The 115,343-nt window shown below is 36.0% G+C and carries 119 protein-coding genes, 5 tRNA genes and 2 riboswitches (2 of these 126 only partly in view); of the genes, 8 read left to right on the top strand and 116 right to left on the bottom strand.

Going from position 1 to position 115,343, the window contains the following annotated elements; translation table 11 throughout:
• A protein-coding gene (locus tag VAHSUH02_RS05615; protein ID WP_005383354.1) for a WG repeat-containing protein crosses the window boundary here: on the top strand, positions 1-170 show its final stretch. Its footprint begins 1,135 nt before the window's first position; 170 of the gene's 1,305 nt are visible here — the last part of the coding sequence; its start codon lies beyond the left edge, outside the window; it ends in the stop codon at positions 168-170.
• 147 nt (positions 171-317) lie between these two features.
• Here VAHSUH02_RS05615 and VAHSUH02_RS05610 read toward each other — a convergent pair whose 3' ends face one another.
• Together VAHSUH02_RS05610 and VAHSUH02_RS05605 are read right to left on the bottom strand one after the other, a co-directional pair.
• Positions 318-932: a phosphatase PAP2 family protein gene (locus VAHSUH02_RS05610; RefSeq protein WP_005377496.1), complete on the bottom strand. Its 615-nt coding sequence runs from the start codon at positions 930-932 to the stop codon at positions 318-320.
• 157 nt (positions 933-1,089) lie between these two features.
• Entirely contained in the window at positions 1,090-2,448 is a 1,359-nt protein-coding gene (locus tag VAHSUH02_RS05605; RefSeq protein WP_071605762.1) for a VanW family protein, read from the bottom strand.
• A gap of 112 nt (positions 2,449-2,560) precedes the next feature.
• Between VAHSUH02_RS05605 and VAHSUH02_RS05600 the strand changes: the two genes are divergently transcribed.
• Complete coding sequence (locus VAHSUH02_RS05600) at positions 2,561-3,571, top strand: site-specific integrase (protein ID WP_005379837.1); 1,011 nt, start codon at positions 2,561-2,563, stop codon at positions 3,569-3,571.
• 75 nt (positions 3,572-3,646) lie between these two features.
• Here the strand turns inward: VAHSUH02_RS05600 and yneA are convergent, their stop codons facing one another.
• The gene (gene yneA / locus VAHSUH02_RS05595) at positions 3,647-3,949 is read right to left on the bottom strand and encodes a cell division suppressor protein YneA (protein WP_038123435.1); all 303 of its coding nucleotides are present in this window, start codon (positions 3,947-3,949) and stop codon (positions 3,647-3,649) included.
• A 213-nt stretch (positions 3,950-4,162) separates the two neighbouring features.
• Between yneA and lexA the strand changes: the two genes are divergently transcribed.
• The gene (gene lexA / locus VAHSUH02_RS05590; protein WP_005377476.1) at positions 4,163-4,840 is read left to right on the top strand and encodes a transcriptional repressor LexA; all 678 of its coding nucleotides are present in this window, start codon (positions 4,163-4,165) and stop codon (positions 4,838-4,840) included.
• Positions 4,841-4,874: 34 nt separating this feature from the next.
• Here the strand turns inward: lexA and VAHSUH02_RS05585 are convergent, their stop codons facing one another.
• The 29 genes from VAHSUH02_RS05585 to cobU all read right to left on the bottom strand — a co-directional run bounded on the left by VAHSUH02_RS05585 (position 4,875) and on the right by cobU (position 29,436).
• Positions 4,875-5,810 carry a bile acid:sodium symporter family protein gene (locus tag VAHSUH02_RS05585; protein WP_005378974.1) on the bottom strand — a complete coding sequence of 312 codons (936 nt, stop codon included), beginning with the start codon at positions 5,808-5,810 and terminating at the stop codon, positions 4,875-4,877.
• 12 nt (positions 5,811-5,822) lie between these two features.
• A complete protein-coding gene (gene panC / locus VAHSUH02_RS05580; RefSeq protein ID WP_005383350.1) occupies positions 5,823-6,665 on the bottom strand; it encodes a pantoate--beta-alanine ligase in 843 nt (280 codons plus the stop codon).
• 77 nt (positions 6,666-6,742) lie between these two features.
• Entirely contained in the window at positions 6,743-7,135 is a 393-nt protein-coding gene (panD, locus tag VAHSUH02_RS05575) for an aspartate 1-decarboxylase (protein ID WP_005378768.1), read from the bottom strand.
• A gap of 255 nt (positions 7,136-7,390) precedes the next feature.
• The gene (dapA, locus tag VAHSUH02_RS05570; RefSeq protein ID WP_005383346.1) at positions 7,391-8,278 is read right to left on the bottom strand and encodes a 4-hydroxy-tetrahydrodipicolinate synthase; all 888 of its coding nucleotides are present in this window, start codon (positions 8,276-8,278) and stop codon (positions 7,391-7,393) included.
• Between the two features lie 23 nt (positions 8,279-8,301).
• Positions 8,302-9,333 carry an aspartate-semialdehyde dehydrogenase gene (locus tag VAHSUH02_RS05565; protein ID WP_005383345.1) on the bottom strand — a complete coding sequence of 344 codons (1,032 nt, stop codon included), beginning with the start codon at positions 9,331-9,333 and terminating at the stop codon, positions 8,302-8,304.
• Positions 9,334-9,369: 36 nt separating this feature from the next.
• The gene (dapB, locus tag VAHSUH02_RS05560; RefSeq protein WP_038148777.1) at positions 9,370-10,167 is read right to left on the bottom strand and encodes a 4-hydroxy-tetrahydrodipicolinate reductase; all 798 of its coding nucleotides are present in this window, start codon (positions 10,165-10,167) and stop codon (positions 9,370-9,372) included.
• 78 nt (positions 10,168-10,245) lie between these two features.
• Positions 10,246-10,419, bottom strand: a riboswitch (Lysine riboswitch).
• 41 nt (positions 10,420-10,460) lie between these two features.
• Positions 10,461-12,125, bottom strand: coding sequence for a DNA repair protein RecN (gene recN / locus VAHSUH02_RS05555; RefSeq protein ID WP_005383343.1), 1,665 nt, complete (start codon positions 12,123-12,125; stop codon positions 10,461-10,463).
• A gap of 7 nt (positions 12,126-12,132) precedes the next feature.
• Positions 12,133-12,588: an arginine repressor gene (argR, locus tag VAHSUH02_RS05550; protein ID WP_005383342.1), complete on the bottom strand. Its 456-nt coding sequence runs from the start codon at positions 12,586-12,588 to the stop codon at positions 12,133-12,135.
• 344 nt (positions 12,589-12,932) lie between these two features.
• Entirely contained in the window at positions 12,933-13,508 is a 576-nt protein-coding gene (gene mnmM, locus VAHSUH02_RS05545) for a tRNA 5-(aminomethyl)-2-thiouridylate-methyltransferase MnmM (protein WP_005383341.1), read from the bottom strand.
• A gap of 15 nt (positions 13,509-13,523) precedes the next feature.
• The gene (locus VAHSUH02_RS05540; RefSeq protein ID WP_005378909.1) at positions 13,524-14,408 is read right to left on the bottom strand and encodes an NAD(+)/NADH kinase; all 885 of its coding nucleotides are present in this window, start codon (positions 14,406-14,408) and stop codon (positions 13,524-13,526) included.
• 11 nt (positions 14,409-14,419) lie between these two features.
• Positions 14,420-15,223 carry a TlyA family RNA methyltransferase gene (locus tag VAHSUH02_RS05535; RefSeq protein ID WP_005383340.1) on the bottom strand — a complete coding sequence of 268 codons (804 nt, stop codon included), beginning with the start codon at positions 15,221-15,223 and terminating at the stop codon, positions 14,420-14,422.
• Positions 15,220-15,705 (bottom strand): divergent PAP2 family protein, encoded by a 486-nt coding sequence (locus VAHSUH02_RS05530; protein WP_005378985.1) that lies wholly within the window; start codon positions 15,703-15,705, stop codon positions 15,220-15,222. Before VAHSUH02_RS05530 ends, VAHSUH02_RS05535 begins: the two co-directional genes overlap by 4 nt.
• Positions 15,706-15,725: 20 nt before the next feature.
• Positions 15,726-16,604 carry a polyprenyl synthetase family protein gene (locus VAHSUH02_RS05525; RefSeq protein ID WP_005379085.1) on the bottom strand — a complete coding sequence of 293 codons (879 nt, stop codon included), beginning with the start codon at positions 16,602-16,604 and terminating at the stop codon, positions 15,726-15,728.
• 6 nt (positions 16,605-16,610) lie between these two features.
• Complete coding sequence (gene xseB, locus VAHSUH02_RS05520; RefSeq protein WP_005378912.1) at positions 16,611-16,817, bottom strand: exodeoxyribonuclease VII small subunit; 207 nt, start codon at positions 16,815-16,817, stop codon at positions 16,611-16,613.
• The gene (xseA, locus tag VAHSUH02_RS05515) at positions 16,792-18,015 is read right to left on the bottom strand and encodes an exodeoxyribonuclease VII large subunit (protein WP_005383337.1); all 1,224 of its coding nucleotides are present in this window, start codon (positions 18,013-18,015) and stop codon (positions 16,792-16,794) included. The genes xseB and xseA overlap by 26 nt, the downstream gene beginning before the upstream one ends.
• Before the next feature lie 7 nt (positions 18,016-18,022).
• A complete protein-coding gene (locus VAHSUH02_RS05510) occupies positions 18,023-18,961 on the bottom strand; it encodes a tRNA (adenosine(37)-N6)-threonylcarbamoyltransferase complex transferase subunit TsaD (RefSeq protein ID WP_005383336.1) in 939 nt (312 codons plus the stop codon).
• Positions 18,961-19,365 (bottom strand): transcription antitermination factor NusB, encoded by a 405-nt coding sequence (nusB, locus tag VAHSUH02_RS05505; RefSeq protein ID WP_005383335.1) that lies wholly within the window; start codon positions 19,363-19,365, stop codon positions 18,961-18,963. Before nusB ends, VAHSUH02_RS05510 begins: the two co-directional genes overlap by 1 nt.
• Positions 19,366-19,374: 9 nt before the next feature.
• Positions 19,375-19,746, bottom strand: coding sequence for an Asp23/Gls24 family envelope stress response protein (locus VAHSUH02_RS05500; RefSeq protein WP_005383334.1), 372 nt, complete (start codon positions 19,744-19,746; stop codon positions 19,375-19,377).
• A gap of 11 nt (positions 19,747-19,757) precedes the next feature.
• Complete coding sequence (locus VAHSUH02_RS05495; RefSeq protein WP_005379016.1) at positions 19,758-20,147, bottom strand: Asp23/Gls24 family envelope stress response protein; 390 nt, start codon at positions 20,145-20,147, stop codon at positions 19,758-19,760.
• A 131-nt stretch (positions 20,148-20,278) separates the two neighbouring features.
• Positions 20,279-20,836 (bottom strand): elongation factor P, encoded by a 558-nt coding sequence (efp, locus tag VAHSUH02_RS05490; RefSeq protein ID WP_005378924.1) that lies wholly within the window; start codon positions 20,834-20,836, stop codon positions 20,279-20,281.
• A gap of 15 nt (positions 20,837-20,851) precedes the next feature.
• Positions 20,852-21,925: a M24 family metallopeptidase gene (locus VAHSUH02_RS05485; protein ID WP_005379775.1), complete on the bottom strand. Its 1,074-nt coding sequence runs from the start codon at positions 21,923-21,925 to the stop codon at positions 20,852-20,854.
• Between the two features lie 70 nt (positions 21,926-21,995).
• On the bottom strand, positions 21,996-22,694 hold the full coding sequence (locus VAHSUH02_RS05480; RefSeq protein ID WP_005378945.1) for a pseudouridine synthase: 699 nt from the start codon (positions 22,692-22,694) through the stop codon (positions 21,996-21,998).
• Positions 22,695-22,729: 35 nt separating this feature from the next.
• The gene (gene cobC, locus VAHSUH02_RS05475) at positions 22,730-23,368 is read right to left on the bottom strand and encodes an alpha-ribazole phosphatase (RefSeq protein ID WP_005379793.1); all 639 of its coding nucleotides are present in this window, start codon (positions 23,366-23,368) and stop codon (positions 22,730-22,732) included.
• Between the two features lie 9 nt (positions 23,369-23,377).
• Positions 23,378-24,508 (bottom strand): pyridoxal phosphate-dependent aminotransferase, encoded by a 1,131-nt coding sequence (locus VAHSUH02_RS05470; protein ID WP_005379789.1) that lies wholly within the window; start codon positions 24,506-24,508, stop codon positions 23,378-23,380.
• 13 nt (positions 24,509-24,521) lie between these two features.
• Complete coding sequence (locus tag VAHSUH02_RS05465; protein WP_005379778.1) at positions 24,522-25,400, bottom strand: GHMP family kinase ATP-binding protein; 879 nt, start codon at positions 25,398-25,400, stop codon at positions 24,522-24,524.
• Positions 25,401-25,445: 45 nt separating this feature from the next.
• Positions 25,446-26,333, bottom strand: a complete 888-nt coding sequence (gene cobS, locus VAHSUH02_RS05460) for an adenosylcobinamide-GDP ribazoletransferase (protein WP_005379770.1) — start codon at positions 26,331-26,333, stop codon at positions 25,446-25,448.
• A gap of 7 nt (positions 26,334-26,340) precedes the next feature.
• Positions 26,341-27,333 (bottom strand): adenosylcobinamide-phosphate synthase CbiB, encoded by a 993-nt coding sequence (gene cbiB / locus VAHSUH02_RS05455; protein WP_005383332.1) that lies wholly within the window; start codon positions 27,331-27,333, stop codon positions 26,341-26,343.
• 5 nt (positions 27,334-27,338) lie between these two features.
• Positions 27,339-28,865, bottom strand: coding sequence for a cobyric acid synthase (locus VAHSUH02_RS05450; RefSeq protein WP_005383331.1), 1,527 nt, complete (start codon positions 28,863-28,865; stop codon positions 27,339-27,341).
• Positions 28,858-29,436 carry a bifunctional adenosylcobinamide kinase/adenosylcobinamide-phosphate guanylyltransferase gene (gene cobU / locus VAHSUH02_RS05445; protein ID WP_005383330.1) on the bottom strand — a complete coding sequence of 193 codons (579 nt, stop codon included), beginning with the start codon at positions 29,434-29,436 and terminating at the stop codon, positions 28,858-28,860. Before cobU ends, VAHSUH02_RS05450 begins: the two co-directional genes overlap by 8 nt.
• 64 nt (positions 29,437-29,500) lie before the next feature.
• Between cobU and VAHSUH02_RS05440 the strand changes: the two genes are divergently transcribed.
• Entirely contained in the window at positions 29,501-29,839 is a 339-nt protein-coding gene (locus VAHSUH02_RS05440) for a hypothetical protein (protein WP_005379051.1), read from the top strand.
• Positions 29,840-29,877: 38 nt separating this feature from the next.
• Here VAHSUH02_RS05440 and VAHSUH02_RS05435 read toward each other — a convergent pair whose 3' ends face one another.
• From VAHSUH02_RS05435 to VAHSUH02_RS05385, 11 genes are all read right to left on the bottom strand, one after another.
• Positions 29,878-30,393 (bottom strand): cob(I)yrinic acid a,c-diamide adenosyltransferase, encoded by a 516-nt coding sequence (locus tag VAHSUH02_RS05435; protein WP_005383317.1) that lies wholly within the window; start codon positions 30,391-30,393, stop codon positions 29,878-29,880.
• Positions 30,394-30,415: 22 nt separating this feature from the next.
• Positions 30,416-30,823, bottom strand: coding sequence for a nucleoside-diphosphate kinase (gene ndk / locus VAHSUH02_RS05430; protein ID WP_005378852.1), 408 nt, complete (start codon positions 30,821-30,823; stop codon positions 30,416-30,418).
• A gap of 18 nt (positions 30,824-30,841) precedes the next feature.
• Positions 30,842-31,702, bottom strand: a complete 861-nt coding sequence (gene htpX / locus VAHSUH02_RS05425) for a zinc metalloprotease HtpX (RefSeq protein WP_038148776.1) — start codon at positions 31,700-31,702, stop codon at positions 30,842-30,844.
• A gap of 46 nt (positions 31,703-31,748) precedes the next feature.
• Complete coding sequence (gene thrB, locus VAHSUH02_RS05420) at positions 31,749-32,675, bottom strand: homoserine kinase (RefSeq protein ID WP_005383315.1); 927 nt, start codon at positions 32,673-32,675, stop codon at positions 31,749-31,751.
• 4 nt (positions 32,676-32,679) lie between these two features.
• Positions 32,680-33,969, bottom strand: a complete 1,290-nt coding sequence (locus VAHSUH02_RS05415; protein ID WP_005383314.1) for a homoserine dehydrogenase — start codon at positions 33,967-33,969, stop codon at positions 32,680-32,682.
• 42 nt (positions 33,970-34,011) lie between these two features.
• Complete coding sequence (locus VAHSUH02_RS05410; protein WP_005379031.1) at positions 34,012-34,461, bottom strand: ACT domain-containing protein; 450 nt, start codon at positions 34,459-34,461, stop codon at positions 34,012-34,014.
• Positions 34,462-34,477: 16 nt separating this feature from the next.
• Positions 34,478-35,464 carry a lysylphosphatidylglycerol synthase transmembrane domain-containing protein gene (locus VAHSUH02_RS05405; RefSeq protein WP_005383313.1) on the bottom strand — a complete coding sequence of 329 codons (987 nt, stop codon included), beginning with the start codon at positions 35,462-35,464 and terminating at the stop codon, positions 34,478-34,480.
• On the bottom strand, positions 35,461-36,315 hold the full coding sequence (locus VAHSUH02_RS05400) for a ChbG/HpnK family deacetylase (protein ID WP_005379079.1): 855 nt from the start codon (positions 36,313-36,315) through the stop codon (positions 35,461-35,463). The genes VAHSUH02_RS05405 and VAHSUH02_RS05400 overlap by 4 nt, the downstream gene beginning before the upstream one ends.
• Before the next feature lie 251 nt (positions 36,316-36,566).
• Positions 36,567-37,361, bottom strand: coding sequence for a TrmH family RNA methyltransferase (locus VAHSUH02_RS05395; RefSeq protein WP_005379000.1), 795 nt, complete (start codon positions 37,359-37,361; stop codon positions 36,567-36,569).
• Entirely contained in the window at positions 37,343-39,073 is a 1,731-nt protein-coding gene (locus VAHSUH02_RS05390) for an ABC transporter ATP-binding protein (RefSeq protein ID WP_005378957.1), read from the bottom strand. The genes VAHSUH02_RS05395 and VAHSUH02_RS05390 overlap by 19 nt, the downstream gene beginning before the upstream one ends.
• Positions 39,073-40,788, bottom strand: coding sequence for an ABC transporter ATP-binding protein (locus VAHSUH02_RS05385; protein ID WP_005383310.1), 1,716 nt, complete (start codon positions 40,786-40,788; stop codon positions 39,073-39,075). Before VAHSUH02_RS05385 ends, VAHSUH02_RS05390 begins: the two co-directional genes overlap by 1 nt.
• A 198-nt stretch (positions 40,789-40,986) precedes the next feature.
• Here VAHSUH02_RS05385 and tpx point away from each other — a divergent pair, with 198 nt between their 5' ends.
• Both tpx and VAHSUH02_RS05375 read left to right on the top strand, forming a co-directional pair.
• Positions 40,987-41,502, top strand: a complete 516-nt coding sequence (gene tpx / locus VAHSUH02_RS05380) for a thiol peroxidase (protein WP_005383308.1) — start codon at positions 40,987-40,989, stop codon at positions 41,500-41,502.
• 60 nt (positions 41,503-41,562) lie between these two features.
• Complete coding sequence (locus VAHSUH02_RS05375) at positions 41,563-41,958, top strand: phosphate-starvation-inducible protein PsiE (protein ID WP_005378783.1); 396 nt, start codon at positions 41,563-41,565, stop codon at positions 41,956-41,958.
• 77 nt (positions 41,959-42,035) lie between these two features.
• Here VAHSUH02_RS05375 and VAHSUH02_RS05370 read toward each other — a convergent pair whose 3' ends face one another.
• The 50 genes from VAHSUH02_RS05370 to VAHSUH02_RS05125 form a co-directional block, all read right to left on the bottom strand.
• Complete coding sequence (locus tag VAHSUH02_RS05370) at positions 42,036-43,937, bottom strand: type I glutamate--ammonia ligase (RefSeq protein WP_005378861.1); 1,902 nt, start codon at positions 43,935-43,937, stop codon at positions 42,036-42,038.
• 161 nt (positions 43,938-44,098) lie between these two features.
• Positions 44,099-44,542, bottom strand: a complete 444-nt coding sequence (locus VAHSUH02_RS05365; protein WP_005379010.1) for a GatB/YqeY domain-containing protein — start codon at positions 44,540-44,542, stop codon at positions 44,099-44,101.
• A 120-nt stretch (positions 44,543-44,662) separates the two neighbouring features.
• The gene (gene rpsU / locus VAHSUH02_RS05360) at positions 44,663-44,842 is read right to left on the bottom strand and encodes a 30S ribosomal protein S21 (protein ID WP_004695751.1); all 180 of its coding nucleotides are present in this window, start codon (positions 44,840-44,842) and stop codon (positions 44,663-44,665) included.
• Positions 44,843-45,030: 188 nt separating this feature from the next.
• Complete coding sequence (locus VAHSUH02_RS05355) at positions 45,031-45,375, bottom strand: histidine triad nucleotide-binding protein (RefSeq protein ID WP_005378992.1); 345 nt, start codon at positions 45,373-45,375, stop codon at positions 45,031-45,033.
• A gap of 16 nt (positions 45,376-45,391) precedes the next feature.
• On the bottom strand, positions 45,392-46,687 hold the full coding sequence (mtaB, locus tag VAHSUH02_RS05350) for a tRNA (N(6)-L-threonylcarbamoyladenosine(37)-C(2))-methylthiotransferase MtaB (RefSeq protein ID WP_038148775.1): 1,296 nt from the start codon (positions 46,685-46,687) through the stop codon (positions 45,392-45,394).
• 52 nt (positions 46,688-46,739) lie between these two features.
• Positions 46,740-47,471 carry an RsmE family RNA methyltransferase gene (locus tag VAHSUH02_RS05345; protein ID WP_005383301.1) on the bottom strand — a complete coding sequence of 244 codons (732 nt, stop codon included), beginning with the start codon at positions 47,469-47,471 and terminating at the stop codon, positions 46,740-46,742.
• Entirely contained in the window at positions 47,468-48,331 is an 864-nt protein-coding gene (locus tag VAHSUH02_RS05340; protein ID WP_005380152.1) for a 50S ribosomal protein L11 methyltransferase, read from the bottom strand. Before VAHSUH02_RS05340 ends, VAHSUH02_RS05345 begins: the two co-directional genes overlap by 4 nt.
• A 55-nt stretch (positions 48,332-48,386) precedes the next feature.
• Positions 48,387-49,544 carry a molecular chaperone DnaJ gene (gene dnaJ / locus VAHSUH02_RS05335; RefSeq protein WP_005383294.1) on the bottom strand — a complete coding sequence of 386 codons (1,158 nt, stop codon included), beginning with the start codon at positions 49,542-49,544 and terminating at the stop codon, positions 48,387-48,389.
• Positions 49,545-49,560: 16 nt separating this feature from the next.
• Positions 49,561-51,399: a molecular chaperone DnaK gene (gene dnaK / locus VAHSUH02_RS05330; protein WP_005383292.1), complete on the bottom strand. Its 1,839-nt coding sequence runs from the start codon at positions 51,397-51,399 to the stop codon at positions 49,561-49,563.
• Between the two features lie 27 nt (positions 51,400-51,426).
• Complete coding sequence (gene grpE, locus VAHSUH02_RS05325) at positions 51,427-51,978, bottom strand: nucleotide exchange factor GrpE (protein ID WP_005383290.1); 552 nt, start codon at positions 51,976-51,978, stop codon at positions 51,427-51,429.
• A 12-nt stretch (positions 51,979-51,990) separates the two neighbouring features.
• Positions 51,991-53,007 carry a heat-inducible transcriptional repressor HrcA gene (hrcA, locus tag VAHSUH02_RS05320; protein WP_005383289.1) on the bottom strand — a complete coding sequence of 339 codons (1,017 nt, stop codon included), beginning with the start codon at positions 53,005-53,007 and terminating at the stop codon, positions 51,991-51,993.
• Between the two features lie 278 nt (positions 53,008-53,285).
• Entirely contained in the window at positions 53,286-53,888 is a 603-nt protein-coding gene (locus tag VAHSUH02_RS05315) for a nitrite/sulfite reductase domain-containing protein (protein WP_005379020.1), read from the bottom strand.
• An 81-nt stretch (positions 53,889-53,969) separates the two neighbouring features.
• Positions 53,970-55,148, bottom strand: coding sequence for a radical SAM family heme chaperone HemW (hemW, locus tag VAHSUH02_RS05310; protein WP_005383284.1), 1,179 nt, complete (start codon positions 55,146-55,148; stop codon positions 53,970-53,972).
• A 1-nt stretch (position 55,149) separates the two neighbouring features.
• Positions 55,150-56,949 carry a translation elongation factor 4 gene (gene lepA, locus VAHSUH02_RS05305; RefSeq protein WP_005383282.1) on the bottom strand — a complete coding sequence of 600 codons (1,800 nt, stop codon included), beginning with the start codon at positions 56,947-56,949 and terminating at the stop codon, positions 55,150-55,152.
• A gap of 38 nt (positions 56,950-56,987) precedes the next feature.
• Entirely contained in the window at positions 56,988-58,049 is a 1,062-nt protein-coding gene (gene mnmA, locus VAHSUH02_RS05300) for a tRNA 2-thiouridine(34) synthase MnmA (RefSeq protein ID WP_038123508.1), read from the bottom strand.
• Positions 58,050-58,247: 198 nt separating this feature from the next.
• Complete coding sequence (locus tag VAHSUH02_RS05295) at positions 58,248-59,486, bottom strand: methionine gamma-lyase family protein (RefSeq protein ID WP_005383278.1); 1,239 nt, start codon at positions 59,484-59,486, stop codon at positions 58,248-58,250.
• 17 nt (positions 59,487-59,503) lie between these two features.
• Positions 59,504-60,427 carry a tRNA (adenosine(37)-N6)-dimethylallyltransferase MiaA gene (miaA, locus tag VAHSUH02_RS05290; RefSeq protein WP_005383267.1) on the bottom strand — a complete coding sequence of 308 codons (924 nt, stop codon included), beginning with the start codon at positions 60,425-60,427 and terminating at the stop codon, positions 59,504-59,506.
• Entirely contained in the window at positions 60,424-61,218 is a 795-nt protein-coding gene (locus VAHSUH02_RS05285) for a Brix domain-containing protein (protein WP_005383266.1), read from the bottom strand. The genes miaA and VAHSUH02_RS05285 overlap by 4 nt, the downstream gene beginning before the upstream one ends.
• A 1-nt stretch (position 61,219) precedes the next feature.
• Positions 61,220-63,178, bottom strand: coding sequence for a DNA mismatch repair endonuclease MutL (mutL, locus tag VAHSUH02_RS05280; protein WP_005383265.1), 1,959 nt, complete (start codon positions 63,176-63,178; stop codon positions 61,220-61,222).
• On the bottom strand, positions 63,178-65,799 hold the full coding sequence (gene mutS, locus VAHSUH02_RS05275; RefSeq protein ID WP_005383263.1) for a DNA mismatch repair protein MutS: 2,622 nt from the start codon (positions 65,797-65,799) through the stop codon (positions 63,178-63,180). The genes mutL and mutS overlap by 1 nt, the downstream gene beginning before the upstream one ends.
• 2 nt (positions 65,800-65,801) lie before the next feature.
• Positions 65,802-67,118 (bottom strand): tRNA (N6-isopentenyl adenosine(37)-C2)-methylthiotransferase MiaB, encoded by a 1,317-nt coding sequence (miaB, locus tag VAHSUH02_RS05270; protein WP_005379395.1) that lies wholly within the window; start codon positions 67,116-67,118, stop codon positions 65,802-65,804.
• A gap of 8 nt (positions 67,119-67,126) precedes the next feature.
• A complete protein-coding gene (locus tag VAHSUH02_RS05265) occupies positions 67,127-68,005 on the bottom strand; it encodes an Asp23/Gls24 family envelope stress response protein (RefSeq protein WP_005379418.1) in 879 nt (292 codons plus the stop codon).
• 20 nt (positions 68,006-68,025) lie between these two features.
• Complete coding sequence (locus VAHSUH02_RS05260; RefSeq protein ID WP_005379406.1) at positions 68,026-68,850, bottom strand: PHP domain-containing protein; 825 nt, start codon at positions 68,848-68,850, stop codon at positions 68,026-68,028.
• 176 nt (positions 68,851-69,026) lie between these two features.
• Complete coding sequence (locus VAHSUH02_RS05255) at positions 69,027-70,745, bottom strand: proline--tRNA ligase (RefSeq protein ID WP_005383258.1); 1,719 nt, start codon at positions 70,743-70,745, stop codon at positions 69,027-69,029.
• A gap of 4 nt (positions 70,746-70,749) precedes the next feature.
• Entirely contained in the window at positions 70,750-71,826 is a 1,077-nt protein-coding gene (gene ispG, locus VAHSUH02_RS05250) for a flavodoxin-dependent (E)-4-hydroxy-3-methylbut-2-enyl-diphosphate synthase (protein ID WP_005379002.1), read from the bottom strand.
• Positions 71,827-71,850: 24 nt separating this feature from the next.
• On the bottom strand, positions 71,851-72,867 hold the full coding sequence (gene rseP / locus VAHSUH02_RS05245) for an RIP metalloprotease RseP (protein ID WP_005383256.1): 1,017 nt from the start codon (positions 72,865-72,867) through the stop codon (positions 71,851-71,853).
• A gap of 1 nt (position 72,868) precedes the next feature.
• Positions 72,869-74,020, bottom strand: coding sequence for a 1-deoxy-D-xylulose-5-phosphate reductoisomerase (locus VAHSUH02_RS05240; RefSeq protein ID WP_005383254.1), 1,152 nt, complete (start codon positions 74,018-74,020; stop codon positions 72,869-72,871).
• A gap of 27 nt (positions 74,021-74,047) precedes the next feature.
• Positions 74,048-74,869: a phosphatidate cytidylyltransferase gene (locus VAHSUH02_RS05235; RefSeq protein ID WP_005383253.1), complete on the bottom strand. Its 822-nt coding sequence runs from the start codon at positions 74,867-74,869 to the stop codon at positions 74,048-74,050.
• Between the two features lie 3 nt (positions 74,870-74,872).
• Positions 74,873-75,634: an isoprenyl transferase gene (locus VAHSUH02_RS05230; protein WP_005378832.1), complete on the bottom strand. Its 762-nt coding sequence runs from the start codon at positions 75,632-75,634 to the stop codon at positions 74,873-74,875.
• Positions 75,615-75,866, bottom strand: a complete 252-nt coding sequence (locus VAHSUH02_RS05225) for a hypothetical protein (protein WP_005383252.1) — start codon at positions 75,864-75,866, stop codon at positions 75,615-75,617. Before VAHSUH02_RS05225 ends, VAHSUH02_RS05230 begins: the two co-directional genes overlap by 20 nt.
• A complete protein-coding gene (gene frr, locus VAHSUH02_RS05220) occupies positions 75,866-76,426 on the bottom strand; it encodes a ribosome recycling factor (RefSeq protein ID WP_005378949.1) in 561 nt (186 codons plus the stop codon). The genes VAHSUH02_RS05225 and frr overlap by 1 nt, the downstream gene beginning before the upstream one ends.
• 6 nt (positions 76,427-76,432) lie before the next feature.
• Entirely contained in the window at positions 76,433-77,158 is a 726-nt protein-coding gene (gene pyrH, locus VAHSUH02_RS05215) for a UMP kinase (RefSeq protein WP_005378934.1), read from the bottom strand.
• A 62-nt stretch (positions 77,159-77,220) separates the two neighbouring features.
• Entirely contained in the window at positions 77,221-77,901 is a 681-nt protein-coding gene (tsf, locus tag VAHSUH02_RS05210; protein WP_005378927.1) for a translation elongation factor Ts, read from the bottom strand.
• A 97-nt stretch (positions 77,902-77,998) separates the two neighbouring features.
• Positions 77,999-78,751, bottom strand: a complete 753-nt coding sequence (gene rpsB, locus VAHSUH02_RS05205; protein WP_005379083.1) for a 30S ribosomal protein S2 — start codon at positions 78,749-78,751, stop codon at positions 77,999-78,001.
• 238 nt (positions 78,752-78,989) lie between these two features.
• Positions 78,990-79,640, bottom strand: coding sequence for a ribulose-phosphate 3-epimerase (rpe, locus tag VAHSUH02_RS05200; RefSeq protein ID WP_038148774.1), 651 nt, complete (start codon positions 79,638-79,640; stop codon positions 78,990-78,992).
• A 1-nt stretch (position 79,641) separates the two neighbouring features.
• Positions 79,642-80,505, bottom strand: coding sequence for a ribosome small subunit-dependent GTPase A (rsgA, locus tag VAHSUH02_RS05195; RefSeq protein WP_005383250.1), 864 nt, complete (start codon positions 80,503-80,505; stop codon positions 79,642-79,644).
• A gap of 7 nt (positions 80,506-80,512) precedes the next feature.
• Complete coding sequence (pknB, locus tag VAHSUH02_RS05190; protein WP_005383249.1) at positions 80,513-82,438, bottom strand: Stk1 family PASTA domain-containing Ser/Thr kinase; 1,926 nt, start codon at positions 82,436-82,438, stop codon at positions 80,513-80,515.
• Between the two features lie 26 nt (positions 82,439-82,464).
• Positions 82,465-83,166 (bottom strand): Stp1/IreP family PP2C-type Ser/Thr phosphatase, encoded by a 702-nt coding sequence (locus tag VAHSUH02_RS05185; protein WP_005383248.1) that lies wholly within the window; start codon positions 83,164-83,166, stop codon positions 82,465-82,467.
• Positions 83,159-84,205, bottom strand: coding sequence for a dual-specificity RNA methyltransferase RlmN (gene rlmN, locus VAHSUH02_RS05180; RefSeq protein WP_005378925.1), 1,047 nt, complete (start codon positions 84,203-84,205; stop codon positions 83,159-83,161). Before rlmN ends, VAHSUH02_RS05185 begins: the two co-directional genes overlap by 8 nt.
• A gap of 30 nt (positions 84,206-84,235) precedes the next feature.
• Positions 84,236-85,594 carry a 16S rRNA (cytosine(967)-C(5))-methyltransferase RsmB gene (gene rsmB / locus VAHSUH02_RS05175; RefSeq protein WP_005378780.1) on the bottom strand — a complete coding sequence of 453 codons (1,359 nt, stop codon included), beginning with the start codon at positions 85,592-85,594 and terminating at the stop codon, positions 84,236-84,238.
• The gene (locus tag VAHSUH02_RS05170; RefSeq protein ID WP_005378869.1) at positions 85,578-86,402 is read right to left on the bottom strand and encodes a DUF116 domain-containing protein; all 825 of its coding nucleotides are present in this window, start codon (positions 86,400-86,402) and stop codon (positions 85,578-85,580) included. The genes rsmB and VAHSUH02_RS05170 overlap by 17 nt, the downstream gene beginning before the upstream one ends.
• On the bottom strand, positions 86,359-87,366 hold the full coding sequence (gene fmt, locus VAHSUH02_RS05165) for a methionyl-tRNA formyltransferase (protein ID WP_005378789.1): 1,008 nt from the start codon (positions 87,364-87,366) through the stop codon (positions 86,359-86,361). Before fmt ends, VAHSUH02_RS05170 begins: the two co-directional genes overlap by 44 nt.
• Positions 87,359-87,847 carry a peptide deformylase gene (def, locus tag VAHSUH02_RS05160; RefSeq protein WP_005378942.1) on the bottom strand — a complete coding sequence of 163 codons (489 nt, stop codon included), beginning with the start codon at positions 87,845-87,847 and terminating at the stop codon, positions 87,359-87,361. The genes fmt and def overlap by 8 nt, the downstream gene beginning before the upstream one ends.
• A gap of 12 nt (positions 87,848-87,859) precedes the next feature.
• On the bottom strand, positions 87,860-90,043 hold the full coding sequence (priA, locus tag VAHSUH02_RS05155) for a replication restart helicase PriA (protein ID WP_005383234.1): 2,184 nt from the start codon (positions 90,041-90,043) through the stop codon (positions 87,860-87,862).
• 88 nt (positions 90,044-90,131) lie between these two features.
• A complete protein-coding gene (gene metK / locus VAHSUH02_RS05150; RefSeq protein WP_005383231.1) occupies positions 90,132-91,322 on the bottom strand; it encodes a methionine adenosyltransferase in 1,191 nt (396 codons plus the stop codon).
• A gap of 47 nt (positions 91,323-91,369) precedes the next feature.
• Positions 91,370-91,469: riboswitch (SAM riboswitch) on the bottom strand.
• Between the two features lie 224 nt (positions 91,470-91,693).
• Positions 91,694-92,896, bottom strand: coding sequence for a bifunctional phosphopantothenoylcysteine decarboxylase/phosphopantothenate--cysteine ligase CoaBC (coaBC, locus tag VAHSUH02_RS05145; protein WP_005383229.1), 1,203 nt, complete (start codon positions 92,894-92,896; stop codon positions 91,694-91,696).
• 54 nt (positions 92,897-92,950) lie between these two features.
• Positions 92,951-93,166 carry a DNA-directed RNA polymerase subunit omega gene (gene rpoZ, locus VAHSUH02_RS05140; RefSeq protein ID WP_005378818.1) on the bottom strand — a complete coding sequence of 72 codons (216 nt, stop codon included), beginning with the start codon at positions 93,164-93,166 and terminating at the stop codon, positions 92,951-92,953.
• 4 nt (positions 93,167-93,170) lie between these two features.
• Complete coding sequence (gene gmk / locus VAHSUH02_RS05135; protein WP_005383227.1) at positions 93,171-93,800, bottom strand: guanylate kinase; 630 nt, start codon at positions 93,798-93,800, stop codon at positions 93,171-93,173.
• An 8-nt stretch (positions 93,801-93,808) separates the two neighbouring features.
• The gene (gene remA, locus VAHSUH02_RS05130; RefSeq protein WP_005379012.1) at positions 93,809-94,078 is read right to left on the bottom strand and encodes an extracellular matrix/biofilm regulator RemA; all 270 of its coding nucleotides are present in this window, start codon (positions 94,076-94,078) and stop codon (positions 93,809-93,811) included.
• Between the two features lie 12 nt (positions 94,079-94,090).
• Positions 94,091-94,972, bottom strand: a complete 882-nt coding sequence (locus tag VAHSUH02_RS05125) for a YicC/YloC family endoribonuclease (protein WP_005383226.1) — start codon at positions 94,970-94,972, stop codon at positions 94,091-94,093.
• A 107-nt stretch (positions 94,973-95,079) separates the two neighbouring features.
• Between VAHSUH02_RS05125 and VAHSUH02_RS05120 the strand changes: the two genes are divergently transcribed.
• Complete coding sequence (locus tag VAHSUH02_RS05120) at positions 95,080-96,798, top strand: Rqc2 family fibronectin-binding protein (protein ID WP_005383224.1); 1,719 nt, start codon at positions 95,080-95,082, stop codon at positions 96,796-96,798.
• Between the two features lie 72 nt (positions 96,799-96,870).
• Here VAHSUH02_RS05120 and VAHSUH02_RS05115 read toward each other — a convergent pair whose 3' ends face one another.
• From VAHSUH02_RS05115 to VAHSUH02_RS05055, 13 genes are all read right to left on the bottom strand, one after another.
• Positions 96,871-97,335 (bottom strand): hypothetical protein, encoded by a 465-nt coding sequence (locus tag VAHSUH02_RS05115; RefSeq protein WP_005378819.1) that lies wholly within the window; start codon positions 97,333-97,335, stop codon positions 96,871-96,873.
• A gap of 14 nt (positions 97,336-97,349) precedes the next feature.
• Positions 97,350-97,841, bottom strand: coding sequence for a pantetheine-phosphate adenylyltransferase (coaD, locus tag VAHSUH02_RS05110; protein WP_005378904.1), 492 nt, complete (start codon positions 97,839-97,841; stop codon positions 97,350-97,352).
• Positions 97,842-97,845: 4 nt separating this feature from the next.
• Positions 97,846-98,397: a 16S rRNA (guanine(966)-N(2))-methyltransferase RsmD gene (gene rsmD, locus VAHSUH02_RS05105; RefSeq protein WP_005383220.1), complete on the bottom strand. Its 552-nt coding sequence runs from the start codon at positions 98,395-98,397 to the stop codon at positions 97,846-97,848.
• 69 nt (positions 98,398-98,466) lie between these two features.
• Positions 98,467-99,465: an NAD(P)H-dependent glycerol-3-phosphate dehydrogenase gene (locus VAHSUH02_RS05100; RefSeq protein ID WP_005383218.1), complete on the bottom strand. Its 999-nt coding sequence runs from the start codon at positions 99,463-99,465 to the stop codon at positions 98,467-98,469.
• A gap of 1 nt (position 99,466) precedes the next feature.
• Positions 99,467-100,060, bottom strand: a complete 594-nt coding sequence (plsY, locus tag VAHSUH02_RS05095) for a glycerol-3-phosphate 1-O-acyltransferase PlsY (protein WP_005383216.1) — start codon at positions 100,058-100,060, stop codon at positions 99,467-99,469.
• A gap of 39 nt (positions 100,061-100,099) precedes the next feature.
• Positions 100,100-101,434 carry a ribosome biogenesis GTPase Der gene (gene der, locus VAHSUH02_RS05090; RefSeq protein WP_005381310.1) on the bottom strand — a complete coding sequence of 445 codons (1,335 nt, stop codon included), beginning with the start codon at positions 101,432-101,434 and terminating at the stop codon, positions 100,100-100,102.
• A gap of 115 nt (positions 101,435-101,549) precedes the next feature.
• Positions 101,550-103,448: a bifunctional 4-hydroxy-3-methylbut-2-enyl diphosphate reductase/30S ribosomal protein S1 gene (locus VAHSUH02_RS05085; protein ID WP_005378840.1), complete on the bottom strand. Its 1,899-nt coding sequence runs from the start codon at positions 103,446-103,448 to the stop codon at positions 101,550-101,552.
• Positions 103,439-104,059: a lysophospholipid acyltransferase family protein gene (locus tag VAHSUH02_RS05080; RefSeq protein WP_005378899.1), complete on the bottom strand. Its 621-nt coding sequence runs from the start codon at positions 104,057-104,059 to the stop codon at positions 103,439-103,441. Before VAHSUH02_RS05080 ends, VAHSUH02_RS05085 begins: the two co-directional genes overlap by 10 nt.
• Positions 104,060-104,734: a (d)CMP kinase gene (gene cmk / locus VAHSUH02_RS05075; protein WP_005378996.1), complete on the bottom strand. Its 675-nt coding sequence runs from the start codon at positions 104,732-104,734 to the stop codon at positions 104,060-104,062.
• Between the two features lie 69 nt (positions 104,735-104,803).
• Positions 104,804-106,054, bottom strand: a complete 1,251-nt coding sequence (locus VAHSUH02_RS05070; protein ID WP_005383207.1) for a BaiN/RdsA family NAD(P)/FAD-dependent oxidoreductase — start codon at positions 106,052-106,054, stop codon at positions 104,804-104,806.
• Positions 106,051-106,776: a pseudouridine synthase gene (locus tag VAHSUH02_RS05065; RefSeq protein WP_005378808.1), complete on the bottom strand. Its 726-nt coding sequence runs from the start codon at positions 106,774-106,776 to the stop codon at positions 106,051-106,053. The genes VAHSUH02_RS05070 and VAHSUH02_RS05065 overlap by 4 nt, the downstream gene beginning before the upstream one ends.
• A 13-nt stretch (positions 106,777-106,789) precedes the next feature.
• Entirely contained in the window at positions 106,790-107,374 is a 585-nt protein-coding gene (scpB, locus tag VAHSUH02_RS05060; RefSeq protein WP_005383194.1) for an SMC-Scp complex subunit ScpB, read from the bottom strand.
• A gap of 1 nt (position 107,375) precedes the next feature.
• Complete coding sequence (locus VAHSUH02_RS05055; RefSeq protein WP_005383193.1) at positions 107,376-108,122, bottom strand: segregation and condensation protein A; 747 nt, start codon at positions 108,120-108,122, stop codon at positions 107,376-107,378.
• 168 nt (positions 108,123-108,290) lie between these two features.
• On the opposite strand from VAHSUH02_RS05055, the gene VAHSUH02_RS05050 reads away from it, so the two are divergent.
• On the top strand, positions 108,291-110,123 hold the full coding sequence (locus VAHSUH02_RS05050; protein ID WP_038148773.1) for a phosphoethanolamine transferase: 1,833 nt from the start codon (positions 108,291-108,293) through the stop codon (positions 110,121-110,123).
• A 37-nt stretch (positions 110,124-110,160) separates the two neighbouring features.
• Here VAHSUH02_RS05050 and VAHSUH02_RS05045 read toward each other — a convergent pair whose 3' ends face one another.
• From VAHSUH02_RS05045 to VAHSUH02_RS05000, 10 genes are all read right to left on the bottom strand, one after another.
• On the bottom strand, positions 110,161-110,616 hold the full coding sequence (locus tag VAHSUH02_RS05045) for a 2-thiouracil desulfurase family protein (protein WP_038148772.1): 456 nt from the start codon (positions 110,614-110,616) through the stop codon (positions 110,161-110,163).
• 67 nt (positions 110,617-110,683) lie between these two features.
• Positions 110,684-110,772, bottom strand: a tRNA-Leu gene (locus VAHSUH02_RS05040).
• A 16-nt stretch (positions 110,773-110,788) separates the two neighbouring features.
• Positions 110,789-110,863, bottom strand: a tRNA-Cys gene (locus tag VAHSUH02_RS05035).
• Between the two features lie 12 nt (positions 110,864-110,875).
• Positions 110,876-110,950: transfer RNA gene (locus tag VAHSUH02_RS05030), tRNA-Gly, on the bottom strand.
• 7 nt (positions 110,951-110,957) lie between these two features.
• Positions 110,958-111,033, bottom strand: a tRNA-Phe gene (locus tag VAHSUH02_RS05025).
• Positions 111,034-111,038: 5 nt separating this feature from the next.
• Positions 111,039-111,114: transfer RNA gene (locus tag VAHSUH02_RS05020), tRNA-Asp, on the bottom strand.
• A gap of 50 nt (positions 111,115-111,164) precedes the next feature.
• Complete coding sequence (locus tag VAHSUH02_RS05015) at positions 111,165-111,761, bottom strand: MBL fold metallo-hydrolase (RefSeq protein ID WP_005383768.1); 597 nt, start codon at positions 111,759-111,761, stop codon at positions 111,165-111,167.
• Between the two features lie 46 nt (positions 111,762-111,807).
• The gene (locus VAHSUH02_RS05010) at positions 111,808-113,295 is read right to left on the bottom strand and encodes a TrkH family potassium uptake protein (protein WP_005381312.1); all 1,488 of its coding nucleotides are present in this window, start codon (positions 113,293-113,295) and stop codon (positions 111,808-111,810) included.
• Positions 113,296-113,302: 7 nt separating this feature from the next.
• On the bottom strand, positions 113,303-114,643 hold the full coding sequence (gene trkA / locus VAHSUH02_RS05005; protein ID WP_005378830.1) for a Trk system potassium transporter TrkA: 1,341 nt from the start codon (positions 114,641-114,643) through the stop codon (positions 113,303-113,305).
• Positions 114,644-114,646: 3 nt separating this feature from the next.
• Positions 114,647-115,343, bottom strand: the 3' portion of a protein-coding gene (locus VAHSUH02_RS05000; RefSeq protein ID WP_005383770.1) for a CvfB family protein. It continues 197 nt past the right edge of the window; 697 of the gene's 894 nt are visible here — the last part of the coding sequence; the start codon falls outside the window, past its right edge; its stop codon occupies positions 114,647-114,649.

The raw sequence follows: 115,343 nt of genomic DNA, 5'->3' as shown, positions 1-115,343 counted from the left end.
ATGATATCACGGCTTATTATGATAATTTATATGTAGTTAAATCTGGTAATACATATGGTCTTATGAATATGTATGGTAAAATTTTAGTTAGTCCTGAGTTTAATAAAGTTACTATTGATGAGCCTAAATTTAATAACTATATGAAATACTTATCGGAACATGATGATTAATTTATTGTAAAAAAATAAACTAGCTTATAGAAATATAGGCTAGTTTTTCTTTTTTTGTAATTACTTCCGATAACGATAATTTATCGGAAGTAATTTAAGGCATAAAAATTGGGCCTAAGCTAGGCCCAATCAATATTTTCAAGGTTATTAGTTTTTACGTTTAAATGTATATGGTTCGTATTCTACTTCGTTTTTACGACCAGTCCACCAAGACCATAAGGCTTTTGCGATTTTCCATGCAATGCAACCTACGATAATACCTAATACTAATCCAGTTAATACATCTGTTGGATAATGTACAAATAAGTATACTCGTGCAAATGCTACTACACAGGCACCAATCAATGCTATAACGCCCCAGAATCTCTTTGTTGGACATATATTACTTAATCCTAAGTATAATGCTGTTGCAGCCGCAAATGATCCAAAACTATGTCCTGATGGAAATGAATATGTCGTTGCTGCTGGTGGCGGTGCTACCAATGGTACTTCAGGGAAATCTACAAATGGTCTTAAACGCGCTACATGAGGTTTTAACCCTTGGTCGCCTATGATGAATACTAAGACTAAGGAAATGAACATTCCAAGGCCAATAACGCGATATTTCTTTTGAATCATTAATATAATAGAAATTAAGATCCATAAAGCACCTGCACTAGTTATTTTTGATAACCAGTACATGATTGGTGTTAAATAAGAACTAATAAAATGTTGTTGTATATAAAATATGACTGTATGGTCAAATTGTAAAATTGTATCCATAGTGAACCTCAACTTATGATTTTAATTGATAATTATTGAGAATAAAATGTGTAATTTTAGCGTTTTCAGGTATAAACACCTTACTACAAGTTAAAATAATAGCCTAATCTATGCATTCGGTCAATAGATTAGGCCATATTTAATAGAATGTTAATATTTATCTTTTGGTTTTACTCTTTGGTGAGTCTTTTTTTGCAGGTTCTGGTGCTGCAGGTTTCTTAGTAATAATCGTATCTACTGGATCATATGTAGACTCAAATACATCTGTTGTAGTGACCCAATTACCATATGTTATTGTACGATATGTATTAATTCTAAATCCAATATGACCTTCTTCCGTACTATCCTCTTTGGCAGAAGGATCTATTTTGGTAATCGTTTGATTTGGAATATCCGTACGGTCGCCAACACTGATGGAAACAGACTTCGGTACATCTTCTGGTACACCTATGATATATATTGTTAGTTGTCCGTTATTCATAACACTTAATACATAGATATTATGAGCATATGGGTTTTTAAATTGAAAGTCCAAATATCCGTATGCAACGGTTGCATCACGTCCTGCAGGAATATAGCTAACAGGTTCAAAATGAGGTGTCCGCTCAATGATGTTCATACCAGATAGTAATGCAGTGTTAAATAATGTAGAGCTAACTTGGCAAATACCGCCACCAATACCCGGTACTAATTTTCCATCAATAATAACCGGTGCATCGTCATAGCCAGCTTCCGCCGTACGTTCACCGACAACATCATTAAAGGAAAAGACCTCGCCAGGTTTGATTAGTGTACCGCTAATTTTGGTTGATGCTAGCTCAATATTATGAGTTCTATTGGTGTTAGACGCATCAAAATTTGTAGTATAACTACCTAGAACAGCTGTTAATGGTTTTACATCATCGTTTGTAACACGAACTGTATCTTTAGATGTAAATTCTATAGAAGTATTGTTAAAATCATTTTCTTCTAGTTGAGCTTTTAATTGTTTAATTGTCTCATCAATATCAACGCGTTTTCCTTCTTTTGAAGGTGTCATCTTGACTTGACCGTTTTCAACCGTTAATAACGCATCATGACCTGATACATCGATTTGTTTTGCTAATTCTGTAAAATATGCTTTTGCTGTTACTTCATCAAGTTTATATACAGGATTGATATGTACTTTATAGATAAAAGCAGTAATCCTATGCATGATGAGCGTTTTTAAATCATCTTCATAACCGTAGGTAAAAATATTAGATTCAGTGCTATCTGTATCAAGCGTAATTCCTAAATCTTTTACTTTTACTTGTCGCGTACCTTGATTTGGTATTGTTATCGTAATTGTTTTATTATTACTAGCCTCTGTATGAATTAAGGAGCTAACAGCATCTCTAGAATATCCTGAGATATCTTGATCCTCATAATATAGACCATATGTAATTGTGCCATCCATAGGAATTAAGCTGCAACCACTAGTAAATAGACAAGAACCGATTAATACACTACATAATAATTGTTTTAAGTTCATCATTATATCTTTCAAATAAAATTCGAGAAATTTGGTTCAAAATCATCTAATTATAGCATAATTCCATGTTTCTATGTGATACAATAATAGCATAGTGTTAGTAAAAGGAATATATATGTCACAGTCTAAAGAAGAGAAAAAACATTTCTATTTGCGTCATAATGATGCGTTAATGAATAGTACAAAATTATCGATGAAAGCAAAACAAAGCATTTTACTTTCAAAGGCTGAAAATACAGTAAATGCCTATGAGTCAGATTGGGATGACTTCGTTGATTGGTGTAATTACCAAAAGGTATCCTATTTTCCAGCAACACCAGAAACAATTGTCAATTATATTAATGACTTAGCAGATTATGCAAAGGCTAATACGATTGCTCGTCGCATTAGTGCCATATCAGAAAACTACAATGCTTCTGGTTCTAGAGAAAATCCATGTATGTCTCCTCTTGTAAAACAAGCTTTGCGAGGGATACGTCGTCTAAAAGGAACCTTTCAACAAGGAAAGACACCTATCTTGCTAGAGGATATTGAAGATATTTTAGAGTGTATCGATGGTAGTGATATTCCAAAGATACAGAAATTACGAGATAAAGCAATTTTACTCATTGGATTTATGGGTGCTTTTAGACGCAGTGAAATTGCAGCCTTAACTGTAGAGAACTTAAAGTTTTCTCCACAAGGCCTTGAGATATTTGTTTCTTCATCTAAAGCTGACCAAGAAGGTCAAGGTGCCATTGTAGCGATTCCAAGTCTACAAGGTTCTCCATTGGATGCCGTACGAGCTTTAAAAAAATGGTTAACTGCCAGTGGCATTACATCTGGACCTGTATTTCGGGGCTTTACTAAATCAATGTCATTACGAAAAACGGCAATTTCTGATAAGTCCATTGCAGAAATCGTAAAAAAATATATATCACTTATCGGACTCGATCCTGCCATGTATGGTGCTCATAGTTTAAGGCATGGCTTTGCTACGACTGCAGCCGCTTATGGCGTCGAGGAACGTAATATCATGCGTCAAACACGTCATCATAGCGTAAATATGGTACGCCGTTATATTAATGAGGCAAATAAATTCGTCGATAATCCTATCTCAACAATTTTTGAAAAACGATTAAAATAATATTATATAATGAAAATGGCTAGTATAGATGGTTTTCTCATTGAAGAACATCTATACTAGCCATTTCATATATATTTAATTTTGAGCCATATAGTCCATAGCTCTTGTTGGACTATCAGTTTTATATACAGGCACCTTTATTTTGGTCCCTGGTGTTAAATTACCAGAATCTGAAATATTATTTAATTCCTTTACTGTATGTACTACCTCACGAACATCCACATTAGATGCAGTTGAACGTGATGCAATATCCCATAAGGTATCTCCAGATTTTACAGTAATCTCTTGAACACTATGTGATTCCATAGCAGGAGTTGTTTGTTGATAACCGATAACCATTGCAAAACAGATAGCAAGCATAATCATAATGTGTCTCATAATACATTACCTCTTTTTTTATATCGAACATAAAATTTAGAACGTTTGTTTGTTTACAATAAGATAATAGCACACAAACGGATGTTCGGTCAAGTATTTTAAGAACAAATGTTTGCAAAAGTATAAAAATATCTATATAATAGGGATATAAAGAAAATAATTATAGTATACACTTTTACATATCCCATTTTTAGTACATATATGGAGGTTCCTGTGAGACGCCCAGCTACTGATATTAATACAAAACAACGTCGTATATTAGAGTTTATTCGAGATTCTTTACATAATGAATATCGTTGCCCTACTGTTCGTGAAATTTGTGCTTATGTAGGTCTTAGTTCTACGTCCACTGTTCAATCACATTTAAATACATTAGAAAAATTTGGGTATATTAAACGCGATCCTAATAAAAACCGTGCTATTACGATTTTAGATGAAGGAAAACCGAAGGTTTCTGTATCTAAAGAGAACAATGAAACTACTAGCTCTGATAATTTTGAATTCCTTGGTGCAGGATTAAAACAAGTTCCTCTTATCGGTACAGTACAAGCAGGCACACCAATTACAGCTGTTGAAAATTTAGAGGCTACATTGACCTTACCTGTTCAGCTTACAGGTGATTCTGATTGCTTTATGCTTCGTGTTCAAGGGGAATCGATGATGAATATTGGTATGTATGAAGGCGATATGTTAATTGTACGTCATCAAAATACAGCCAATAATGGCGATATTGTGGTAGCTCGTATTGATGATGAAGCGACTGTAAAACGTTTCTATAAGGAAAATGGTCATATTCGTTTACAGCCTGAAAATGATAATTTTGATCCTATTATTGTTGATGATTGTCATATTGAAGGACTTGTCATTGGATTAGTACGTGATAGAATATAACAAAAAGACGGCAACATATGTTGCCGTCTTTTTGTTATATTGAGATTTTATTTCTACGTATACTAGCGAAAATTGCACCAGATATATTATGCCATACACTAAAAATAGCTCCTACTAGAGTTGCGAGAGGGTTTAAAGCAAAATTAGTTGCTGCTAGCGTTACGGCTAACCCACTATTTTGCATACCTACTTCTATTGCTAATGCAGTAGTTTTATCGTATTTTAATTTAAGAGTTTTTCCTACAATTAACCCTAATAGTAATCCTAATACATTATGTATACCAACAATAATAAGAGTTAATAAGCCAGAAACCAATAGTTTATCCCTATTAACTGCAATAATAGCTGCTATTAATAATATAATAGCAATCATTGAAAATATAGGACTTATACTGGTAAGTGTATTAATGTGTGATTTACAAACATATTGAATGACACCACCTAATAAGATTGGTATAATAATGACTTTCACCATTGTAATCATCATTGGTAGCAATGCAACATCTACCCAAGCACCACCAATATATAAGATTAATAATGGTGTTACAATGGGTGCTATTAATGTCGATGTAATTGTCATTCCTACTGATAGTGGTACATCACCTTTAGCGATGTAGGTTATAACGTTACTAGCCGTGCCACCAGGACAGCAACCAACTAATATAACGCCTATTGCAATATCTGGTGGTAAGGTAAATATATGGCAAATTCCCCATGCTAATAAAGGCATGATTGTGTATTGTGCAAGCACTCCAATACAAATATCTTTTGGATGCCTAAAAATATTACATAGGTTTTCAAACTTAATTGTAAGGCCCATACCGAACATAGCGATACCAAGTAAAAATGGTGTATAAGCAACAGCCCATGTAAAATATGAAGGAACTATATAGGCCATACATGAAAAACCGATGATTAGAACCATTAAGTATTTAGAAATTAACTGAGTCAGTGTTTGTAAATAGTTCATAGTTTCTCCCTTCTAATTTGCATCGAAGGAAAAGTTATCGATAAGTCGCGTAGATCCAATATATACAGCCATAGCGACTAATACTGGAGATGTAATCTCATGAACTGGTTGCATTGTATTAGCATCAACAACTGAAACATAATCTATCTTGGCTAAGGGCTCAGTATTAATAATTTCTGTCATAGTATTAATGATACTATCAGCAGAAGCACCATGTTTAATGGTTTGTTTTCCCATTTGAATAGCTTTATATAATATGGTAGCCGCTTTTCGTTCTTCCTTAGATAAATATGTATTTCGAGAAGATTTTGCTAGACCATCCGATTCACGAACGATTGGCACTCCAATTATATTGACCGGAAAATTTAGATCATAAACCATTTTACGAATAATGGCTAGTTGTTGTGCATCTTTTTCACCAAAGTAGGCATTGGTAGGTTGAATAATATTAAATAGCTTCGTTACAACCGTACAAACACCTTTGAAATGAATAGGTCTACTAATACCACACAATGTATCAGATAACTCAACAATATTTACAAATGCTTTTCTATCATGATACATTTCATCTGACGTTGGAGAAAATATAATATCCGCCTTATGGGCTTCACAAAGGGATTTATCTCTATTAATATCACGTGGATAAGAATTTAGGTCTTCGTTTTCACCAAACTGAGTTGGATTAACAAATATAGATACAATGACCTTATCATTATCCTTTCTAGCTTGATCTATCAATGCGGCATGACCATCATGTAAATATCCCATTGTTGGTACAAAACCAATAGAATAGCCTTTATCTTTCCAATGGTTTACTATGCTGCGTATATTTTCGATTGTAGTTATAATTTCCATAATAATGCCTCCGGTACTTATAAATTGTAAATACGAAGATAGTCCTATACAGTCTACTGTAATTCGATCAAAAACGGTTAGTCTTGATCAACTAATAAACCATGTTTTTCATAGTTTTTTATATGACTTATCTTATTATTTTCATCTACAAATACAACAAGAGGCTTATGGCTCTCTACTTCTTTTTCATTTAGTTGAGCATAACACATGATAATTACTTTATCATGTACTTGCACATGTCTTGCTGCAGCGCCATTTAAGCATATAACACCACTGCCTGCTTCGCCAGCAATCGTATATGTGCTAAAACGTGCTCCATTATTAATGTTTACAATTTGAACTTGTTCATATTCTCGAATTCCAGATGCATTCAAAAGGTCCGTATCAATTGTAATGCTCCCGACATAATCAAGTTCTGCTTGTGTCACAGTAGCTCTGTGAATTTTACCTTTTAACATTGTTAGTTCCATGTTAAACTCCTTGTGTTTTAATGTAATCGCCTTATGGTCGATTCGAAATATCACAATCATTTTGTTTATCATGAATTAACAGTAGACTAGAGTATAGTTAAAAATACTATCTCCATGTGAGATTATATCATAATACAATCTTTATAAGAAAAAAATATATTTATAGGCATATAAAATAATGTTTATAATGTATTTCTTATAAAATAAAACCAGTAGTTACAAATCGTAGCTACTGGTTTTTAGTATCGTAATATTTTATTGTAAATATTCAGCTAATGCCTTATCAATGTATGCAGCTTCTTCTTGAGAAGGTTCACACATAGGTAAGTTGAATATACCTGCTGGTAAACCTAATTTTCGAGCTGCATATTTAACTGGAATTGGATTTGTTGTAATAAACATAGCCTTAATAATTTCAGCTAATTTTTGATGTAATTGTGTTGCTTTTTGATTCTTGCCCTCTTCAAAAGCAGCAATCATATCGTTCATATCTTGACCGGCCACATGAGATACTACAGAAATAACGCCTGTTCCACCAACGGAAAGAATAGGCAATGTAAGACCATCATCTCCGCTGTATACCATGAAATCTTCACCAGGCATTAAACGTTTAATTTCAGAAGCAATCATCAAATTACCACTAGCCTCTTTGATGGCACAAATATGTGGATATTCCTTATGGAGGCGTGCTAGTGTAGCTGGAAATATTCCAGTTCCTACGCGACCAGGTACATTGTATACCATGATTGGTAATGTTGTAGCCTCTGCAATAGATTTAAAATGCAAATATTGACCTTGTTGATTAGGCTTATTGTAATACGGTACAACAACTAACAATCCATCAATACCAGGAATCGCAGATACTTCTTTAACAAAGTCTACAGAGCCCTTTGTATCATTGGAACCTACATTAGCTATAATAGTACCCTTATCTCCACATGCTTTGGCAATCGCTTTAAATAAAGCAGTCTTGCTTTCACGGGATATAGTAGGATTTTCACCTGTGGTACCACAAACAACTAAGCCATCAGAACCATGATTTAATAGATGCTCTGCAATGGCAACTGAATTTTCAATGTTGACTGATCCATCTTCGTTAAATGATGTAATCATAGCCGTTAATACACGACCAAAGGTTTTCATATGTTTCTCCCCCTTGATAGATATTAAAATGCTTCCTTTTCTACCAAGTATTCTGCGATTTGCAATGCATTTAGTGCAGCACCCTTGCGAATTTGGTCACCTACGATCCAGAAATTCATGCCTTTATCATTGTATAAATCTTTACGGATACGACCGATTTCACAGTCATTTTGATTAGATGTATATAGTGGCATAGGATATTCTTGTTCTGCTGGATTATCTTTTACTTGTAATCCTGGAAATGCAGCACAAGCCTTGCGGAATGCTTCTACAGATACTGGTTCTTCTGTTTCTACTAATACGGATTCAGAATGAGAGCGATATACTGGAACACGAACAGTTGTTGGCACTACTTGAATGGTGTCATCATGAAGAATTTTGTGTGTTTCATTTACCATCTTCATCTCTTCTTTAGTATAATCGTTTTCTAAGAATACATCAATTTGTGGTAACAAATTGAACGCAATTGGGAAGTGTTTTGGTGCAGAACCTGTTGGCAACAAGTTAGCAGTCATTTCCTTGCCTTCAACATATTCTTTTACTTGGTTTTGAAGTTCTTCAATACCTTCTTTACCAGCACCAGATACAGCTTGGTATGTAGATACTACAATGCGTTTAATTGGAGAAATATCATGCAATGGTTTTAAGCCAAGGCTCATGATGATTGTAGAACAGTTTGGATTAGCAATGATACCCTTATGTTTCAAAATATCTTCAGGGTTAACTTCAGGTACAACGAGTGGCACCTCTGGATCCATACGGAATGCACTGGAGTTATCAATAACAATAGCACCGCGTTTAGCAGCTTCTGGAGCTAATGTTTTAGAAATAGAGCCACCTGCAAATAATGCAATATCAATACCATCAAAGGATTCAGGTTTTGCTTCTTCAACCACATAGGTTTTCCCATTAACTGTAAGTTCAGTACCAGCAGAACGAGCAGAAGCCAATAGTTTTAAATTTTCATAAGGAAAATTACGCTCTTCAATAAGTGTAATGAATTCTGCCCCTACTGCACCAGTAGCACCAAGAATTGCAAGATTAGGTTTTTTCATTGTGTATCTCCTCAATTAATCAATTGTTGTTCAGTATTATAAATAATGTTCTAAGCCATATGTTAAGCCTGGTTTAGAGGCAATTTTCTTACATGCTAGAACGACACCAGGCATGAAGGATAAACGGCTTAAGCTATCATGACGAATTGTTAATGTTTCATCATAGCCGCCAAATAATACTTGTTGATGTGCTACATAACCAGGAAGACGAACGCTATGGATAGTAACATTGTCTACTTTTGCACCACGTGCACCTGGCAAACTTTCACGTGTTAAATCTTCAGAACCTGTCACATTTGCAGCCTCTTTTGCATCATTGATTAATTTAGCCGTCAAAATAGATGTACCAGATGGAGCATCATATTTATGGTTGTGATGTAATTCGATAATTTCTACATCAGGGAAATATGGCGCTAATTCAGCAGCCACTTTCATCATCATAACAGCGCCCAATGAGAAATTAGGTGCTACCAAACAATTGGCATTATGTTTTAAACCGATTTCATTCAATTCGTTGCGTTGTTCTTCAGTTAGGCCTGTTGTGCCTATTACAATATGCACGCCAGCACTAAGAATTTTTTTGGCATTTTCGAAAATAACAGCAGGATTTGTGAAATCAACGATAACGTCAGGTTTATTATCGCTCAATACTTCGTCAATAGTTTCAGCCATTGTGATATGTAATGGTTCAATTCCTGCTACAGTGCCCACATCTTGACCTGCTTTAGATGGATCGATGCCACCAATCATTGTCAATTCAGAATCTGCATGTACTGCTTTTACGACTTCGCGACCCATTTTGCCGCCTGCACCGTTTACCATTACTCTAATCATATTTACCTCCAAAAAAGCCAGTGGAGGCATCCACTGGCTTAATATATACGATATATGATACATCGTTCATTAAACAAGAATTATGATAGCACTCCACCAATGTAATATTGGTGACAGTCGTCTACCTCTTAAATAGACAACCAGCACGATGATTTGGCTGTCATCCCACTTCGGCAAGTACACCTTTTATCATGAATCATTGTTTGCCGGCTCCTCATGATGACTATTTATACCCGCGCCTCTACCTTATTATTGAATTAATATAATAAGTATAAGTAATTATGCGTATTTAGTCAATGAAAATGGTCAATAAGTTCTTGTGCAGCAGCAAGTGCTGTATGAGACATTCCCTTGCCGGACATCATGGATGCGATTTGTGAAAGCCGTTCTTTTTCGCTCAATTCAGATAATGTAGAAATAGTGCGGCCTTCTTGTTCTTGCTTAGATAAGTGATAATGCTGTTTTGCAATACTTGCCGTTTGTGGTAAATGAGTAATACAGAATACTTGATTTGTCTTGGAAAGAGCTAAGATTTTTTCAGCTACCTTCAATGCTATATCTCCACTTATACCGACATCGATTTCATCGAATACAAGTGTTTTGTGATTATCTGTACGGAATACGGATTTTAGTGCCAGTGCAATGCGAGCCAATTCACCACCAGATGCAACTTTATGTAATGGTAGCAACTGTTCGCCTTTATTAGCGGTAAATAATAATTCAATTGATTTAGCGCCTAATGGTAAAAGTTCTTCACTTTCATCTATGAAAAAACGAATATCCCCTTTTTCCATACCTAAATCAACAATTTCAGCTCGTAGTTGTTTAGCAATTACATCTGCATTTTCACGACGTATAGAAATTAATGCTGCTAAAGCTGTTTTTGCAACCTTTTCTTTTTCCCCTAATTGTTGTTCTAAAGCGCCTTGTTCACAAACTTCGGATTCTAATTCCTCTAAGCGTTGTTGCGCCTTTTCCTCATAATTTAATATATCTTGGACTGTTTCGCCGTACTTCTTTTTAAGACCATAGATTACAGAGTCTCTATCTTGGCAGTATGCATAGCGTTCTTCGTCATAACTAATAGAATCTCGGTATCGATCAAGAGATTGAGCAGCCTCTTCTAATTGAAAGTATGCGGAATTAACGAGTTCAGAGATTTCTTTAACCTCATCATCATATTTTACAAGATCATTTACTTCTACCTTGATAGCATTAACTGTATCTAATAATGGATGCCTGCCTCCATAAAAAGCATCATAACATGAACCAAGTACCTTATCGATATGATCGAAGCTATCTAAACGTTTCAGTTCTTCAGCAATAGCTTCATCCTCGCCTATTTGTAATCCAGCCTCTTCTATTTCATCGATTTGAAAACGAAGCATATCAAGTTCACGGGCTCGTTCAGACATGTGCTCAGATAAATTATCTAGCGCTTGCTTGGCTTCTTTATATTCTTTATAGGCTGCTTTATATTCTTTATAAGCCTTACTACCAGCCTGGTTATAACCATCTAAATACTCATGATGTGAATCAGGATTTAATAATTTTTGATTACTGTATTGACCATGAATATCGGCTAATAATAGACCAATCTCTTTAAGCGCCTTTAGAGGAATGGGTTGATCATTAGCCAATATAATAGATTTACCAGATGTATTAAAGGACCTAGATAGAATTAGTTGATTATCCTCTACCAATATATTTTTTGATTGTAATAAATCTAATAAACTTTGGTGATTGGCAATATCGAATATGCCATCTATAACAAAACTATCTTTACCATGACGAATAAACTCGCTGCTAGCGCGTTCTCCTAATAGAATACTGAAAGCATCCATTAATATGGATTTACCTGCCCCAGTTTCGCCGGTAAAGATAGTTATGCCATCTTTAAATGAAATATTCATTTGCTCAATCAACGCAAAATTTCGAATGCTCATTTGCGTCAACATATAATTACTAATCCTTCATTAAATCTTGAATTCTAGAAAGAATTGCAGGTACCTCAGCTTCGGAGCGCGCGATAAGTAAAATTGTATCATCTCCTGCGAGTGTACCAATTAATTCAGACCATTTTGCATGATCAATAGAAAATGCTACAGATTGAGCAGAGCCAGGAATCGTATGTAGCACGACCTGATTTAAGCTATGATCAACCTTGATCAAGGAATCTTGGAATAAACGGTTAATACGACTACGTGATAATACTACATTTTCTTCTGGAGATAATGCGTATCGATAATGTCCATCGCCAGTTGGTATTTTAATTAACATTAATTCTTTGATGTCACGAGAGACAGTAGCCTGTGTTACTTCTATGCCTTCTTGTAATAAAGCCGCTGCTAACTCCTCTTGTGTTTCAATCTCCTTAGACTGAACAATTTCCTTAATTTTGTTATAGCGATAGCGTTTCATTTTTTGCTCCCTTTTTAAACTTGCACATAAAAGAGAATAGTATCTTTCTTACATTATTATACCATATATTCAAAATTAATATATGGTATATTCCGTATATACCATACGTGTTATGCATATTGTACTAATAATTAATAATTAGTTAATTTATGGAGTTTTCACCTCTTATAAACACACATAATATATGGTTCATCTATTTATAGCGAATTTATGATTAACGATTTTTACAGGTGTGTTGCATAAATAAAAGGCCCTTTAATGGGTCTTTTATTTCGTATTATGCATTTTTAGTATAGTAAAAGTATAGATTATTTACTATAAGTATAAGATAGCTGTTATGGAAATTATCGTTTTTGAATTAAATATAATTCAGGTGGATTGTTAGCTTGATTTATAGGATGCCAATGGCATACATTATACTTTGCTTGATCTAACTGTGAGATATACTTATGCAATGCTTCTTTCTCTTCCATACCCTCAGGTGTGCCAGGATATGCTACGATAGTAATGATTCCATCCTTAGCGAGTTTAGGAAATGCATTGTTTAGAGCTTCAATCGTATTATGAGGGCGTGTTATGATGCTATGATCTCCACCGGGTAAATACCCTAAATTAAATATAATTAAATCAATGGTATTTTCTTTGATTTCTTGATGAAGTGCAATGTCGTGAGAATTGTGTAAAAATGTAATTGTTACATTTGACTGCAATTTCTTGGATGCTAGTAATTCCCTGCTAGCACTGACAGCCTGTTCTTGAATGTCTATGCCATATAAATGACACTCAGATTGAGCTCGTTCTGCTAAATACAGTAAATCGTGGCCATTGCCACATGTTGCATCCACTACAACAGAGGCAGATTTCATAATGCGATCCCAAATAAGATGTTGAAATTGAACTGCATTGTTGATATTAATCATATGCGTTCACACTCCTTATAATAACTCATCCCTACGAGATGCTAATTTTTTAAATAATGTGCCAAAGAAGCATTGATCTTTAAATCGAACAAATAAACAATACACAGGATTCGATGAAATATGTAAAGCTTCTTTGTTAGTAAATGAATAGTCAAATGTACCATCTATGCATATATGCAGTTGAGGTTCACGATCAGGCATTGTAATTTGAATGGTATCATGTTCTTCTAAGACCATAGAGATACCTTGAATTAAATGTGGCGCAACTGGGGTTATAATAATAGATCGATTATCTGGCTTCATAATAGGACCACCAGCGGATAAATTATATCCTGTAGACCCTGTAGCTGATGAAATAATCAGTCCATCAGAAGGATACATCTGCGTATGTTGTCCATTTACAGCTAAATTGATACGCGCCATTTTAGCTGGTTCAGAACGTGTAATAACGACTTCATTAATAATTGGGACTAAGTCTTCTCTTGTTCCGTCTTCCCTATCTATATAGGCATGAAGATGGCCTCGTTTTTCAATTGTATAGTCACCTTGAGCAATGCGTTTAATATGACTTTGTAATTGATGGACTTCAATTTGATTTAAGAAACCAAGTTCTCCTAAGTTAATACCACATACAGGTATATTATAAGAGAAAATTTGACGTGCTAAATGGATAATGGTGCCATCACCACCAAAACTAAATGCTACATCAATATGTTTAAAAATCTCTGGTCTAGGAAGTACATTTTCCTTTGGTATTTGTAATACCTTGTAAGTATCAGGTCTTTCAAGATCATCTGGTAAATATACTTCTATTTGCTCTTCTCTACAGATATGAGCTGCCATTTTAAGAACGGCCATGATTGTACTTTTACCCATATTAGGAAAAAAACCAATACGCATATATCTATCTCCTATAGCATGTGAGCCTCATCTACAACTGCTGTAATTAATTCATCAGTTATAGATAATGCACCTTCTTCAGATTTAGTAAAATATCCTAAAAACTCAATATTTCCTTCCGTCCCTTTAATTGGTGAGAAGGTTAATCCGTGTAAATATAATTTGCAATCGTAAGCAACCTGTAATATACGTGAAAGTACCTCTTCATGTACTGCTCTCTCTCGAACAATACCTCCCTTTCCGACCTTTTCTTTACCGGCTTCAAACTGAGGCTTGATGAGAGCTACTAATGAACCTGTATCTTTTAATAGTGTAGTAGCTACAGGTAATACCTTATCGAGAGATATAAAAGCTACATCAATAGATATGAAATCTACAAGTTCACCCAATTGTTCTGCAGTAACCGCACGTATATTTTGCTTCTCCATATTGATTACGCGTTCATCTTGGCGAAGTTTCCAAGCTAGTTGGTTATATCCTACATCTATTGCAAACACCTTGGATGCACCATTTTGCAATGCACAATCTGTAAATCCACCCGTGCTAGCTCCAATATCAATCATGACTGCATCGGTTAAATCAATGGGATATATTTGAATAGCTTTTTCTAATTTTAAGCCTCCACGACTTACATATGGTAAGGTATTACCTTTCACTGTGAGATTTGCATCTACAGGAACCTTTGTACCAGCCTTATCGATTCGTGTTGTATCCATAAAGATTTGACCAGCCATAATAGCGGCTTTTGCTTTTTCGCGACTTTCAAATAAACCTCGGTTAACAAGGAGAATATCTAAACGTTCTTTATTACTCATATGACACCATTATACACATAGAAATATTGAATATAAGCTATTAGAATACCTAATACTAAACCACCAAATACTTCAACTGGCGTATGACCTAGTAATTCTTTTAATGCAATTTCTCGGTCTTTTAAAATAACAGGAATATTTCGTTTACTAAAATACTCCACAATTTGGTTCAATATTTGTGCTTGTCGACCAGCTTGACGACGTACACCAGACGCATCATACATGACTACAATAGAAAATACTAATGCTACCACAAATATATCAGTAATACCATTATTTTTAAAGTACAAAGCGGCAGTAGTAGAAATTACAAAGGATGTATGTGAACTAGGAAATCCTCCGGAACCTACTAAACGTTCAAAACGCAATGTACGATAACGGACAAGTTGCCATAAGAATTTAATGGCTTGTGCTGAAAACCAGCCCCAAAATGCGGCTTGCGCTATATAATTATGACAAATTTCCTCTAAAATATGGTACATATAACTTTATCCTCTAATGTTTAATTTGTACGATCCAATAAATAATCAATAATAGCACTTAGTATATGTGTATCATCTTCTATTGTTGCTAAAGCAGCATGTGCCTTTTGTGCGACTACATGTGCTTCATTACGTGCCTCATCAAGCCCTAACAATGAAACATAAGTGGATTTATCTTGTCGTATATCACTACCAGGTGTTTTGCCTAACTCTTCAATGGTTCCCGTTACATCAAGAATATCATCTGTAATCTGGAATAGCAAACCAAGACAATTGGCATATGTCATATAGGCGGCATATTTTGCTTGGTCAGCATTAGATAAGATGAGCCCTAACTCAATGGCCGCATTAAATAAAGCACCTGTTTTTCCACTATGTAAAACTTTTAATTCCTCAAGAGGGATATGTTTTCCTTCGGATAGTAAATCAAAAGCTTGTCCGCCAACCATGCCTTCAGGACCAGCTGCGGTCGCTAAACATTGGATAGCTTTGATTTTTTGCTCAGCTGATGCGGTTGTATTTTCACTACAAAGTTGAAATGCATAGGTCAATAAACCATCACCTGCAAGAATGGCCATACCGTCTCCATATACCTTATGGTTGGTTAAATTACCTCGGCGATAATCATCATTATCCATAGCTGGTAAATCATCATGAATCAGTGAGTATGTATGAATACATTCCAATGCACATAGGAACTCTTTATATAATGATGCATCAACCTTCATTGCATCTAAAACAGCTTTGGTTAAGATAGGACGAATTCGTTTTCCCCCTTGTAATAAACTATAGTTCATAGATTCATATAAACGTTTATATTCTGGTATAGGGGAATTTAATACGGCACTTAACCAGTGTTCAATCGATTGTTTGCTAGTTTCTAAATATGTCTTTAACATAGCTTATTACTCTCCGATGCGTACCTCTTCGATAATCTGTTGAATTTCACCTTCTACAGAATCCAGCATATCTGCACATTCCTTAACTAAGGTTAAGCCTTTTTTATATTGATTTAACAGCTCTGACATAGATAATTCACCATCGTCGAGTTGACGAACGATATCTTCAAGAGCTTTATATTTTTTTTCATAACTTTTCAGTGATGTTGCCATCCTGTAATACCTCCTCTACAACTGCTTTTATAGAACCATCACGCAATGTAATTTTAAATACATCTCCTTTGGCCATATTTTGAATTGAACTTATGGTATGACCCTCTTTTTCTATTTTGGAATAGCCTTTCACCATTAAATGGATTGGATTTTGTAGTGATAATTCCTGTGTTATAAGTGAAAGTTTATGCTTTTCATGTTGCCATCGTTGTGACGCTAAAGTTTGTAATTTCTCCTTATAGGATTGTAAGAGGGAATTTTGTTTATGCAGTAATTGTAATGCAGGAAACCCGAGGCGACGATTAAAAATTGTACTTAATTCAATACGTTTTTGCTGTAATGTTTGATCCATTACATACTGTAAATAATCAAGTTTTTGTTGTAAATGCTGTTGTAGTGTAGTCAACGGAAGCACTGCAATTTCTGCGGCATGACTAGGTGTAGCACCACGCATATCAGCAGCGTAATCAGCTAATGTATAATCTGTTTCATGACCTACTGCAGAAATAATAGGTGTAGATGCATTGTAAATAGCTTCGATAACAACTCTATCATTAAAGCACCATAAATCCTCCATTGAACCGCCGCCGCGACCGACGATAATGACATCAACATCTGGATCTTTATCTGCAGCTTCAATTCCTTTAGCTATGATTGGACCCGCTGTTGTTCCCTGAACTGGTACAGAGAATAATTTAAATTGCATAAGCGGATTTCTATGTTCACTAATATGTAATATATCGTGTAAAACAGCACCTGTAGAGGATGTGACAATACCGATACAACTTGATAGAACTGGTATTGGTTGTTTATGAGCATCATCAAAATAGCCCAATGCGGATAATTCTCTTTGCAGCGCATCGAATTCAAGCTGTAATGGGCTTTTAGAACCAACCTGTATATCCGATGCGATAAGATTTAAACGGCCCATTTTGTTATAGAAATTAACGGATGCCTTGATTGTTACTAATAATCCATTTTGGAATGCATTAGCGAGTCCTTTACTTTGAACCGTACTAGACCACATCGTTACATCTATAGATGATTCCTCATCCTTTAAGGAAAAATACACATGACCACTACTATGACGCTTAGTATTTGTTATCGTACCACTAACATAGACATTTTTTAGGAGATACTCTCTATCTATTGTTCGTTTTATTAAGTTATTTAATTGGGTAATACTCAATACATTCACGATATACCTACTTTTGTGTTGCTAAAAATGCCCCATAAGCATTTCCCGTAGCATTGTCGACAGAGAATTTAGGATTTGCAAAATGAACAGTTACGTTATTCTTATGACAAAAACCATTTAGACGATTGCGTAGTATAGAATTACTCATTACACCACCAACGGCAATTAATGTTGATACTGGTGTATGTTTGAGATGATAGATTAATAATTTTTCCAGAGAATTTCCTATGCAACTAAATAGTGCTTTACTCATAGATGCAGGTGACGCCCCTTTTTCAATATTACGTAGTGCAGCACTACAAGGACCAGCAAAGCTAATCCATCCTTCTTTAACAGAGGAAGGTAGCGGATCATACGTATCTGTTTGTGAAGCAAGTAGTTCTAATTCTTTGCCACAAGGAAATTGAATACCTAATGCAACACCTACACGATCGACAAATTGTCCGCCTTGTAGATCCTTAGAACCACCGATAATAGAGCTTTCAAAAATCCCCTTACCTTTATATTTTGTTAAAACGAGTTCTGTAGTACCACCAGAAAGATGTAAGCTATAGAATGGAAGCGTAGGGACATGTCCAATTTCTCTTAGGGCTGCTAAAATATGATTTTCTTGATGAGCAAATTCATACATTGGTACTTGCATCATATGACTTAGTGATCTAGCAAAACCATGACCAACAAGAAAGGCCGGCATATAAGAATCATCAGAGCGTCTAGGAAAAGCACTAACACCAATACCCGACAATGGAACTTGAGGTAATTCTTCGATAAGACGAGGCAATACTTTTGTATGTTGAAACACCATATTAGATTGTTGAAGTCCCTTCATTCCTGGCTTTACATCTAATATTTTTCGAGCTTCTCCTACTATATTTAGTTCATCATCAATAATGGCACAGCTCGTCGTATAACAGCTTGTGTCAATTCCTAGAAAATATCGTTTCATTATTTACTCTTATTATAAGCATCTAGAATCGCATTGATTAATTTATAGGATGCATCAGAACCAAAGGATTTTGCTAATTGTACAGCCTCATTGATAACAATAGATGGAGATACATCTTCACTATTGTAGTTGAGCTCCCAAATCGCAAGACGTAAAATGGCGCGGTCTACTTTATCCATAAGTACAAATTTCCGTTTTGTGCAATATGGTTCAAGTATTGTGTCGATTTCTTCAAGATGAGATAACACACCATCTATTATTTGGTTTGCATAAGCAATATCCATAGACAACGAGATTTCTCCGTCTGGGAAAATCACATCATCATTAGAGGTATGAAATTCATTAGCGTATAGAACTTGGAATGCATATTGACGTGCTTCACGTCTATTTCTTTTTTTAGACATATTGTCTCCTTATTCTTTGATAATTCCTTCAATATGTACATCAACCTTTACGTGATCAAGGTCAAGCGTATTCTTTAGTGTTTGTTTAATTTCAGACTGCAATTGTTTTGCTATATCTATTACATTGTATCCGTATAGACAACGGATATACACATTAATTTCGATAAAGCCTTTTCTATGCTTTACATTAATGCCTGGTAAATTTTTTTGTCCAAAAGCGTTCGTTATACCATCAACAATTTCATCATATAAGCGTGGACTTAAAGAATGAATACCAGGAATTGTACTTAAGGGCTTAATAGCAACATCAATGATGACGGAATCTGCAATATCTACTGTTGCTGTATCTAAGCCATAGTTTAATTTATCATCTTGACTCATAGGCCCTCCTATTATTCATTACGCTGAATTGGTTCAGGTGTAAAATCATCAAAAATAATATCTTGGACTACGATGTCAATTGTTTCAACTTCTATTTCAGTGTAATTGACGAGTGCAGTTTTAATCCGCTCTTGTAAGCGCAGTGCAATATCAGGTATGCGATACCCATAGGAGATACTTACATATAATGTAACTGAAATTGCTCCGTCATCGTTAAAGGAAATCTTTACACCTTCATGGGCATTTTTACGTCCAAAAAAGGTATTAACCCCATCATTAAAGGTAGAACTCATATGATGGATTCCTTTAGTATCCAATGCGGTCATACTAATAATAGTAGCATATACATTGTCTGCGATTTTAATTTTACCAGTTTCTAACTCAGTATTTTTCTTAGTCATATAGGCCTCTTTCAAAAAAGAGCACCTGTCCCTATATAATGACATAGACGACAAGTGCTCAGCTTAACAAAGATATATGGGGGACTATATTACATTTAAAAGATCTGGCCCACTATATCAATGAAATAGTTTTAGGCACGTTCGATGTATTGACCAGTACGAGTATCAATACGAAGTACATCATCTACTTCGATAAAGAGAGGTACTTTTACAGTGTAGCCTGTTTCCAATACAGCTGGTTTATTACCACCTGTTGCAGTATCGCCACGGATACCAGGATCAGTTTCAACTACGCGAAGTTCTACAGCTACAGGTAAGTCAATACCGATTACAATACCTTGGAAGAACATGATGGATACTTCCATGTTTTCAAGAAGGAAGTTTTTAGCATCACCTAGTTGTTCAACATTCAATTCCACTTGATCATATGTTTCGTTGTCCATGAATGTGTATGCGCCATCAGCTTCGTATAAGTATTGCATACGACGACGGTCAACATGTGCTTTTGGCACTTTTTCACCAGCGTTGAAAGTACGTTCTACTACGGAACCAGTTTGCAAGTTTTTCATTTTTGTACGCACGAATGCAGCACCTTTACCTGGTTTAACGTGTTGGAAATCAACTACTTGCCATACATTACCGTCGATCTCAACGGTTACACCTGGGCGGAAATCATTACTGGAAATCATCTAACTCTTCTCCTTCTAAATACCTATTTCGATTAACTCTTTTGGACTATGTGTTAATAATTCACAGCCATCAGCTTTAACAATAACACTATCCTCTATTCTCAATCCGATTTCACCAGAAAGATAAATACCTGGTTCTACCGTAATGATCATATTTTCGGAAAATACCGTATCGGACTTTGCATTGGCTACTGGTTCTTCGTGGATTTCTAGACCCACACCATGTCCCGTACCATGATTAAACTCCTTGGTATATCCTCGTTCTCGTATATAGTCACGACATACTGCGTCAAGTTCTTTGCCTGTAATTCCTGCACGAACTGCTGCAACACCTCGTTTTTGAGCTTCTAAAACTATACTATACAAATTCTTTTGTTGCTCTGATGCGGGGCCCATAACGACAGTTCGAGTCATATCTGAATGAAACCCTTTATACACGGCGCCAAAATCAAAGGTGATAAAATCACCGGCATCTATAATCTTATCACTAGCCACACCATGAGGCATACTAGAGCGATTACCGGATGCTACAATTGTTGCAAAAGAAGGTTCCTCTGAACCTCGTTTTAACATTTCTGATTCGAGTATGATACGCGCGTCATTCTCCGTCATACCCACCTTTAATTGCGGTAATAATGCTGCAAATGCATCGTCTCCAATTTTAGCAGCTTTACGCATTAATTCTAATTCATCTTCTCGTTTTACAGCACGTAATTTTGCAAAATTGATAGATGTAAAATTAAAGCGTTCATCTAAAGTATCACATAAGGTTTCATATGTATCAACAGGCATATATTTTCCTTCGATACCAAAGAGACCATCGTGGATGTGATTGTCATTAAAAATATCTACAAGAGTATCCATAACTGATGTTTCATATTGAATAACCTCATAGCCTTCACATTGTTTTGTAGCTTGCTCTGTATATCTAAAATCGGTAATCATGAAAGCTTTATCTTGTGTGACAATAGCAAATCCTGTGGTACCTGTAAAACCAGCAAAATAATGTAAATTTATAGGGTCAATTAAAACGACACCAGTTAATTCTTGTTCTTTAATATACTTTTGTAGCTGATTTAATCCGTTCATAATCATGCTCCTAGTCTATAAAGTACACCTTATAATACCATAAAATGCCTATATTGAATAGATTTTCATGCTATTTTTTAAAGTCTACTACATCTTGGTCATCTATTTCTGAATATGTATTAATAGCCTCAATGCCATTTAATGTAATATGACCTATGGACAATCTTTTTAAATAAGTAACTTCGCCTCCAGCGGCCCCAATCATACGTTTAACTTGATGGTACTTGCCTTCTTCAATGGTTATATGTAGAGACTGTTCAGAAAGAACGTCTATATTAGCCGGTTTACATTGGGTTCCATCCCCTAATACTATTCCTGTTTCTATACGTTCAAGACCATCTTTTGTGAGTTTACCATTAAATTCCACATAGTATACCTTCGGTACATGTTTGTGTCCATTAATGATAGAATGCGCCCAAATACCATCGTTTGTGAGTAATAATAGACCTTCTGTATCTTTATCTAGGCGTCCCACAGGAAATACACCCATTTTCTTAAACTCAGGTGGTAATAAATCCATCACTACAGGATGCGTAGGATCTTCTACAGCCGTAATATATCCAGCAGGTTTATGAAATTTAATATAATACTGTTGTTTTGTTGATATTTGTACGCCATCAACTGCAATGATATCATCATCTATATGTATAGATTGGTCTTTTTTTAAGATAACAGCACCATTTACAGTAACACGTCCATCCCTTATAATTTGGTGAACCTCTTTGCGACTACCAAAGGCTTTATTGGCTAATAGTTTATCTAATCGCATCTTAATTCCTCTTTCATAGCATTTGAAAGAATCAATTATACATGCCCTCTTAAATTATCTACGTGAGCAGTATCATTTAATAAGTTTAAAATATTATGGTCAGATGGTCCCATACCATTGTAAAATATGCGATTAATTGCTGTATTACCTTGGCTGAAATTCCAACAGTGACCAATGGGAATATCAAGCATTTTACATAAAAGTGTACGAATCGTCCCACCATGACAAGTTATTAAAATTGTTTCGTCATCATCATTTTGGCTTATAAATTCTGAAAGGCCATTCCATGCACGATTTTGTACTTCTTGAAAGCTTTCTCCATTTGGCAGCTTGACAATATCAGGTTGTCGATACATTTGATCAATAAGGCCTGGCCATCGTTCTTCGATTTCTGAGAACAATAATTTTTCCCAGTCACCAAAATCAATCTCTCGCAACCGAGAATCTACTGTAATATCGATATTTCGATTACCACGAATCGTTTCTGCTGTTACGAGGGCTCTAGATAGGTCACTTGATAAAATACGATCAAAATGTACATTCTTCAATGCATGAGCGCAAGCTTTTGCCTGTGCTATTCCATTGTCATTCAAAGGAACATCGGTTATGCCTTGATAGCGACCTATCTTATTCCATTCTGTTTCGCCATGTCTAATAATATATAATGTTTTCATGTTGTGTTCCTATTTCTCAAATATGGTACTTAATAAATGAATAAGTTCCACGTTGTGTGCATGATCTTTTATAGCAATCCGCATCCATTTTGGACCTAACCCTTTATAATTAGCACAGCTACGAATTAATAGATTATGTTTTTCTAATCTAGTTTGTACATCTGTAACTGAAATATCAGGATCATTAATTTCCATTAAGATATAATTTGCAGATGGCTTATAGACTACTAAATCTTTAATAGCAGATAATGATTCATACATATACTTTGCTTCATTAGCCAATACCATCTTACTATCGTTAATATACTTAGTATCGGTTAGTGCGGATTCAGTATAAGCTTGTGCCAATGTATTTACAGACCATGCAGGAATATATTGACGCAATTCTTGTATTAATGTTGGATTGGCAAACACTGCACCAATACGAAGTCCTGGTACAGCATAAAATTTTGTAAAAGAATGTACGATAATTACATTGTCATATTGATTAATGAGCTCGCGCATAGAGTGGCTATTGTCTCGTAACGATTCATTACCAATAAAATCAATGAACGATTCATCGATAACAAGTAAGCTATTAGCATCTTTTAACATTTGTGCTAATACTTTGATTGATTGTTTATCCAACAATGTTCCATCTGGATTATTAGGGTTACCTAAAAATACGATAATGCGTCCATCTTGACCTTTTAATTCAGCAGCAAATGTTTGTAATGCTAAATAAGGTACTTCAAAATATGGGGTGCCATCATCATTTTGTCGCTGCCGATAAAAAATTTCCCTTACCGGTATGTTCGCAGCATCCATAGAGGCTTGGTATTCAGAGAAGCCAGGCGCAGGAACAAAAGCCCCTGTAAATCCAGATAATCGTCCAACTGCATAGAGGAGCTCTGCAGCTCCGTTACCAAGAAGTATAGAATCTTTTTCTATACCATATACATCGGCAATAGTATTCATAACATCATCATTTGTAACATCTGGATAATGAGATATATATCGCAATCGTTCGTTTAGTGCTTCTAAACCTTTTGGACTAGGTCCTAATAGATTAATATTGGCACTAAAATCAGTTACTTCAGATAGATTTATTTTGTGGTCATGAGAAAATTTAAAGATATTTCCGCCATGTGTATCTGGCATAGGAGATCCTCCTTTATCGTTTTATATATGTTAGTCCTTCATTTGTTGTTTCCACAATATCAATATATTGTAAGGTAGGTAATTTTTTTTCGATGTATCGCTTACATTCATCGATAGCCGTATAATCACTTGGAAATAATAGACCCATTATTGTACCACTGTGAGCAATGATTGTACCAACGCTATGAAAAGCATTACCAATGTCATGAAATTCATATAAATTTGGTTTATATAAAATACGTTGATTAGCAAAGGCACTCAATGTAGCGGCCTGTCCTATCAACGTAATATCATGTGTTTCTAGACCTTTTTTGAAGAGCTCTAGTGATTCTCTAATGATAGGCTCTTTCTCCTGTATTTTATGGAATAAATCTTTTTGCTGATTAAAAGAGATGGTATCAATAGTACCACCTTCATCAAAAATTAGTATTTTTAAAGGCGGACACGTTCCTAAAAAATTACAGATGGACCCATTTATATAATCAAATTGTGTAATACCAGGATAAAAAGCAGCATCCGTCGGCTCTACTGATAAACAGATGGTTTCTAGCTCTTTTGGTGTTAATGCTCTATTACATGATAAAGCAGTGGCCATTGCGGCTACTGCTATATCCGCAGAGCTAGATGCCATTCCTTTTCCTTGAAGAATATCTGATCTTATATAGATAGCAGTATTGTCACAGCTGGGAATATGTAAAATATCCTTTACTAAGTTGCGAGCTTGACTAGACTTAGGTTGTAAGGAGCAATAATAGTGTGGCAATGGATGTGTTACCTGGCTCAGTGCATAGGAATAGCGGTTGATTGGACATGTCACAAGAAATGATTGTCCATCAATGGCCCCTTGGATAAATTCCCCACAAGTGCCTGGCGCACGAACATAATAAGTCACTAAATCCTCCTTACACAATAAAACAATCTATGTATAATTAAATAATTAAAGAATAGGAGCTTTCACAACAGAAGATAATAATGTCAACGTAATTATATATACTAATATCAACAAGACCTCTGTTACTTCAACAACGAAGCCATATGTATCACCAGTAGTTCCACCAAGTTGTTTAACAATATAGTGATTGATAATACGATTAATGATATAGCTCACGATCATTGAGAAAATATTAATTTCCATTAATCCAACCAAAGCATATGCTAAACCAAAGAGAGCTATACTATATGGTATAAATGGAATCGAAAGCATACTTGTTATACCTAAAGCGATTGCATATAGTAATGATAAAAGTAAACAAATAATAATAGGCATACAGAAAGTAGAAATCGTGCTCCATGTAATGACATGTTTTGGTGCATATACTGCAAAGGCCTGCCCCATACCCGATTTTCGAGCATATGGATAAGAGCGAATACTTAAAATCAATGTGTATCTACTCATGAGAGGCATCATTACAAGTATAATAGGTATAAATTCAGGTATAGGAATTGCAGTTAACAGTTGCCATTTTAACAATGTGATAAATACAAAAGCTACAACCCCAAAGGAACCAACACGGCTATCCTTCATTATTTCTAGTTTTTTCTCTCTTTCACGGCCAGAAAAAAGTCCATCACTTGTATCCATTAATCCATCAGCATGTAAGCCACCGGTGAACAAAAATTCACTGATAACGATAATAAGCATTAAAGGCATAGGTGACAAAAATTGAGAGAATATAAAATAAATTAGGGTTAAAAATATACCGATGATCAATCCTACAAAAGGAAATGTAGCAACAGACTTACCAAAATCTTCCATGGACCATTCTGTTTGATTTACTATTTTTAGTCTAGTTAGAAATTGTAAAGCTATAAAGAAAGGTGTCATCTATGTATTACTCCATAAATTGATAAGCGACTATGGTGGTGATGATTATCATAAGTATTGTTGACAAATACATCATATATATACATCGAGTAATATGTAGTCGATTTAGTGTTTCTAATGCATCACCCATATATTCACGAAATGTCATCTTTTTAAAGTACTGGTTATAGCCGCCTAGGCGAATGTGCAATGCCCCTGCTACAGGCGCTTCTGCATAGCCACCATTAGGGCTAGGATGTTTATAGGCATCGCGAAGACCAATACGAAATGCGGATTTGCCATCAAATCGTAATATAAAGGCAGAAATAACTAATAATAGGAATGTTAGTCGTGCTGGAATCCAATTTAATATATCATCTAAACGCGCAGCTACACGGCCAAAGAACATATATTTTTGGTTCTTATATCCCAACATGGAATCCATAGTATTAGCTGTGCGATATAATATAGCTCCTATAGGACCACCTAGTATAAAGAAAAATAGTGGTGAAATTATGCCATCAATAGTATTTTCTGCTATCGTTTCTACTGTGGCCCGAGTGATTTCACTTTCATCAAGGTCTTCTGTATCGCGCCCTACAATCCATGAAACGCGATGTCTTGCATCATCGATACGACCTTGTTTAAGCAATCTATTAACTTCAAATCCAGCCGCACCTAATGAACGAGGTGAGATTGTAATGTACACGATGAGAACTTGAATAAAATATTCTACCCATTCATTAATGAGACTACCAATCCATAGAATCAATGAGGCTATGATATAAATGGTTAACAATATAAATCCAACTGCAATACCACCATACCAAAGTTTTTTTGTATCATTATCTGTATCTTTATAAAATACAGCCTCATAAAATGATATGACACGACCAATTAGGGCAACAGGATGAAACTTACTATTGGGATCCCCAATAATCGTATCAATAATAAATGCCAAAATTGGAATACACACATAGTTGTAGTGTTTAAACCACTCTAAGAGAATGTTTAAATCCATTAATATCACCCATTATCCTTTAATAGAGTCATAATGTAATCCATATCCAAATGTTCTTCTACAATGTCTGCTAAACGATTATATGCATTGTTTTTATGTTCGAAATAATGGAAAACAACAGGCGTTTCATCTAATCCTTTACGTAAACGCAATTGATTTATAATAAAACGACGGAATTCATCATTATCAAAGACACCATGAATGTAGGTACCCATAACTTGATGACGACCATCGATAAAGCCATCTACGACCGTTATAGGAATTTCACTACGTTTAGTAATGGTAAAACAACGTTTTACAGTATCATCATTTGGTGTTGTATCCCCCATATGAATTTCATAGCCTACGAGTTCACTACCAGAAAATGTACCGTTAAGGAAATGTAAATTCTCAACATCAAATGTGACTTGATGTGTCGTTTTTTGATCCTTCATGGTTGTAGTAGAGTTAACTAAACCGAGACCTTCACTCTCCTCAATATCCCCTTCCATGTGATGCGGATCATATATAGCAGTACCAAGCATTTGGTTACCACCGCAAATACCGATTACAGGAGTTCCTTTTTCCGCGAGCTTTTTAATCTCATTAGCTAAGCCGGAGTTTTTTAAATATGTTAAGTCAGCCAATGTATTTTTAGAACCTGGTAAAATAATCAAATCAGGTGTACCAATAACATCTCCAGAACCGACAAAACGAACGGATACATCTGGTTCATAGTTCAATGCATCAAAGTCTGTAAAATTAGAGATTTTAGGTGTTTGGATTACAGCAATTTGAATGTCTTTAGAACCTACATTCTTTTTATTTTCCAAAGCTACAGAATCTTCTTCATCAATATCAAGGTTTTCTATGGCAGGAATAACACCAACTACTTTTTTACCTGTTTTTTCTTCGATGAAAGTCAATGCTGGTTCTAATAACTTAATATCGCCACGGAATTTATTAATTACGATTCCCTTTATTAAATCGCGTTCTTCTGGTTCGAGTAATTCTAATGTGCCCACAATAGAAGCAATAGCACCACCTCTATCTATATCGGCAATGAGAAATACAGGCGCTTGTGTCATTTTAGCAATACGCATGTTTACGATATCATTAGCTTTTAAATTAACCTCAGCAGGACTACCAGCCCCTTCGATAACAATCATTTCAAAATTTTCATCGAGAAAGGCAAGAGATTCTTTGACCTTATCAAGAGCTGTTAAGGAGTAATGGGTATGATATTCTTTAGCACTATACACACCAACGGGTTTACCCATTAATACGACTTGAGATGACTGATTTCCTGTAGGTTTAAGCAATACAGGGTTCATTTGTACAATAGGATCAATACCAGCTGCTTCAGCTTGGGCTACTTGAGCACGGCCTATTTCATCACCCCATTTGGTTACATAGGAGTTTAAAGCCATATTTTGTGCTTTAAATGGCACAGTTTTATAGCCCATTCGATAAAGAATGCGGCATAATGCAGTACATAAAATACTTTTGCCTACATTAGAGCTCGTTCCTTGGAACATGATTTTTTTAGCCATTTATATGAACCTCCTGAGATTTTAATTCTATGGTTACCCCACTAATCGTTAAATACATTTTATTGGCAGCACTAGCAACCTCTCGATTTACACGACCAGTTATATCGCGGAAATATCTTGCCAATTTATTCTCCGGTACAATACCTAATCCAATTTCATTGGTCACAAAAATAACAGTTTTATCATTACTGTTATTAATTTCCTGTAATAATAGTCGCAGCTCTTCTAAAATAATAGATTCAATACGATTAGAATCTTCCTGCGTATTGATATCCCCATGAGCGAAGACGTGATTTGATGTAAACATTGTAAGACAATCAATCAAGATAACATCACTTACATTCTTAATTTGTTCCCAATTTTTGTGTAAGTGTAGTGGAATTTCAAAAGTAATCCACTCTTTACCACGGCGCATTTGATGCTTTTTAATACGATCTTTCATTTCATCATCAAAAGCTTGCCCTGTAGCAACATATGCCTTTCGTCCTTTTAAGGATAAGGCTAATTGTTCTGCAAATTCACTTTTTCCACTACGAGCTCCTCCGGAGCATAGAATAATTGTAGATTTCATAAACCACCTATACAAGTATATATAATTTCTGTATCATTATTAGTATAACAAAAGGAGATACACTATGGAAATTATGAATATGAAATTAAAAATGATGTCTACCCTTTGGGAAAATACCTATCGTGTAGCTATTGAAGATGGTCAAGGTGGATATATTGGTACATGTCGTGTAGTTGTAAATGTACCGCTAGACCCTTCTGAATTACCTCCTAATGCACCTATTGTGGAACCACAAATGTTTGTATTAGTAGAGGATTTTTCTTTTGATGCATCTAAAATTATAAATTTTGAGACAACATTAGCAGATTTATTGCGTGAAAAATTTAGATATCAAATTCCTCATATCTTCTTTTTCTATCCAAGTCCACATGATGTATTGAATCAAGAAATTACACAATCTTAATAAAGAAAAAAGCTATGTGAAGACATAGCTTTTTTTGTTTATTCTTCTCCGATTTCTTCTTCTACACGACTTAATATGAAGCATAAATCAGATAGTCGATTTAAGTATCGCAAATTAGATTCATGTACGCTTTCACCAGCGTCTAATACACGCCATAAATCACGTTCTGCACGACGAGCAACTGTTCTAGATACATGTAAGTAGGCAGAAGATTTATTCTCACCAGGTAGAATAAATTCTGCAAGAGGTTCTAATTTTGCATCAAAACGGTCGATAACCTTTTCCAAATGTTTTACTTGTTGATCTGTTATTTGTGGTGCTTGATTCAAGCTAGCAATATCAGCCATTAACGTCCATAAGGAACGTTCTATATCGAGTAACTCAGCTTGTACTCTTACGTTCTTTGCATAAGCTCGAGCTAATCCCAAGAAGGCTTGAAGCTCATCAATCGTACCATAGGCTTCAACGCGAAGAGAAGATTTCTTTACACGTTCACCTGTATAAAGACCTGTTGTACCTTGATCACCTGTTTTTGTATAAACACTACTACTCATGGCCGTACCTCCTAATTAGATGTTATTTATATTCTGGGAACCATAAATGAATTTCACGTGCTGCTGAATCAACTGAATCAGATGCATGTACAACATTAGAATCCATAGTTAAGGCATAGTCACCGCGAATACTACCAGGTGTGGCATCTACAGGATTAGTTGCACCATTGATAGTACGTACAGAAGTAACGGCATTTTTACCAGCTAGTACAAAAGCTAGTACAGGTCCAGAAGTGATAAAATCAACCAATTCACCAAAGAATGGTTTGTCCTTATGCTCTGCATAATGTTCTTGTGCTAATTCTTTTGGAGTTTGAAGTAATTTCATAGCTTTAATGATTAAGCCTTTACGTTCATAACGTGTAAGAATTTCACCACAGATTTGACGTTTTACACCATCTGGTTTAATAAGAACTAAAGTTTCTTCCATCTTTAAACCTCCCTTTTATTAAAATCTATAATGTGGATTTAGAGATAGTTTTTTCAATCTAGCAATACGATCCTTAGTACTAGGATGTGTGCTAAAAAGATTCGACAAACTAGCACCAATACCCATCATAGGATTAATTATAAACATATGCGCTGTAGCATTATTGGCATTAGGTAATGTTCCATATTTAGAATATTCTTCAATTTTAGCCAATGCTGATGCAAGTCCTAATGGATTTTTGCTTAACATAGCCCCACCCTCATCCGCTAAATATTCACGGGTACGAGAAATACTCATTTGGATAATAGCAGCTGCTAAAGGTGCCAAAATAACCATACCAATCAATGCAAGTGGATTGACATTATCATCGCGATCAGCAGAGCGGCCACCAAAGAACATACCAAAATGGGCAATAGTAGATATAGCGCCTCCAATAATGGCAGCAATAGTACTGATTAGGGTATCACGATTTTTAACATGTGTTAATTCATGACCTAAAACGCCAGCTAATTCATCATCTGTTAATAAACGTTGAATTCCGGCTGTTACAGCTACCGCAGCATGTTCTGGATTACGACCAGTTGCAAATGCATTTGGTACGTCCGTAGGGATGATATATACCTTTGGCATCGGTAGTTTACCGTTTTTAGCCAATTGTTCAACCATACCATATAATTTAGGATTTGATTGAGCGGTAACTTGTTGTGCATTGTATTGTGCTAACACAATCTTATCGCTATACCAATACGATGATATTGACATGCCTGCAGATATGATGAACATTAACATCATTCCACGAGCGCCGCCAAAAGCATCGCCTAATAATACTAGTATCACTATTAAAGTGGCTAGTAACATTGTTGTTTTAAAATTATTCATAGAATCCTCCAACATAAGTTTTTGGACTATGCCTTAACTAGATTTATTATACCACATTTTGAATAGTTGTGGCCCCTATTGTATCTGCCTCTAACACATATACCTTGTTTTCGATGCCATGGAACTCAAAGATTTGTCCCATTGCTTCAGCTACTGTTTGTACATGAGCTTTATCTGTATATGCAATTAAGGTAGAACCAGATCCACTGATAGTTGCACCATAAGCGCCTGCGGCTTTTGCTGCAGAGAATACCTTATCACAATGAGGAATCAACGTTTTCCGATACGGTACATGGAGATTATCCTCCAGTGCAACTGCAAGATTATCCAATTGGTTCGTAATTAAACTAGTTACGAATAACGATGCATGACTCACATTTTGAACGGCCTCTTTAAAAGGCACATGATTTGGCAATACGGATCGTGCATATTCTGTGGAAACCAATACCTCTGGCACAACAACGGCAAAATGTAGTGACTCTGGTACAGGGATAACTGTATTCAACACTTTATCTTTTAGGCCTGTAGCACAACAAAGATTACCAAAAATGGCTGGTGCCACATTATCTGGATGGCCTTCCATACGATTGGCAATGATGAGTAACTCTTCTTTTGAAAGTGGTTTATTTACGAGATTATTTGCTAGTAAAAGCCCACCTACAATAGCAGTACTACTACTACCAAGGCCACGTGATGGCGGAATTAATGTTTCCGAAGTAATATGACCATATTGTATTGGTTCTTGTGCTTTAGCAAATACTTGTTCAATAGCTATTCCGATGAGATTTTTTTTAGGATCTTCTTTTTCTAATAAATCAGCGCCATACCCATGAAATGTATAGCTAAAAGATGTAGCATTTGCATCAGGTGTAAATTCAAAAATATTATATAGATTTAATGCTAGTCCAAGGCAATCAAAACCTGGTCCGCAATTGGCACTTGTAGCAGGCACTTGTACACGAATTGTTGTCATAATATTACGCTTCCATAATTCTGATTACACTACATACATCTTTCACAGATCGCAAGCTGTTAAAAGAATCAATTAAATTTAAAATATAGGAATGTGGACATTTAGAAGTCACAATAGCAAGTACTGCTGTTTCAGGATCTTTATTTCGTTGAACGATTGAAAGAACAGAGATTTTTTGCTCTGCTAATTTTGTAGCAATCTTTGCAAGAACACCAGTTTTATTATCAACAGCTAACCGCATATAGTAACTGGATTGTATTTTACCTGGGGAATAAATATTCTTTTGGTCAAAGTAGAATGGTTTAAAACGTCCTGTAGATTCAAAAGCTACGTTTTTAGCTACTTCCATAATATCGCTAACAACGGAGCTGCCTGTTGGTAAACTACCGGCGCCACGTCCATAGAACATGGCATCATCAATGCCATTACCCTTGATATAAATTGCATTGTACGAGCCGCGTACAGATGCAAGTGGATGTGTTAATGGTACGAAAGCAGGGTATACATTGAGAGATAAACCCTTTGACGATTCTTTTGCAATGCCAATAAGTTTAATATTGTATCCGAATTCCTTACCAAAGGAAATATCTTCTGTATCAATTTTAGTAATACCTTCTACAGTTACATCCTCGAAGAATATACGACGGTTAAAGCTAATGGATGCTAAAATAGCAAGTTTACGAGCTGCATCTAAACCTTCTACATCGGCAGTTGGATCAGCTTCTGCATAGCCTAAATCTTGAGCCTCTTTTAATACATCCCCGTAGCTTAATCCTTCATCTGTCATTTTAGATAAAATAAAGTTTGTAGTACCATTCATGATACCAACAAGTTCAGTAATGCGATTACCGCCAAGGGAATCGTATAATGTTCTAATAATTGGAATGCCACCTAATACAGAGGCTTCAAAACGTAAATCTACGTGGTTTTTATACGCTAAGTCAAATAAATATGGGCCTGCTTCTGCTAATAAATCCTTATTGGCTGTAACAACACTTTTTCCATGTTTTAAAGCTGCTTCAACACAATCTTTCGCAAATGTTGTGCCCCCCATTAATTCAACGACAATAGCAATCGATTCATCATTAAGAACATCATCAATGTTAGTCACGTATTGTGCAGTGCTTGGTAGTGTAATATTTGTGTATTTATCTGGGCTGCGAACAAATATTTTTGAAATCTCGATAGTTACACCGCTTCTGTTAGTAATCAAATCGACATTATCTTGTAATAAATTAAAAGTTCCTTGGGAAACAGTACCAAATCCTAATAAGGCTATTTTAACGGTCTTCATAATGGTCCTACTCTCTTCTGACTGGTCAATATAATATTTATATTATGCTTGACCTAAAATTTCTACTTTAATAATTCCTTTCATATTGCGAATATCATGTAATAATTCCTCTAAGGAACCTTGCAAGTTTTTGGTTTCGAAAGAAATACTACTATTAGCAATACCCTGTAATGGAATATCTTGATTTATGGTCAAGATACTTCCGTTTTTATCGGCTATTGCTTTTAAAACACTTGATAACATACCTGATTCATTGGACATTGAAACGGTAATGCTAACAATTTTTCCTTGAGCAATCTCAAAAAATGGAAATACATAATCTTTATATTTATAATAAGCAGATCGACTTAAATCCATTTTCTCAACAGCTTCATTTATGGTTTTTACTTCACCTAGTTTCAAAATCTCTTTTACTTTAATCGTTTTCTTAATCGCTTCTGGTAAAATATCTTCTTGAACTAAATAAAATTTGTCCTTTTTCGGTTTTGTCATACTAATTCTCCTTACATTAATTAGATGTTTCCTGAGCAACAAACTGACGTCCATATAAAGTTAATACTGCATACATACCTATAAAAAATGGTACATATTCTGCCATCACACGCCACGCCACAGCTATAATACCTACAGTGCCACTCGGTACGAATGGTGCAAAAAGTAAAATGAATAATCCTTCAGCAATACCTGTTCCCCCTGGAGTGGGTGCAAAATAAAGTATTAAATTCAACAATATCATTCTATCTAATATCGTAATAATTGGTACATCATTAGTAAAAGCAAACATCAATGCCGGTGCTATACAGTATAAGCATAATAAACTTAATCCTGATTCGATAAATACAATAAAGGATTGAGTAGGTTTTTTATACAATAATGCAAGCCCTTGATTTAGTGTTTCTAATTTCGCCAACCAATCTTTGGTCTTATGTGCCTTAAAACGTTGTGCTAGATTATATACGAATTTCCTCATATATACCGTTTGTAAAAGATATGTTCCTAATAAGGTGGCCATGACGGCCAAGAAGGAAAATAGTAATAACATATCTCTTGAAATATATGGTATTTCTATGGAGTCATATAAAAACACAATCGGTAACATGATGACTAAAAACATGATTGAAAAAACCGTACGTATCAATACGATTGGAGTTCCCTTACTTATCGGGACATCATAGCTTCTTAATACGAGTACTTGAGCCACAGCTCCACCACTGGCACCTGGTGTGAGCATAGCCATAAAATAGTTGCTAAATATAACCCGAAGTACAGCTTTTATTGATAAATGATAACCGCCAATTTTTACAAGACGCTGCAATCTTAATCCATCAAAATACATCCCTAAAGCAAGTGCAATAATGGCAAGCAACAAAGATTCACCATTAAAAGTTGTTATTGTTTTTAGGGCTTCTAAATCGATAGTATAATAAATGATTCCTAAAGATACGGCAAAAAGTAGGACAAACATAAATATGCCGCGTCTCATCATCTTACTCATAACAAATCCCCATAATTAATGAGTTCTATATTATGTTGTGAAATATATCTACGTACATTTTCGGATGTCATAGCAGATAATTCATCTTGCCAATGATAACCCCAATTATATTGATTTCTTAAAATTTCATCACTAATGCCTGGATGCGTCATAATTTCATGGGCCCCAGATAGAGAGCTAACTTGTTTTAAAATCGATAATAATTCTGTTTCTCCTAAAGCACCACCATTAATCATACCCCAGAAGTATTGTGTAAAGTAAATCCCCTTGTCGCGAATGCTAGGCAATGCTTGAGCAGCCACGGTACTCAAACCACATTTCCCCATAATACGAACAGGATTATGCACGCCATTTAAAAATGTTATTTTTTCATTTGGCACCCGTATAGCTTTAATTTTATATCGCATAGCTTGCTCTAAAACTATAGGTAGAATACTAGGTAATACATGCATATGTTGGTGTCCATCAATATGAGTTACATTTACACCAGATTCCATAATTTTAGAAACTTGCTTTGTAATCTCTGTTCTCACTTCATCATAATTAATAGAGCCACTATATATGCGCTTCATAAACTCTATATAATTATCAACAAAAACACCTTCGTTTGTTACAAGACTAGGAATTTCACTAGGATCACTTACAGGGGCGATTCCTCCCACCAAAGCTATGTGAATACCTATACCCAACTTTGGATATTCCTTTGCCATATCTACTGCTTCATTAAAAGCAGCACCACTTGCCAATATAGATGTGCTTGTAATAGCACCTTTAGTATGCCCTACGATAATACCTTCATTTATAGCTGAATGAAGGCCAAAATCATCAGCATTTATAATTAATTTTGACATATGCGTGCCTCTTTATTCGTAAAAACGGGAAAACAATGTTCACCCAGAAAAGATATATGTTATTTTAACAAATACAGGTATATAAAATCAATACAAAATAGCAATACTTGTATACTGGAAACGGACTTTTTATATCGTTTTCACATAATTTATATACCCTTCTATCATAGATAATCATATTTTATACTACTATAGAAAATTATATACCCTGTCATCAAAAATGATCGATGGCAGGGTATCGTTATAATATATTAAATTTGTTCTCTTACTTTATACATACATAGGGCGGCCGCAATTGATACGTTTAAAGATTCTATATCACCATACATGGGAATTGTAATAGCCTGATCACACATTTCAATAATTTCTCTAGACACTCCATTTCCTTCATTACCGAGTATAATCATGGTTCGTTTAGGATATGAAATGGTATGATAAGGTTTTGCATTTTCTAGTGAGGTAACATAGGTTTTTATCGTATTATCCTTTATGAAATCATAAAATTCAGATAATGTTACATCTTCAAAAATCGGAATATTACAAAGCGCACTCATCGTACTACGTACGCATTTTTCGTTATAAGGATCTACGGTTCCTTTTAACAAGAATATACCTTTTGCACCAGCAGCCACCGCTGTACGAATTATGGTACCTAAGTTTCCCGGATCCTGTACACCATCTAGTGCGACATATAATCCATCCTCTACTATAAATGAATGCAAATCATTAACACATTTTTTCGCTATACCTAGTATACCCTGTCCGTTTACAGAGTGCTCAATTTTATCAAATATTGAATCTTGTACTACATAGACGGAAGAAACAGTAAAACCTTTTTGCACTAGCGGTTCCAATTCACTTCGCTTTGATTCTCTAATTAAAATAGAGCGCAAACAATCTTTTTTTCCTATATCCGTTACAGCACGAATTCCTTCCACCGTATATTCACCAAATTTTTGCCGATATTTTCGCTGTTGTAAACTGATAATATGTTTTATAGTCTTATTGTCTTTCGATTGAATATAATCTATTTTTGGTGATTCCATAACTCGTAAAAATCCCCCTTATGTTGCATAAGCTCATCAAATGTTCCATCTTCCACAATCTTACCATAAGAAAGAACTAGAATTCTATTTGCTTTTTGTACAGTTGATAAACGATGTGCTACATTTATAATTGTTTTTTCACCACGTATAGTTTCAATACTTTCTTGAATTTGTGATTCCGTATGACTATCGATATTTGCCGTTGCTTCATCAAGCAATAAAATCGGTCTATTTAAAATCAACGTTCTTGCAAAGGCTAATAATTGCTTTTGGCCATCTGATAATAGCGATCCCAAATATCCTACTGATGTTTGATATCCATCTGGCAAAGATTCAATCATATCGTGTAATTTGACCTTTTTAGTAGCGTCTATAATAGTGTCCATAGAGATAGAGGAATCATATAAATTAAGATTATCTTGAATCGTACCTTTAAATAAGTATGCATTTTGAAATACATAGCCCATAATATTTCTAATCATTGAAGAATCATATTGGCTAATATCATGACCATTAATATAAATGTTGCCTTTTGTAGGGCGCAATATGCCCATCAATAATGAAAGTAATGTTGATTTTCCACTACCAGATAGTCCTACAATACCAAGATACTCCCCTTTTTTTACTGTAAAAGAAATGTTATTCAAAGCATATACATCACTGTTATCATAGGAGTAATACACATCTTTTAATTCGATGGTATCAATCGTTTTAAATTCATTAGGAATAGTTGTTATCAACTCGCGCTTTGGTTCATCCAAAATAGGAATCAATCGTTCTGCACCGGCCAATGCACTTTGCAAGGAATTATATTTATCAGCAATTTCTTTCATAGGTTGAAAGAATCGATCCATATATTGTATAAATGCAAATACCGTGCCTGCATCTGCTACGGATTCTAATAAATTTGTCATTGTAAAAATAACAATAAGTGCTACAAAGAACAAACCATCTACGAGAGGTCTAAAAATAGAAAATGTTGTAACCTCAAATATACCGGCTTTTAAAAACTCACGATTAACAGAATCGTACCGTTGTTCAATACTTCTTTCACCTAAATAAGTTTTTACAATTAATATGTAATTCAACAATTCTTTGATGCTCGAATTAGATGCTGCTACAGAAGAACGAACTTGTCTAAAAGCTTTTCTGGAAAATTTTTGATACACCCAGATAATAAACCCCATTATAGGAATCAACAAGGTCATAACAATTGCTAAGGGCACATTAATAGCATACATAAAAGCTAATATGCCCAAAATCATCAATGCACTGCTTATGAGTTTTAGCAATACATCTGTATATAATGTACGCAATGATTCTACGTCATTGGTAATACGGGTTACCCAATTGCCTATAGGCAAAGACTGAAAATCTTCGGCTGATTTATGAAGAATTTTTTCAAATACCGTACTACGTATATGAAAAATAATCTTCTGCCCAAATGTAGATAATAAATAGTTTTGTAGGAGAATAAAAACAATGCTGCCAACTATAGTTAATGCATATAATCCAGCATAATGCTGAATAGTATTCAAATCTTTCATAGCAAAGCCTAAATCGATAGCTTGTTTAGAAAGATATGGACGTATAAGCGAGCATAATAGATTACTAATAAGGGCTATACTAGCCAAAATGAGTAGCCATAAATAAGGCCTAATATATTTTGTTAAATATGTAAATAGGCGCCAATCATTATACTTTAGTTTCATTATTGGGCCTCCTTATTTTGAGCTGTATACATCTGATAATATAAACCGTTTTTACACATTAACTCATCATGTGTTCCTATTTCGCAAATCCTACCTTCATCAAACACAATGATACGATCCGCATGCTTGATTACCTCTAATCGTTGGGATATACATAAAATAGTTTTATCCTTTGTAGATTGCAATATTTGTAACATTTTATCTACAGTTATGGCATCTAAAGCAGAGAAGCAATTATCTAATAATAAGTAAGGTGCATTTTTGTAAAATCCACGTGCAATATTGATTCGCTGTTTTTGACCACCTGATAAATCGCGCCCTTCCTCTGCTAATACGCTTAATGGATTCTCCAAATCCTTTCCTAAGTCACGATATAATTGAGCTTTTTTGGCTGCTTCAGCAACGGTAGTATGATTTTTATTTTCATAACCGAAGCTAATATTGTCAGCAATTGTTGAACTTAGTAGATATGACTGGGTTGGTACATAAGAAATCGAATTTCTAACAGTACCAATGGGCAATGTCGTAATATCTTGATTATTAATATAAATAGTTTTTGATGGTGCTTTTTGAAGCCCTAATAACAATTTGAAGAGTGTACTTTTACCAGAGCCAGGCTTACCCACTATACCTACAAACTCTCCTTTTTTGAAGGTAATATTAATTTGACGTAATGCAGGTGATTTAGATTCATTATAGGTAAAATTTAAATATTTTATATCAATATCGCCTAAACCAAGTTGTTTACCATCAGTGTCATTACATTCTGCAGGTAGACTCATAAAATCAATAATTCGATCAAGGGAGGCCATCCCCTTTTGAACTATGGCTACTAATGAACCTAAAGAAATCAATGGGCCTATAATAAGCATAATAAAAGCATTGATTGTAACGAATTCACCGACAGTCATAAGGCCTTCTACGGCTAAAGTACCACATATATACATACTAATACTGATACATATAAATGGCGCAATCATAGTTAGAGGCGATAAAATAGCATCAAGAACAGCTACACTCATATTATCGGAATAGTTTTTCTTGTTAATACGATTAAACAATCCTCCTATAATCGATTCTTTATTAAAAGCTCGAATAACATCCATGCCCTGGAATAGTTCTTGCCCAAATTCTGTCATGTCACTATATGTGGTTTGAGCCTGACGTTGTTTCTTTCGTAAACGCCGGCCTAGTGTAAAAATTGAACCTAAAATAAAAATAACCGGTGTCATAATCTGTAAGGCTAAAATAAAATCTATTTTTTGAATTAATATGATAGAGCCCAATATAGAATATAAAATAATATCAACAACGATCATAACACCTAAACCTAGGGCAACGCGTAATGATGTAACATCATTTGTCATTAAAGCCATTACCTTACCAGGTCCGTTAACATCATAATATGTAGTAGGAATTTCTAAAGCACGAGCACATAATTTTTGGCGGAATAAATACTCCATGCGTCGGATAGATCCTAATAATGTTCTACGTGATATAACTTTCAATACAGTAATAATGATTAATAAACCAATGAAATAAAATATATAAAGAGTTAAGCCCTCTTTATTATGACTCAATGTATCGATGGCACTACCAATTAATTGTGGTACGATTAAAAAAGCTACATCGATTGCGATTAGCATAGTTAATCCGATGAGATAATATATACCTTCACGACGAAAAAATTCCTTGAAAATTGCATATGGATTCATCGACTACCTCCTGTTTTCTTTCTATCGTACCATTTACTACATAATTCTTCTACCTAAAACATTAAACTGAACTATATCCAAAATTAATAACAAACTATATCGAAAAAATTAGTTTACTAAAATGGATAGAAATGGTATACTAACCATAGAAACATTGTTTAATCTATTTAGTATACAAACTCTTAGGAGGAATAAAACATGGAAAAACGTACTGGTGTTGTAACATTTGCAGGTAACCCTATTACATTGGTAGGCCCAGAAATTAAAGTAGGTCAACAAGCACCTGATTTCACAGTATCATCTAATGATTTACAACCTAAAACTTTGAAAGATTATGAAGGTAAAGTAAAGGTAATTTCCGTAGTACCTTCTCTTGATACTGGCGTATGTGATGCACAAACTCGTTGGTTCAACCAAGATGCAACAGGTTTATCTGATGATGTTGTAGTATTGACAATTTCTATGGACCTTCCATTTGCTCAAAAACGTTGGTGCGGTGCTGCAGGCGTAGATAAAGTAGAAACATTGTCTGACCACAAAGATGCTTCTTTCGGTACAAACTATGGTTTCTTAATCGAAGAATTACGTCTATTATCCCGTGGTGTTGTAGTTATCAATAAAGATAACAAAGTAACATATGTTGAATATGTTCCAGAAGTAACTCAAGCTGTTAATTTTGACGCAGCATTAGAAGCAATTAAAGCTGATATCTAATATTGCCTACTTATTAAGGTCGTACATCGTACGGCCTTTTTCTATTCATGGGAGTTATGTATGTGGATTAAATTTTCAAAACTATTATTAACTATAAAAAATATCGCCCTCCTCGGCGTTGGTATAGCCTTGTGTATCGCTTTAGTTAATTCACTAATTAATTTAGGTGTTATTACATGGGCCAATATTAATGATGAAAGCACATATTACAATCTTATTGAAGAATTAATTACCTTCTTCCTCTATTTCGAGTTTATTGCGTTAATTGTAAAGTACTTTAAAAATAACTTTCACTTTCCTTTAGACTTTTTCCTATATATTGGTATTACGGCCATTGTTCGATCAGTAATTATTGCCCATGATACAGCCTTTGACATCCTCATATGGGCTATCTCTATTTTTGTGCTCGTATGTAGTTTAGTATTGGTAAAAAAATATATTGGTCACGATGAATAATATAATTATTTATGATTCTATAATACTCAAAAAGGTCCTACCGATTTTCGGTAGGACCTTTTTTCATATCCAAAGGATTAGAAAATGTTTTTGCTGTAATTGGCGTATTTAGCTTCTAATTCTTCCATTTTGTCATTCATTTCGATTTGTAATGCAGATGCAGTATCATAATCTTCAGATTGTAAAGCTTCTACAATACGTGTGAATAAGGATTTGCGATCATCGCTATCTTTTGCAAGATAGAAACGTAAGTCATTAACTTCTGCAAAGCGTTTGTCATCAATGCTATTGCGGCTATCTGTGTGAATGGAAACCATTTTACGTACTGTATCCATATTATCAGGAATGATACGATGCGCCAATACGAGTTTCCAACGTTTCAAGATAGATGCAATGAAAGAATCCATTAAGTCATGAGCAAATGCATCACCTTGTGCCAATGTATTTACAAGTTCAGGATTATTTTTATAACCTTTAATGTTTTCCCATACTGTTGCAGGCGCTACGCCGAACATTTGATTACGTTCTTCTTGAGTGTAGTCTTCGAATACATCTTTTTCAGAACGGAATGCACGTTCTTTAGGTAAGTAATCTGCATCTTGACCAGCTTCTTTGGAAAGTTCTGCTTCCAATTGTGCTTGCGTTTTACCACTTGTAATGGCATATTTCATACCATCAAATGCAGAGATGAAAATCAATGCTAATGCAGTGTATGTATTTGTATAAGGGTTTGGAGAACGCAATTCAAAACGTGTAGCCATAGGATTGTCGATATCGCGAATCAAACCGCAAAGGATTGTACGGTTACGGCTAGGTTCAGAAGGATCATTACCTAAGGAAGTTACTATACAAACTGGAGCTTCGAATCCAGGTTTCAAACGATTCAAGGAATCTGTTGTAGAGCTGATGAATGGGTTAATAGCTTCATAGTGTTTCAATAGACCCATGATTGCACCAATACCCAATGAGCTAGCAGATTCTTTTTTCATATCTTCTGGGCTGAACAAGTTAACAAGTTTGCCAGATTTTAATTTTGCCATTACGCCAAAGTGAGTATGTTCACCAGAACCAGCAACACCGATAATTGGTTTTGCATTGAATGTTACATCAAGACCATTTTCACGGAATACTTCACGAACGATAATACGAGCTTGTAATTCGTTATCTGCTGTTTGTAATGGGTTACCAGAGAATTTCCAGTCGATTTCCAATTGTTCCAATACAACGGATTCATGACCATCTTCATCAAGTTTAGCTTTTACACCACCAACTTCTTTATGGCCCATTTCAGCTACCATACCGTATTTATCAAGACGTTCTACGGCTTGTTCTAATGCAGTACGAACAGTGCCGTGTGTACGTTGCCAGTATTGTTCTTGCAAACGTTGAGAAACGGATAATTCTTTTTTAGTAACTGTTTTAGAAGGTGTTTTTACCCAGAATTCTAATTCAGTAGCAGATGTGAAAACAATATCTACTACATCATCAGCTTTCACATGAGGCATACCAGGTACACCTTTTTCTTTGATCAAGGATAACAATTCTGCACGAACATAGTCACAGCTGCGTTTCAAAATAGAACGAGAATCTACATAGCGGTAATTATGCATCAAGAATGCAGGAATACGAAGTGTACCAGTTGGCAAACCTGTTGCTTCATCAATGTTTTCGTAGTTGTAATCAACAAACCAGTTTACACTTGGGTCGCCCCACATATCAACACGAGCATTGTTCAATGTAGCGATATTTGTCAATACTACAGAGGAACCATCAGTTTGAACAGCACGGCCTTCAAAGAATGCTTCATAATCATCAAAGAATGCAGCCATTGGGATTTTTTCATCTGTATCATTGCCAGCTAAGTCGATACCTACTAAAGATACGAATTTAATTTCTGGATGTTGTTCTAATAGAGATAAAACACCTTCTTTACCATATTGACCTGCAGGAATGTAATACAATAATTCTTTTGTAGCCATATTTGTGCCTCCTAAACTATAAAAAAAGACTCCAACAATATAGATATACAAACTGCATACCTATTCAGTGGAGTCTTCATTGACTAATTATTTTCTTGAGTACATATTACCATAGTGAGAAAATTCTTGTCAACAAATTTCTATAGAATTTTACCAGAATATTAACCTAGTAATTCTTTTACGATGGTATTTACTAATTTACCATCTGCACGGCCTTTAGTATGTGGCATAACATGTTTCATAACGTTACCCATATTTACATTATCTCCGCACTCAGCAATGGCTTTTTTTACAACATCGCGAATTTCATCTTCTGTCATTTGCGCTGGCATATATTTTTGAAGAACAGCTATTTCTTCCTTAACATGACTAATTAGATCTTCACGACCTGCCTTTTCAAATTCTGTAAGAGAATCTTGGCGTGTTTTCATTTCTTTAGCTAAAATGCCTAATACACCATTATCATCAAGTTCAATTTTATCATTTATTTCTGTATTTTTAATGGCACTATTGACCATACGAATAACAGATAAAGCTATTTTGCCTTCTTCTCGAGCCTTCATAGCAGCTTTCATATCTTCTTTTAATTGATCTTTTAAACTCATGGGAACCTCCTATACGACTCAATCATTAAATACATATTAGCACCTTAAAAACTAATATATAAAGAAACCCTAATTCTGGATTTCATGAAGCCATGAAAAGGCAGAATTAGGGTAATCATCTTATGCTCTGAATTTGCGTTTTCTTGCTGCTTCAGATTTTTTCTTTCTTTTTACGCTTGGTTTTTCGTAGTGTTCGCGTTTTCTTACTTCAGACAAAACACCTGCTTTTTGGCAGGAGCGTTTGAATCGACGAAGAGCACTTTCAAGCGTTTCGTTTTTACCGACTTTAATTTCAGACATCTATATCCCTCCCTCCAAAATTAATCTCAGGGAAGTGCTGATAATTTTATTTACGCACATATACATATTATATGTAGAACACTAGGTTCTGTCAATATATACCGCTATATTTTATAGGAATTTTATTACAAATCAATATTTTTTGATGTCTTACTACTTCAAAATTAATAATTTCCTATTACAAGCTATTACGCTTCAGGCCAACCCATTTCTTCGCCACCTAATAGATGAGCATGCATATGGAATACACTTTGACCAGCTTTTGCGCCAGTATTAAAAATCAATCGATAGCCATCCTTAGAAATACCAAGTTCTTTTGCCACATCACGAACAAATGGTAATAAACCTTCAACATAGTCTTCATTCTTCTCTGTAATATGAGCAATATTAGCAACATGATTTTTAGGAACAATAAGTACATGAACTTTTTTTACAGGTTCAATATCATAAAAAGCATAGAATTTATCGTTTTCTAATACTTTTTTTGATGGAATTTCGCCATTAATAATTTTACAAAAAATGCAGTCGCTCATGGGGACCTCCTCTATCTTATTCAATGATTACAAAATCTTTTTCAACAGCCACCACAGTACCGCCTATAAGATCACCTATAGAGTGTTGACCATCTGATTTAACTCTACCATGAATATATTCATTTGTTAAGCCTGTATAATATCCATTTTCCTCTTTTTCAATGAGGATTTCACCAGGTTTACCTATACGAGATGTTGCATACGCATGTAAACCTTTTTCGCTTAGATCATTTAAAAGCGCTACGCGAGCCTTCTTAACGGCTTCTGGTACTTGATTTGGCATTGTTGCAGCCGGTGTACCTTCACGAATAGAATATGGAAATGCATGAATATGAGTAAAGCCAATTTCTTTTACCGTATTCATTGTTTCATCAAAGTCTTCATCCGTTTCTTGTGGAAATCCTGCAATGATATCAGTAGTAATTGATAAATCTGGGATGCGATTTCTTAAATTCTTAATCAAATCTTTATATTCTTGAAGCGTATAATGACGTTTCATCAATGTTAGAACATGATCTGACCCCGCTTGTAGAGGTAAATGTAAATGTGGACATACGCGCTTATCCGTAGCCATTAATTCTATGAGTTCATCCGATACTTCAACAGACTCAATAGATCCAAAACGTATGCGATGTAAGTTTGGAATTTCTAAGAGGGCTTTTACCACATCTGCTAGCGTAGGTCTTCCTGGTAATTCAACGCCATAGTTTCCAAGGTGAATCCCGGTTAAAACGATCTCATGAAATCCATGTTCTACTAAACGTTTCGCTTCATTTACAATATCAGCCACTTTACGGGACTTTAGTTTCCCACGCGTATAAGGAATGATACAAAATGCACAATAATTATTACAACCTTCTTGAATTTTCATGAAAGCTCTCGATTTATCAGATTCATTACCAAATAATGGCATCTCTTCAAAATTAGACTCTTTCATGATATCGCGAACAGCATTAATTTGACGTTCTGTTGTTTCGAGTTGTTCAACAAGTTCAACAATTTTTGAGCGATTGTTTGTGCCAATAACTAGATTAACGCCATCAATGGCAGCAATTGCATCAGGATCAAGTTGTGCATAACAACCTGTAACGATAACATAAGCATCTTGATTTTGACGTTTAGCTTTACGAATTAATTGACGAGACTTTTTCTCCCCCATATTCGTAACAGAACATGTATTAATAACGTAAATATCAGCCTTAGAATCGAAATCAACAGCTTCATAATCATGTTGTAAAAATAACCCCTTCATAGCATCCGTATCATACTGATTGACACGACACCCTAGAGTTGTAAAGGCAACGGTTTTCATTGCACCTCCCATTTCTTTATATAGATATCATATAGCATATGTATATAGTATTTTATAGTTCTAATTCATAGTGAACCATCGATAATGCAGCAATCGCAGCCGTTTCGGCACGTAATATAGTATGACCTAATGTAACTGATTGTCCACCACATTCTATAATATCATTGATTTCTTTCTCTTGAAAGCCCCCTTCAGGGCCAATACAAATTAAAATATCCCTATTAGTTGAATCACTATTAATAGCCTTTAAAGCATCTTTTATGGTATAGCCCGCTTCATTTTCATAAGCAACCAATTTTAAAGATTCAGATTCGATGTCTAATACATTCGAAAGGGGCTCACCCACAACGAGCGTAGGTAGCTGTGTGCGCCCGCATTGTTGAGAAGCTTCCAACATAATCTTTTCCCAACGACTATATTTTGACTGTAATTTTTTTGCATCGTACTTAGCAACACAGTTCGATGTAGGTACAAGATATACGGTATCAACATTAAGCTCTGTAGCTTTTTGTAAAACCCATTCTAATTTTTCACCTTTTAAATAAGATTGTACTAATATGGTTCTATGCATAGATGTAGGAGCATCAATGTATTCTATAAGACTAGCTTGTGCTAAGCCATTTATCTCATCATTAATCTGATAGATACCACAACGGTTATCGCTACCTGTGACAGTAATTGGTTTCTCTATATTATGGCGAAATACATGTAATATATGATGAGTCACATCTTTAGGTAATACAATGGATTCATCTAATGGTGTAGGAATAAATATCTTTTTCATCGTTTTTCCAGCGCAAATGTATGCCAAGGTCCAGCAATGCGCTCCTCAATAATATGCCACTCTTTGTTAATATAAGGCATAATCTCATCATACCGATCATCAATAATACCACTAATGATGAGAATACCTTTATCATCAAGTTTTTTACCAATTTGTGGCAATAAAATTTTTAAAGGATCTACTGTTAAATTCGCTAAAATCAATTGAGCGGTTCCCTTAAAATCAGTATCCAAATTACCACAAATGATATCAGCTACGACATGATTATTATCACAATTAATTCTTGCCTGTTTAGCTGCATATTCTTCTATATCGATACCTACAAGATGTTTTATACCCAAATGAGCAGCTACTAACAACAGAATACCTGTCCCAGTCCCAATATCTAAACAAGTAACAGAATCTAAATTCATGGATTTACTATAGGCCTGTAAAAGTTCTGCACAAGTTCTCGTAGTTTCATGAGAACCAGTACCAAATGATATATCTGAATCGATTTCGATAATAGTTTTATTCTGTTCATTATCATATTCTTGCCATGCAGGTTTGATTATTAAATTAGGTAGTATTTCTGTAGGTTCTATATACTGTTGCCAAGAATTGAGCCACGTAGATTCATCTAATATATGTGCATCTATTGATGTGATTTCGATATTGCTTTCGTTAAGACGCCCCTTTATATCAGACACAATCGTGTTAGGATCTAATGATGCATCAGCATAAAGCGTTAATTGTACTAAATTCGGTTGATTATCTACATCTTCTTCTATAATTCCATTGTCTGCATAATCGCCAAAAAGAGTAGTCACCTCATCGGTGGCTACTCTTTCGCAGACAATAGATATTTCTATCCATTGCATAAATGCTCCTTTACTATTGATGCGTAGGAACAAACCATTCACGCATCAGAGCTGTTCATTTAGTTAAACGATCCTTGATTTTCTCGAATAAACTCTTACTAACTTGTAAGTTATTCACATCTTCATTGCCTTCTTTGGCAAATCGAAGTAATAATTCACGTTGTGTTTCAGTTAATTTTTTAGGTGTTTGAACCGTAACGACAACGTGTTGATCACCACGTTGTTTTGGATTGCGTAAATAAGGAATACCTTTGCCCTTAAGTCTGAATGCAGTTCCCGTTTGAGTGCCTTCTGGAATCTTCAATTCTACTTTACCATCTAAGGTATTCACTTGTATAGTCGCTCCTAATGCAGCTTGTGCAAAGCTAATTGTAACACGACTGATAACATCATTGCCATTTCGTTCAAATTCTTTGTGAGGGCGTACGTAAATATAAACGTATAAGTCACCTTTTGGACCACCTAATATACCCGGTTCACCTTCATTGGAAACGCGTAGACGAGATCCATTATCTACACCAGCTGGAATCTTAATATCGATTTTTCGTTTTACTAAGATTTCACCAGATCCACGACATTTGGAACATGGTTTTTCAATGACCTTACCAGAGCCATGGCAACGAGAACAAGTACGAGCAGATTGCATACGACCAAATGGTGTATTTTGAATAACAACCTCTTGACCAGAGCCATGACAATTAGGGCATGTATCAACTTTAGATCCAGGTTCACCGCCGGTACCGTGACAATGATTACATTCTTCATGACGTTGAATGTTGATTGCCATTGATTTACCAAAGGCCGCATCCTCAAAGGATATATCTATGTCTTCACGAAGATCATTGCCTTTTTGAGGACCATGTTGTTGGTGTCCACCACCAAACATGCCACCAAAAAAATCACCAAAGATATCACTGAAACCACCAGCTTGACCACCGAAACCGCCAAAGCCACCTTGGAAACCACCGGCGCCAGCGCCGCCTCCTTGTTTGAAGGCGTCGTGGCCGAATTGGTCATATTGAGCTTTTTTAGTTTCATCAGACAATACTTCGTAAGCTTCGTTAGCTTCTTTAAACTTTGCTTCTGCTTCCTTTGGATTATCTTTATTTACATCTGGATGGTATTGGCGAGCCTTTTTACGGAAGGCTTTTTTAATTTCATCTTGGGTTGCATTTTTGCTGACCCCTAAGATGTCATAATAATCTCGTGCCATTAGTTACCAACCCTTCTTATTTCTTATCGTCATCAACTACAGTGTAATCAGCATCAACTACATTATCGTCAGATTTTGTTTGTTCACCTTGTTTAGCATCACCAGCAGCTTGTTGTGCTTGTTGAGCAGCAGCATACATTTGTTCAGCTAATTTGTGCAAAGGTTGTTCCAAAGCTTCACTATCTTTTTTAATATCTTCAATGTTGCCAGCTTCGATGGATTTTTTCAATTTATCCTTAGCTTCTTCAACTTCTTTCAACAATGCAGCATCGCCATTACCTTCAAGATCTTTCAAAGCTTTTTCAGCTTGGTATACTAAGGAATCTGCATTATTTTTAACATCTAATTCTTCTTTTCTAGCTTTATCTTCTGCTGCATGAGCTTCTGCTTCTTTAACCATGCGTTCAATTTCGTCTTCTTTCAAGCCGCTAGAAGAAGTAATTGTAATTTTTTGTTCTTTTTGAGTACCCAAATCTTTAGCTTTTACATGTACGATACCATTAGCATCGATGTCGAAAGTTACTTCGATTTGAGGAACCCCACGAGGAGCTGCTGGGATACCATCCAAGTTGAAGCGACCCAATGTTTTATTATCTGCTGCAAATTCACGTTCACCTTGCAACACATGGATATCTACAGATGGTTGGTTATCAGCTGCAGTGGAGAATACTTGAGATTTAGATGTAGGAATTGTAGTGTTACGATCAATGATACGAGTAAATACACCGCCCATTGTTTCGATACCAAGAGACAATGGAGTTACGTCAAGTAACAATACATCTTTAACTTCACCTACTAATACACCACCTTGAATAGCAGCACCGATAGCTACGCATTCATCTGGGTTAACGTTTTTAGTTGGTTCTTTACCCAATACTTTTTTAATAGCTTCTTGTACAGCTGGGATACGGCTAGAACCACCAACTAACAACACTTTATCGATATCAGATGCAGATAAGCCAGCATCGTTCATAGCTTTACGAGTAGGTTCAATCGTAGCTTGTACCAAATCAGCAGTTAACTCTTCAAATTTAGCACGAGTCAATGTTACATCCAAATGTTTAGGACCAGTAGCATCAGCTGTGATGAATGGCAAATTGATGTTTGTGCTAGCTACGCCAGACAATTCAATTTTAGCTTTTTCAGCAGCTTCTTTTAAACGTTGGTCAGCTAATTTATCATTGGATAAATCGATACCAGTTTCTTTTTTGAATTCTTCAATAAGGTAGTTCATGATACGTTGATCGAAATCATCGCCGCCAAGGTGGTTATTACCAGATGTTGCCAATACTTCGAATACGCCATCACCAAGTTCAAGAATGGAAACGTCGAATGTACCACCGCCAAGGTCAAATACAAGAACTTTACCATCTTCGTCTTTATCTACACCATATGCAAGAGCAGCAGCTGTAGGTTCATTGATGATACGAAGTACTTCAAGACCTGCAATAGAACCAGCATCTTTAGTAGCTTGACGTTGAGCATCTGTAAAGTATGCTGGAACAGTAATAACAGCTTGTTTTACAGGTTCGCCCAAATAAGCTTCTGCGTCAGCTTTAATTTTTTGAAGAATCATTGCAGAAATTTCTTGAGGTGTATAAGATTTACCTTCTACAGTTACTTTGTAGTCAGAACCCATATGACGTTTAATAGAAATAATTGTGTTTTCTGGATTGGATACAGCTTGACGTTTAGCCAATTGACCAACTAAACGTTCGCCATTTTTCGCAAAACCAACTACGGAAGGAGTTGTACGTGCACCTTCTTGGTTTGTAATAACCGTAGGTTCGCCGCCTTCCATAACAGCAACACAAGAGTTTGTAGTCCCTAAATCAATACCAATTACCTTTGCCATAATATATGACCTCCTAATACTTATAATCTATTCAACAACCTTAACCATTGCTGGTCGAATACAACGACCATCCACAGTATAGCCAGTTTGCAGTACTTCACATACCGTATCAGATTCATATTCATCTGATGGTACGCGCATAATTGCTTGATGGAAATTTGGATCAAATGGTTTACCAACTGCATCAATAACAGCTAAACCATGCTTAGACAACATAGCCATCAAGTTTTGATGAATCATGATAAATCCATCAAGGAATACCTTTGTATCCCCTTCTGCAGGAGCTTGTACAGCTCGCTCAAAATTATCTAATACAGGTAGCAAATCTTTTAGGACATCGCCCTTAACAAAGCCTGCCAACTGTTCTTTTTCTTGATTAGTACGGCGTTTAAAATTTTCAAAATCCGCTTGTAAGCGTTTATAACGATTATCAAAATCGGCTTTTAATTCTTCTAACACCTCACTTGCATCAACTACAGACTCTTCAGCATTTTGCGCTTCCGATTGTTCCTTCGTTGCTTCTGTAGGCTCAGAAATTTCTTCGTCTACCACATCTTGTTTAATTTTTTCTTCAGACATGCCTTATCCTTTCTATGTTTGATTTCTTGCCATCGTTTCCATTAAATGTTTCATATAGGAAAGCATATTAATAATTCGACTATATTCCATTCGCGTAGGGCCCAATATAGCCAATGTACCAAGTTGATTATTATCTTGAGAAAAATCAGTTTGAATAAGACTCATATCACTTAATGCTTCCATTTGATTTTCTGAACCAATCTTAATCTTAATTGGTTTGTTTGAATTATCTTGCAATATGTGACCTAATTCTTGTTGTTCTTCTAATAATGAAAGTACAGGCTGTACCTTTTCAACCGTTTTAAATTCCGGTTGTCGTAACAACTCAGTAGTACCAACGGAATAAAATAAACGTCGCTTTGTGATGGCCCTTAATAAGGTTTCTCCGATTTGTAATAATACGGATTTTGAACCGTCTATGTGTGCGATAATTGCACTTATTTGAGCCGATGTAATATCACGTAAAAGCTTATTTTGAACGGCATTGCTAAATTGTATAGCTAATCGTTGTAATTCATCAGCTTTCACTGGTGATGTAAAATACATCAATTCATTATCAAGTGCACCGGTTGCAGTTATTACAACCATAACAGCTTGGTGAGCATCAAGAGGTAAAATATGTATATATTTTAACATTGCTTGATCATGTCCAGGGGCTAATAATAAGCTCATACTATGACTGATTTGAGAAACTAATCGAGCCATATGTAATAACATTTCATTGCCAGAAAGCTGCGTATCATTCCATATAGAATGGATTTGTTTCACATCCTCATTCTCCACTGGACCTTGATGCATCATAGAATCAACGTATAAGCGATAGCCTTTTGACGATGGTATTCTACCAGCTGATGTATGAGGTTTTTCTAAATAGCCTAAGTCCTCAAGATCAGCCATTTCGTTTCGCACCGTGGCAGGACTAATACCTAAGTTATAATTTTTAGCAATCGTCCTAGAACCAACAGGCTCAGCAGATTTTACATAATCCTCTATAATCGCTCGTAAGATGCGTTGTTTTCTTTCATCCATAATGACACCTCACTTGTTAGCACTCAAAATATTCGAGTGCTAATCGCATGTATAATATTACCATACCAAAATAAAATGTCAAGTAAATTTATCCTTAAAAACCTAATAAAATCAAGTTTAGTCAAAAAGACAATGTGATTTCACAGAATAATAGGTCAAAAAGACAACGAAATAGATATGGAAAAATAGTCAAAAAGACAAGACCTATCTATATTTATAAGGTTTTATAGAAATATAAATAGCTCCCAGTCAATTTATCACTAGGAGCTATTGTTAAGTTATAAAGTTTTATTTTCTAATGGATTGCCAAGACGTTCTAACAATTTCCCCATCCGTTCCTTTGGTTCCCCATTTTCTGCATACCAATCGATCAGTATATCAGCAGCCTTCTTTGCTTGTTCAACAGATAATTTACGCATTAGTATTTTCCCTGCTTCAGGGCGCATACCAGTATTACCACCTACGGCGAGCATAAATCCTTGAGATGTACCAATAAAGGCAATATCTTTAACCATAGAATCAGGACAATTACGACCACAACCACTAATTCCTATTTTACATTTGTGACTTGTTTTACGACCATAATGTTTACGTTCTATATAATCTGCTAATTCAGCAGTCTCCATCTGACCGTTTTTACATTTTCCTTTACCTACACAGGCAATTAATGAATTGACACCTCTATGAATAACCGTAGTAACCCCATCAGGTAACTCAGCAATCAAAGCCTCTTTATCATCCTTATCAATACCTGTAATTTGTATACCAGTCACCACATGTCTAAAGGAACCACCGTATTTTTCAGCTAATGATATACATGCTTTCATTTGGTCCAAAGAAAATTCATTATGTAATCCATGTATTATAACAGATGTCTTCATCTTTCCTCCTAAATAAGCATGCATATTCATCATCATCCTATTTATTCTAACATGTTACTTATTGAGAAACTATGAGAAATCTTACTCTTTTATGAATTGACTAAACACATAATTTCCATGCTTAGCACCTTCTGGCGTAAGATAATATAAGTCGCCATCTTGTATTATTAAATTCTTTTCAATTAAATTATCTAAAATAGAGCCATATATATCTTCTAATCGTATATTAAATCTGTTAGCAAAATCGACTGTATTGATTCCCCACTTGGTTCGCAAGCTTAAAAAACAATAATCTTCTCTAGCTCTTTTGGAATCGATAACTTCCTCATCTACAACAGGAAATTCAAAGCAATCTATTTTTCTAGCATAAGGCATGACATTGCGATTATTAGCTCTTCTTACACTATCAAAAAATGAATGAGCACCAGCACCAAAACCTAAATAATCACAATATTGCCAATATTTTAGATTATGTTTACTATAGGCCTTATCTTTCGCAAAATTGGATATTTCATAACGCTCAAATCCCAAATCTTGAATCCCTTGCATCATCATGTCATACATCGTATCCTCTGTTGATTCATCAGGTAAAGAAATGACTCCTTTATCAACCAAATGATATAATCGTGTTCCTTGTTCTACTTGTAAACCATAGATAGAAATATGATTAATAGGCAATGTACTAACAATATCTAAATTTTTATTAATTTCATCAGTTGTTTGATTCGGTAATCCATATATTAAATCGATATTAATATCTTGAAATCCTTCCTTAAAAGCCCATTGAACTGCATTTATAGCATCCTCATGATTGTGACTTCTATGTAAACTTACTAGAGATTTATCATTAAAAGTTTGAACCCCAAAACTGATACGAGAGAATCCTAACTTATGCAGCCCCTTTAAATAAGCCTGATCTACCTCTCCAGGATTTGATTCGATGGTAAACTGACAATCAGGAGATACATTATAGGTAGTTTTAATGGTATTCAAAATTTGTTCTAACTGTAATAAGGATAATTCCGTCGGCGTACCGCCTCCAAAATAAACAGTATCTACAAGTTTAGTACGAGATTTAGGATATGCATCACCGAACATAGTCATTTCTTGAACCAAGGCATACAAATATGTATCGTAATATTCCTCTAAATTTTGATACGCTGGAAAATCACAATATATACATTTTTGTTTGCAAAACGGGATATGGATGTATATCCCCATATCCCGCTGTACAAACAAATCGTTACGATTTGTTTCCATATTAATCTTCTACCTTTAAAATTGCCATAAATGCTTCTTGTGGAATCTCTACAGAACCAACAGCTTTCATGCGTTTCTTACCGGCCTTTTGTTTTTCCAAGAGTTTACGTTTACGAGAAATATCGCCACCATAACATTTTGCTAAAACGTCTTTACGCCAAGCTTTTACAGTTTCACGAGCTACAATTTTTGTGCCTACTGCTGCTTGAATAGGAATTTCAAACATTTGACGAGGAATTAATTCTTTTAATTTCTCAGCTAATGCACGACCACGTGTAGCAGCGCGATCCTTATGAACGATGATAGATAATGCATCTACAGGTTCTCCATTTAACAAGATATCCATCTTAACCATTGGAGATTGTTTATAACCAATCAATTCATAATCAAGAGATGCATACCCCTTTGTAGCAGATTTTAATTTATCAAAGTAATCATAAATGATTTCGCTTAATGGTAAGTGATATACAACGGATACACGCGTTTCATCCAAGTATTCCATGGATTGATATTCGCCACGTTTATCTTGAGACAATTCCATAATAGTACCAACAAAATCCTTAGGTACAATGGTCGTAGCCTTAACATATGGTTCTTCAATATAATCGATTTCCGTTGGAGGTGGTAACTTAGCAGGATTATCCACTTCTAGCATTCCCCCATTTGTTTTATATACCTTGTAGTTAACAGATGGAGCCGTAGTGATAAGTGTTAGATTATATTCACGCTCTAAGCGCTCTTGAATAACATCCATATGTAGTAAGCCTAAGAAACCACAACGGAAACCAAAGCCAAGAGCCAAGGATGTTTCTGCTTCATATTCTAAGGCAGCATCATTAAGCTGTAATTTTTCTAATGCATCACGAAGATTTTCGTAGTCTTTAGACTCTGTAGGGTAGAGACCACAATATACCATAGATACAGCCTTGCGGTAACCTGGTAATGGTTCAGGTGCAGGATTATTAGCTAATGTTACCGTATCACCTACGTGACAGTCAGCTACATTCTTAATACTTGCTGCAATGCAACCTACAGAACCACATGGTAATTCTTGGACAGGCACAAGATTTGGTGTAAAGATACCGAGCTCAGTTACATCAAAATCCTTATTATCATGCATCATACGAATGGTATCTTTTGCCTTAATAGTACCTTCTTTTACGCGCACATAAGCAATAGCACCTTTATAAGCATCAAAGCGGCTATCAAAAATCAATGCTCTTGTTGGTTCATCAGATTTATCTGGTGGTGCAGGCACCTTATTTACAATAGCTTCTAAAATATCTGGAATGCCAATGCCAGATTTAGCAGAACATAATACTGCTTCTGATGCGTCTAAACCAATGATATCTTCAATTTCATGTTTAACCCGATCAGGATCGGCAGAAGGCAAATCTATTTTGTTGATAACAGGAATAATTTCAAGATCATGTTCTAAAGCGAGATACACGTTTGCCAACGTTTGCGCTTCTACACCTTGTGCAGCATCTACAACGAGTAATGCCCCTTCACAAGCTGCAAGAGAACGAGATACTTCATAGCTGAAATCCACATGGCCAGGAGTATCGATAAGGTTTAAAGTATACTCTTCTCCATCTTGTGCTTTATACAAAATTCGAACAGATTGCGCTTTAATAGTAATACCACGTTCACGTTCTAAATCCATGGAATCCAATACTTGAGCTTCCATTTCCCGTTTTTGTAGAGTACCAGTATATTCAATTAATCTATCAGCAATGGTAGATTTACCATGGTCGATATGAGCTATAATACAGAAGTTTCTAATCTTTTTCGTTGACATACTATATGAACAAGTTCAAGGAACTTGTATTCTCCTTTCTAACATACGCGATCGATAACAGCACCTCCTAATAATTGAGTGCCATTATAAAAGGCTACGGACTGACCTGGTGTAATAGCCCGTTGTGGTTCATCAAAGATAACCTCCATCGTATCGTCGTCTAAGATACGTGCCGTACAAGGCGATGGGTTGGCTGCGTAACGAATTTTACCTTCCGCCTTTAACTCTTTATGGATTGTATCATCTAAGAAATTATAAAACTTACAAATCATACGATTTGTAAAAAGTCGTTCATTAGGTCCTACAATAACTTCATTGCGTTCACCATTAAAGCCAATAACATATAAAGGGTGTTTATAAGCAATGCCTAGTCCTTTACGCTGACCAATCGTGTAATTGAATAAACCCGTATGCTTTCCTAATATTTCACCATCTTCAGTAACAATATTACCAGATTTTGGTTTAGTTTTCATTTCTTCTACTACGAGTTTTTGATAATTACCATGCGGTAAGAAACAAATATCTACACTGTCTGGTTTCTTAGCTACAGGCAAATCATATTCAGCAGCTAATTTACGCGTTTCTGTTTTACATTGGCCACCCAATGGGAACATAAGATGACTCAAAATACGTTGATTCATATTATACATAACATAGCTTTGATCTTTAGTTGGGTCAACACCTTTATGCAATTCATATAAACCAGTGTCTTCATTATAATTAACCTGTGCATAATGACCAGTTACCATATGTGTTGCACCAAGTTCAAGGGCTCGATTGAGCATCAAATCAAATTTGATATTTTTATTACAGAATACACAAGGATTTGGTGTACGACCATAAGCATATTCTTTTACGAAATAATCTACTACATTCTCGTAGAATACATCGCGAGCATCGATAACATGATGCTCGATACCAAGAAAATCACACATTTTCTTAGCATCTGTTACGGCAAGAGGCACCTCATCATACGGTGTCCCACTCACCCATAGCCATAGGGTAATACCAAATACTTTATAGCCTTGTTTTAGTAGCATTGCAGCAGTCAAAGAACTGTCTACGCCGCCACTCATAGCTACAGCGATAACTTTTTCCATACTTTCTCCTTTTAATGATCTCTTGATCATAAAACTAATCAGGGTGAAAGCCTGACGTGTAAAAACACTAGTTCGGTGTAAAAGTCCGAGTAGTATTGCTATGAAATTATAGCAACTTATATTATAGCCTAGAACGAGGTATATTGAAAAGATTTGAACAAAAGAATCTCTTCCCATCAAAGAAAGAGATTCTAATTATTATCTATGTTTTAATAATTCCTCTGCCGCCCCTAAAATGCCGAGCATAGAATGTTCGAATACAAGACCACCTTGCATGAAGATTGTATATGGAGGGCGTACAGGACCATCGGCACTAAGCTCAATAGATGATCCTTGTACAAAGGTACCACCAGCCATGATAATTTTATCTTCATAACCAGGCATATCCCCAGGAATTGGATGCACATGCGCATCTACAGGAGAGTAAGCTTGCATGCCTACACAGAAATGCTCCATTTCCTCGCCATTTTTTAAATTGATGGCTTGAATCAAATCATAACGCTCTGCATCTACCTTAGGAAATACTTCATATCCAAGTAATTCACCTACCGCAGCTGTATACACAGCTCCTTTAAGGGCTTGTAATACTACATGAGGAGCCATAAACAAGCCTTGGAAGAATAAACGGTAACCAGGCGCATAAGAGCCCATATGATCACCAAGCCCTGGAGCCGTCAATTGATATGATGCATCTTCAACTAAATCCTCACGGCCCACGATATAGCCACCGGTTGGTGCTAAACCACCGCCAGCATTTTTGATGAGAGAACCTGCCATGATATCAGCACCGGCCTCTAATGGCTCTTGAAGCTCTGTAAATTCACCGTAGCAATTATCTACAAAGCAAATGGTTTCCGGATTCTTAGCTTTCACAACATCAACAATTGCTTTAATATCCGCAATCGACAATGGCTCACGAGTACTATACCCACGAGAACGTTGGATAACCACAGCACGTGTATTAGAATTAACAGCCTGTCCTATAGCGTCCAAATCATAGGTATTATTGTTAAGGGGCACTTCTGTATAGGTAAAACCTTTTTCAATCAATGAACCCTTAACAGGACGAGTATAGCCAATAACGGATTGCATTGTATCATAAGGAGCTCCAACGGCATAGATAAATTCAGTTCCTTTAGAGCCATTTCCCATAATAGCCATCAGTGTGGTAGCTAATGCGTGAGTACCCGATACAAAATGTGGGCGCACGAGAGCCTTTTCGCCTTTGAATACATAGGCAAATACTTCATCTAATTTTTCACGGCCTACATCGTTATAACCATAACCGGTTGTGCCTGTAAAATGATAATCAGATACTTGACACTCTTTAAATGCTTCTAATACCTTTTTCGTATTTGCTAATGCAATAGGTTCAAACTTTTTAAATTGTGGTTCAGCCATTTCAAGGGCTTTACTACGTATTTCTTCTAATGTCATTCTCTATCCTTTATCTATTAAAAACTTGAGTCAATTATATTACAAGCCATACCATAAATTTCGGCTTCTGTTGTTTGTGAGTCTATGGTAATCCATTCTATGTACGGCATACGTTTATACCACGTAATTTGTCGTTTTGCAAAGTGACGCGTATTTTTCTGAATTAAATCTACACATGCGTCATAACTGATTAATCCTTCTAAATACTGAACAACCTCTTTATAGCCAATACCTTTAAAAGCCTGACAATTTGGATTTACTCCATTTTTTAGTAATTGTTTAACTTCATCCACTAGACCTTTTTCAAACATAATTTCTACGCGACGATTGATTCGATCATATAAGTCACTACGTTCTCGTTGTAATCCAATAACTGGACCTTTATAGGATAAACCCTCTTTTGTTTGCTTTATTAACGATTTATAATCACCAGCAGTCATCAATTCAATAGCGCGGTACAACCGATGTTTATCAGTATATTTAATTTCTATGCCACCTTTTTCTGCCAAATTCTGAGCATACTCACGTAATCCATCTATGCCATATTCAGTATATAACTCATCTAATTCGATTCTTAATTTTGTATTAGGCTTTATATCATTAAAATTATAGTTTTCTAACAAAGACTGAACATATAAACCAGTTCCACCAGATAAGATTGGTACAACATGATTGTCATTTAATTGATTTATTAATGATTTAGCTTGTTGTTGAAAGATAGAAACACTGTAATCATCGTCAGGTTCTAAAATATTTATGAGATGATGAGGTATAGTAGCTAATTCATCTGTTGTCGGCTTTGCAGTACCAATATTTAACTGTTTATACACCTGATACGCATCACCAGAAATCACTTCGCCATTATAGCCTTTAGCCAATGCTAATGTTAAGTCAGTCTTACCTACAGCTGTAGGACCTACAATTGTTATTAATTTATTCATTGTAACCCCTTATTACTGTAAACACCATATCCTATACGACTATACTTGCCGCCCACCCATGTGGATGCTGGGAAATCTTTAAATACAGAACTAAACGGTCGTTCTTTGATAATAAAACCTAATCGACAAACGCGCCTAGCTTCCTGAATCACAGAATCTGTGATTCTACCTTCCGAAGTATGCCCACGCAACGGTTTAAATTGAGGACTTTCTTCAATAGGAACTTCAAACATAGGGTCAAAATATAATATATCTACACTATCGTTAGGTAGCCCCTGTAAAAAGCTTTCAAAATTATCATGACGAGCATCAATACGACGTAGTGCATTTGTTACAGTCATATCATCATGAGTATAATGTTTCAATCCAAACCATGTAGATAGCCATATAGGATATGACGCCTCTAATCCTATAATATGTGCACTAGGGAATGCATAGGACATGATAATACTATCACTGCCAAGGCCTAGTGTACAATCAACTATAGATATGGAATTAGATGATTCAGTTGTTAACAATTCTATAGCGTTTACAAGATGGTCATCATCTCCGCGTTGTAAGCGTAAAATACGCAATTGAGCCATGGATAAATGAAATCTATGTTCCTGTTCTTCGTTAAAATGAATTGTCAATTGATTCTTAGAAACAACCGCAATAGGTGTATCCTCTAATAATAGTTCAGAAATAGGTCTCTTTTGACGATTTAGATATACTAAATCTAATGATTTAGCTAATTCTTTTGTTTCTTCTTTTATCGCTGTAGACGCTTTTTGTGAGGTAGTAATAATCATATTAAGACCTTAAGAATAACTTACCCAATTCATCAGGTGTAAATTTAATAATTGTTGGGCGACCATGAGGGCACACATAAGGTTTATCTGTATGGAATAAATCTTCAATAAGTGTTGTCATTTGGTACATATTAAGATTGTGTCCAGATTTAATGGCACCTCTACAAGATGCATAAGCTAGCATTTCATGACGCAATTGGGCTTTGGTGGGCTGTTCATGGTCATGCAAAAAAGTAAATACATAAGATAAAATTTCCTGAGCTTTACTTTCTACTAGATCTACAGGTGCACCAACTAATTTGATTTGATTAGGACCGCCAAGCTCTACTTCAAAGCCTAAATCCAACAAAGCGTCCTGTTCATTCTCAACGAGATTCATTTCATCCTCTGTGGCATTGCTATATGTCGGTACAAGCAGGCTTTGCATTGGTATAGCTTCCGAAGATTTACACAAACGATCATAACGGACACGTTCGTGTGCTGCATGCTGATCTATAATATATAAATCATCACCTTTTTTGGCTAATATATAACAGGATGCAACCTGTCCCATTGGTAAAAAGCCTGATTTTTGTATATCTCTAGACTCATCTTCTATATGCTGTTCTTGTATTTGATGGAATTTCTCTTTATCTTCCGTCGTATAGCTAGTATAAGCTGTAGGAACTGATGTAAATGAAGATTCCTCAAATGCTTCCTGTTCATACGTCGCTTTTGGAGCTGGTGGTGTAAACCCTTTTTCTTTTAAGGCATCTACAAAATCGCGTGTATCCTGACGTAATACCTCATATCCCTTAGTGCGCCGTCCGCCAAAAACCTTATCATAGTCAATGGCTGTAGCAATATGTTCAGCCGTATCATTATGATCACTCAAAACTTGTGGAGCTTGGTACGAGTTATAGCCACTACCTTGTGATTCAGTTTCTAAAGGTTGAGTAAACGATGATGATTCACGTTCATACCGTTCATGAAGAGGGTTATTTAAGGCATTTAGAATTGCATGATAAACAGCTTTAAATATGATTTTATCATCTTCGAATTTAACTTCACTCTTCCGAGGATGTACATTGATATCCACCATACTAGCCGGTACAGTTATATGTAGTAAAACCAATGGATATCCAGATTTTGGTAATAATGCATGGTAAGCATTATCTATGGCTTTCAAAATTGTTTTATCTGATATAACTCGATTATTGACAATAATCGTCTGCCAAATACGCGTGCTTTTTAACAATGTTGGTTTTGATACAACACCTTCAATATAGATATGTTCACTTTCATAAGCGATAGGAAATATATCATTCTTGGTCTTATAACCGTATAATGCAGCCACTGTATCTTGTATTGAGCCAGTTCCTGGTGTAATGATAGCTACACGATCATCAATAGTTAATTTAAAAGCAATATGCGGATTACTTAATGCCAATTTACCAACAATGTCTTGAATTTTAGATGATTCAGTTCGTTCAGTTTTAAGAAATTTACGACGAGCTGGTGTATTAAAAAATAATTCCTTCACTTCAATTGTCGTACCAGGTGCTGCACCATAAGGAATACAATCAGTAAAGGTTCCTCCATCGATGAGGATACGTGTACCAAGTTCTTGGTCTACAGTTCTAGTAGTCAAAATAAAATGAGAAACAGAAGCGATACTCGCCAAAGCCTCTCCCCTAAACCCTAAGGATGCAATATCGAATAAATCCTCTACATTTTGAATCTTAGAGGTAGCATGGCGCAAAACTGCAAGGCGGGCATCTTCTTCTGTCATCCCCTTGCCATTATCAGTAATGCGCATATATGCACTACCACCTTCGCCAATTTCCACTTCAATCGATGTAGCACCAGCATCAATAGAGTTTTCAATCAGTTCTTTTACAACTGATGCGGGACGTTCTACAACCTCACCAGCTGCTATTTTATTGATTGTAGTTTCATCCAAAACATGTATGGTTGCCATTATTTACCGCCTCCATTACGCGCCTCTGCTTGTAACTGATGAATTGCATTTAGCGCCTCTATAGGTGTCATCGTATTCACATCTATAGCCAACAAGGAATCCACAACAGAATGGGTGAATAAATTGCCAAAATCATCTTGTTCGATAGATGGTTTAGTATACTTAACAACAGAATCTGATGTTATAACGCGATTATTTAAATCATCGGTGTCGGTATTTTGTTCCTCTAAGGATTCAAGAATCACTTCCGCTCGTTTCAATACTTGAGCTGGTAAACCTGCTAATTTTGCTACGTGAATACCATAGCTCCTATCGGCACCACCTCTAATAATACGGCGTAAAAAGGCAATATCTTTTCCTTTCTCCTTTACAGCTACCGTGTAATTCTTCAAACGAGGGTATACGTCCTCCAAAGGTATCAATTCATGGTAATGTGTAGCAAACAATGTTTTTGCATGAATATGTTTACAAATATGTTCTACCACGGCTTGTGCGATACTTAAACCATCAAAGGTACTGGTACCACGACCGATTTCATCAAGAATAATTAAACTCTTAGAGGTAGCATTTTCAAGAATATAAGCAACCTCTTTCATTTCTACCATAAATGTACTTTGACCTGTAGAAATATCATCACTAGCACCTACACGTGTAAATACGCGATCTACAGGAGAAATAGTGGCCTCTCTAGCAGGAATGAATGACCCAATTTGAGCCATAATCATAAGTATCGCAACTTGTCTCATATAGGTAGATTTACCAGCCATATTAGGTCCAGTTATAAGCATAAATTCTTCATCATCATGGTTGAGTACTACATCATTAGGAACAAAAACCTCTCTTTTTAAGAATTTTTCTATCACCGGATGACGACCATCACGAATATTAATTTGACCATTCATAACGATATTCGGGCAAATATAGTTAGACTCATAGGCAACAGTCGCTAATGATGCAAGTACATCCAGTTCTGCCAAAGCTCTAGCTGTTTCCTGAACCTTTTTAATAACGCCTTTGATTTGATCGCGTAAATCTTGATAGAGCTGTTGTTCTAAGGAAACAATTTTTTCCTTGGCACTTAGAATTTTAATTTCAAATTCTTTTAAATCAGGTGTAATATAACGCTCTGCATTGACTGTGGTTTGTTTCCGAATAAAATAGGCCGGTACCTTATCAATTTGAGATTTACTTACTTCAAAGAAATATCCAAAAACCTTATTATATTTTGTTTTTAGTTTGAGGCCTGTTTCTTCTCTGGCCTTATCCTCTAACTTTTGAAGCCAAACCTCACTATTGGTGGCTAAGGATCGTAGTTCATCTAATTCTTCGTTATAGCCATCCCGAATTACGCGTCCATCTTTCAATGTTAATGCTGGTTGTTCTGCGATAGCTCGATTCAATAAATCATATATATCAGCATGATGATCAATGCGAGTATTAATAGATGACAATGAAAGGCCAGAAAATTCTTTAAGAAGATTCTTAATTTGCGGTAATACTTGGAGGGATTCACGAAGCGATGTAAAATCGCGAGGCGATACAGAACCTGTTTCAATACGACCTACGATACGCTCAAAATCATAAATACAATCTAAATAACCTTGAATTTCGCATCTTTCACCATTGCGAGATATGAGTTCCGCAACAGCAGCTTGACGTCGTTGAATAGTAGATATATCCGTAAGAGGGCTTTCCAACCATTGTTTTAATAAACGGGCCCCCATAGGTGTTAATGTTCTGTCGAGCACATCTAATAAAGTCCCCTTTACACCGCCATCCCGCAAGTTGTGTGTAATCTCAAGATGACGCAATGAGGATGTATCTAGAATCAAACGATTGCCTACATCCATCTGATGAACATAATTAATATGGGCTATTTCTGTTTTAATTACATCTTGTAAATATAAGAGCATAAAGCCTAATGCAGCTAATACATCTTCCTCCATAAGGCCCATATCTTGAAAGTGATTATTTGCAAGTTTACATGCAAAATCTACACTTTCAAAGGAAGTAAATGGAGACAATACTACATTATTAAATTGATTATGAATGAAATCAACGATAGATTGTGGCAAAATAGTTCCTTCAGGAACAATGATTTCAGCAGGTCTATACATGCTAAGAGAATCATATATTTGACTTATATTGTCTTGAGGTACACGATCCCAAATGACCTCACCCGTAGATACATCGGAGAATACAAGAATCCAAGCCTCTTTAACTAAATAGAATAGAGCTAAAAAGTTATTACTCCGTGCATCATTACCATTTTCTGTCATTACGGTTCCCGGTGTAATGACTTGGATAACATCCCGCTTAACGATGCCTTTTACGGCCTTAGGGTCCTCTAATTGTTCACAAATAGCGACCTTATACCCTTTTTTAACCAAAGTTTCTATGTAACTTTCAGCAGCATGAAAAGGAACGCCACACATAGGTGTTCGTTCCTCATTGCCTGTTGGTCTACCTGTTAAGGTAATATTCAATTCTCGAGATGCAATTAATGCATCTTCATTAAATAATTCATAAAAATCACCAAGTCGGAAAAATAGAAGCTCATCGCTATGTCGCGATTTAATATCTAAATATTGTTCCATCATTGGTGTTACTTTTTTTGCCATTCTTACCCCTTTTGAATGGTACCGTAGCAGACCCATGTTTGTGCTTTATCAATATAGGCTGGTACAGTATCACCGATAGTTAACTCATCATCTTTTGGGAATAGTACCATCTTATTCCCGGACGTACGACCGAACCACATGGTTTCATCTTTAGCACTTGGACCTTCTACAATAATATCAAATACTTTGCCTTCCATAGTTTTATTGAGTTCTAAAGAAATTTCATTTTGAATATCCATCAATTGTTGTAGACGAACGCGTTTTACTTCTTCTGGAACTTGCTCATCCATGGTAGCAGCAGGCGTACCAGACCGTTTAGAGTAAATAAAAGTATAAGCCATATCGTAGCGAACATCTTTTAATAATTGAAGCGTCTGTTCAAAATCTTCCTCAGTCTCCCCAGGAAAACCTACGATTATATCGGTTGTTACAACTACATTTTTAATTTTCTCTCTACAGTAGGATAATAATTCTTTATAATGTTCCACCGTATAATGGCGATTCATCTTCTTTAAAATTCTATCAGAACCGGATTGAATTGGTAAATGTAAATGCGTAACGATATTACTAGAGCGCCCCAATGCATCAATCATTGATTTGGTCATATCTTGAGGATGACTCGTCATATAACGAATACGTTCGATGCCTGGGATATGATCAAGGGCATCTACTAATGTGCCAAAATCGGTACCATCTTTAAAATCTAAGCCATAGGAATTTACATTTTGTCCTAACAACGTAATTTCCTTAAACCCTTTTGCACCCAACTCTGTTACTTCTTTTACAATTGCTTCTACGGGACGGCTAATTTCGCGACCGCGCACATGAGGAACGATGCAATAAGTACAAAATTTATTACAACCATTCATAATCGGTACCCAAGCAAAAAATGTACCATTAGGTTTTGCCTGTAATTCTGGAAGTACTGTATTATCCATGTCAACATTGATTTGATGCTTATGGGTACGTTGAACCTCAGCAATCATTTCATTAATATGTTGAATATTATGAGTACCTAGGACAATATCGATATGAGGTGCGCGTTTAAACATTTCAGCTTGATTTTTTTGTGCCATACAACCTGTAATAGCAATGATCAAATTTTTATTTTTTTGTTTTAAACGTTTTAATTCACCGATACGACCAAATACTTTCGTTTCTGCCGTTTCACGTACTGCACAGGTATTCAATAATATTAAATCTGCCGATTCTACATCATCGGTCGGTATATAACCTACTATTTCAAGTTGATGTGAAAGACGCTCAGAATCAGCGGTATTCATTTGACAACCATAGGTATATATATAATATGACTTCATTCTATCTCCTAAATATGTTTTATAATCTTACGTTTTGTTTCTACAATATTTTTTACTTTTATAGACATTCGCTCTACAGACATGCCCGTAATATATTCTAATTCGTTGCGTACAGATTTTTGTACCTGTTGCATCATTGGTTTAACGGGATGACCTTGTTCTATAACAACTGACATATCTAATATTAAACCATTCTGCCCTTTAGAGCTCTTTTTGAAAGCGATGTCTGATGAGGCATCAACACCAGGAACCTTTTTTAGGCCATTTCTAATTAATTTAATGATGACATCATCATCAAATGTTAGACGACCATAATAACTAAAGGCTGGTCTAACAACGGAACGTTCAAAGCCTTCAGATCCAATTTGACCAATTTTATCAGGATCTTGTTTACGCAATGTACGTCGTCTCCAAATCGTCTTAATTGGATCGATAAGATATCCTTTAAAGTGAGGCTTTAATTCCATGGTTGGCACAGGAATAATATGCTTACCTTCTTTTAAACGAGCATACTGTGCTTTTTCAATTTCTTTAGGGGTTGCCACATCTTCAATACGAATATATCGATCTGGTTCTTGAAGCCCCAATGCCTTAGTAATTTTTTTGACCATATTATCGGATGTACCAATAATCATCAATCGATTAGGATTTATCGCATCTAATTGACTACGAACCTCTTTAACTTGAACAGGATCTTGAAATATAGCACGACGAACAGCCTTTAACCGGCTAGATTCTTTTTTGGCAGAAAAGCCAGCTACGATTTTATTATCATGAATTAAAATACCATCATCAATAATGCATTCCACACTATTTTCATGAGCTAGTACGAGAGCCCGATGACTTTTACCGGTCCCACTACCACCTACAAAAGCAATAACTTCCATAGTACACCTCACATCTATAATTACGCTGATATACAACGTATGCGTTCAATAAATTGATTTATTAGATTACTATCTACAACATATTCACCTAAATGATAAGGGTATCGATTAGGTATTCCATGATAATCAGATCCACCTGTAACAAATAAATTTCGTTCTTTTGCCATGGTTAAATATTTTACTTCATCATCATAATCATGTTTAGAATGATATACTTCTACACCATCAAAACTATAGTTTAATAGTTCCGCAACATACTCATCATTACGGACTAATTTGGGATGCGCTAATACAGCTAGGCCATTTGCATTATGAATAATATCTAATATTTCTGGTACTTCTAATTTTACTTTAGGTATATAACAAGGGCTTTTTGAATTTAATATACCATCAAATACATCTTGTACATCTTTGGCATAGCCATGATCTATTAATAATCTAGCAACATGTGGTCTACCATAGGACTTAGTATTTGGATATAAATTTTGTAATTCAGAAAAAGAAATATCATAGCCATGAGCAATACATCGACTAATAATTTCTTTTATTCTTGATTCACGTTTTTCTTTAAAAAATTCAATGAATTTCCGTAATCCTTCATCATGATGATTAAATCCATAACCTAAGATATGAATATCCTTACCTTTATAGTGACCACTGAACTCACAACCTGTAATAATTTGAATAGAACTATTATTTTGTAACATTACATCTATACCAGCAATTTCATCGTGATCAGTTAATGCAATCATTTTCAAATCAGCTTCAATAGCATGTTGTAATAGCTGTTCTGGTGTTTCTACACCATCAGAAAATGTAGAATGCATATGAAAATCTACACGCATAATTACCTCCAAATTATTACATTACCCTATCATTTTATTATGACTTATTCCGTTTGTTTATTCAAGTTTTTACAAGGTATTAACTAAAAGTTTTCAATATGAAATTAAATGAATTCACATATATATAAATATAAAAATTGCGATTCCAATGAGCTTTCACTAGAATCGCAATTTAATTATAATTGGCTCAATAATTCTTGTACCTTGTTAGATACTTCATCGATTGGACAATTAATAGCTTCACCTGTTTTACGAACGCGGATTTCAACCTCATTACTTTCCAACGTATTTTTACTTACTGTAATACGTAATGGGTAGCCAATAAGATCAGCATCTTTAAACTTAACACCAGCCCGATCTTTACGGTCATCTAATAAAACATCTACTTTATTGTTTAATAATATATCGTAAATAGATGTACTTGTGGACATTAGGGCTTCATCTTTTGCGTTAATAGGAACAATAACTACTTCAAATGGAGCTATAGCACGAGGCCAAATAATACCATTTTCATCATGATATTGTTCAATAGCTGCAGCTAATGTACGGCTAACGCCAATACCATAACAGCCCATAACCATTGCATTAGGACGACCATTTTGATCAAGGTATGTAGCTTGTAAACTTTCAGAATATTTAGTACCTAACTTAAATACTTGGCCTACTTCGATACCTTTACTGTATTCTAGAGGACTATGGCATTCAGGGCACACATCGTCTTTAGTAATCAAACGAATAGGTGCTACGATAATATCTTCTGTATTAAAATCGCGTTTAGGATTGATATTGATGTAATGAGCATCAGCTTTATTGGCACCACCACAAACATTGTAAGTTTCCATAACAGATTCATCTACAACTATAGCAAAATCATCAGTTTGTTTAAGACCTACTGGGCTGATAAAGCCAGCTGTCAATCCAACCTTCTCCAATTGTTCAGGTGTTGCCATTTCAGGCTCTACAGAACCATTAACAGCATGTTGAACAGCCACTTCGTTCACATCATGATCACCACGAACCATAGCTAGAATTACTTTATCTTCAATAGCATATACTACTGCTTTAATAGTTTTTTCCAAAGGTAAATTGAGCATTTCTGCAACAGCTTCAATAGTAGATGCATGAGGTGTATCTACTACTTCTAATTCTTTTAAAGCTTCTTCTGCTTGCTTCATAATGCCAGGTTTACCGATTTCAATATTCGCTGCATAGTCACAAGCGGAACAGTGAATAATATCTGCTTCACCGGCTTCAGCAATAGCCATAAATTCATGAGTATTGCTACCACCAATTGCACCGCTATCTGCTTCTACAGGTCTAAAAGTAAGACCGCAACGAGTAAAAATACGACTATATGCATCATACATATTTTTGTAAGAAACATCTGCAGCTGTATCATCAATGTCAAAGGAGTACCCATCCTTCATGATAAATTCGCGGCTACGCATTAAACCATATCGTGGACGACGTTCATCGCGGAATTTACTTTGGATTTGATAAAGATTAACTGGTAATTGACGATATGAATTAATTTCATTTTTTACCAATGTTGTAATCATTTCTTCATGAGTTGGTCCTAAGCAGTACTCCACATCATGGCGGTCATTGATACGCATCATTTCAGCACCATACGCATTCCAACGACCAGATTCTTTCCAAATCTCTGCTGGTTGCAAAATAGGCATCATAATCTCTTGTGCACCAGAACGGTCCATTTCTTCGCGAATGATAGCTTCAATTTTTTTGATGCTTCGCCAGCCCAAAGGTAAAAAACTATATAAACCATTAGCAACCTTACGCATAAAACCTGCGCGCAACATAAGCTGTTGACTTACCACATCTGCATCAGATGGAACTTCCCGCAATGTTGGGGCATATAATTTACTGGCTAACATACAATTACTCCTTATCAATTGTTTCTAAATATTGATCTATTTCTCTAAATAAAGTATCTACTAGTTCAGATTCGGGTACGGTTTTTAAAACTTCCCCTTTTCTGAATACGATACCTTGACCTTTGCCACCGGCAATACCAAAATCGGCTTCCCTAGCTTCACCAGGTCCATTAACGACACATCCCATCACGGCAACCTTAATAGGTGCAGAAATGGATGCTAGACGTTCTTCTACAATGCTTGCCATATCAAATAAATTAACTTGGCAACGACCGCATGTTGGGCATGAAATCATGGTAGCTCCAAAGTTTCTAAGACCTAAATTGCTTAGAATACTTTTACCCACCTCAATTTCATGAATAGGGTCACCTGTTAAGGATACGCGCAAGGTATCACCGATACCATCTAATAACAATGCACCAATACCCATAGCCGATTTAATCGTACCTTGTTTAATGGTACCAGCCTCAGTTACACCTAAATGCAATGGATATGGTATTTTATCTGAAAGCTTTCTATAAGCTTCTACCATAAGTGGTACTTCGGTAGCTTTAATAGAAATCTTCATTTGTTTATAGTCCAATTTCTCTAAAATACGTACGTGTTCCAATGCGGTCTCAACCATACCATCAGCTGTTGGATGACCTCCATAAGCGTCTAATATATGTTGTGGTAAAGAACCTGCATTGACACCAATACGAATTGGAATTTGCTTAGGTTTAGCCTTTTCAATAACGGCCAACACCTTATCCTCTCCACCGATATTGCCTGGATTAATTCGAAGGCCATCTACATTATTATCAATGGCTTCTAATGCTAATTTATAATCAAAATGAATATCTGCTATAAGAGGAATGGTTATTCCTGCACGTACCGCTTTTAATGCTTTTGCAGATTCCATTGTAGGAACTGCAACTCGAACTAATTCACAACCAGCATCCGCTAATCGATTGATTTCAGCAATCGCCTTTTCCGTATGTACAGGATCAGTAGTAATCATTGACTGAATACTAACAGGTGCATAGTCGCCAATTTTTACATTGCCTACATAGATACCATTTGTTGGTTTTCTAGTAATCATATATAACTCCTAACTATGACTTATTTATAGTAATTGTAGTATATCTTTTGCAGTAGCATATACAAATATTGTAACTAATAACGCAATACCAATCATTTGAATATACATCAAAGCTTTAGCCGGTAATTTACGTCTTGTAATGGCCTCTATTAAAATGATGATGAGATGCCCACCATCAAGAACTGGTAACGGCAAAAGATTGATAACACCTAAATTAATACTTAGCAATGCAGCAAAACTCAATAGAGGTGCAAAGCCTTGTTGAGCTATAGAACCTGCCATATGTGAAATGCCAACTGGTCCAGATACTTCAGCCTGCTCTGTACCTACAACCATTTCACGTAGTCCATCTACCATAGCTACAATAATATATCCTGTTTTCTGAACAGCTAGTATGAAAGAATCCCCTATACTATGAGGTATTGTTTCATACGCTTGATATATACCTAACTTTGGTGTATCCTTTTCCATCTTTGGAATTACAGTAGTTTCAACTGTGTCACCATTACGATTTACTACAACGGTAACACCGTGATTAGCTGTGCCTTTCAAACGTTCAGAAATCTCTGACCACTTGGAAATAGGTTGGTTGTCAATGGAAAGTATAATGTCTCCGCCCTGTAATTTTCCTAAATCTGCAGCACCACCTGTAATAACACTGCCAATTATAGGCTTATCAGTAGAAACCATTGTTCCCACTGTAGCATTTAGGCCGAAATAAATGACTATAGCCAATAAGAAATTAAAAATAGCACCAGCAGAAATAACAATAAGTTTTTTATAAGCTGGTTTTGTATAGAATGAACCATCATCTAATGGCTCATCAGGTGTCATTCCAGCGATGCGATTGAAACCACCTAACGGAATACAACGAACAGAGTATAAGGTCTCGCCATACTGTTTTTTTAGCAAAACAGGACCAAAACCAATAGCAAATTCATCAACACGCATGCCCGATAATTTTGCAGTTATAAAATGACCTAATTCATGAATAAACACGATTAGACCAAATACAAATATTGTGGCTAAAGCCGTAATCATACTATCTCCTATTTATAAATTCTGAAGCTTTTATGCGAGCCCATTGATCGACAGCTAGTAAGTTATCGAGAGTAAATTCATCATCTCTTCCCATGGATTCCAAAACAGCGGTAACGATTTTATAGATATCGCTAAATATGATTTTTCCATCTAAAAATGCATATACGGCAGTTTCATTAGCTGCATTAAATACGGCTGGCTTAAAACCACCAATTTTACCAACTTTATATGCTAAATTTAAAGCAGGAAAATCATCTACTCTAGGAGGCATAAACTCAAGAGTGAGTAATTCTTTAAAGTCCAAATGTTTCATATCAAGATGCATCCGTTTAGGATATGTTAAAGCATATTGAATTGGTTCACGCATATCAGGATTACCCATTTGTGCAAGGATAGCACCATCATTTAAACGAATCATGGAATGAATAATACTTTGAGGGTGAACCACCACATCGATATGATCAAAATCAAAGTCGAATAACCAATGGGCTTCAATGACCTCTAGCCCTTTATTAAATAAAGAAGCAGAATCAATAGTAATTTTGCTACCCATATTCCATGTAGGATGTTTTAAACAATCCTCTGCCGTAGCAGAAGCAATACGTTCACTAGGCCAGGTTCTAAGTGGCCCACCTGAAGCAGTTAATATCAATGAATCTACATTCGATTTAGCTTGTCCTTCCAAACATTGGAAAATAGCACTATGTTCACTGTCTATAGGTAAAATAGCAACATTATATTCTTTAGCAAGTGCCGTAATTAAAGGTCCACCTGCTACCAATGTTTCTTTATTGGCAAGGCCGATAGTCTTGCGGGCCTTAATGGCCTCTACAGTTGGCTCAATACCAACAGCACCAACAATTGCCGTAACCACCATAGTAGCTTCTTGAATTGTGGCTGCACTAATCAAAGCTTCTTTACCACCTATAATTTTAGTGGAACCATGATAACGTTCTTTAAGAAGCATATATGCTTGTTCATCAACTACACCAGCTATTAATGGATTAAATTCATTAATTTGTTGTTCTAATAAATCAATATTACGGTGAGCAACTAATGCAACGGCTTTAAATTGGTCAGGATGTTGCTTAATAACATCTAATGTTTGTGTACCAATTGAGCCAGTGCTTCCCAATATACTTACATACTTCATAAAAGCCTTCTTTTCTGTTTATGTTTATTATGCAAAACATAAAATTAATAATAATGTAACTGGTGCGGTAAACATTAAACTATCAAAACGATCTAAAACCCCACCATGACCAGGTAATAGTGTACCTGAGTCTTTTACATTACATAATCGTTTTAATTTAGACTCAAATAAATCACCTAAAGGTGCTAATACACCACAAATGATACCAACATAGGCACCTATATAGACTGGTATATGACTGATTACAGCATACACAATACCAGTTACAACACAGCCGATAAAACCGCCAATAAAACCTTCTAATGTTTTATTAGGACTTATGGACGGTACAATTTTACGTTTACCAAATGCACGACCGGCAAAGTACGCAAAGGTATCGCTAGCCCATGTTGAAAACAATAATAACCATAGCATAACTACGCCCCAACTTTCACCAACAATAGGCATTGTTAATGAACTATAGAGCCAGTCATGACGTATCAATAATAATGAGCCTAGTCCCATTACTATATATAGCAAACCAAATAAGCTATAAGAAACGCTACTCATAGAATATGTATTTTCACCAAATGTACACATTAGATAATTGGAAATAAGGGCGAATACAAAGCAAGCCATACTTACTGTATAACTGCCAAACCACAAGGATATCATGATAGCGATAATTGAAAGGTATCCCCACAATACCGGTACACGAACATGTTTAGCCTTACTTAGCAGTATAAATTCTCGCCATCCAATAAGTGCTAATAATGTAATGAGTATATCATATGTTAAGCCACCTAGTGTAATGGCACCTAATGCAATGATAAACCCGATAACTGCAGTGATAACACGTGTTTTAAGCATCGATTATTCCTCTTGCAAGCCACCAAAACGACGTTCTCGTTTTTGATAGGCTGCTATAGCTTCTAATAATGTTTCTTTTGTAAAATCTGGCCAATGTAAATCAGTAAACCAAAATTCGGCATATGCTAACTGCCATAATAAAAAGTTACTAATACGATAATCTTTGCTAGGACGTATTAGTAAATCGACATCACTAAACTCTTGCGTATACAAATGACTGCTAACATATTGTTCAGTAATATCTTGAACTGCAAGTTGTCCCTCTAACACAGATTGTGCTATTCCTTGTACAGTCCGTACTATCTCATCACGCCCACCATAATTAATAGCTAATTGTAAGGTTAGGCCTGTATTATTCTTAGTTAATGCTTCGGAATCAGAAATAATCGTTTGTAATTCTTCTGAAAGTCCTTGAATATATCCAATGAAACGTATACGAACATTATGTTCATGCATATATTGTACGTTTTTTTGTAAATATTCTTTAATCAAGGCCATCAAAAGAGAAACCTCTTGCTCAGGCCGTTTCCAGTTCTCCGTTGAGAATCCATATACTGTTAATGCTTTTACACCGATTTCATCAGCAGCAATAACAATTTCTTTTAATACATCAGCACCTGCTCGATGTCCCATTGACCGAGGCATGCCACGACGCTTTGCCCAACGCCCATTGCCATCCATAATAATAGCTACGTGACGAGGCACATTGTGTTCATCTATATTAACTGTAGATGAGGTATGGCGTTTAAATAGTTTCCTCAGCATACATTACCTCCAGAGTATGTCCAAAATCACTTGCAACCATAGGTCTATATAGAATGATATGAAGCATATCCTCAGATTCAGTGATTCTTGCGACATAATAGCCTTCAGAGGCTATCTCAAAAAAGCGATTAAAATTATCGCCTATTATTACCTTAAAAGGAATATGGGCAGCCTGCAATTGAGACTTTGCAAGCTGCCAAGGCATTCCAATAAGACTACTAGAATTAGTCATTATACTTCTAATACGTCCTTTTCTTTAACGGCTTTCAATTCATCGATTTGTTTAATCTTTTTATCCGTTAATTTCTGAATTTGATCTAAACCATCTTTAGCATCATCTTCAGTAATCGTTTTAGCTTTTTCTTCTTTTTTCAATGCATCATTAGCATCACGGCGAATGTTACGAACTGCTACCTTTGCATCTTCAGCTTTCTTATGAACTACTTTAACAATTTCTTTACGACGTTCTTCTGTTAATTGAGGAATTGTCAAACGTATAGCTGTACCATCATTACCTGGGTTTAATCCCAAATCTGATTGTAAAATAGCTTTTTCAATAGCACCAATCATGGATTTATCCCATGGTGCAATTAAAATCATACGAGGTTCTGGTACAGAAATATTAGCTACTTGATTAATTGGCGTAGGAGATCCGTAGTAATCAACCATCACCTTATCAAGTAATGCAGTACTAGCACGACCGGTACGAATAGAAGCAAATTCATGCTTTAAAGACTCGATGGACTTATTCATACGTTCTTCTTGTTGTTGCATTAATTCTTTTAATTCCATAGTGGTTTATTCTCCGCGAACGATAGTCCCTACTTCTTCACCTTTTGCAGCTTTTGTAATATTACCAGGAATATCCATGCTGAAAACGATAATAGGGATATTATTGTCTTTACATAATGTAGTGGATGTAGAATCCATTACTTTTAATTCTTTTGTAATAATGTCATTATATGTTAATTCATCAAATTTAACGGCATTAGGATTTGTTTTTGGATCAGAATCATATACACCATCAGCAAACTTTTTAGCCATCAAAATTGCATCAGCTTCAATTTCTGCAGCGCGCAATGCAGCTGTTGTATCAGTGGAGAAATAAGGTTTCCCAAGGCCTGCGCCAAAGATAACGATACGTTTTTTCTCCAAATGTCGAATTGCACGACGACGAATATAAGGCTCTGCAATTTCCTGCATTTCAATAGCTGTTTGTACGCGAGTATCCACGCCAGCTTGTTCTAATGCATCTTGCAATGCTAAGGAGTTCATCACTGTTGCCAACATGCCCATATAGTCAGCTGTAGCACGATCCATACCTTGATTGCTACCAGCTAACCCTCTCCATAGGTTACCGCCACCAACAACAATAGCGATTTCTAAATCAGTGGATTTTGCCAAAGCTGCGATTTCTTGTGCAAACTTTTCAACTACATCCGGGTTAATACCAAAACCTTGATCACCCGCTAATGCTTCACCACTCAACTTCAAAACAATACGTTTAAAGTGTCTCTTTGCCATTTGTATACTCCTCTATTGCAAAATAAGAGAACACGGTACGGTGTTCTCTTATTATTTATTAATTATTTACCAACAGATGCCATTACTTCTGCTACGAAGTCATCTTGGCGTTTTTCAATGCCTTCGCCCAAACCGTAGCGAACAAAACGACGTACGTTGATGTTTTCACCGATTTTTGCAATATTTTCATTAATGATATCAGTAACTGTTTTGTCACCATCTTTAATGAACGCTTGTTCTAATAGGCAATTTTCTTTATAGAATTTTTCAATACGGCCATTAACCATTTTTTCTAAAACAGCTTCAGGTTTTGGTTTACGACCAGCTTTAACGTCTTCTTCAGCTTCTACTTTAGCTTGTTCCAACAATACTTGTTTTTCATGTTCGATTACTTCAGCAGGAACCTCTTCACGGTTTAAGTATGCAGGGTTAACAGCTGCGATTTGCATAGCGATATCGCGTGCTAAGCTTTGGAAATCATCAGTTTTAGCAACGAAGTCAGTTTCGCAGTTAACTTCAACTAAAACACCGATACGACCACCAGCATGAATGTAAGATTGTACTACACCTTCAGCTGCGATACGACCAGCTTTTTTAGCTGCAGCAGCCAAACCTTTTTCACGAAGAAGGTCAACCGCTTTATCGATATTACCGTCAGTTTCAACTAATGCTTTTTTTGCATCCATCATACCTGCGCCAGTCATGTCGCGCAATTCTTTTACCATAGCAGCAGTAATTGCCATTATTTTGTTCCTCCTAGTACTAATTAAGGTAAGGATACAGTCCTTACCCTAATTATATATGTTATAGATTTATCTTTCAAATGCTAATCAATTATGATTAAGCTTGACCGTCGCGAACCATTTCTGCAGAATCAGAAACCATGTTATCTAATGCTTCATCAAAGGATTCACCTTGACGACCTTCAAGAACAGCATCAGCCATTTTACCAGCTAATAATTTTACAGCACGGATAGCGTCATCATTTGCTGGGATTGGGAATTCAACTTCATCTGGATCGCAGTTAGTGTCAACTGTTGCAACAACTGGAATACCCAATTTTTTAGCTTCTGCAATAGCGATTTTTTCTTTTTTAGGATCAACTACGAAAAGAGCACCTGGCATTTTAGGCATATCTTTGATACCGCCAAGATATTTTTCCAATTTTTCCATTTCATGACGAAGACCGATAACTTCTTTTTTAGGCAATACTTCGAAAGTACCATCTTCTGCCATAGCTTCCAATTGTTTTAAACGTTTAATACGAGTTTCAATTGTTTTGAAGTTAGTCAACATACCACCCAACCAACGTTCGTTAACGAAGAACATGTTAGCACGGATAGCTTCTTCTTTAATAGCTTCTTGAGCTTGTTTTTTAGTACCTACGAACAAGATTACTTCGCCTTGGGAAGCAACTTCACGTAAGAAATTGTAAGCTTCTTCTACTTTTTTAACTGTTTTGGACAAGTCAATGATATAAATACCATTGCGTTCAGTGAAGATGAATTTCGCCATTTTAGGGTTCCATCTTCTAGTCTGATGACCAAAGTGTACACCAGCCTCTAATAATTGTTTCATTGATACAACTGCCATTGTGGCACCTCCTGTTAATTAACCTCCGCCGCTTCATCCTTCGGGTCACCCAAAATTAGGCACAGTACCGAAGTCCACTGACGTGCATATTTTTCATACTTAGTAATTTTAACAAAAAAATATTCTAAAAGCAAGTAAAGAGTCAGTAATTATAAAAGAATTACTGACTCTTTATATCATAGTATATATCTACAATAAAAGACTTATGATTTTTACTCGAATCTAGATATATTTTATATTAGTTATTACGTATTGCTTCGATCATCTTCGCTCTATCAGGAGCCCCAAATACAGCAGATCCAGCAACTAACATGGTAGCACCTGCATCCTTAATTGGTATGCAAGTAATATCGTTAATACCACCATCAACCTCTATAACAGCATCATTATTACCAGCTGAATCCAATAAAAGTTTCGCTTGTTTTACTTTTTCTACAGCCCGTGGAATAAAGGATTGTCCTCCAAATCCTGGATTGACGGACATGATTAAAATCATATCCAAGTCTCCGGCCACATCTTCTAACATCGAAACTGGTGTCCCTGGGTTGAGCGCAACCCCTGCTTTCATACCAGCGGATTTAATCTGCTGTATCAATCGGTGCATATGAGGAACTGTTTCTTGATGAAAGGTAAAGTACTCAACACCAATTTTTGCATATTCTTCAACATAATCAGCCGGATTAGTGACCATCAAATGTACATCAAAAGGCAATGCAGTATGTGGGCGGATAGCTTTTACAATAGGTGCACCAAATGTAAGATTAGGCACGAAATGTCCATCCATAACATCGATATGAAGATAATCAGCACCAGCAAGTTCAACACTTTTAATTTCATCACGCAATATTGAAAAATCTGCGGATAACATAGATGGAGCTATTTTAATCATTTTAAAACCTCTTTCTTTGGTTTTGTATATCTTTTCGAATATTCGTGTACGCATCATAGCGACTTTCAAAAATTTTATGATTTGCCAAAGCCTCCTTGATACCACAAATCGGTTCATGCTCATGATAACAAGGATTAAATTTACAAGCTTCTACATAATCAGAAAATTCAGGGAATAGTGTAGGTAATCGTTCTAATGTAATATCAGTGAATTCAATAGAACTAAAACCAGGTGTATCCATGATAAATGAATCAGCATTTAAACTAAACAATGAGGCATGACGTGTTGTATGCTTCCCACGTTTAATCTTATCGCTTATCTCACCTGTCTGGAATGCAAATTTTTCATCTACTGCATTTAAGAGGCTACTTTTACCAACACCGGAAGGTCCTGCAAAAGCAGTAACCTTGTGTTGCAAATGATTGCGTAATTCATCAATACCGATATGATTTATGGCAGATGTAGTGATAACATGATATCCAATCGATTTATACTTATCGATTAATGCATCTGTCGATGCATCACCTACATCGCACTTATTTATGCACAAAATGACTGGTATATCAGCATGTTCAATCATTACTAACATTTTATCGAGTAATAACTCATTAATATCAGGATTATGAGAAGCAACAACAAGGATAACTTGGTCGATATTAGCGACAGCAGGACGTATCATTGAATTGTGACGTGGCAAGATAGTCTCAACGAATCCATCTTCTGAAAACTCTACACGATCACCTACAAGCAAACTATATTTCGACTTTTTAATACGTCCCCGCACCTTACATTCATGAATGGTTCCAAATTCATCTTGAATATAAAAGTAACCATTCATATTTTTAATTACAATACCTGTACTCATACGGCCTCTACAACGCAGTATCTTGAACTAATGCACCATTTAGGTACACCTGTATTCGAACATTGCCCACACCAGATACATTTTTTACGATACGGTCACCAGGTTTATTTGTATCATCGTATATAACGGAAGATCCATCATCATCCTTTACGACAATTTTGACTTCTTGATTTTTAGAACCAGATGGTACGGTTATATCTACAGTCCCTTTCGTTCTATTAGAAGAGCTTTGCTTAGAGTCGTCTTTTTTGGAAGAATCTCCCTTTAATTCAGTAGCTAAGTTTAAGCTACTACCTTCAGAAACCTCTTCACCAGCTTTTATACTTTGTTCTGTAACAATTGATTTATCATCTACTGAACCAGCAATCTGATTAACACCAATATTGTTAGAGCTCAATACTTGGCGAGCATCTTTCAAGGTCATACCAACGAGATCTGGCATTTTAACCTTCTTAGCTTGTGCTTTATTTACAACTAAATCAACAGTAGTGCCTTTGGATACCTTGGAATCACCAGAAGGACTTTGTGCAACTATAACATTATCAGGTTTTCCTTCAACAGATCCTTGTGAGATTTTACCCACAACTAAGCCTAAATCTTTAAGACGTTGACGTGCTTGATCTACAGTCAAACCAGAAAGATCAGGAACTGTAATATCACCAACACCTTTAGATACGACTAAATGTATAGTACGCTGTTCCTTAACTTTTTCCCCAGCACCAGGGCTTTGAGAAATAACTTGTCCTGCTGGAACATCTGTATTAGTTACCTCACTTGTCGATACTCGTAAGTGTTTATCTTCCAAAATATTTTTGGCCACAGAGACTTGTTTACCTACTACATTTGGTACATCAACAGTGGTATTACTCCAAAAATTACCATAACTCAAGAATGCACCTAAAAATGCAATCAAGAAAATAACGGCAGCACCAAGAACTATATATTTTTGTGGTATAGATGCAATCTTACTAAGCATAGATTTCTTTTTTTCCTCATTAGGCGTAGAATCATCGATATCACTGAAATCATCTAATGTATCTGGATCTACAGCCGGAATCATTTGTGTCGCAAAATCGTATGGTTCATGACGTTGTGTTTTTCCCATTGTAAAGCCTTGAGATAAACGTAAGTCCCCCATCATTTCAGATATGGAATCAAATCGATCAGTAGGATTTTTAGCTAATGCTTTCATCACAACCGCTTCTAACAATGGTGGTATAGAAGGATTATATCTTGTAGGTGGAATGACCTTTTCTCGTACATGTTTTAATGCTACTGCAATCGGTGTTTCCCCTTCAAAAGGAACCTTGCCAGTTAACATTTCATATAAAACGACACCTAAGGAATAAATATCTGTATTTCCATCGACAGGTTTTCCACTAGCTTGTTCTGGTGAAAGATAATGAGCAGACCCCATTATAGAATTTGTGTACATAACAGTGTTAGTGGTATTCATAGCACGTGCAATACCAAAATCAGTCACCTTTACACGACCTGTATTTGTAATAATTACATTATGTGGTTTGATATCGCAATGAACAATTCCCATTGCATGGGCATGTTCTAAGCCCTCACCGATAGCAATAGTAATCTTAACAGCTTCGTCAATGGATAATCGATGATGACGGGTAATATATTCTTTAAGTGTTTCTCCGTCTACATATTCCATAATGATATAATGCATGCCTTGATCATAGCCTACATCATACATATTCACGATATTAGGATGATTTAACTTGCCTGCAGCCTGCGCTTCTCGTTTAAATCGACTTACAAATTCATCGTCACTAGCAAAGTTTGAATGTAAAATTTTTATGGCTACTGGACGGCCTAATAAAGTATCTTCACCTTTATATACGTCGGCCATTCCGCCAACACCAATCTTGGTCAGGATACGATAGCGATTATCCAGCAATGTATCTTTAATCTTCATAATATTTATAACTCTCCATATCTAGATTAGATAGTTCCTACTATAATGGTAACATTATCACCGGCACCAGCATCATATACATCAGCAATCAATGTATTTAATACCTCTGTATTATCATCAATATGATGTAATACTTCTCGTATTCTTTCATCGCTAATATACCCAGATAATCCATCTGTACATAATAGAATTCGATCACCGGATTTTACATGTAGTGTACCACTATCGACATGTAAATCTTCTTCAACACCGACGGCTCTAGTTAATAAATTACGTTGCGGGTGTACAATCATCTCTTCTTTTGTAATTTCACCAGCATCTAATAACTGTTGAACCATAGAGTGATCCGTGGTAATTTGCGTCAATTCATCATTTCTATAAATATAGAGTCTACTGTCGCCGACACTAGCCCAAAGTAGATTATCATCTACCTTAGCAACCACAACAGCAGTAGTTCCCATTCCACTAAGCCGTTCCTCTCGTGCCACACGATTAACTATGCGTGTATTCGCATGTAATATAGCATCGACTAAGGACGTTTCATTAATGGTAGGAGTAGATTGTAAATATTCTTTTATTTCATCAACAGCATAGGTGCTGGCGATTTCTCCGCCTCTATAGCCTCCCATGCCGTCAGTAACAGCACAAATATTATCACTAATAAAAAAGCGATCTTCATTCTGTTTTCTGACTAATCCAATTTTACTTAAACCTACGATATTATTCATGAATCTCCTCTTTCCGACCGTGGGCTACTTTTAATTGTCCACATGCGGCTTGAATAGCATCGCCCATTTCTTTACGAATTGTAACAGAAACACCATAAGAAGCGACAATATCCTTAAATATGTTCATATGTTTACTAGAAGGTTTATACAAATTAATATGTTCATTCCCATTTACAGGAATAAGATTGACATGACAATTAGGAAATGCCTTGCCAATGTTTCCTAACTCATGAGCTTCCTCTAACGATACATTAATTGAATCTATTAAAATATATTCAAATGTTATACGTCGCTGTGTTTTTTCATAATAATATTTTACAGCATCTAAAACCTCGTCTAATTTGTATCGAGATCCAACAGGCATAATCTTACGACGTGTTTCATCTGTTGTAGCATGTAAAGATAACGCTAATGTAATCGGAAGATCCTCATCTGCCAATTTATAAATATTAGGAACCCAACCACAGGTAGAAATAGTCATTTTTCTATAACTAATATCAAATGTCATAGGGTCGTGAATAAGTTTTAACGCCTGCAATACATTGTCATAATTTTGTAATGGTTCACCAGCACCCATGACAACTAAAGAGTGAATATCTTCTTGTTTTAAGGCACTAAAGAGAACAACTTGACCTACAATTTCAGAAACCGATAAGTCTCTAAATAATCCCCCTTGTGTAGATGCGCAAAAAACACAGCCCATAGCGCATCCAACTTGGGAGGAAACACATACAGAATTGCCATAATATTGCTCCATTAGAACGGCTTCAATTCTGCTGTGATCAGTAAGTTCCAATAATAATTTCTGTGTTTTTCCGTCAGGTGATACAGATTGAGTAATCACTTTAGGAATCGATATTATGCAATTAGAATCCAACCAATCTCTCAAGTTCTTAGGGAATTGTGTCATATCTTGAAATACAAAAATATGACGATGATATATGTAATCAATCAATTGTTTTGCACGAAATTTTTGAATTTTATGTTCCTCAAATAACGCTTGCAATTCAACTAACGATTTACCCAACAATTCAATCATGAGTGCTCCCATTCAAAGTTAACAACTTAGTTAAGAAATACGTTGCATTTTAACCATAAAGAAACCATCCATATCATCTGTTGGTGGATATGTTGTAATCATACCACTATTTGACTTAAGTGGGAAATCATCCGCCACAGGAATAATAGAAAACTCCTTATGTTTCTGTAAAAATGCCTCGACTACCTCTTCGTTTTCCTTGTAGTTTAATGTACAAGTGGAATATATTAAATAGCCTTTTTCCTTAACTGTCATAGCAGCGCGTTCTAAAATGGCTAACTGTAAAGATGGTAATTCTGAAAGTATCGATTCCTGTTTTCGCCAACGCATATCTAGTTTCTTTTGAAGAATACCTAATCCAGAACACGGTGCATCTACAAGCACACGATCAAAATACGAGTTCCATGAATCTGGTAACTTTGTGGCGTCCTGTACTTTTGTATGAACAATAGAAGCACCCAATCGGTCAGCATTTGAATTCATGAGTTCAATCTTATGTTCATGTATATCACAACTCATTAATGAACCTACATTATTCATTAAAGTTGCCATGTACATGGATTTACCACCTGGTGCAGCGCAGCAATCTAATATACGCTCACCAGGTTGTGGATTTACGAGACGTGCTACTAGCATAGATGCCTTATCCATGAATGTAATATAACCTTTTATAAATGCCTCAGATTTTTCAAGGCTACCACGATGGCTATTAATATAAATAATATCCTCGTAATTAGAATCCTGTGTAACAGCCCATCCTTGTTCATTTAACATAGTTAAACATTGTGGAATATCAATAAGAATCGTGTTAATACGTGCCGTCAATTTAGGCTGTTCATTAAACCATGCACATAAATCTTCTGTTTTGTCACGACCAAACTCACTTATCCATAAATTGATAAGCCAAAGAGGAATATTGTAAATGAAAGAAATAGCTTCTATATCATTAGCTGCTAAATCTTCAATACCAATACTATCTTGTTCTCGTATAACGGATCTCAATATGGCATTTACGAAGCCAGATAGACCTCGTGTTAATTTCTTCGCTAATTTAACTGATTCATTAACTGCTGCACTTTCCGGTACCTTATCCATATAGATAATCTGATATACACCTAGTCGTAAAATTTCTACCACCATAGAGGACAATTTTTTTATAGGACGTTTGGCAAAATGCACGATAATAGCATCTAAATAATTGCGTCTACGCACCACACCGTATACGAGTTCTGTAAAGAAGCGTCTGTCTAAGTCAGATAGATTATATTTTGAAATATAGTCCTGTAAAACAATATTAGCATAGGCACCCTTACGATTGATATCAGATAATGCCTTTACAGCCAATAATCGTATATTCTGTTTTTGTCCGTTTTTAGCAATTTCGTTCATAGTTATCCTTATCAATCAGTAACTCTACAGCATCTCGTACCTTGTTAATATCAACAGTCGTATTACAGCAAGGTCCATTAGGGCGTTCATTTAATACTCCGATAACAGGAATAGGAAATACATCAGCCATACCACTAGCAAGATCTCGTTCACAAGCTATAGCAATAATAGCCTTAGGCTTTGCCTCTTTAACCTTCATACGTGCCAATGTGCCACCAGTGACAACTATAAATTGACAACCATATTCCTTCGCGATTTTCAATAACCCTCCTACCTGACAGCGACCACATTGCTTACAGTTGTATACATCATGTGTCACCTTATGAATACAGGTGTTCTCTTGAAGACAATGAGGTGTTAATAGAAGAATGCGTTCAGGAGGTACTTTATATAAATTCATAACCACTAGATGATTAATTAAATCAATCATAGCTTGACGTAATTCATCTTTTTGTATGCCTATGAAAGCCTTTCCTAGCCCTAATGATAATGGGAAAAGTAAATAAATAAATCGATTAGCTATTCGTAAAACTATAGGATGAATATATCTAAAACCTAGAGAAGCAATAGCTAGAACAAACCAAAGTCCCCAAATACCTAATATTAAGAGTCCACCTATACTTTCACTAATAAAAGCTAAGTTGTATGATATTCTTTCTAATCCTGGCCAAACTATATACATTGAAAAGCCGATGATTATTGAAATGAATAAACAAGATAGAGCCGATAATTTTAAATATAATGGGTATCTTTTGTAATATATATTACACTTCGTCAAATGCAATACCACCTTTAATTTGGTGACCATTAATAAAATCTTGGGCACTAATACGCTTTTTATTTTCTGGTTGTACCTCTGTAAGGAGAATAAAACCTTGATCACCAGTCGACACAACAAGTCCCTTTGCTGTATGCACTATAGTTCCAGGAGGTGCAAATTCTACAGAAATCTCATTGTTATTTACAAAAATTGTGGCCATCTTATTGTTTACAGATGTAATCTCAACCATTTGAGCAGACCAAATCTTTAACCGTTTCCCCTGTAAGAAAGAATAACATCCAGGTGCAGGATTTAAACCACGAATCAAGTTGACAATCTTATGTGCCGGTTGATGCCAATCAATAAGCCCCATTTCTTTTGTAATCTTAGAAGTGTGGCTTGCTAAAGCGTCATCTTGAGGGGTGGCTGTAATTTTACCTTTCACCCATTTATCTAATACAGGAGAAATAGTGCGAGCCCCTAATTCAGCAATGCGCTCAAATAAAGCGCCTGTTGTTTCGTTTGGAAGTATATCAATTTCTGCAATATCGATAATATCACCTGTATCTAAACCATCATCCATATGCATAATGGTAACCCCTGTTTTAGTATCACCATTTAAAATAGCATAATGGATAGGTGCTGCCCCCCTATATTTTGGCAATATAGATGCATGAATATTAATACATCCATATTTAGGCAAACGAATAAGCCATGGTGGCAAAATCTTACCGTAAGCAATTACGACGATAACGTCTGGTGCAAGATCAATCAATTCCTTTTGAACAGCATCATCACGTAATGTTATAGGTTGATACACGGGCAAATCCAAAGATAACGCAGCTTCTTTAACTGGTGGCATTTGAATCTGCTTACCACGTCCCTTTTGTTTATCGGGTTGGCAATATACACCTACTATAGAATGACCAGCCTCAACTAATGCGCGTAATGTAGGAACAGAAAAATCTGGCGTGCCCATAAATACTATGCGTAATGGATTATTGTTAGACAATTTCCTTTTCCTCCGGATGATCTGCAATACGGCGTAAGTTTGTAGCTTTTTCAATAAATAAATGACCTTCTAAATGATCTATTTCATGTTGAAAAATTCTAGCCAAAAAACCTTCAGCTTTAATCATAACTTTTTTATTATGTGGATCGATACCTTTTACGGTAACCTTTTCAAAACGTTCCACATCTCCGAAATAACCTGGTACACTTAAACAGCCTTCTAGCCCAATTTGACTTCCTTCACCATGAATAATTTCAGGGTTGATAAGCGCTATTAATCCACTACCAGCATGATCATCAACTACTATTATGCGTTTTGAAACATTAACCTGCGGTGCTGCCAATCCAACACCTTCTGTTTTATACATTGTATCGGCCATATCTTCTATTAAAGCACGCATTTTTTTATTTACATGTTCTACAGGTTCTGCAACCTCTTTTAATATGGGATGTCCCGCTTTTACTACTTCAAGTACTGCCATATACTCCTCTTATCAAATAGGGTCTACATCGATAAGTAGACCTTCTTGTGTAAAAATCCAAGAATTATATATATAATCTTTTACGGCATCTAAATTTTCTCCGCGAATCATAATCGATAAACGATACATATCGCGAATCTTTTTAATGCCTGCTTCATAAGGACCATTAACATCAATCGATTGTGATTTAAAATTTGTTTCCAAATCATCTACAATTTTTTGAGAAATCGATTCAGCCATTTCTTCCTTCGCATGTCTTATAACCATATAAATCATTTCGCGAAATGGTGGATACCCTAAGTCCTTACGATTTACTATTTCTTCATTGTAAAAGCCCAAATAATCATGAGCCTTACTCTTTATTATAGCATAATTTAAAGGATTATATGTTTGTATAACAACACTGCCAACCTTATCACCACGACCCGCTCTTCCTGATGTTTGCGTTAGTAGATCAAATGCACGTTCAGAAGCTGAATAAACAGGTATATTTAAGACAGAATCAGCCGTCAATATACCTACAGCTGTTACATCCTTAAAATCATGCCCTTTAGAAACCATTTGGGTCCCTAATAAAATATCATATTTATGTTTACCAAAATCTTGAAGAATTTCTTCGCCCATATCCTTATGCTTAGTTACATCTTGATCTAAACGCGCAATACGAGCGCCTTTAAAATGTCGGCGTAATTCTTCTTCAACTTTTTGTGTGCCAGAGCCAAAGAATTTAATTCTTTTACTTTGACATTTAGGGCATACTGAAGGAATTGGTTCATGGTGCTCACAATAGTGACACCGCAACTCTTCACCGGCTTGATGGTACACCATAGCAACCTCACAATGAGGACACATAATCGTTTCACCACAATCACGACACATGACAAATGTGCTGTAGCCACGACGATTTAAAAGAATAATCATCTGATTTCCATCCGCTAATGTACGCTCAATAAGATGTGTCATAGCATCGGAGAACACCGAGTAGTTGCCACGGATCATTTCTTCTTTCATATCTACAATTTGAACATTTGGCATCGGTTGATCAAAGATACGGGTTGGCAACTCTAACAGCTTATATTGTCCTTGTAAAGCCTTGTAATACGATGTGATAGCAGGTGTAGCAGAGCCTAAAATAACAGGACAATCATGAGCCATACCTCTCCATAATGCGACATTTTTTGCATTATAACGAATCATATCTTCCTGTTTATAAGATGTATCATGTTCTTCATCTAATACAATAAGCCCAATATCTTCAGCAGGCGCGAAAACGGCAGAACGAGCGCCAATAATGATATGGCTATCCTTCCTTCGTATACGTTCCCAGTTATTATTTCGCTCACTAATGGTTAGTTTACTATGGAAAACAACAACTTCATCACCAAAGGTAGAAACAAAACGACGAACAATCTGATCGGTTAATATAATTTCAGGAACTAGAATAATGGCGGTTTTACCTTTTCCTATACAACGAGCAGCAGCTTTTAAATAAATTTGTGTTTTACCACTACCAGTTACACCATGCAAAAGGAATGTATTATACGATTCAAGGTCCATCATCTGCTTAATCGGTTCATATACAATTTGTTGTGCTTCAGTTAACGGAATTGTTTCTTCGCCACTCAGCAATTCGGTAAAAGAAGTTTTTGTATCTTTAAAGCGTTCTTCAATATGAATGCCATGCTCTTCACCGACCTGTTTAATAACCATATAAGAATAGCCTTTGGCTCTTAATAAAGATTTAGGAGCCCCACCTACCTCGATGAGATAGTTAGCCAACTCACGCTGCTTGCGCTTCTTAGAACTTAATTGATCAATCTTAAACTCTGGCGTTACAACGAGCCATTCTTCTTTTGGTGCATCGTAAGATTTTAATGTTTTATGCACAGTAAAAAGACGTAAAGCATCTCCAAAGGAACACAAAAAATAACGACTAATTTTCTGTGCCGTATCCATCATTTCCCGAGTAAACCAAGGATCACTATCAAGAATATCTATTATAGAACGCAAAGTAAATGTTGGTTTCTCTAATAGTTCTTCATACCCAATAAGGATGCCCTCTTCACGACTAGCACCTAAGGGAACTAATACACGAGTCCCTGCTTTCACATCACCAAATTTCTCTGGTAACAAATAGCTTAACGGTTTATGTAATTGTTTGGCAGGTCTATTAATAATAATACTTGCTACGCGCATTAGTTCACCTCCTCTAATCTAATTATTATAACATATCCTAGAGGAGATAAAAAAAGACTTAGTAGACAAGTCTACTAAGTCTTTACTATTATAAGCCAGTTTCGTGACGTAAAATATCAGCTTTATCAGTACGTTCCCATGGAAGATCAACATCAGTTCTACCAAAGTGACCATACGCAGCCGTCTTACGATAATGAGGCTTTAATAAATCAAGCATTTCAATGATACCTGCTGGGCGCAAGTCGAAATGTTTGCTTACTAATTCTTGAATTTTTTCTTCTGCAATCTTAGCAGTACCAAATGTATCAACTAAAATGGATACAGGTTTTGCAACACCAATCGCATACGCTACTTGTACTTCGCATTTATCTGCGAGACCTGCAGCTACAACATTTTTAGCTACGTAACGAGCTGCATATGCTGCGGAACGGTCAACCTTGGAAGGATCCTTACCAGAGAAAGCACCGCCACCATGACGAGCCATACCACCATACGTATCAACGATGATTTTACGACCTGTTAAACCAGCATCACCATGAGGACCGCCGATAACGAAACGACCTGTAGGATTAATGAAGAATTTAGTGTTTTCATCGATGAATTCTGCAGGAAGTGCTGCATCGATAACATAGCGTTTCAAATCATTTTTAATTTGCTCTTGTGTTACTTCTGGGCTATGTTGCGTAGAAATAACGATTGTATCAATACGTTTAGGTTGATTGTCAACATATTCTACAGTAACTTGTGTTTTACCATCTGGACGAAGATATGTTAATGTGCCATTCTTACGAACTTCTGCTAAACGACGGGATAAACGATGTGCTAAAGAAATTGGCATAGGCATATATTCAGGTGTTTCATTTGTTGCGTAACCAAACATCATGCCTTGGTCACCAGCGCCAATTTTATCATTGATTTCGCTATTACCATCTTTAGATTCTAATGCTTCGTCTACACCCATAGCGATATCTGCAGATTGTTCATCAATAGATACTAACACACCACAAGTGTCACAATCGAAACCATATTTTGCACGAGTATAACCAATTTCTCGAATTGTATCACGTACTACACGAGGAATATCAACATATGTGCTTGTAGAGATTTCCCCTACGACATGGACTAAACCTGTAGTCACAAGTGTTTCACAAGCTACACGAGCCTTTGGATCTTTTTCAATAATCGCATCCAAAACAGCATCAGAAATTTGGTCAGCTATTTTATCTGGATGGCCTTCCGTAACGGATTCAGAAGTAAAAAACATATGTTTTTCTGCCATTTTTGCCTCCTATAATAAAAAAATCCCTCATGGTCTCTCATGAGGGAGACCCATCTATCAGTCCATGACTGTTGGAATTAGCACCTTCTTTTAAAAAGGGTTGCTGTAGCTTCAACGGGCCTTTCCCTCCACTACTCTTGATGAGTTAAATTACGATATAAATTGTATACCATTTTTGTAGAAAAATCAAGTTAATTCACTTTATGATAACAGGCGCTGATATATATCTAATCACATTGCCTAGTTTAGCTATGCTCATCAATAATAGCAGTATATATACCAGCTTGCAGTGTAACACCACTAGCTATTGTAAACGCCATAGCCAATGGTAATGCGACTACACCTACAAACTATAGACAACATTACATAAGCTATTTTACAGCTAACAATTCAATAACTTCTCCAATAATGTATCTAGCCAATTCTGATTTTTGCATATTTGGCATTATTTTAGGCTCTTTATTAGGATATAAAAAATAGCCTTCATTCGTATCTACATTAAATCCAGCATTTGATTTGCTTACATCATTAGCTACTAACATATCAAGGTTTTTGCGACGTACTTTATCCATGCCGTAATCGACAACATGTTCTGTTTCTGCAGCAAAACCAACCAGTAATTGATGGGTTTTATGCTCTCCCAGTCCTTTAAGTATATCCGGATTCTTTACGAGATCTAAAGTCATAGATTCCATTTTTTTGATTTTTTGAGGCGCTTTATTAGCCACCCTAAAATCTGAAACAGCCGCAGCCATTATCACCACATCTGTTGATTCGTAATAGGAATTAACAGCCTCCTGCATAGATTCCGCAGAATCTACAGGCACATACTCAACACCTTTAGGAATCTCTAATGATGTAGGGGCACTCACTAGAATTACGCGAGCCTTTTCCTTAACAGCAGCAGCCGCAATGGCATATCCCATCTTTCCACTAGATCTGTTACCTATATATCTAACAGGGTCAATATTTTCTTGTGTTCCACCAGCTGTAACAAGAATAGTCTTACCAGCTAATTTACCAGTCCCATCTAGAGAATGTAATTCTTCTGTCAACCAATTAACAATCTCTTCTGGTGCTGGTAGTCTACCCACACCTGTTACGCCACAAGCTAGCCAACCAGCATCGGGTTGCATAATATGGTATCCCAAAGATGATAAATCCTTTAAATTTCTCTGTACAATAGGATTATTGAACATCTCTGTATTCATAGCAGGACATAAAAATTTAGGTGCTGGCGTTGCCATAATTGTTGTAGTGAGCATATCATCGGCAATACCAGCTCGTATTTTACCAATTACATTAGCTGTGGCTGGTACCACAATATAGGCATCAGCCCAGGTTGCAAGAGCAATATGTTCTACATTCCAATCGTGGATTTCTTCCCACATATCAACAGCTACAGGATGACCACTAATTTCACCAAATGTCATAGGTGTCGCAATATGAGTAGCATTTTTCGTCATTACCACTTTGACCTCTGCCCCAGCTTTTCGCAAACGACTTACCACTTCAATTGCTTTATATGCAGCAATACCTGCTGAAACACCTACGATAATATGTTTCCCTTTCATAATTCTCCTTTTAAAAATTCCTTGTACAAAATGTACAAGGAATTTTGAGTAAAATTATTTAATACCTTCTTTAGTGCGTTTATATGTTACTTCACCTTCAGCAATCTCATAGAATGCTAAAGATACAGGTTTATCTGTATTATGAATATCTGTAGCAAGACATTCTTCACCATCGGTCAACTCGCGAGCGCGTTTAGCTGCTAGCGTTACCAATGTATATTTACTATCTACACGTTTTTCCAATGCTTTCAATGGAGGTTTTACCATCATACTATCACTTCTCCTTAGACTCTTGATATTGCTTATAAATATATTGAATTTGCTCTTTATTACGACTGATTTTACAAGCTTCAGCACGCAATATAGAAGCAACCTTTAAAGACGCATCCTCTAAATCATCATTGACCACAATATAATCATAACGATGAGCTAATGCTAACTCAGAACATGCCAATGATAAACGCTTATCGATAACCTCTTTTGCATCAGTTCCTCGATTATGAAGACGTTCAGATAATTCGGTTAAAGACGGTGGCACAATATAAATAAATACGGCATCACTAAATCGCTCTTTAACTTGCATAGCACCTTGAATATCGATTTCAAGAAGTACACTCTTCCCTTCATCCAACAAATTCATCACATGTTGTTTTGGGGTGCCATAATAATTATCATATACCTTAGCATACTCTAAAAATGCATCTTCTGACAATAATGATTCAAATTCTTCTTTTGTGCGGAAGAAATAATTAGTTCCTTCCTTTTCTCCAACCCGAGGTTCACGTGTGGTCATAGATACAGAATATACAAGATTAGGCATTTCACCTCGTATATTAGAACAAATCGTTCCCTTGCCTGCACCAGATGGGCCGGAGATAACAATTAATAAACCTCGATCTGCCATATTAACTCCTAAGCTTCTACAGTATCTTCATCGACTTCGTGTTGCACAATACGATGTGCCACCGTTTCAGGTTGAATAGCTGACAAAACGATTTGCCCACTATCCATAACGAGCACAGCCCGAGTTTTACGTCCATAGGTTGCATCTATGAGGAGACTTTTATCTCTTGCATCTTGAACCATGCGTTTAATAGGTGCAGATTCAGGACTAATAATAGCGATAACGCGATTAGCAGAAACCATATTACCAAAACCAATGTTTAGTAATTGGATACTCATAAATAGACCTCCTTACTCAATATTCTGTACTTGTTCTCTAATTTTTTCTAATTCACATTTCAATTGTACCACATGGTCTGTCAGTGTTATATCCATCGCTTTTGAGCCAATCGTATTAACCTCACGATTCATCTCTTGAATGATAAAATCTAACTTACGACCAATCGGTTCATCCATCTTAAGTGTATTTGTTAATTGTACCACATGAGACCTAAATCGGACAATCTCTTCCGTAATATCAGTTTTGTCAGCCATAATAGCAACTTCTTGTAGTAAACGATCTTCATTGGCAGTAATGTCAAGACCGTCCACATAGTCCATCATTTTAGTTCGCAAATTTTCTTTATAAGCAATAACAGCATCGGCTTTATGACTGTTAATGTCTTCTATAATATTTGTCATTTGTGAAAGCCGGTGTAACAAATCTTGTTGAATATGAATCCCCTCAGATTGTCGCATACTGACTAATGCATTAAGTGCATTAGTTGTAGTATCAGTAACTAAAGACTGAAGTACATCTTCTGTAACTTCAGAATCTTGGATTTGTACCCAATCATTGGATATGGCCATCACTGCCGATAAAGGTACCTCTTGAGGCTCCCTATAAAATCCTTCTGATACCAGTAAGTCTTGAATTTGATGTTTTAAAGAACTATTTATTATGAATTGTTTTTCTCTATCCGCTACATCCTGCAATGTTACAAACACATCAACTTTACCTCGATGTATGGTTTTTTGTATACATTTACGGATACTATGCTCTACAGAATTAACTTGTTTAGGACTTCGTATGTTGAGATCTAAAAATCTAGAATTAACAGATTTAATTTCTATGATACATTGTAAACCATCTACAATTTGAGTTGCTCGCCCAAATCCCGTCATGCTATTCATGGAAGAACCTCCTTTTTATATATTGTATCACGAATTTTAAAGATATCTATTAATTATCTATGTTATACTAAACTATACATTGTGAGTTACCAAATGAAAGGATCACCATGAATTTAGACGGATTAACCATGTCTGTATTGGCAAGAGAATTAAATGAAAGCCTACAGAGTGGACAAATACAAAAACTTTATCAAGTAGATAAACACTCATTACTTTTTAAAGTACGTAATGCTAATCAAGACGTAAATCTGATGATAACTGTAGGTGCCAATCCTGCAATATATTTATGTAAACCTATCCAAGATTTACCCAAAGAACCTAGTTCATTATGTATGTTTCTTCGCAAACATATAGAGGGCAGTCGTATTACATCTGTAGAACAAATTAACGGAGATCGTATCCTCTGTATCCATATTGATAAGCTTGAAATGGATGGTTCCATCACCTCAACATCGATATATATTGAACTTATGGGGAAATATTCTAACTGTATCTTTGTGCAAAATGATATAATTTTAGAATCTATTATTCATGTATCGCCATTAATGAACAGAGAACGTTCAGTAGGTCCTAAGATGGCATATGAATTACCACCTAATTCTAATCGTGTATCTTTACTAGATTTTAATGAGGAAGAAATATTAAATCTTCTTACATCCTTTGGATCTGGTACAGTCACTAATACTATACGCTCTCTCTTTAATGGATTTGGTAAATCACTATTAGATTATGTTCTAACATTATCTAATTTAGATGGCACTGAAGAACTAAAAGCCTTATCAGATGATGCAATTCAAAAATTATCAGGGGCTCTAGAAACTTTAAAAGAAAAATTATTAAACGCTAATCAATTATATGTCTATAAAAATGAAAATGGTAAAAAAATATATATGCCATGTCCAATGGAAACGGATTGTACATTAATAGAAACGTATCCAACCATCTCAAAAGCAATAGAACAGTCTATCGCTGACACGGGTTCAATTCATACGGCTGACAAGGAATTGGAACGTATTATAGCTAATGCTATAAAAAAAGAAGAGTTACGTCACAAAAAGATTAAAGATGAACTAGATGATACTAAAAAGATGGAAACCTATAAATTATATGGTGATCTTTTGATGATTAATAGTCATATACAAGCTCACTATCAATCTTCCATTGACGTACAAAATTTACTTTCAGAATCAGCAGAAACTATAACAATTCCCTTAAAACCTGAATTGACCATTGTGGAAAATGGACAATGGTATTACAAACTATATACAAAATTAAAGAATCGAATTATTAGTGGCCAATACCAACTAGACCAAAGTACGATAAAATTAAAATATTATAGAACAATCTTATACAGTTTATCTTTAGCCACAACTAGAGAATCACTAGAAGAAATACGCCATGAATGTATGGATGCAGGCATTATTAAGAAATCTAAAAAACCTCTCTCCTATAAATTGGGAAAATCGAATTACATTCATCTTGAAATCCCAGAAGGCGAACTTTATATCGGACGAAATAACCAGCAAAATGAATACTTAACTCATCGTTTTGCAAAACCAAATGATTTGTGGTTTCATACACAGGATATTCAAGGTTCCCATCTTATTTTACGTACGAATCATGAACCTGATGATATGCTCATTTCACAAGTAGCAAAATATGCTGCCTATTTTAGCAAGGCCCGTCATTCATCAAAGGTTCCTGTAGACTATACATATATAAAAAATATCAAAAAACCACCTAAATCACCTTTAGGATTTGTGATTTTTAACACTCATCAAACAATGATTGTTGAACCAGAAAAACCACCTATGTATGAGGAATAACAAAACCCCGATAGATACCTATCGGGGGTTTTCTCTGCAATCATTAGCATTATCTGTACTAATTACAATATATTATTGATTTTCAGTTTTTTGTTCACTTTGTTGCAAGCTTTCGCGGTTTTGACGAAGGCTTTCCAACGTTTTTTCTAAATTGTTTTCTACATATTTCAATACGTCACCAGCATATTGAATAGAGCTAGATTTCAACTCTTCAGAAGATTGGTTTGCAGCATTGATAATTTGATTAGCTTGTTCTTGTGCTTGCTTAACAAGTTCACTTTCAGCAGTCAATTTAGCAATGTAATCTTTGGCTTGATCGATTAATGTTTCAGCTTGACGTTGAGCATCAGCCAATACTTTATCTTTTTCGGCCACAATACGACGAGATTCATCGAGCTCAAGTGGTAAAGATTCTTGAATTGCATCGATAATACGCATAATTTCATCTTCTTCAACCATGCGTTTTGTAGTCATAGGAATACGGCTGCTAGATTCAATAAGAACCTCTAAATCTTCAAGTAATTTTTCTGTTTTCATACAATTCACTCCTATTATTTATTACCATCGATGTTAAAACGTTTTTCTAATTTTATCTTTACATCGTCAGGAACAAGTCCATCTAACTTACCACCAAATTTAGCTAACTCACGAATCCCTGTTGAGCTTACAAAAGAATATTTATTATTGGTCATAATAAACACTGTTTCAATATCATCATCCAAGTATTTTGCAAATAGAGCACGTTGAAATTCATATTCAAAATCACTAAGAGCTCTAAGTCCACGAATAATAATACTTGCATTTTTGGATTTAACATAATCGATGAGTAATCCACCTGTACAGTCGATTTCTACATTAGGAATATGCTTAACCGCATTTCGAATCATCTCAACGCGTTCTTCCATAGTAAACAATGAATTCTTATTAGGATTTGAACTTACAGCGATAATCAACTTATCTACGAGACGACTACCGCGCTCAAAAATGTCAACGTGACCATTTGTAACGGGGTCAAAACTTCCTGGGCAAACTCCTATCCGCAAGGGTCTAACTCCTTTCACTATGTTTCACAAAATATGAAACAAGGGTGTAACCAAATTTTTGTTCCTTTATACATTCCCATTCTGGTGGCATGGTGAAAGCCTCATCTTTATGATGTTCCAAGACTAAAACACCATCATCAGCTAATGCATCATGAGCCACAACAAAATCAATAGTCTCCTGTATAAAGCCATTTTCATATGGTGGATCAGAAAAAATATAATCGAACTGCTGGTCACCTATAAAATGTTTCAATTGTGAAAGTTTCTTAGGTATGATTTGAATTCGATCCAACACACGACAATGTTCCGCATTCTCTCGAATTAATTTACCAGTTCGATAATCAACAGCAATCGCTGATTCAGCTCCACGACTGAGCGCTTCAATGGCAACTGCACCAGTACCAGAAAATAAATCTAATATACGAGTACCAAATATACCGCGATGCGCTAATACGTTGAAGATACTTTCACGAACACGATCCAAGGTGGGACGTGTATCCATCCCCTTCGGAGCTTTTATAGTATGGCCCTTTGCAGTGCCTCCGATAATTCGCATACAATCCTCACTAGATTATACTCATTAATTATAGTATATAAATACCTAAAATAAAAGTATCTTTTACAATTATGATACTTCGATTTTACTATCTCGGCCCATCAATTCTTGCAATGCTAATTGAGGGGACTTCTCTTCATATAATACCTCATATAGTGATTGTGTGATAGGCATTTCTACATGGTGTTTTATGGCCATATCTCGAATAATAGATGTTGCAAAAAAGCCTTCTACCACCATATTTGTATGATTCATAATGTAGTCCATTGTTTTACCATCTGCTAGCTGTTGTCCTGCAGCACGGTTACGACTATGCTGGCTCATACAAGTAGCGATTAAATCCCCCATACCAGCTAAGCCTGCATAAGTTTCTTTTCTTGCACCGAGAGCTAAACCAAATCGAGTCATTTCATGTAGACCACGAGTTAGTAATAAAGCCTTACAATTATCTCCAAGAGACAATCCATCAACGATACCAGCAGCCAAGGCTATTACATTTTTTGTAGCCCCTGCTAATTCAACACCAATATAATCGTCACTCGTATATATACGAAATTCTTTGCTGTGTAATGCCTGTTGTACCTTTTTACCTATGTCCATAGATGTCGTACCTACTACGGCTGCAGCAGGTAAGTTTCTACCAATTTCCTCAGCGTGATTAGGACCGGATAAAACAGTTAAATGGCATCCGACAGAGGATAATTCCTCCTTCATGACTGTAGTCAATAACTTACCACTTTCCCGTTCTACACCTTTAGAGCATAACACGTATATTTGATCTTTGTGAGCATATCTTTTTAAATTCTGTAAAGCTGTGCGCACATGAATAGATGGTGTAACAATCAGTACAATATCAGCCTGCTCAATAGATGTTTGTAAATCAGAACTAATGATGAGTTCATCAGGCAATATAACACCAGCTAAATATGACTTATTTTCCCTGTACTTAATAAGTTCATCCTTAAACTCTGAACGTCTGCAATATAAGGTTGTATCATTTCCGGCCACTACAGATTTAATAGCAAGAGCTGTCCCCCAACTACCAGATCCGATGATGCAAACTTTCATATTACTCTCCTTTTTTAACGCGTTCTACCTTTAATTCTTTACCAGCTAGTAAACGAGAAATATTTTCTCGATGACGTATGATAACAAACAATGCAGCTAGCGCACCAAATCCTACAAACCACCAGGATTCACCCATTACATACATCAATACAGGAACAAGCGCAGCAGCTACTATAGAACCTAGAGAGACTAATTTAGTGAAATATACAATGATGCCCCAAATAGCAAAACAAATAACTGCAACTATTGGAGATAATGCAATGAGTACCCCCAAACCAGTTGCAACACCACGTCCACCTTTAAAGCCAAGAAATACTGACCAATTGTGTCCAACCATGGCCAAAATGCCACCTAGAATCATGTACATGGGATTTAAATGGGAAAACAAAAATACCCCAATGGCACCCTTTAATGCATCACAGAAAAATACAGGAAGCGCTGCCTTTAAACCAATAACACGATATGTATTTGTAGCACCTATATTTTTGGATCCATATAGACGGACATCTGTATTGAAAAATAATTTACCAATAATGAGTCCGCTAGGAATTGAACCGATTACATAGGCTAATAACGCATACCCTATAATAGGCATAAAATCATTCACAACTCTCACCCTTACCCTTTGTACTTATTACTCTTCATCTTCACGTTTTTTACCACGAAGGATTAATCGAATTGGAGTCCCTTCGAAGCCAAAACTTTCACGTAAACGATTTTCCAAGAAACGCATATACGAGAAATGAATTAATTCAGGTTCATTTACAAATAGGATAAATGTTGGAGGTTTAACACTGGCTTGTGTCATATAGTAAATTTTTGGAATTCTACCATTACGGGATGGAACTGGATTTACAGTTTGAGCATCTTGTAGTAATTGATTTAATGTACCAGTAGAAACACGACGATATTGTTGTTCTGATACGAATTTAAGCATATCAGCTAAACGATGAATACGTTGTTTTGTCAATGCAGAAGCAAATAGAATTGGTGCAAATTGCAAGAATCCTAACTCATCATAAATGTCTTCAGTATATCTCAATGTAGTTTTATCATCTTTTTCTACAAGGTCCCATTTGTTTACTACAATGATAACACCCTTGCCAGCTTCGTACGCATAACCGGCAATTTTTTTATCTTGTTCTGTAACGCCATCAACGCCATCTAATACAAGTACAACAATATCAGAGCGATCAACGGAACGAAGAGAGCGAACAATGCTGTAACGTTCAACAGCTTCATCAATCTTGGATTTACGTCTCATCCCCGCTGTGTCGATAAGTACAAATTTTTGATCCCCATGTGTCCAGTGCGTATCAATAGAGTCCCGAGTAGTGCCAGCTACATCGGAAACGATAACGCGATCTTGACCTAACAGTGCATTGGTCAATGATGATTTACCTACATTAGGACGACCAATGATGGCCACATGAATGGTATCTTCCTCATCTACATTAGTTCCTACCGGTGGGAAATGTTTAACCGTATCATCTAATAAATCACCTAGATTCATTAAATTCTTTGCAGAAATACCAATTGGATCACCAAGTCCCAAATTATAAAACTCATAAATATTAGGTTCTTGATTTACACTGTCAATTTTATTCACTACAAGGACTACTGGTTTTCCACTAGTACGTAAAATATTGGCCACTTCTTCATCAGCCGGTACAATACCTTGCTTGCCATCAACCACAAAGAGGATTACATCAGCTTCTTCAATAGCGAGTTCAGCTTGTAAACGCATCATTTTAGGAATAACATGGCTGTTCTCTGTTACAAACTCGATACCACCTGTATCAATCATTGTAAACTCACGATTAAGCCATTCTGCATCGAAGTAAATTCTATCTCGTGTAACGCCAGGTATATCCTCGACGATAGAAATTCGTTTATTAACAATGGCATTAAATAATGTAGATTTACCTACATTTGGACGACCAACTACGGCCACTAATGGTTTTGCCATACTTTCACCTCTTTTATTATCTATATACATCACTTCATTTTATCATATTAAAGGGAATGTACGCAAAAAGGCTAATCAAGGAAAACCTTGATTAGCCTCATTAAAAGATTCTGAATTATTCAGCGTCTTCTTCTGTTTCTTTTGCTTCCATCAACTCAGTCAAAGCCAAGCCCAATTTCTTTTCATCTTTGTTAAGAGAAATGATTTTAACTTCAACTTCTTGACCACGGTTCAAGTAATCTTCAACTTTAGCATTACGTTGTTTTGTAATTTGAGAAATGTGAAGTAAACCTTGAATATCATCGTTAACAGCTACAAATGCACCATAAGCTACCAAACGAACAACTTTACCAGTGATTACATCACCAACGTGTAAAGTTTCTTCAGCAACATCCCATGGGCTCTTAGTTAAAGCTTTTAAGGACAAGGATAATTTGTTGCTTTCAGGGTCGAAAGATTGTAATTTAACTTCGATTTCTTGGCCAACGGAAAGAACATCTTCCACTTTTTTAATTTTTTGCCAAGAAATGTCGGAAATATGAAGTAAACCTTCAATACCACCGATATCTACGAATGCACCATAAGGCATGATTTTACGAACGATACCTTTATAGTTTTCACCAACGTTGATATTTTTCAATGCTTCAGCTAATTTTGCTTGACGTTCCACTTCAAGTACTGCACGGCGGGAAAGAACCAAACGGTTTTTCTTTTCGTCGATTTCAAGAACTTTTGCTTCGAATTCAGTACCAACCAAGTTGTCCAAAGATTTTACGAAATGCACATCACCTTGGGACAATGGAATGAAACCACGAAGGGATTTTACTGTTACCACCAAGCCAGCTGGGATAGCATCGATACCTTTACATACGATAGGTTCGTCTTTTTCTTGAGCTTCGATAACATATTGCCAATCTTCATCTTTAGCCAAACGAGTCATGGAAAGATAAATAGGATTATCTTCTTTGATGTGGTTCATGATAACTGCTTTAATTTCATCACCATTTTTCAACACATCTTTGGCAGAGTTTGGTGCTGGATAAGAAATTTCAGTTCTATTCAAAATTGCTTCAGTTTTGTAGCCAAAAGATACCCATGCGCGTTCATCTTCAACTTGTACTACTTGACCTTCTACAACGTTTCCTTTCTTAAATTCTTCTTGACCTTCTGCTGCTAATAATTCTGCAAAATCTTTCATTGTCTCAATGACCTCCTTAATAATCCAGTCGGGAGTCGATGCTCCTGCTGTTACTCCTACCGTCTGTACTCGGTTAAACCATTCCAGTTGTAATTCAGTAGAAGTTTCAATGTGATATGTTGTACATCCAACGTCTCGACAAACCTCTGCCAATCGATTCGTATTGCCGCTGTTCTTACCACCTATCACAATCATAAGATCTACGTTACGAGCTAATTCAACGGCAGAATTCTGACGCTCCTGAGTTGCATTGCATATCGTTTTGAAAATCTTAAGATTCTTAGATTTTTTCTCTAATATCTCTATTATACTGTTAAATTTGAATTGTGAAAAGGTCGTTTGAACAACTACACCCATTTTTTCAACAACTTGTAGATTTTTGGCGGATTCTTCATCTTCGATGATTATTCCTTTGTTATTCGCCCATAAATTAATGCTTTTAACCTCAGGATGGTTTTTTTCACCCAATATAACCAGTGTCATACCATCTTCGATAACAGATTTTGCATCTTGTTGAGCTTTTTTCACATGTGGACAAGTGGCATCCAAAATGTTTAAGCCTTTCTCTTCTGCTTCTTCGTAAATTGCAGGGCCCACACCATGAGACCGAATAATCATAGTTCCTTCATCAATGTCCGACACCTCTTGAATCGGGCTAACACCTTTACTCTCTAAACGACCAACTACTTGTGGGTTATGAATGATAGGACCCAATGTATAGCTTTTACCATCGCTATCAGCAGCTTCATTGGCCATTTCAACAGCTCGTTTTACGCCATAACAAAAGCCATGATTTTCAGCTAAAATTATTTCCATAACGTCTCCTCTATGCGATTTTCATGATAGGAATCAATCATGCGTTGAATTTCACCCTTTACGCGATCATTAACCTCTTTAATAGCCTCAGGTGTCGGTTTAGCTTTACTAACAGGTACCTGTTTACCAATGATGCAAGCAACTTGGTTTCTCTTCATATTATGAGAACCGATAATGGCAACTGGGGTAATACCAATTCCTGTACGCAACGCAATGGATGCGGCCCCATCGTGAAAGCGTCCTAATTTTCCATTCTTTTGACGATTACCTTCTGCAAAAATTCCTAATACTTTATTATTCTTTAATAGTCCTAATGCATGACGAATTGCTATTTTATCTATAGCTCCACGATTTAACGGGAATGCACCAAGCCAGGTACAAAAAAATCTTGAAATTGGATTTACAAATAATTCCTGTTTTGCCATAAAGTGTACGTGCCTAGGCAATGCATAGCCGCAAATAGGTGGATCGTTATTACTTAAATGATTTGGCACCACAATAACCGGACCTTCCATAGGGAAATTATCGCGACCATAAACCTTTAATCCATAACCGACTTTATAGCGCAACCAAAAGGCAGTTCGCCAAAGCCATGTAGAAAATTTGTTCATTTAGATTCGCTCCTGTACTAGATGTAATATATGTTCTACAGTTTCATCAAATGTCATTTCACTGGAATCGACCAATACAGCATCCTCTACCTGAATCAATGGAGATTCCTTTCGATTCTTATCCATATCATCACGTTGCATAACACTGTCTTTAATATCCTCTAAAGTTTGTTCGTTAACTGTACCCTTCACTTCTAAGTAACGGCGCATAGCACGAGCCTCTACAGAAGCGGTTAGATATATTTTTAATTCCGCATTAGGTAATACAACGGAACCGATATCACGTCCATCCAATATAACGCCACCAGCTTCTGCCATAAGTCTTTGTCGTTCAACCAAATATTGACGCACCCCTTTATATGAAGCCACTATAGATACAGCATTGTTCACTTGTGGCGTTCTAATAAAATCAGTCACATCTTGACCAGCAATAAAAACCTTACATGAATCATCACTGGCCTCCATAGTAAGATCTAATTCTGGTAATAATGCTTCCACTGCCTTTTGATTATTTACATCAATATGATTATGCAATACAGCCCATGTAACAGAACGGTACATAGCACCTGTATCGATATAAAGATACCCCAGTTTTTTTGCCACTATTTTAGAAATAGATGATTTTCCAGCGCCTGCTGGGCCGTCAACAGCAACGGCAATTTTATGTGTATTCATAAGTCCCTGTATCACTTTCACAAATTATATAAAATATACTATTCAATCATACAGCGTAAAATGTCTCTATTAAAACGCCTCAGGGTGAGTTATATGCATAGCTGCTACATATCCTGTAGAAAAGGCAGCCTGTAGATTATATCCACCTGTAAAAGCATCAATATCCAATACTTCACCTGCACCATATAAACCTTTAACCAACTTAGATTCCATAGTTTTAGGATTAAATTCTTTAAGAGAAATACCACCAGCAGTAACAATTGCCTCTTCTACAGGACGTAATCCTTTCACGGTAAGAGGCATATGTTGCAACATATAACCGATTTGTTGTCGTTCTTCCTTTGAAATCTGATTAATCGGTTTTTGTGGATCAATACCGGCCAATTCAATAATTAATGGTATCAATCGACTTGGTAACAAATCTTTCATCCCATTAATTAATTGTTTCTTAGAATAGAGATCAAAATCTTTTTGTAATCGTTTATCTAATGTCTCTGGAGATAATGCGGGTTTTAAATTGATATCTAAACCTATAGTGCCGATATTTTTTTTGCGCATCAATTTTCCCACCGTATGACTAAGGGATAAAACGATAGGACCGGTAATGCCAAAATGGGTAAACATCATTTCCCCAAACATCTTGGCTTGTACCTTATTCTTAGCAACTACAGACAATTCAACATTCCGTAGGCTAAGCCCCATTAAATCTTTTACCCAGGACTCTTCCGTTACAATCGGTACTAAAGATGGACGGATATCGGTAATCTTATGGCCTACTTGAGCCGCCAAAATATATCCATCACCAGTAGAACCGGTAGCAGGATATGATTTACCTCCCGTAGCAATAACCACGGCATCAGCGTGATAGGTTTCTTTGTCTGTCACAACACCGGTGACAACACCATCATCAATCAAAAGTTTCTTAACTGGTTCCTCAAGATGAACATCTACACCATAGTGTTTCATAAGCTTCATAAAGGTATTTCGTACATCCAGTGCAGAATCTGAAGCGGGAAATACGCGGCCACCTCGCTCTACCTTGGTTTCTAAACCAGCGTCGTGTAATAACTGCAACAAATCTTCATTGGTAAAGCGCTCGTAAGCACCATATAAAAACTTACCATTGCCCGGTGTATTTTTAATAAAATCAGACATATCACAAGCATTCGTAATATTGCAGCGTCCTTTGCCGGTAATGCCCATCTTTTTACCAACATAGTTCATTTTTTCGAGAAGCGTTACCTTTGCCCCTTCTCGACCAGCAATGACAGCAGCCATTAGCCCTGCTGCACCACCTCCGATTACTACGACGCGCTTCATTTAGAAGCTCCTAGCGCTTTAAGTGCACTTACTTCACGTTGTGTCAATTGACGAACACCACCGCGCTTAACACCACTTAATGTTAATCCACCATAAGCAATACGTTTTAAATTATGAATTCGGTAACCAAAATGTTCAAACATACGACGTACTTGTCGATTACGACCTTCATGAATAGTAATTTCTACTTCGTGAACCCCATTGTGGTCATCAAATCCTAAATCTACAAGTGTAGCAGGTGCTGTCACACCATCTTCAAGAGGCACACCATCGGCGATAACCTGTAAATCTGTATCATTTACACGCCCCTTAATACGAACTTCATATGTCTTTTCAACGCCTTTAGATGGATGTGTAAGATTCTGAGCTAGTTCTCCATCATTTGTTAAAAGCAATAAACCTTCCGTATGTAAATCAAGTCGTCCAATTGGATAGATACGGCGTTTTTCATTTTTAATATAATCCATTACAGTTTCCCGTCCTTGTGGGTCTGTAACAGATGTAATAACACCTTTCGGTTTATTCATTAAATAATACACAGGTTTTTCCACGGCTAATAATTGTCCATCAACCATGACCTTATCTTTCATAGGATCAACCTTAACACCCAGTTCCGTCACTTTACGTCCATTGACACGTACCTTACCAGACGCAATTAATTCTTCTGCCTTACGACGAGAAGCTACACCACAGCTGGCGATAAATTTTTGTAATCGTTCCATATTATATCCTTTTCTATATGGTCTCTGTTCCATCCTCATTAGGAGATTCTATTAAGCTTTCGTCTTTCACACTGTCTATTGATACACCTGACATATCAGACTCTGCAGTATCTAGCTCTTTGTGCAAATCATCAATTGAAGTAACACCTGTACTTCGCAGAAATTCATCAGTTGTGCCATACAGAATAGGGCGACCTACCGTATCCTTATGACCCAACTCAGCAATTAATGAGCGAGACAATAATTGTTTAATTACCTTGTCGCTATTAACACCGCGTACCTCTTCAATTTCAGCTTTTGTAATTGGTTGTTTATATGCAATAACCGCTAGTGTTTCCATAGCTGCATTAGATAATTTATCCTCTTTTTTACGTATATGACCAATATACATAGCCGATTCTGGTGCACTTACCAGTTCCACACCAGCAGCAGAGATTCGCACGCGAATACCGCGTTTATGGGATTCTAAATCAGATGCTAAGTAATCTATCAATATCAAGCTATCTTGTTTTGAAAGCTTAAATATATCTTGAATGACATCAATAGAAATAGGTTTAGCCGCAGAAAACAATACCGCTTCTAAATCTGATATGCCCATGCTACTCCTCCTCTACTTGTACATCCCGTTCACCAATGATAGGTGCGGTAAAAATAATATCATCATTTTCGTAAAACATGACTAATTCTTGTTGTTTTAAAAGTTCTAGCACAGCCATGAATATTGTTACCATACCACTTTTAGATTCTATAGCAACAAGTAGCTCACGAAACGCCAATCGTTCACCACGCCTTGCACGACTCGCTAAGGATACGATCATATCCTCTAAGCTATATGCATCTTTCTCAACAGTTACTTGACGAACCTGTTGTTCATCTTCAGATTCAACGGTCTTATGTAATACAGAATAGAATATATCATATAATTTAGATAGTTCTAAATTATAATAACTATCTAAACCTAATACACTCGTTTCCTCAGGGCGACTAAACACATTCGACTCAACCGATGCTTTTTCCATTAATAGCTGAGTAAAATCTTTTATCTTTTTAAACTCTACTAACTTAGCCACTAATTCGTCTCGTGGATCTTCGCTTTCATCTGGTTCCGGTTCAACCTTAGGTAATAGCATACGGGACTTAATTTGTAATAATGTAGATGCCATTACAAGGAATTCACTACTATAATGGATATCAAAATGATTCCAATTATCTAGGTATTCTAAATACTGACTTGTGATTTCAACGATTGGGATATCCGTGATTTCAATTTTATGTTTTTCAATTAAATGTAAAAGTAAATCGAGAGGTCCCTCGAATACATCCAATTTATAATTATAGTCCCCCATGAATCCCCATTCCTTAACGATACTATTTCATAACTATATAATTATATCGTAAATCGAAAATTTCTTCTACGTTCACCATATATAATTGTATTTTTTAGTATTCTTTGTTATCTTATAATGTGAAGAAAATTATATATTTGTTGTAATCTCCTTTAGAAAGGATACATTATGTTGTCATCAATGAAATCATTGATTCAAAATCCTATTTTGCGCTTTGGCATTATAGGCATAGTGCTCTACATTGCACTATTTTTTATTTATGAACCTATCACATTAGGACTTGATGTAGAGGATATTACAATCCTTGCGGTACCGACCATGGTTGGTATGTTTTTATTCCAATACTTTATGAGTTGTACCGTATTTCATCGTGCGTTCTTAGGATATGGTTTAGTAGGCTTACTATGGGGACTCACATTTCCATTATTATTTCATTGGTCTTATGTAAAACCTCTATATTTCTATGAGTTTGCCAATGATTTTCTATTCGGCTTACTTCTATTTATGGGGCTTTCAGGTATCCAATATTTGGTAACCCAAACGGGACGTCTACAGAAATTAACATCAGCTATACTAGCTTTATTCTCTTCGTTCCTTAGTCTTATTCCATTATTACAAATTGGTTATTATATAACCACCTGGCACTGTTTAACACCAGCAAGCCTATTGGCCGTATACATGACAAATCCTGAAGAAGCCTTTGGATTCTTAAAAAATGCTGCTGGTATTCCCGCCCTTATCGCTATCGTCATAGGCCTTATTTTATGGACACTCTTCCTATATTGGTGCAACCTAGGTATGAAACGAGTTGTCGATTTTAATACAACACGGCCTTTACGATTAGGTGTACTCATCGCATCCATGGTAGCATTTATCGTATATGTACCATTCTTCTTATTTCCTCAAACATGCATCGTAGCCAATTGGACGGCTGCTGGTAATTATGTTAAAGAAATGCAACAATACAACGATAATCACCATCTTGTATTTGATTCATTCAATTTGGACACAAAGGATACGACACCTACTAAAACGCCTGGAACTATCATTCTCGTTATCGGCGAATCCAGTTCCCGTGACTATATGAAGGTCTACAATCCAAAATTCCAATACGATGACACGCCTTGGCAAGAGGATATGCGCGATCACAATAAAGATTTTATCTTCTTTAATCATGCATACTCTTCCTACGTACAAACAGTACCAACCTTAGAACGTGCCCTTTCAGAGCGCAATCAATATAACGACCGACCATTCTTAGATTCAGCTAATATTTTGGATGTAGCTAAAAAAGCAGGTTACACCACATCGTGGTTCAGTAACCAAGGCGTATTTGGCGAATACGATACAGCTATTTCTTTGATGGCTAAAACGGCAGATACTACAAAGTGGGCTCACGAATCCTATGGCTTCTCTGATTTATATGATGAAGCATTATTGCCATTATTAAAAACAGCTGATCCAAGTAAAAATAATTTTATCGTAATTCATATTATGGGCAGTCATATTTATTATAATGACCGCTATCCGCATGAATTCAGTAAATGGAAAAAAGGTCCCAATCCTGAAGGTATCGAGGCTTATGCTAATAGTCAGCTCTATACAGATTGGCTGTTACAACAAATCTACACCTATGGTAAAGATAATTTAAATCTTCAAGCTATGGTTTATTTCTCTGATCATGGTGAAAGCGTTGACAAGTCCCACAATCCAGACACCTTTGATTTTGTGATGACTCACATTCCATTCTGGATGTACTTATCGCCTCAATATCGTGCAGCATATCCTCAAACGGTATCAGCACTCGATAGTCATGAACATCAATATTTCACAAATGATTTATTATACGATACATTAGTTGGTCTCATGCATGCACCAAACAGTCGTTACGATAAAACAAGAGACTTTAGTAATAGTGCTTATCGATTTAATTTACACAATTTAACAACACTATTAGGTGAACAGCCATTAACAAATGACCCAGTTAATGCAGGCCAATAACATACACTAATACAACAATAGCGACGATTGATACATATCAATCGTCGCTATTGTGCTGTATAAGGTCCTGTACATTCTTTTCTGTATAGATTTGTATATTATGTTGTAATAAAAGCTCAGACGTGACACCAACCCCATTTACGAGGGTTCTAGTAAATGTACCATCATATATTTCACCATATCCACAGCTTGGACTCTTAGCCTTTAGTAAAGCACACAAACAATTTTTATCTATAGCAATTGCTAAAGCTAATTCTGCACCCCGTTTAAATTGTTCTGTAACATCTATACCATTTCTTGTTTGGACTCGATCACCTATCCGCTCCGCTGGGGGTCTTGGTGTTAAAAGCCCACCCAGTACCTCAGGACATACTGGTATAAGGTTATAGAGGCTCTTAAGTTCTTCCAAACAGTCTATTTTGTTATGGTCACCATCATAACGGCAACAAACACCGCAAAGACATTCACTAATCAACAGATTCGGTTTACTCACGTTATATACCCACTCGTAAATACAGTTAAAATTATATACAAAAAAAGACTAACCGAAGTTAGTCTAATGGTGCCGAGGACCGGAATCGAACCGGTACGGTTATTTCTAACCGACGGATTTTAAGTCCGTTGCGTCTGCCTGTTCCGCCACCCCGGCATGGGTAACGATTTTGTGGAGGCGGCACCCAGAATCGAACTGGGGAATAAAGGTTTTGCAGACCTCTGCCTTACCGCTTGGCTATGCCGCCATATAAAATTAGTGGAGCGGGAAACGAGATTCGAACTCGCGACCCCCGCCTTGGCAAGGCGGTGCTCTACCGCTGAGCTATTCCCGCATGTACATGGTGCCTCAGGACAGAATCGAACTGTCGACACACGGATTTTCAGTCCGTTGCTCTACCGACTGAGCTACCGAGGCATGAATGGCGACCCCGATCAGATTTGAACTGACGATCTTCGCCGTGACAGGGCGACATGTTAACCGCTACACCACGGGGCCGTATCCAAAGTACTTGCTTAGTATATCTGTTATCAGAGTTTTTGTCAACACTATATGTGTAAATTCTTAATGAAGTTTTTTTCATCTCCCAAAATAGTGCTCTCCCTATGTCCAGGCTCTACTAATAATGCATCATCTAACTCCAGTATTTTACATAAGCTTTTACGTAAAGCTTCAGCATTGCCATTGTAGTTATCACTATTCCCCACATTTTGTTTAAAAATAGTGTCACCTGTAAATAGATGACCTTCTATTTCAAAACATACTGAACCCGCACTATGACCCGGTGTATGATACACCCGTATATGAAATGGTCCGATATTTAGTATACCTTCTTGCAAAGGAATACATTGGGTAAACATTTTTTTCTTGTATACACTTGGTCGACGACGAATCAATTGCAATAATTCATGATCTCTATCATGTAGATATGCAGGTATATTATAATGTCCACAAATATCATCAAGAGCCGACACATGGTCACAATGACCATGTGTTAATAAAACCGCAATTGGTTTAGAATCTCCTACCATCTCAATTATATGTTTACTATGAAATCCAGGGTCAATTATGAGAGATTGATTGTCTTTTTTTAATACATAACAATTTGCCTTATACAAGCCTAATGGGCGTTTTATTATTTCCATTATACAATCCCTCCCCCATAACTAATGCAGTATACAATATAAACTTCTATAAAATTCTATATCGTTTTGTAGTATCTTTTTTAATAAAATACCCTTCCCAGAATTGTGGATGAAGCATAACTAGAATCGTAAATAATTCCAAACGACCTAATAGCATATCTACAATAGCCACACCTTTTGCACCTAATGGCAATAATGCAAAAGAATCAGTTGGTCCATAACCACCAAAGGCTAAACCTACATTACTTTGGAATGCGGTGACTATTTGGAGTGCATCACCTGTAGATAAACCAAAACATGTCATAAGAAATACGGATATAACATAAATCATTAAATATAGAAATATAAATTGTTGCGTCATATGCACCCATTTATCTGGTAATGGCTTTCCATTGATTCGTACAACTTGAACCATATCTGGATGTATGGCTTTTCTCAAATAAATGATACTACTCTTAATTAATATAATGAGACGAATAATCTTAACGCCACCGGTCGTAGATCCACTACACCCTCCAAAAAAACTGGCTATAAATAACATCATTTGAGCCGCAGCAGGCCATAAATCATAATCAGATACAGCAAAACCACTGCCCGTTTGTATTGATACTAAGGTAAAGGCTGCATCTTGAAAAACTTGTCCTATATCCATAGAATTAGATTGAAAATATAAGGATATAAAGGTGATAAGAATACCAATAACTAATACAAGCCAATACATACGCGTTTCAAAATCAGAGAATAACGCTGAGAATCCTTTTTGAATTACATTATAATATACGGCAAAATTGCCACCTGCAATGACCATAAACAGTATAAATACAACACATATATATGTATTTTGACTATATAAAAAAGTACCTGCAGTAGTTGGTGTCAATCCACCAGTAGCAATAATAGAAAATGCATAATTCAATGCATCAAAAGGATCTATACCACCTAAACAAAGCATGATAAAACAGATGATTGTAAATATTACATACAATGTCCATAATTTCGATGCTATAGATTGAATCCGTGGTAACACTACACCTGGTTTTGGCACAGATGCCTCAGCATTGAAAAAATGCGCAGCATCAGCACCAAGATTACGTAAGAATGATAGAATCAACACAATGATTCCCATACCGCCAATCCAATGCATTAAACCACGCCACAGTATGAAAGACTTTGGTATGCTATCAACATCAGAAATAACTGTAGCACCAGTAGCGGTAATACCTGACATAGATTCAAACAGCGCGTCCATCGGGTTAACTAAAACACCAGATATTATAAAGGGAAACGCCCCCAATAACATTGTTAAAATCCATGTTGAGCTAACCACTAAGAAGCCATCTCTTAAGCTAAAGGTTTTACTCTTATTTCCACCAAGTACTAGTAGACCACCGAGCAGTATGGATAATATAGCCGTAATACAAAAGGACCAATATGCAGTTTCAAATAGAATACTATATATAAATGGTATAACAAGAAAAGCTCCAAAAATATAGAGTAATTTGCCTACCAAGGACATGACAATCTGTATGCGCATATAACCCCTACGTTAAATAATTCAATAATTTAGTAACAGATTCAGGCAATGAGAATAGTACAATATGATCCCCCACTAACAGCTCTGTATTCCCCCGTGGAACAATCGCGTCATCACCGCGGAGTATAACACCGACTAAGGCTTTACCAGGTAGACGAATATCTTTTAGTTGTTTACCAGCTACGGGAGATTGTTCTGTAATAAGAATCTCTATAGATTCAGCCTTGCCACCTTCAAAAGTAGATATGGAGACAACACCTTCTCCACTTCGAACAAATCGTAGTATTTGTCCTGCAGTCATTAGACGTGGTGAAAATACAATATCTATACCGACTTGTTCCATAAGCATAATATATTCAGGACGTCCCACACGAACAACGGTTTTAGGTATGCCCATATGTTTCCCTACTAAAGCAACTAAAAGATTTAATTTATCATCATCTGTTAAAACAATAATAACATCGTTATCGGCCACTTCTTCGGCTTCTAGTAGATCAAAATCCGTACCATCCCCATTGATGACAATGGTTTTATCTACTTGTGCAGCTAAGGCTTCACAACGCTCAATATCCTTCTCAATAACCTTAACAGTAAATCCTGCTTTTTCCAATAAGATAGCTAGATTACGACCTAATAAACCAGCGCCTACAATAACAGCCCGTTTATGGAAGGTTGCATGATTAGAAAACCATTCTTGTTCTACTTCATTAATACCATCTTTTAAACCTAAAAAGAAAACACTGTCATTAGGTAATAGTATGCTTTCACCATGAGGTATAATCATTTCACCTAATCGTAAAATGCCTACCAATAACACACCTTCTGGAAAAGTCAACTCTTTTAAAGGTTTATTTACGAGTGGGAATGTACTATTAATTTTAAATTCCATTAAACGTACAGCGCCTTGACCAAATTCTTCTACGTCCAAAGCGGATGGTGTTTCAATAATATGAAGTAATTCTTGCGCCGTAACCATCTCTGGATTAATGAATAAATCAACACCTAATCGTTCTTTCATATGATCGTCCATATGATCAACGATATTGGTATCCCTCACACGTGCTACAGTAGATGGGACACCTGCTATTTTAGCTACCGCACAAGATAACATATTAACTTCATCTGAATCGGTAACTGAGATAAACATCCCCACATCAGATAAGTCAATTTCATTCAATAACTGAATATCGCTACCATTACCGCATACTAAACTAACATCCAATGTGTTTTCAAGATTATGGATACGCTCCTGTGAACGGTCTATAAGATATACGTCATGATCATCTTGCACCAATCTTTCACACAAGGAATACCCAACCTTACCAGCACCTACTACAATAATCTTCATAGTTTAGACCTCTTGTGAATTTGAGGTCCATTGTTTACCAGTTTCTGTCAACAATGTCCAACCATCTTCTTGTACTACAAGGCGGGATTTCATTAAATGACCTAACGCTCGTTTAAAAGCAGCCTTGCTGATGTTAAATTTATCCTTAATCAACATGGCTGATGACTCATCACTATAAGGCATTTTACCGCCTCGTTGTAATAGGTATTCCATAATAATCTGACCATCAGAGATTAACGCTTTTTCTTTAATTGGACGCATTGACACATTAATACGACCATCTTCACGTTTGAACGTAACACGTGCCTCTACCATTTCTCCAACATTTAATTTGCGTGTCATTTCTGAACGATGCAAAAAAGCAATCCATCGCTCAGGAGTAATAAAAAAGGCTCCATCACTAGTCAAATTGTAAATAGCACCACTTACTTGTTGTCCTACAACAGCATCGGTAGCAGCTTTAGAGGCGCGTCTCATCTCATCATCAACGTCCATAGAAACGGCCATACGACCAGATTTATCGGTATATAGTTTTACCCATACCTTTTCCCCTACTTGAGGTCTGCCACGCATTTCAGCGTGAGGCATAAAAATCCCCCGCTCAGTACCAACCTCAACGAAACAACCAAAATTAGTTACATTAATAACCTCAACATAACCAATTTGACCGACCTTCATAGCAGGCAATCGCATGGAGGCA

The sequence above is a fragment of the Veillonella atypica KON genome (assembly GCF_002959915.1).
GTDB lineage: Bacteria > Bacillota > Negativicutes > Veillonellales > Veillonellaceae > Veillonella > Veillonella atypica.
This window is presented reverse-complemented; position numbering and strand designations above follow the sequence as displayed.

Coding starts and splice junctions, on each gene's coding strand:
- scpB (WP_005383194.1), bottom strand. CDS start 107,374: ATGGGCATATCAGATTTAGAAGCGGTATTGTTTTCTGCGGCTAAACCT.
- pknB (WP_005383249.1), bottom strand. CDS start 82,438: ATGAAGATTAAAGATACATTGCTGGATAATCGCTATCGTATCCTGACC.
- VAHSUH02_RS05050 (WP_038148773.1), top strand. CDS start 108,291: ATGTTGTCATCAATGAAATCATTGATTCAAAATCCTATTTTGCGCTTT.
- VAHSUH02_RS05185 (WP_005383248.1), bottom strand. CDS start 83,166: ATGAATAATATCGTAGGTTTAAGTAAAATTGGATTAGTCAGAAAACAG.
- VAHSUH02_RS05485 (WP_005379775.1), bottom strand. CDS start 21,925: ATGAACGGATTAAATCAGCTACAAAAGTATATTAAAGAACAAGAATTA.
- VAHSUH02_RS05055 (WP_005383193.1), bottom strand. CDS start 108,122: ATGGGGGACTATAATTATAAATTGGATGTATTCGAGGGACCTCTCGAT.
- VAHSUH02_RS05115 (WP_005378819.1), bottom strand. CDS start 97,335: ATGAAAACAGAAAAATTACTTGAAGATTTAGAGGTTCTTATTGAATCT.
- VAHSUH02_RS05525 (WP_005379085.1), bottom strand. CDS start 16,604: ATGTTAAAGACATATTTAGAAACTAGCAAACAATCGATTGAACACTGG.
- VAHSUH02_RS05370 (WP_005378861.1), bottom strand. CDS start 43,937: ATGGCTACAAAAGAATTATTGTATTACATTCCTGCAGGTCAATATGGT.
- VAHSUH02_RS05500 (WP_005383334.1), bottom strand. CDS start 19,746: ATGAGTCAAGATGATAAATTAAACTATGGCTTAGATACAGCAACAGTA.
- VAHSUH02_RS05400 (WP_005379079.1), bottom strand. CDS start 36,315: ATGTCAAAATTAATTATAAATGCTGATGATTTTGGCCTTCATTCAGCT.
- efp (WP_005378924.1), bottom strand. CDS start 20,836: ATGATTTCCAGTAATGATTTCCGCCCAGGTGTAACCGTTGAGATCGAC.
- VAHSUH02_RS05265 (WP_005379418.1), bottom strand. CDS start 68,005: ATGGAAGTTATTGCTTTTGTAGGTGGTAGTGGGACCGGTAAAAGTCAT.
- VAHSUH02_RS05605 (WP_071605762.1), bottom strand. CDS start 2,448: ATGATGAACTTAAAACAATTATTATGTAGTGTATTAATCGGTTCTTGT.
- cobS (WP_005379770.1), bottom strand. CDS start 26,333: ATGACACCTTTCTTTATAGCTTTACAATTTCTAACTAGACTAAAAATA.
- VAHSUH02_RS05285 (WP_005383266.1), bottom strand. CDS start 61,218: ATGATTATTACTACCTCACAAAAAGCGTCTACAGCGATAAAAGAAGAA.
- ispG (WP_005379002.1), bottom strand. CDS start 71,826: ATGATTACTAGAAAACCAACAAATGGTATCTATGTAGGCAATGTAAAA.
- VAHSUH02_RS05510 (WP_005383336.1), bottom strand. CDS start 18,961: ATGAAACGATATTTTCTAGGAATTGACACAAGCTGTTATACGACGAGC.
- mnmA (WP_038123508.1), bottom strand. CDS start 58,049: ATGGAAAAAGTTATCGCTGTAGCTATGAGTGGCGGCGTAGACAGTTCT.
- pyrH (WP_005378934.1), bottom strand. CDS start 77,158: ATGGCAAAGAGACACTTTAAACGTATTGTTTTGAAGTTGAGTGGTGAA.
- VAHSUH02_RS05600 (WP_005379837.1), top strand. CDS start 2,561: ATGTCACAGTCTAAAGAAGAGAAAAAACATTTCTATTTGCGTCATAAT.
- VAHSUH02_RS05470 (WP_005379789.1), bottom strand. CDS start 24,508: ATGCCAGATACACATGGCGGAAATATCTTTAAATTTTCTCATGACCAC.
- metK (WP_005383231.1), bottom strand. CDS start 91,322: ATGGCAGAAAAACATATGTTTTTTACTTCTGAATCCGTTACGGAAGGC.
- VAHSUH02_RS05255 (WP_005383258.1), bottom strand. CDS start 70,745: ATGTTAGCCAGTAAATTATATGCCCCAACATTGCGGGAAGTTCCATCT.
- nusB (WP_005383335.1), bottom strand. CDS start 19,365: ATGTCTAAAAAAAGAAATAGACGTGAAGCACGTCAATATGCATTCCAA.
- mnmM (WP_005383341.1), bottom strand. CDS start 13,508: ATGATTAATATCAACAATGCAGTTCAATTTCAACATCTTATTTGGGAT.
- xseB (WP_005378912.1), bottom strand. CDS start 16,817: ATGGCAACATCACTGAAAAGTTATGAAAAAAAATATAAAGCTCTTGAA.
- mutS (WP_005383263.1), bottom strand. CDS start 65,799: ATGGCAAAAAAAGTAACACCAATGATGGAACAATATTTAGATATTAAA.
- VAHSUH02_RS05345 (WP_005383301.1), bottom strand. CDS start 47,471: ATGAAAAAGATATTTATTCCTACACCATTAGATGAATCCATTGTATTA.
- argR (WP_005383342.1), bottom strand. CDS start 12,588: ATGAAACGCTATCGCTATAACAAAATTAAGGAAATTGTTCAGTCTAAG.
- trkA (WP_005378830.1), bottom strand. CDS start 114,643: ATGAAGATTATTGTAGTAGGTGCTGGTAAGGTTGGGTATTCCTTGTGT.
- gmk (WP_005383227.1), bottom strand. CDS start 93,800: ATGGCAGATCGAGGTTTATTAATTGTTATCTCCGGCCCATCTGGTGCA.
- rpsB (WP_005379083.1), bottom strand. CDS start 78,751: ATGGCAGTTGTATCAATGAAACAATTATTAGAGGCTGGTGTACACTTT.
- VAHSUH02_RS05340 (WP_005380152.1), bottom strand. CDS start 48,331: ATGCAATGGATAGAAATATCTATTGTCTGCGAAAGAGTAGCCACCGAT.
- VAHSUH02_RS05385 (WP_005383310.1), bottom strand. CDS start 40,788: ATGAATCCATATGCAATTTTCAAGGAATTTTTTCGTCGTGAAGGTATA.
- rpsU (WP_004695751.1), bottom strand. CDS start 44,842: ATGTCTGAAATTAAAGTCGGTAAAAACGAAACGCTTGAAAGTGCTCTT.
- thrB (WP_005383315.1), bottom strand. CDS start 32,675: ATGACAACAATTCGTGTACAAGTGCCTGCTACAAGTGCCAATTGCGGA.
- panC (WP_005383350.1), bottom strand. CDS start 6,665: ATGGAAATTATAACTACAATCGAAAATATACGCAGCATAGTAAACCAT.
- VAHSUH02_RS05235 (WP_005383253.1), bottom strand. CDS start 74,869: ATGCTTAAAACACGTGTTATCACTGCAGTTATCGGGTTTATCATTGCA.
- rlmN (WP_005378925.1), bottom strand. CDS start 84,205: ATGATTGAATTGTTGGGTAAATCGTTAGTTGAATTGCAAGCGTTATTT.
- VAHSUH02_RS05440 (WP_005379051.1), top strand. CDS start 29,501: ATGGAAATTATGAATATGAAATTAAAAATGATGTCTACCCTTTGGGAA.
- VAHSUH02_RS05295 (WP_005383278.1), bottom strand. CDS start 59,486: ATGACATTAGAAGAAATACGTAGTAAAGCCCTTGAAATGGCTGAACCA.
- dnaK (WP_005383292.1), bottom strand. CDS start 51,399: ATGGCAAAGGTAATTGGTATTGATTTAGGGACTACAAACTCTTGTGTT.
- cmk (WP_005378996.1), bottom strand. CDS start 104,734: ATGAATACACATAAAATTGCCGTTGCTGTTGACGGCCCAGCAGGCGCT.
- VAHSUH02_RS05125 (WP_005383226.1), bottom strand. CDS start 94,972: ATGAATAGCATGACGGGATTTGGGCGAGCAACTCAAATTGTAGATGGT.
- tsf (WP_005378927.1), bottom strand. CDS start 77,901: ATGGCAATTACTGCTGCTATGGTAAAAGAATTGCGCGACATGACTGGC.
- VAHSUH02_RS05415 (WP_005383314.1), bottom strand. CDS start 33,969: ATGAAGACCGTTAAAATAGCCTTATTAGGATTTGGTACTGTTTCCCAA.
- VAHSUH02_RS05495 (WP_005379016.1), bottom strand. CDS start 20,147: ATGACTAAGAAAAATACTGAGTTAGAAACTGGTAAAATTAAAATCGCA.
- VAHSUH02_RS05395 (WP_005379000.1), bottom strand. CDS start 37,361: ATGGAATCACCAAAAATAGATTATATTCAATCGAAAGACAATAAGACT.
- ndk (WP_005378852.1), bottom strand. CDS start 30,823: ATGGAAGAAACTTTAGTTCTTATTAAACCAGATGGTGTAAAACGTCAA.
- VAHSUH02_RS05355 (WP_005378992.1), bottom strand. CDS start 45,375: ATGAGCGACTGCATTTTTTGTAAAATTATTAATGGCGAAATTCCATCA.
- rpe (WP_038148774.1), bottom strand. CDS start 79,640: ATGATTAAAATAGCTCCATCTATGTTATCCGCAGATTTTTCAATATTG.
- VAHSUH02_RS05015 (WP_005383768.1), bottom strand. CDS start 111,761: ATGGAAATAATAAAACGCCCATTAGGCTTGTATAAGGCAAATTGTTAT.
- priA (WP_005383234.1), bottom strand. CDS start 90,043: ATGCGCGTAGCAAGTATTATTATTAATAGACCTGCCAAACAATTACAT.
- rpoZ (WP_005378818.1), bottom strand. CDS start 93,166: ATGATGGTAAAACCTCCATTGAAAGCATTGGAAAAACGTGTAGATAGT.
- VAHSUH02_RS05530 (WP_005378985.1), bottom strand. CDS start 15,705: ATGTACCATATTTTAGAGGAAATTTGTCATAATTATATAGCGCAAGCC.
- VAHSUH02_RS05100 (WP_005383218.1), bottom strand. CDS start 99,465: ATGAAAGTTTGCATCATCGGATCTGGTAGTTGGGGGACAGCTCTTGCT.
- hemW (WP_005383284.1), bottom strand. CDS start 55,148: ATGGAAACAAATCGTAACGATTTGTTTGTACAGCGGGATATGGGGATA.
- VAHSUH02_RS05535 (WP_005383340.1), bottom strand. CDS start 15,223: ATGAGTAATAAAGAACGTTTAGATATTCTCCTTGTTAACCGAGGTTTA.
- plsY (WP_005383216.1), bottom strand. CDS start 100,060: ATGCCTATTATAGGGTATGCGTTATTAGCCTATGTAATCGGTTCAATT.
- VAHSUH02_RS05085 (WP_005378840.1), bottom strand. CDS start 103,448: ATGGAAATAATTTTAGCTGAAAATCATGGCTTTTGTTATGGCGTAAAA.
- VAHSUH02_RS05170 (WP_005378869.1), bottom strand. CDS start 86,402: ATGGTCACCAAATTAAAGGTGGTATTGCATTTGACGAAGTGTAATATA.
- VAHSUH02_RS05080 (WP_005378899.1), bottom strand. CDS start 104,059: ATGAACAAATTTTCTACATGGCTTTGGCGAACTGCCTTTTGGTTGCGC.
- mtaB (WP_038148775.1), bottom strand. CDS start 46,687: ATGAAAACCGTTGCCTTTACAACTCTAGGGTGTCGTGTCAATCAGTAT.
- htpX (WP_038148776.1), bottom strand. CDS start 31,702: ATGAATAATTTTAAAACAACAATGTTACTAGCCACTTTAATAGTGATA.
- cobU (WP_005383330.1), bottom strand. CDS start 29,436: ATGAAATCTACAATTATTCTATGCTCCGGAGGAGCTCGTAGTGGAAAA.
- recN (WP_005383343.1), bottom strand. CDS start 12,125: ATGTTGACGCAAATGAGCATTCGAAATTTTGCGTTGATTGAGCAAATG.
- VAHSUH02_RS05565 (WP_005383345.1), bottom strand. CDS start 9,333: ATGAAAAAACCTAATCTTGCAATTCTTGGTGCTACTGGTGCAGTAGGG.
- hrcA (WP_005383289.1), bottom strand. CDS start 53,007: ATGGATGAAAGAAAACAACGCATCTTACGAGCGATTATAGAGGATTAT.
- miaA (WP_005383267.1), bottom strand. CDS start 60,427: ATGAATAAATTAATAACAATTGTAGGTCCTACAGCTGTAGGTAAGACT.
- der (WP_005381310.1), bottom strand. CDS start 101,434: ATGGCAAAACCATTAGTGGCCGTAGTTGGTCGTCCAAATGTAGGTAAA.
- VAHSUH02_RS05120 (WP_005383224.1), top strand. CDS start 95,080: ATGAATTTAGACGGATTAACCATGTCTGTATTGGCAAGAGAATTAAAT.
- rsmB (WP_005378780.1), bottom strand. CDS start 85,594: ATGAACGAAATTGCTAAAAACGGACAAAAACAGAATATACGATTATTG.
- VAHSUH02_RS05610 (WP_005377496.1), bottom strand. CDS start 932: ATGGATACAATTTTACAATTTGACCATACAGTCATATTTTATATACAA.
- VAHSUH02_RS05390 (WP_005378957.1), bottom strand. CDS start 39,073: ATGAAACTAAAGTATAATGATTGGCGCCTATTTACATATTTAACAAAA.
- VAHSUH02_RS05585 (WP_005378974.1), bottom strand. CDS start 5,810: ATGAACTATTTACAAACACTGACTCAGTTAATTTCTAAATACTTAATG.
- remA (WP_005379012.1), bottom strand. CDS start 94,078: ATGAGTATCCAATTACTAAACATTGGTTTTGGTAATATGGTTTCTGCT.
- VAHSUH02_RS05230 (WP_005378832.1), bottom strand. CDS start 75,634: ATGCTGAGGAAACTATTTAAACGCCATACCTCATCTACAGTTAATATA.
- dapB (WP_038148777.1), bottom strand. CDS start 10,167: ATGATTAGAGTAATGGTAAACGGTGCAGGCGGCAAAATGGGTCGCGAA.
- def (WP_005378942.1), bottom strand. CDS start 87,847: ATGGCAGTACTTGAAGTAGTAAAAGCGGGACATCCCATATTAAAAGAG.
- VAHSUH02_RS05065 (WP_005378808.1), bottom strand. CDS start 106,776: ATGGAACGATTACAAAAATTTATCGCCAGCTGTGGTGTAGCTTCTCGT.
- VAHSUH02_RS05240 (WP_005383254.1), bottom strand. CDS start 74,020: ATGAAGTATGTAAGTATATTGGGAAGCACTGGCTCAATTGGTACACAA.
- VAHSUH02_RS05450 (WP_005383331.1), bottom strand. CDS start 28,865: ATGGCTAAAAAAATCATGTTCCAAGGAACGAGCTCTAATGTAGGCAAA.
- dapA (WP_005383346.1), bottom strand. CDS start 8,278: ATGAAAACCTTTGGTCGTGTATTAACGGCTATGATTACATCATTTAAC.
- VAHSUH02_RS05225 (WP_005383252.1), bottom strand. CDS start 75,866: ATGACTAATTCTAGTAGTCTTATTGGAATGCCTTGGCAGCTTGCAAAG.
- yneA (WP_038123435.1), bottom strand. CDS start 3,949: ATGAGACACATTATGATTATGCTTGCTATCTGTTTTGCAATGGTTATC.
- grpE (WP_005383290.1), bottom strand. CDS start 51,978: ATGTCTGAAGAAAAAATTAAACAAGATGTGGTAGACGAAGAAATTTCT.
- cbiB (WP_005383332.1), bottom strand. CDS start 27,333: ATGGATTTAAACATTCTCTTAGAGTGGTTTAAACACTACAACTATGTG.
- VAHSUH02_RS05365 (WP_005379010.1), bottom strand. CDS start 44,542: ATGAGTTTAAAAGATCAATTAAAAGAAGATATGAAAGCTGCTATGAAG.
- rsmD (WP_005383220.1), bottom strand. CDS start 98,397: ATGCGAATTATCGGAGGCACTGCAAAGGGCCATACTATAAAAGCTCCG.
- coaBC (WP_005383229.1), bottom strand. CDS start 92,896: ATGAAAGGGAAACATATTATCGTAGGTGTTTCAGCAGGTATTGCTGCA.
- VAHSUH02_RS05480 (WP_005378945.1), bottom strand. CDS start 22,694: ATGCGATTAGATAAACTATTAGCCAATAAAGCCTTTGGTAGTCGCAAA.
- VAHSUH02_RS05315 (WP_005379020.1), bottom strand. CDS start 53,888: ATGAAGACATCTGTTATAATACATGGATTACATAATGAATTTTCTTTG.
- mutL (WP_005383265.1), bottom strand. CDS start 63,178: ATGGCAACCATACATGTTTTGGATGAAACTACAATCAATAAAATAGCA.
- cobC (WP_005379793.1), bottom strand. CDS start 23,368: ATGAAAACATTATATATTATTAGACATGGCGAAACAGAATGGAATAAG.
- VAHSUH02_RS05010 (WP_005381312.1), bottom strand. CDS start 113,295: ATGCGCATACAGATTGTCATGTCCTTGGTAGGCAAATTACTCTATATT.
- miaB (WP_005379395.1), bottom strand. CDS start 67,118: ATGAAGTCATATTATATATATACCTATGGTTGTCAAATGAATACCGCT.
- VAHSUH02_RS05405 (WP_005383313.1), bottom strand. CDS start 35,464: ATGAGTAAGATGATGAGACGCGGCATATTTATGTTTGTCCTACTTTTT.
- dnaJ (WP_005383294.1), bottom strand. CDS start 49,544: ATGGCACGAGATTATTATGACATCTTAGGGGTCAGCAAAAATGCAACC.
- VAHSUH02_RS05435 (WP_005383317.1), bottom strand. CDS start 30,393: ATGAGTAGTAGTGTTTATACAAAAACAGGTGATCAAGGTACAACAGGT.
- VAHSUH02_RS05070 (WP_005383207.1), bottom strand. CDS start 106,054: ATGAAGCGCGTCGTAGTAATCGGAGGTGGTGCAGCAGGGCTAATGGCT.
- rsgA (WP_005383250.1), bottom strand. CDS start 80,505: ATGAGTACAGGTATTGTAATTAAAAATATGAATGGTTACTTTTATATT.
- lepA (WP_005383282.1), bottom strand. CDS start 56,949: ATGTCAACGAAAAAGATTAGAAACTTCTGTATTATAGCTCATATCGAC.
- VAHSUH02_RS05375 (WP_005378783.1), top strand. CDS start 41,563: ATGTGGATTAAATTTTCAAAACTATTATTAACTATAAAAAATATCGCC.
- panD (WP_005378768.1), bottom strand. CDS start 7,135: ATGGAACTAACAATGTTAAAAGGTAAAATTCACAGAGCTACTGTGACA.
- frr (WP_005378949.1), bottom strand. CDS start 76,426: ATGGAATTAAAAGAATTAATGCAACAACAAGAAGAACGTATGAATAAG.
- VAHSUH02_RS05540 (WP_005378909.1), bottom strand. CDS start 14,408: ATGCGTATTGGTTTTTTTCCTAATATGGGTAAAAGTACAATCATGGCC.
- VAHSUH02_RS05410 (WP_005379031.1), bottom strand. CDS start 34,461: ATGACAAAACCGAAAAAGGACAAATTTTATTTAGTTCAAGAAGATATT.
- VAHSUH02_RS05260 (WP_005379406.1), bottom strand. CDS start 68,850: ATGCGTGTAGATTTTCATATGCATTCTACATTTTCTGATGGTGTAGAA.
- rseP (WP_005383256.1), bottom strand. CDS start 72,867: ATGATTACGGCTTTAGCCACAATATTTGTATTTGGTCTAATCGTGTTT.
- tpx (WP_005383308.1), top strand. CDS start 40,987: ATGGAAAAACGTACTGGTGTTGTAACATTTGCAGGTAACCCTATTACA.